This window comes from Shewanella sp. NKUCC01_JLK, from assembly GCF_019345615.1.
Taxonomy (GTDB): Bacteria; Pseudomonadota; Gammaproteobacteria; order Enterobacterales; family Shewanellaceae; genus Shewanella; species Shewanella oncorhynchi.
In genome coordinates this window covers 115,344-230,686 of sequence record NZ_JAHKRD010000004.1, presented here as the reverse complement: position 1 = coordinate 230,686, position 115,343 = coordinate 115,344, and the positions used below count along the sequence as shown (strand labels likewise).

The 115,343-nt window shown below is 45.3% G+C and carries 104 protein-coding genes, 1 other RNA gene and 1 other annotated feature (2 of these 106 cut by a window edge); of the genes, 41 read left to right on the top strand and 64 right to left on the bottom strand.

All coding sequences use genetic code 11. The features are described from left to right. The 4 genes from KO537_RS06520 to KO537_RS06505 all read right to left on the bottom strand — a co-directional run. Positions 1-469 carry the start of a monovalent cation:proton antiporter-2 (CPA2) family protein gene (locus KO537_RS06520; protein ID WP_173497046.1) on the bottom strand. 1,301 nt of this gene lie to the left of the window's left edge, so only the first 469 of its 1,770 coding nucleotides appear in the window; its start codon is at positions 467-469; its stop codon lies beyond the left edge, outside the window. A gap of 331 nt (positions 470-800) precedes the next feature. Then, positions 801-2,534 (bottom strand): GGDEF domain-containing protein, encoded by a 1,734-nt coding sequence (locus tag KO537_RS06515; protein ID WP_219234078.1) that lies wholly within the window; start codon positions 2,532-2,534, stop codon positions 801-803. Positions 2,535-2,597: 63 nt separating this feature from the next. Next, positions 2,598-2,810, bottom strand: a complete 213-nt coding sequence (locus tag KO537_RS06510) for a hypothetical protein (RefSeq protein ID WP_219234077.1) — start codon at positions 2,808-2,810, stop codon at positions 2,598-2,600. Between the two features lie 58 nt (positions 2,811-2,868). Continuing rightward, entirely contained in the window at positions 2,869-3,660 is a 792-nt protein-coding gene (locus KO537_RS06505) for an SAM-dependent methyltransferase (RefSeq protein WP_219234076.1), read from the bottom strand. Between the two features lie 429 nt (positions 3,661-4,089). On the opposite strand from KO537_RS06505, the gene bamE reads away from it, so the two are divergent. Further along, the gene (gene bamE, locus KO537_RS06500; RefSeq protein ID WP_028760727.1) at positions 4,090-4,581 is read left to right on the top strand and encodes an outer membrane protein assembly factor BamE; all 492 of its coding nucleotides are present in this window, start codon (positions 4,090-4,092) and stop codon (positions 4,579-4,581) included. An 89-nt stretch (positions 4,582-4,670) separates the two neighbouring features. Here bamE and KO537_RS06495 read toward each other — a convergent pair whose 3' ends face one another. Together KO537_RS06495 and KO537_RS06490 are read right to left on the bottom strand one after the other, a co-directional pair. After that, positions 4,671-5,003 (bottom strand): RnfH family protein, encoded by a 333-nt coding sequence (locus tag KO537_RS06495; RefSeq protein ID WP_106651167.1) that lies wholly within the window; start codon positions 5,001-5,003, stop codon positions 4,671-4,673. Then, positions 4,993-5,430 (bottom strand): type II toxin-antitoxin system RatA family toxin, encoded by a 438-nt coding sequence (locus KO537_RS06490; protein ID WP_028760728.1) that lies wholly within the window; start codon positions 5,428-5,430, stop codon positions 4,993-4,995. Before KO537_RS06490 ends, KO537_RS06495 begins: the two co-directional genes overlap by 11 nt. Before the next feature lie 278 nt (positions 5,431-5,708). Here KO537_RS06490 and smpB point away from each other — a divergent pair, with 278 nt between their 5' ends. After that, positions 5,709-6,200 carry an SsrA-binding protein SmpB gene (smpB, locus tag KO537_RS06485; RefSeq protein WP_006080832.1) on the top strand — a complete coding sequence of 164 codons (492 nt, stop codon included), beginning with the start codon at positions 5,709-5,711 and terminating at the stop codon, positions 6,198-6,200. A gap of 71 nt (positions 6,201-6,271) precedes the next feature. Next, positions 6,272-6,627: a transfer-messenger RNA gene (gene ssrA / locus KO537_RS06480) on the top strand. A gap of 170 nt (positions 6,628-6,797) precedes the next feature. On the opposite strand, the gene KO537_RS06475 is transcribed toward ssrA, so the two are convergent. Both KO537_RS06475 and KO537_RS06470 read right to left on the bottom strand, forming a co-directional pair. Further along, on the bottom strand, positions 6,798-8,036 hold the full coding sequence (locus KO537_RS06475) for a DEAD/DEAH box helicase (RefSeq protein ID WP_219234075.1): 1,239 nt from the start codon (positions 8,034-8,036) through the stop codon (positions 6,798-6,800). 99 nt (positions 8,037-8,135) lie between these two features. Next, positions 8,136-10,856: a bifunctional diguanylate cyclase/phosphodiesterase gene (locus KO537_RS06470; protein ID WP_219234074.1), complete on the bottom strand. Its 2,721-nt coding sequence runs from the start codon at positions 10,854-10,856 to the stop codon at positions 8,136-8,138. A 519-nt stretch (positions 10,857-11,375) separates the two neighbouring features. Here KO537_RS06470 and KO537_RS06465 point away from each other — a divergent pair. Then, positions 11,376-13,793, top strand: a complete 2,418-nt coding sequence (locus KO537_RS06465) for an ATP-binding protein (RefSeq protein ID WP_131523009.1) — start codon at positions 11,376-11,378, stop codon at positions 13,791-13,793. A 72-nt stretch (positions 13,794-13,865) separates the two neighbouring features. On the opposite strand, the gene KO537_RS06460 is transcribed toward KO537_RS06465, so the two are convergent. Beyond that, a complete protein-coding gene (locus KO537_RS06460; RefSeq protein ID WP_219234073.1) occupies positions 13,866-14,933 on the bottom strand; it encodes an alkene reductase in 1,068 nt (355 codons plus the stop codon). A 133-nt stretch (positions 14,934-15,066) separates the two neighbouring features. On the opposite strand from KO537_RS06460, the gene KO537_RS06455 reads away from it, so the two are divergent. Continuing rightward, positions 15,067-15,648: a TetR/AcrR family transcriptional regulator gene (locus KO537_RS06455; protein ID WP_219234072.1), complete on the top strand. Its 582-nt coding sequence runs from the start codon at positions 15,067-15,069 to the stop codon at positions 15,646-15,648. Between the two features lie 176 nt (positions 15,649-15,824). Here the strand turns inward: KO537_RS06455 and KO537_RS06450 are convergent, their stop codons facing one another. Together KO537_RS06450 and KO537_RS06445 are read right to left on the bottom strand one after the other, a co-directional pair. Then, positions 15,825-16,049: a TIGR02922 family protein gene (locus KO537_RS06450; protein WP_028760777.1), complete on the bottom strand. Its 225-nt coding sequence runs from the start codon at positions 16,047-16,049 to the stop codon at positions 15,825-15,827. A gap of 332 nt (positions 16,050-16,381) precedes the next feature. Next, positions 16,382-17,950 carry a methyl-accepting chemotaxis protein gene (locus tag KO537_RS06445; protein WP_219234071.1) on the bottom strand — a complete coding sequence of 523 codons (1,569 nt, stop codon included), beginning with the start codon at positions 17,948-17,950 and terminating at the stop codon, positions 16,382-16,384. Positions 17,951-18,385: 435 nt separating this feature from the next. Here KO537_RS06445 and KO537_RS06440 point away from each other — a divergent pair, with 435 nt between their 5' ends. After that, positions 18,386-19,108, top strand: a complete 723-nt coding sequence (locus KO537_RS06440) for a YebC/PmpR family DNA-binding transcriptional regulator (RefSeq protein ID WP_028760779.1) — start codon at positions 18,386-18,388, stop codon at positions 19,106-19,108. A 65-nt stretch (positions 19,109-19,173) separates the two neighbouring features. Here the strand turns inward: KO537_RS06440 and KO537_RS06435 are convergent, their stop codons facing one another. Together KO537_RS06435 and KO537_RS06430 are read right to left on the bottom strand one after the other, a co-directional pair. Then, complete coding sequence (locus tag KO537_RS06435) at positions 19,174-20,838, bottom strand: carotenoid oxygenase family protein (RefSeq protein WP_219234070.1); 1,665 nt, start codon at positions 20,836-20,838, stop codon at positions 19,174-19,176. A gap of 14 nt (positions 20,839-20,852) precedes the next feature. Beyond that, complete coding sequence (locus KO537_RS06430; protein WP_219234069.1) at positions 20,853-21,362, bottom strand: DUF2141 domain-containing protein; 510 nt, start codon at positions 21,360-21,362, stop codon at positions 20,853-20,855. Positions 21,363-21,545: 183 nt separating this feature from the next. Between KO537_RS06430 and KO537_RS06425 the strand changes: the two genes are divergently transcribed. Together KO537_RS06425 and KO537_RS06420 are read left to right on the top strand one after the other, a co-directional pair. Next, positions 21,546-22,709: a histidine kinase gene (locus tag KO537_RS06425; protein ID WP_219234068.1), complete on the top strand. Its 1,164-nt coding sequence runs from the start codon at positions 21,546-21,548 to the stop codon at positions 22,707-22,709. A 29-nt stretch (positions 22,710-22,738) separates the two neighbouring features. Next, a complete protein-coding gene (locus KO537_RS06420; protein WP_219234067.1) occupies positions 22,739-23,389 on the top strand; it encodes a response regulator transcription factor in 651 nt (216 codons plus the stop codon). Between the two features lie 93 nt (positions 23,390-23,482). Here the strand turns inward: KO537_RS06420 and raiA (KO537_RS06415) are convergent, their stop codons facing one another. Continuing rightward, entirely contained in the window at positions 23,483-23,839 is a 357-nt protein-coding gene (gene raiA, locus KO537_RS06415; RefSeq protein WP_028760784.1) for a ribosome-associated translation inhibitor RaiA, read from the bottom strand. A 248-nt stretch (positions 23,840-24,087) separates the two neighbouring features. Then, a complete protein-coding gene (locus KO537_RS06410; protein WP_173497036.1) occupies positions 24,088-25,656 on the bottom strand; it encodes a PAS domain-containing methyl-accepting chemotaxis protein in 1,569 nt (522 codons plus the stop codon). 428 nt (positions 25,657-26,084) lie between these two features. Between KO537_RS06410 and KO537_RS06405 the strand changes: the two genes are divergently transcribed. The 5 genes from KO537_RS06405 (at position 26,085) to KO537_RS06385 (ending at position 29,668) form a co-directional block, all read left to right on the top strand. Next, on the top strand, positions 26,085-26,459 hold the full coding sequence (locus KO537_RS06405; protein ID WP_131523016.1) for a DUF3649 domain-containing protein: 375 nt from the start codon (positions 26,085-26,087) through the stop codon (positions 26,457-26,459). Position 26,460: 1 nt separating this feature from the next. Then, positions 26,461-28,131: a PepSY-associated TM helix domain-containing protein gene (locus tag KO537_RS06400; RefSeq protein WP_173246078.1), complete on the top strand. Its 1,671-nt coding sequence runs from the start codon at positions 26,461-26,463 to the stop codon at positions 28,129-28,131. Beyond that, positions 28,128-28,478 (top strand): DUF3325 domain-containing protein, encoded by a 351-nt coding sequence (locus tag KO537_RS06395; RefSeq protein ID WP_113940646.1) that lies wholly within the window; start codon positions 28,128-28,130, stop codon positions 28,476-28,478. Before KO537_RS06400 ends, KO537_RS06395 begins: the two co-directional genes overlap by 4 nt. An 87-nt stretch (positions 28,479-28,565) precedes the next feature. Beyond that, positions 28,566-29,003 carry an OsmC family protein gene (locus KO537_RS06390; RefSeq protein WP_028760789.1) on the top strand — a complete coding sequence of 146 codons (438 nt, stop codon included), beginning with the start codon at positions 28,566-28,568 and terminating at the stop codon, positions 29,001-29,003. A 224-nt stretch (positions 29,004-29,227) separates the two neighbouring features. Continuing rightward, positions 29,228-29,668 (top strand): hypothetical protein, encoded by a 441-nt coding sequence (locus KO537_RS06385; RefSeq protein WP_028760790.1) that lies wholly within the window; start codon positions 29,228-29,230, stop codon positions 29,666-29,668. A gap of 106 nt (positions 29,669-29,774) precedes the next feature. Here the strand turns inward: KO537_RS06385 and KO537_RS06380 are convergent, their stop codons facing one another. From KO537_RS06380 to thrA, 6 genes are all read right to left on the bottom strand, one after another. After that, positions 29,775-33,059, bottom strand: coding sequence for a S41 family peptidase (locus tag KO537_RS06380; RefSeq protein WP_219234066.1), 3,285 nt, complete (start codon positions 33,057-33,059; stop codon positions 29,775-29,777). 346 nt (positions 33,060-33,405) lie between these two features. Further along, positions 33,406-34,263, bottom strand: a complete 858-nt coding sequence (locus KO537_RS06375; protein WP_219234065.1) for a transporter substrate-binding domain-containing protein — start codon at positions 34,261-34,263, stop codon at positions 33,406-33,408. Between the two features lie 280 nt (positions 34,264-34,543). After that, entirely contained in the window at positions 34,544-34,837 is a 294-nt protein-coding gene (locus KO537_RS06370; RefSeq protein ID WP_028760793.1) for a hypothetical protein, read from the bottom strand. Positions 34,838-35,121: 284 nt separating this feature from the next. Continuing rightward, entirely contained in the window at positions 35,122-36,405 is a 1,284-nt protein-coding gene (gene thrC, locus KO537_RS06365; RefSeq protein WP_219234064.1) for a threonine synthase, read from the bottom strand. Positions 36,406-36,475: 70 nt separating this feature from the next. Next, on the bottom strand, positions 36,476-37,435 hold the full coding sequence (gene thrB / locus KO537_RS06360; protein WP_173246090.1) for a homoserine kinase: 960 nt from the start codon (positions 37,433-37,435) through the stop codon (positions 36,476-36,478). After that, complete coding sequence (gene thrA / locus KO537_RS06355) at positions 37,432-39,900, bottom strand: bifunctional aspartate kinase/homoserine dehydrogenase I (RefSeq protein WP_173246093.1); 2,469 nt, start codon at positions 39,898-39,900, stop codon at positions 37,432-37,434. Before thrA ends, thrB begins: the two co-directional genes overlap by 4 nt. Positions 39,901-40,541: 641 nt before the next feature. Here thrA and slyD point away from each other — a divergent pair. Continuing rightward, the gene (gene slyD, locus KO537_RS06350; protein WP_028760797.1) at positions 40,542-41,198 is read left to right on the top strand and encodes a peptidylprolyl isomerase; all 657 of its coding nucleotides are present in this window, start codon (positions 40,542-40,544) and stop codon (positions 41,196-41,198) included. 237 nt (positions 41,199-41,435) lie between these two features. After that, positions 41,436-41,807, top strand: a complete 372-nt coding sequence (locus KO537_RS06345; RefSeq protein WP_173246097.1) for a hypothetical protein — start codon at positions 41,436-41,438, stop codon at positions 41,805-41,807. Between the two features lie 64 nt (positions 41,808-41,871). On the opposite strand, the gene trpR is transcribed toward KO537_RS06345, so the two are convergent. Next, positions 41,872-42,147: a trp operon repressor gene (gene trpR, locus KO537_RS06340; protein WP_028760799.1), complete on the bottom strand. Its 276-nt coding sequence runs from the start codon at positions 42,145-42,147 to the stop codon at positions 41,872-41,874. Positions 42,148-42,337: 190 nt separating this feature from the next. Here trpR and KO537_RS06335 point away from each other — a divergent pair, with 190 nt between their 5' ends. Next, the gene (locus KO537_RS06335; RefSeq protein WP_028760800.1) at positions 42,338-42,787 is read left to right on the top strand and encodes a cytochrome c; all 450 of its coding nucleotides are present in this window, start codon (positions 42,338-42,340) and stop codon (positions 42,785-42,787) included. Between the two features lie 73 nt (positions 42,788-42,860). Here the strand turns inward: KO537_RS06335 and KO537_RS06330 are convergent, their stop codons facing one another. Continuing rightward, positions 42,861-43,553: a cytochrome b/b6 domain-containing protein gene (locus tag KO537_RS06330; RefSeq protein WP_113940655.1), complete on the bottom strand. Its 693-nt coding sequence runs from the start codon at positions 43,551-43,553 to the stop codon at positions 42,861-42,863. A gap of 299 nt (positions 43,554-43,852) precedes the next feature. Here KO537_RS06330 and raiA (KO537_RS06325) point away from each other — a divergent pair, with 299 nt between their 5' ends. Further along, the gene (gene raiA, locus KO537_RS06325) at positions 43,853-44,209 is read left to right on the top strand and encodes a ribosome-associated translation inhibitor RaiA (protein ID WP_173246100.1); all 357 of its coding nucleotides are present in this window, start codon (positions 43,853-43,855) and stop codon (positions 44,207-44,209) included. A gap of 1,637 nt (positions 44,210-45,846) precedes the next feature. Continuing rightward, positions 45,847-45,963: a sequence feature (Phe leader region), on the top strand. A gap of 41 nt (positions 45,964-46,004) precedes the next feature. Next, positions 46,005-47,999 carry a chorismate mutase gene (locus KO537_RS06320; protein ID WP_173246103.1) on the top strand — a complete coding sequence of 665 codons (1,995 nt, stop codon included), beginning with the start codon at positions 46,005-46,007 and terminating at the stop codon, positions 47,997-47,999. Between the two features lie 174 nt (positions 48,000-48,173). Here KO537_RS06320 and KO537_RS06315 read toward each other — a convergent pair whose 3' ends face one another. The 11 genes from KO537_RS06315 to ffh all read right to left on the bottom strand — a co-directional run bounded on the left by KO537_RS06315 (position 48,174) and on the right by ffh (position 59,198). Continuing rightward, on the bottom strand, positions 48,174-49,469 hold the full coding sequence (locus KO537_RS06315; protein WP_173246106.1) for a sodium:proton antiporter: 1,296 nt from the start codon (positions 49,467-49,469) through the stop codon (positions 48,174-48,176). A 43-nt stretch (positions 49,470-49,512) separates the two neighbouring features. Next, positions 49,513-49,848, bottom strand: coding sequence for a hypothetical protein (locus KO537_RS06310; protein WP_028760805.1), 336 nt, complete (start codon positions 49,846-49,848; stop codon positions 49,513-49,515). A gap of 156 nt (positions 49,849-50,004) precedes the next feature. Beyond that, the gene (locus tag KO537_RS06305) at positions 50,005-51,180 is read right to left on the bottom strand and encodes a hybrid-cluster NAD(P)-dependent oxidoreductase (RefSeq protein ID WP_173246109.1); all 1,176 of its coding nucleotides are present in this window, start codon (positions 51,178-51,180) and stop codon (positions 50,005-50,007) included. A 74-nt stretch (positions 51,181-51,254) separates the two neighbouring features. Continuing rightward, positions 51,255-52,919: a hydroxylamine reductase gene (gene hcp / locus KO537_RS06300; protein WP_113940658.1), complete on the bottom strand. Its 1,665-nt coding sequence runs from the start codon at positions 52,917-52,919 to the stop codon at positions 51,255-51,257. Positions 52,920-53,135: 216 nt separating this feature from the next. Next, positions 53,136-54,275, bottom strand: a complete 1,140-nt coding sequence (gene tyrA, locus KO537_RS06295; RefSeq protein WP_173246111.1) for a bifunctional chorismate mutase/prephenate dehydrogenase — start codon at positions 54,273-54,275, stop codon at positions 53,136-53,138. Positions 54,276-54,302: 27 nt separating this feature from the next. Then, positions 54,303-55,394: a 3-deoxy-7-phosphoheptulonate synthase gene (locus tag KO537_RS06290; protein WP_173246114.1), complete on the bottom strand. Its 1,092-nt coding sequence runs from the start codon at positions 55,392-55,394 to the stop codon at positions 54,303-54,305. Between the two features lie 260 nt (positions 55,395-55,654). Further along, positions 55,655-56,008, bottom strand: a complete 354-nt coding sequence (gene rplS / locus KO537_RS06285) for a 50S ribosomal protein L19 (protein ID WP_006080791.1) — start codon at positions 56,006-56,008, stop codon at positions 55,655-55,657. A 34-nt stretch (positions 56,009-56,042) separates the two neighbouring features. After that, positions 56,043-56,789: a tRNA (guanosine(37)-N1)-methyltransferase TrmD gene (gene trmD, locus KO537_RS06280; protein WP_028760810.1), complete on the bottom strand. Its 747-nt coding sequence runs from the start codon at positions 56,787-56,789 to the stop codon at positions 56,043-56,045. Between the two features lie 15 nt (positions 56,790-56,804). Further along, complete coding sequence (rimM, locus tag KO537_RS06275; RefSeq protein WP_006080789.1) at positions 56,805-57,335, bottom strand: ribosome maturation factor RimM; 531 nt, start codon at positions 57,333-57,335, stop codon at positions 56,805-56,807. A gap of 20 nt (positions 57,336-57,355) precedes the next feature. Continuing rightward, on the bottom strand, positions 57,356-57,607 hold the full coding sequence (rpsP, locus tag KO537_RS06270) for a 30S ribosomal protein S16 (protein ID WP_006080788.1): 252 nt from the start codon (positions 57,605-57,607) through the stop codon (positions 57,356-57,358). A 217-nt stretch (positions 57,608-57,824) separates the two neighbouring features. After that, positions 57,825-59,198, bottom strand: coding sequence for a signal recognition particle protein (gene ffh, locus KO537_RS06265; protein WP_006080787.1), 1,374 nt, complete (start codon positions 59,196-59,198; stop codon positions 57,825-57,827). Between the two features lie 289 nt (positions 59,199-59,487). Between ffh and ccsA the strand changes: the two genes are divergently transcribed. Together ccsA and KO537_RS06255 are read left to right on the top strand one after the other, a co-directional pair. After that, complete coding sequence (gene ccsA, locus KO537_RS06260; protein WP_028760813.1) at positions 59,488-60,276, top strand: cytochrome c biogenesis protein CcsA; 789 nt, start codon at positions 59,488-59,490, stop codon at positions 60,274-60,276. Between the two features lie 99 nt (positions 60,277-60,375). Then, positions 60,376-61,650 carry a CNNM domain-containing protein gene (locus KO537_RS06255; protein WP_173246117.1) on the top strand — a complete coding sequence of 425 codons (1,275 nt, stop codon included), beginning with the start codon at positions 60,376-60,378 and terminating at the stop codon, positions 61,648-61,650. A gap of 130 nt (positions 61,651-61,780) precedes the next feature. On the opposite strand, the gene KO537_RS06250 is transcribed toward KO537_RS06255, so the two are convergent. The 12 genes from KO537_RS06250 to rpoE form a co-directional block, all read right to left on the bottom strand. Next, complete coding sequence (locus tag KO537_RS06250) at positions 61,781-62,305, bottom strand: Mpo1-like protein (protein ID WP_173246121.1); 525 nt, start codon at positions 62,303-62,305, stop codon at positions 61,781-61,783. A gap of 209 nt (positions 62,306-62,514) precedes the next feature. Further along, on the bottom strand, positions 62,515-62,898 hold the full coding sequence (gene acpS / locus KO537_RS06245) for a holo-ACP synthase (protein WP_028760816.1): 384 nt from the start codon (positions 62,896-62,898) through the stop codon (positions 62,515-62,517). After that, on the bottom strand, positions 62,898-63,635 hold the full coding sequence (pdxJ, locus tag KO537_RS06240; protein WP_006080782.1) for a pyridoxine 5'-phosphate synthase: 738 nt from the start codon (positions 63,633-63,635) through the stop codon (positions 62,898-62,900). The genes acpS and pdxJ overlap by 1 nt, the downstream gene beginning before the upstream one ends. Positions 63,636-63,705: 70 nt before the next feature. Then, positions 63,706-64,416: a DNA repair protein RecO gene (gene recO, locus KO537_RS06235; protein WP_168823420.1), complete on the bottom strand. Its 711-nt coding sequence runs from the start codon at positions 64,414-64,416 to the stop codon at positions 63,706-63,708. A gap of 28 nt (positions 64,417-64,444) precedes the next feature. Further along, on the bottom strand, positions 64,445-65,461 hold the full coding sequence (gene era, locus KO537_RS06230; RefSeq protein ID WP_028760819.1) for a GTPase Era: 1,017 nt from the start codon (positions 65,459-65,461) through the stop codon (positions 64,445-64,447). Continuing rightward, on the bottom strand, positions 65,458-66,138 hold the full coding sequence (gene rnc, locus KO537_RS06225; protein ID WP_012088603.1) for a ribonuclease III: 681 nt from the start codon (positions 66,136-66,138) through the stop codon (positions 65,458-65,460). The genes era and rnc overlap by 4 nt, the downstream gene beginning before the upstream one ends. A 1-nt stretch (position 66,139) precedes the next feature. Beyond that, a complete protein-coding gene (gene lepB, locus KO537_RS06220; RefSeq protein ID WP_168823422.1) occupies positions 66,140-67,057 on the bottom strand; it encodes a signal peptidase I in 918 nt (305 codons plus the stop codon). 183 nt (positions 67,058-67,240) lie between these two features. Continuing rightward, on the bottom strand, positions 67,241-69,031 hold the full coding sequence (gene lepA / locus KO537_RS06215; RefSeq protein WP_028760822.1) for a translation elongation factor 4: 1,791 nt from the start codon (positions 69,029-69,031) through the stop codon (positions 67,241-67,243). Between the two features lie 166 nt (positions 69,032-69,197). Further along, positions 69,198-69,671 (bottom strand): SoxR reducing system RseC family protein, encoded by a 474-nt coding sequence (locus KO537_RS06210; protein ID WP_105249858.1) that lies wholly within the window; start codon positions 69,669-69,671, stop codon positions 69,198-69,200. Between the two features lie 10 nt (positions 69,672-69,681). Beyond that, the gene (locus tag KO537_RS06205) at positions 69,682-70,614 is read right to left on the bottom strand and encodes a MucB/RseB C-terminal domain-containing protein (protein WP_173246125.1); all 933 of its coding nucleotides are present in this window, start codon (positions 70,612-70,614) and stop codon (positions 69,682-69,684) included. Between the two features lie 12 nt (positions 70,615-70,626). Then, a complete protein-coding gene (locus KO537_RS06200) occupies positions 70,627-71,253 on the bottom strand; it encodes an RseA family anti-sigma factor (RefSeq protein ID WP_028760825.1) in 627 nt (208 codons plus the stop codon). Between the two features lie 41 nt (positions 71,254-71,294). Further along, complete coding sequence (gene rpoE, locus KO537_RS06195; protein ID WP_028760826.1) at positions 71,295-71,873, bottom strand: RNA polymerase sigma factor RpoE; 579 nt, start codon at positions 71,871-71,873, stop codon at positions 71,295-71,297. Between the two features lie 190 nt (positions 71,874-72,063). Between rpoE and nadB the strand changes: the two genes are divergently transcribed. Next, the gene (gene nadB / locus KO537_RS06190) at positions 72,064-73,677 is read left to right on the top strand and encodes an L-aspartate oxidase (RefSeq protein ID WP_028760827.1); all 1,614 of its coding nucleotides are present in this window, start codon (positions 72,064-72,066) and stop codon (positions 73,675-73,677) included. Positions 73,678-73,711: 34 nt separating this feature from the next. On the opposite strand, the gene KO537_RS06185 is transcribed toward nadB, so the two are convergent. The 10 genes from KO537_RS06185 to rppH all read right to left on the bottom strand — a co-directional run bounded on the left by KO537_RS06185 (position 73,712) and on the right by rppH (position 82,451). Further along, complete coding sequence (locus KO537_RS06185; RefSeq protein ID WP_173246127.1) at positions 73,712-74,152, bottom strand: protein YgfX; 441 nt, start codon at positions 74,150-74,152, stop codon at positions 73,712-73,714. Continuing rightward, complete coding sequence (locus tag KO537_RS06180) at positions 74,133-74,381, bottom strand: succinate dehydrogenase assembly factor 2 (RefSeq protein WP_173246130.1); 249 nt, start codon at positions 74,379-74,381, stop codon at positions 74,133-74,135. The genes KO537_RS06185 and KO537_RS06180 overlap by 20 nt, the downstream gene beginning before the upstream one ends. An 85-nt stretch (positions 74,382-74,466) precedes the next feature. Then, positions 74,467-75,375, bottom strand: a complete 909-nt coding sequence (nhaR, locus tag KO537_RS06175) for a transcriptional activator NhaR (RefSeq protein WP_028760830.1) — start codon at positions 75,373-75,375, stop codon at positions 74,467-74,469. 114 nt (positions 75,376-75,489) lie between these two features. After that, positions 75,490-75,876: a hypothetical protein gene (locus KO537_RS06170; protein ID WP_028760831.1), complete on the bottom strand. Its 387-nt coding sequence runs from the start codon at positions 75,874-75,876 to the stop codon at positions 75,490-75,492. Positions 75,877-75,878: 2 nt separating this feature from the next. Next, positions 75,879-77,048: a Na+/H+ antiporter NhaA gene (gene nhaA, locus KO537_RS06165; protein ID WP_028760832.1), complete on the bottom strand. Its 1,170-nt coding sequence runs from the start codon at positions 77,046-77,048 to the stop codon at positions 75,879-75,881. A gap of 117 nt (positions 77,049-77,165) precedes the next feature. Further along, complete coding sequence (thyA, locus tag KO537_RS06160; protein ID WP_105249861.1) at positions 77,166-77,960, bottom strand: thymidylate synthase; 795 nt, start codon at positions 77,958-77,960, stop codon at positions 77,166-77,168. Beyond that, entirely contained in the window at positions 77,957-78,766 is an 810-nt protein-coding gene (gene lgt, locus KO537_RS06155; RefSeq protein WP_173246133.1) for a prolipoprotein diacylglyceryl transferase, read from the bottom strand. The genes thyA and lgt overlap by 4 nt, the downstream gene beginning before the upstream one ends. A 42-nt stretch (positions 78,767-78,808) precedes the next feature. Then, on the bottom strand, positions 78,809-79,609 hold the full coding sequence (locus KO537_RS06150) for a sulfite exporter TauE/SafE family protein (protein ID WP_113940671.1): 801 nt from the start codon (positions 79,607-79,609) through the stop codon (positions 78,809-78,811). A gap of 59 nt (positions 79,610-79,668) precedes the next feature. Further along, on the bottom strand, positions 79,669-81,903 hold the full coding sequence (gene ptsP / locus KO537_RS06145) for a phosphoenolpyruvate--protein phosphotransferase (RefSeq protein WP_105249864.1): 2,235 nt from the start codon (positions 81,901-81,903) through the stop codon (positions 79,669-79,671). Positions 81,904-81,926: 23 nt separating this feature from the next. Then, the gene (rppH, locus tag KO537_RS06140; protein WP_006080762.1) at positions 81,927-82,451 is read right to left on the bottom strand and encodes an RNA pyrophosphohydrolase; all 525 of its coding nucleotides are present in this window, start codon (positions 82,449-82,451) and stop codon (positions 81,927-81,929) included. Between the two features lie 690 nt (positions 82,452-83,141). Here rppH and mutH point away from each other — a divergent pair. Together mutH and KO537_RS06130 are read left to right on the top strand one after the other, a co-directional pair. After that, positions 83,142-83,813, top strand: a complete 672-nt coding sequence (gene mutH, locus KO537_RS06135; protein ID WP_131523041.1) for a DNA mismatch repair endonuclease MutH — start codon at positions 83,142-83,144, stop codon at positions 83,811-83,813. A 122-nt stretch (positions 83,814-83,935) separates the two neighbouring features. After that, positions 83,936-85,003: an adenylate/guanylate cyclase domain-containing protein gene (locus tag KO537_RS06130; protein WP_105249866.1), complete on the top strand. Its 1,068-nt coding sequence runs from the start codon at positions 83,936-83,938 to the stop codon at positions 85,001-85,003. Positions 85,004-85,058: 55 nt separating this feature from the next. Here KO537_RS06130 and oxyR read toward each other — a convergent pair whose 3' ends face one another. From oxyR to KO537_RS06115, 3 genes are all read right to left on the bottom strand, one after another. Further along, entirely contained in the window at positions 85,059-85,970 is a 912-nt protein-coding gene (oxyR, locus tag KO537_RS06125) for a hydrogen peroxide-inducible genes transcriptional activator OxyR (RefSeq protein ID WP_028760839.1), read from the bottom strand. A gap of 282 nt (positions 85,971-86,252) precedes the next feature. Continuing rightward, positions 86,253-86,618, bottom strand: a complete 366-nt coding sequence (locus tag KO537_RS06120) for an Hpt domain-containing protein (RefSeq protein ID WP_028760840.1) — start codon at positions 86,616-86,618, stop codon at positions 86,253-86,255. A gap of 204 nt (positions 86,619-86,822) precedes the next feature. After that, positions 86,823-87,752 carry a TIGR01212 family radical SAM protein gene (locus KO537_RS06115; RefSeq protein WP_219234063.1) on the bottom strand — a complete coding sequence of 310 codons (930 nt, stop codon included), beginning with the start codon at positions 87,750-87,752 and terminating at the stop codon, positions 86,823-86,825. Positions 87,753-88,340: 588 nt separating this feature from the next. Between KO537_RS06115 and gltB the strand changes: the two genes are divergently transcribed. The 8 genes from gltB to KO537_RS06075 all read left to right on the top strand — a co-directional run bounded on the left by gltB (position 88,341) and on the right by KO537_RS06075 (position 98,353). Then, positions 88,341-92,789 carry a glutamate synthase large subunit gene (gltB, locus tag KO537_RS06110; protein ID WP_173246138.1) on the top strand — a complete coding sequence of 1,483 codons (4,449 nt, stop codon included), beginning with the start codon at positions 88,341-88,343 and terminating at the stop codon, positions 92,787-92,789. A gap of 6 nt (positions 92,790-92,795) precedes the next feature. Next, complete coding sequence (locus tag KO537_RS06105) at positions 92,796-94,202, top strand: FAD-dependent oxidoreductase (RefSeq protein WP_219234062.1); 1,407 nt, start codon at positions 92,796-92,798, stop codon at positions 94,200-94,202. A 323-nt stretch (positions 94,203-94,525) separates the two neighbouring features. Further along, entirely contained in the window at positions 94,526-95,236 is a 711-nt protein-coding gene (locus tag KO537_RS06100) for a 5'-methylthioadenosine/adenosylhomocysteine nucleosidase (RefSeq protein ID WP_173246143.1), read from the top strand. Between the two features lie 22 nt (positions 95,237-95,258). Further along, a complete protein-coding gene (locus KO537_RS06095) occupies positions 95,259-96,248 on the top strand; it encodes a cobalamin biosynthesis protein (protein WP_028760845.1) in 990 nt (329 codons plus the stop codon). Positions 96,249-96,304: 56 nt separating this feature from the next. After that, complete coding sequence (locus KO537_RS06090) at positions 96,305-96,682, top strand: DUF2721 domain-containing protein (protein ID WP_012088590.1); 378 nt, start codon at positions 96,305-96,307, stop codon at positions 96,680-96,682. Further along, on the top strand, positions 96,679-97,305 hold the full coding sequence (locus KO537_RS06085; RefSeq protein WP_105249873.1) for a trimeric intracellular cation channel family protein: 627 nt from the start codon (positions 96,679-96,681) through the stop codon (positions 97,303-97,305). Before KO537_RS06090 ends, KO537_RS06085 begins: the two co-directional genes overlap by 4 nt. A gap of 1 nt (position 97,306) precedes the next feature. Next, positions 97,307-97,798, top strand: coding sequence for a nuclear transport factor 2 family protein (locus tag KO537_RS06080; protein ID WP_028760847.1), 492 nt, complete (start codon positions 97,307-97,309; stop codon positions 97,796-97,798). 126 nt (positions 97,799-97,924) lie between these two features. Continuing rightward, complete coding sequence (locus tag KO537_RS06075; protein WP_028760848.1) at positions 97,925-98,353, top strand: hypothetical protein; 429 nt, start codon at positions 97,925-97,927, stop codon at positions 98,351-98,353. A gap of 85 nt (positions 98,354-98,438) precedes the next feature. On the opposite strand, the gene tyrS is transcribed toward KO537_RS06075, so the two are convergent. Next, positions 98,439-99,632: a tyrosine--tRNA ligase gene (gene tyrS / locus KO537_RS06070; RefSeq protein WP_173246149.1), complete on the bottom strand. Its 1,194-nt coding sequence runs from the start codon at positions 99,630-99,632 to the stop codon at positions 98,439-98,441. 126 nt (positions 99,633-99,758) lie between these two features. Here tyrS and KO537_RS06065 point away from each other — a divergent pair, with 126 nt between their 5' ends. The 5 genes from KO537_RS06065 to KO537_RS06045 all read left to right on the top strand — a co-directional run bounded on the left by KO537_RS06065 (position 99,759) and on the right by KO537_RS06045 (position 104,445). Next, positions 99,759-101,165 (top strand): peptidoglycan DD-metalloendopeptidase family protein, encoded by a 1,407-nt coding sequence (locus KO537_RS06065; protein WP_173246152.1) that lies wholly within the window; start codon positions 99,759-99,761, stop codon positions 101,163-101,165. 20 nt (positions 101,166-101,185) lie between these two features. Continuing rightward, on the top strand, positions 101,186-102,295 hold the full coding sequence (locus KO537_RS06060) for an anhydro-N-acetylmuramic acid kinase (RefSeq protein ID WP_219234061.1): 1,110 nt from the start codon (positions 101,186-101,188) through the stop codon (positions 102,293-102,295). Positions 102,296-102,729: 434 nt separating this feature from the next. After that, complete coding sequence (gene aqpZ / locus KO537_RS06055; protein WP_173246158.1) at positions 102,730-103,425, top strand: aquaporin Z; 696 nt, start codon at positions 102,730-102,732, stop codon at positions 103,423-103,425. A 164-nt stretch (positions 103,426-103,589) separates the two neighbouring features. Continuing rightward, positions 103,590-103,970 (top strand): DUF2750 domain-containing protein, encoded by a 381-nt coding sequence (locus KO537_RS06050; protein ID WP_028760853.1) that lies wholly within the window; start codon positions 103,590-103,592, stop codon positions 103,968-103,970. Positions 103,971-103,995: 25 nt separating this feature from the next. Then, positions 103,996-104,445, top strand: a complete 450-nt coding sequence (locus tag KO537_RS06045; protein WP_212599970.1) for a hypothetical protein — start codon at positions 103,996-103,998, stop codon at positions 104,443-104,445. Between the two features lie 115 nt (positions 104,446-104,560). Here KO537_RS06045 and erpA read toward each other — a convergent pair whose 3' ends face one another. Both erpA and KO537_RS06035 read right to left on the bottom strand, forming a co-directional pair. Beyond that, complete coding sequence (gene erpA / locus KO537_RS06040; RefSeq protein WP_006080742.1) at positions 104,561-104,911, bottom strand: iron-sulfur cluster insertion protein ErpA; 351 nt, start codon at positions 104,909-104,911, stop codon at positions 104,561-104,563. Next, entirely contained in the window at positions 104,904-105,707 is an 804-nt protein-coding gene (locus KO537_RS06035; protein ID WP_105249880.1) for a DUF6776 family protein, read from the bottom strand. The genes erpA and KO537_RS06035 overlap by 8 nt, the downstream gene beginning before the upstream one ends. 74 nt (positions 105,708-105,781) lie before the next feature. Between KO537_RS06035 and KO537_RS06030 the strand changes: the two genes are divergently transcribed. From KO537_RS06030 to nhaD, 4 genes are all read left to right on the top strand, one after another. Next, complete coding sequence (locus KO537_RS06030; protein WP_173246166.1) at positions 105,782-107,506, top strand: chloride channel protein; 1,725 nt, start codon at positions 105,782-105,784, stop codon at positions 107,504-107,506. A 231-nt stretch (positions 107,507-107,737) separates the two neighbouring features. Continuing rightward, a complete protein-coding gene (locus KO537_RS06025) occupies positions 107,738-108,757 on the top strand; it encodes an aspartate carbamoyltransferase (protein WP_219234060.1) in 1,020 nt (339 codons plus the stop codon). A gap of 26 nt (positions 108,758-108,783) precedes the next feature. Further along, positions 108,784-110,076 carry a glutamate-1-semialdehyde 2,1-aminomutase gene (hemL, locus tag KO537_RS06020; protein ID WP_105249882.1) on the top strand — a complete coding sequence of 431 codons (1,293 nt, stop codon included), beginning with the start codon at positions 108,784-108,786 and terminating at the stop codon, positions 110,074-110,076. Positions 110,077-110,874: 798 nt separating this feature from the next. Then, positions 110,875-112,122, top strand: a complete 1,248-nt coding sequence (gene nhaD / locus KO537_RS06015; RefSeq protein WP_028760859.1) for a sodium:proton antiporter NhaD — start codon at positions 110,875-110,877, stop codon at positions 112,120-112,122. Positions 112,123-112,229: 107 nt separating this feature from the next. Here the strand turns inward: nhaD and KO537_RS06010 are convergent, their stop codons facing one another. Together KO537_RS06010 and KO537_RS06005 are read right to left on the bottom strand one after the other, a co-directional pair. Then, entirely contained in the window at positions 112,230-113,315 is a 1,086-nt protein-coding gene (locus KO537_RS06010; protein WP_173246169.1) for a general secretion pathway protein GspB, read from the bottom strand. Then, a complete protein-coding gene (locus KO537_RS06005; RefSeq protein WP_113940685.1) occupies positions 113,315-114,988 on the bottom strand; it encodes an ExeA family protein in 1,674 nt (557 codons plus the stop codon). Before KO537_RS06005 ends, KO537_RS06010 begins: the two co-directional genes overlap by 1 nt. Positions 114,989-115,166: 178 nt before the next feature. Here KO537_RS06005 and KO537_RS06000 point away from each other — a divergent pair, with 178 nt between their 5' ends. Continuing rightward, a protein-coding gene (locus KO537_RS06000) for a multifunctional CCA addition/repair protein (protein ID WP_173246175.1) crosses the window boundary here: on the top strand, positions 115,167-115,343 show its 5' portion. It continues 1,074 nt past the right edge of the window; 177 of the gene's 1,251 nt are visible here — the first part of the coding sequence; the start codon lies at positions 115,167-115,169; the stop codon falls past the right edge of the window.

Below are 115,343 nucleotides of genomic sequence, written 5' to 3'. Positions count from 1 at the left end.
CTTGCATTAACAAGACCCCAAAAGCATCACGTCCAAGTGGGGTTGTGAGCAACCTATGCTCACTCATTAACTGCACGGCAAAGGCTGTCGATGATAAAGATAGCGCGGCACCAACCACTAAAGCCGCCTCAATAGACAAGCCAAAGCCCCAAGCCAAACCTCCAATCGCAGCCCATGACAACAACAGCTGACCACTGCCTAAACCAAAGATAGCACTGCGAAGTTCCCATAATTTACTTGGATTCAATTCGAGTCCAAGTACAAACAGCATAAGTACCACACCTAACTCGGCAAAATGCAACACGGCTGCAGGATCAGAAACCAACGCCATACCACCTGGGCCTAAAATAATCCCTGCGGCCAAATAGGAAAGAATAGGGCCCGCGCCAAAACGTTTACCCAAGGGAACAAAAATAACCGCCGCCAATAAAAATAGCAGCACCGACGTGAGTAAACTCGACTGTTCCATGAAGGCTCCAACGGAAAAAGGAATGCGCATTGTTCTATGTAAGGACCCAGCAATAGCTAGGCAATTATCAGCTATGATATCCCATTTATTTATTAACAAGGTCAAGGCAATTCATTAAAAATAAGAAATTTTTGATACGGAAAACACTTAAGCGTGGGGGAAATCAACTGGAGCAACAAAGCAGAGTAAAAGAGCGCTTAGAGACACCTTAGACTGTTATTGCATTTTAGTGAGTGGCTGCAAAATAAAAAACGAGCAATAAACTAAGGAAGGATAAAACCAGTAAGGGCTTGCCAACTCTGGATGAGACTAAATGCTCACTCGACTTGCATTACACAGAGGGCGATGCGATATGACGCCGTAAATCAGTTGCCTGCTTGTCACATTTTAATATGTCAGAATAGCGTACTACGGTGTTGCGGCCATTGGCCTTAGCGGCATAGAGCGCCATGTCGGCTCGGTGAAATAATGGATCCAAACTCAGATCATCAGCCATTAAACCGCTCACGCCAAAACTTGCCGTTATGACGAACTTATGCCCTGAATGTTGGGTATCAATGGCCTCGATACGAGCTCGGCACTGCTCCGCCACTTCCATGCCTTTCTCTTCATCGGCATAAGGTAATAAAATCGCAAACTCCTCACCGCCGATACGAGCAAAAACATCACCATTTCGGATATGGGATTTAAGGGAGTCAACCACCTTTTTAAGCGCCCAATCGCCAGTTCCATGACCAAAAGAATCGTTGATGCGTTTGAAGAAATCTAAATCGAATAAAATGACACAGAACCCCCCGCTACGCGCCGTGGCTTGCACAAAAAGGTTTTCTCCCAACTCTTGCCCTGCACCACGATTCAATATGCCTGTTAAGGCATCCATTCTCGCCATACGCATAAACTTACGTTTCTGCATCTGACCTACGGCTAACAAAATCCCAAGGAAGAACAGCCCACCCACTAGAATAGTGATAAACATCAGCATATTGGTGTATTCCCGCTCTTTTACCATTTGCTGAGCGATGTAAAGTTCACGCTCTTTATTGAGTAAATTGATTTCACGCGACTGTTCATCAGCATTAAACTTAGCCGCCTGATAAGCGAGGGTTTTCATTCTAGATTGGTCAAAAATCAATTGATTATAATATTGTTCTTTTCTTGTGTATTCATAGGCTTGCTCAAATTGTTTATCCGCCGCCATCAGTTCGGCAAATACCTTATATGCAATATGCTTATGTTCGATGTAACTATTATCATCGGGGAATGAAAGCACTTTAACGGCGTGACTTTTCGCTTGAACCTGCTCACCCATGGCAAAGTAATTCTCGGCAAGTAGTGCATGTACATGGCTAATTTCTAACTGAAATTGAAAAGCTTCATACCCTTTTAAGGCTAATAGCAGAATCGCTCTCGCGCCTAAAAAGTCGCCCCGCTCCTGCAAAACCATAGCTTTGCCTTTCATCGACATAGTCGCCAGAAGGGGGAATTGCTTCGCATCACAGTATTGACGGCTATCTTCGAAGGCATCGAAGGCGTCGGGATTTTTCACGCCGAGTAAATAAATAGCGCGCAACAATTTGGCATGGCAAATATCGCGGACATCGGTTTCCTTTGCGAGTTGTAGCACCTTATTGGCATAAAGGCCCATATCGCTATAAGCATCCATTTCGGAATAAATATTGGCAATTCTTAAATATGAGTGCCGTTTAATCGTGACATCATCAATATTCACCACTAGGGCTAATGCTTGAGCGACTGCAGCCAAGGCTTTGTCATAGTCACGTATCCCTATATATACAGTGGCTTTGTAACTATAAACTGACGCTAATAAATCAGTATTTGTCACTAAGGTTTCGGCTTGGTGAAGATCATCTAACGCTTTAGTATATTCACCGATGAAAAAATAACCTATCGCTCTATCTATCCTCAGTCGTCCTTGTTGTATTGTAGTTAAACGACTGAATTCTTTCTCATATTCGGCAAGCTTTTTCTGCGCAGCACTAAGATCAGATTGCAGTAATACATCAAGCTCATTAAGTGCCTGATCAAAATCGAGAGAGTTAGCCATCAAAGCTGTCGAACACAAGGCGAAAATGGCTAATAGGACACAACGTAACCGTTTCAAGATTAGTTAATTATTACCATGATTGACTAAAATAAATGTTTGATAATTTTGGTCGCCACTCAAAACTTTTAGTTTTGTCATATCCCCAGTCATTACAGCGCTAATTTCTTCATCAGTTAACCCATGGGCGCGCATTACGGCCTCAGGGTCCTGTTGATACGCTTCCATCAGTTGTGCATCTTGGCCTAACTGGGTAAAAAAATCGGATAATGCAGACATACCTTTCCTTATTTATATGGTGACTCCCGAATTCAGCTCAGAAGTACAGCATTCACAATTAGCCTAAATCTTCAGGTCTAATGCCTAATTTAGTTAAAATAGCATAGTTGTATTCGAGTTTTTTTGCTGGAGGGATCAGTAAGGTACTGATCGGAGACAAGTTTGCCTCGGGCAGCTTACTCAACGGCAAATACTCAATTCTAGGGGCTTGAACTGGCAGATTAGCGGCTTCGTAGATCAATACTTGATGATCTCGCGGATACCATTGATTCAGTTGTTCAACCAAAATCTGCAGCCTGTCACTCGTAGTATGGAACTGAGTTAAGGTATGTTCGCCAGCAATCGCAATTTGCCATAACAATAAATGGGTTGTCGGATCGGGCACATGATTAAAAAACATAAACTGGCTAGCTTCAAAACTTTGATGCCCAGAGCTGCCGGGGTCAATACCCAGATCAGCCCATAAACACGCCTCGGCAGAAATCCCCGGCTCCATCTTCGCTGAAAACCCTTCTGCCCTAGCCCGCGTAATCGCCATATGGGAAACACAGGCAAAGACTCCAGGATGACCATAGAGCGCACAAACGGTTTTTTTGCCAGCCTTCACGGCCTCCAATATAGAATTAACCATTTGTTCATAGGTTTCTCGGCGATTTTTAACTTCACCATTTTGTGCATAAAACGGCTGTAAATTGATGACATTGGGATTAATGTTCTGGATCCAACGCTGCGAAAAACCATCGGGCAAGAGTGAAAACACGATATCAGCGTGTTCAATATAACTACGACTCATCACACTGATCTGTCCGGCCAGTTGTAAACCCGTACCTACGCAAACTAAAGAACCCAATGCATCTATCCCACTATTTTATTTCGAACACTGCAAACTTACGGCAAAAAAGCCACAGTACAAGAACACAATAAAAACATATCGGTAACTTTAATCTGATTTTAATGAGATTACTATGTTTATCGCCACACATACTGCCTATCGACTTGCTAACTAATTGCTTGGCTTTAAAGAAGAAATCGCTCACATTTACTCTTTTCCCAATCCAGCCAACAGTAAACCTGTACGGCTCTGAAGCAGAAAATCATACTCATAGTCCCATATGAATTCAGCGAATAAATATCCTTAAAGATTGAGAACTAAAGCCAACATACTGGGTCGAAAAGTCACACAATTCGATCTATGACGGTTGCAAAGCCCGATTGCCCTTGTCATGAGGGGGAATGCTTGGGTATTATGGCCGCCAGATTTTCAGAAGTAGCGCATACAATGATCAATAAAAAGCAAAGTCTTACCCTACTGGGCGCTGTGGCGCTCTCTGTTTCGCTCAGTGCCTGTAGCGTGTTCGATTGGTTGATTTATAAGCCTGACATTCCACAGGGCAACTACATGGAACCGCAACAAGTTGAAAAGTTGCGCATTGACATGACCAAGGAACAAGCCGAATACATTCTCGGCCGTCCGGTATTACGAGATAGTTTTGCTGACGATACTTGGTACTACGTGTATCACTACAAGAGTGGGCGTGATGCCAGCATTACGCATAAAGAACTCATACTGCACTTTACGGGCGATAAACTTACCTCAGTGAAAGGCGATTATGAACTGAGCAAAGAATTTAGTACGCCGCTAGAGCAAAGCAGCTTACCAACAGGTAATAAAACTGAACTAGTGCCACAAATTCCAGCACAGCGCGCCGATGAAAAGCCATTAGTTAAAGAAAATCAAGCTGAAGCGCAAGTTCAAAAACCAATTAAGTAATATCCTAAACTTTGCTTATGCTCTTCTCAGTCAATCAAATATAAAAAAGCGCCCAAGGGCGCTTTTTTATTGAGCTATGATGTCAATATTTAAGCTCGTCCACCCGTCACTTTATTCGCGCGGCCTTCATCTTTAGCTTTATCTGCTCGGCGACGACGCACATCCTTAGGATCAGCAATCAAAGGACGATAAATCTCAACCCTTTGCCCCGGTAAAATCACTTGGTCATGCTTAACCACATTACTAAACACACCGAGCTTAACCGTCTCTAAATCGATCTCAGGAAAAAAACTCACTATGTTACTTAAACGCACCACCTCAATCGCCGACGTGCCGGGATTCACATTCACCGAAATCACTTTTTGCTGTGTAGGCAAGGCGTAAACCACATCAACTACAAACTTATCTGTCTCATTTGTCACTGTAAATCACCTTAGCGCGACTCGTAAATGCCGTCACCATTGATACCATAAGATCATTAAACACTTTACCAAAGGCCATATCGGCTAACGAACTTGAAAACTCAAAACTCAGCTCGAATTCTACCTTGCAGGCCTCTTCAGTCAGCTCAGTAAAACGCCACTGCCCCAATAAATGCTTAAAGGGCCCATTTTCCAATGTTAAATCAATACTCTTACCAGGAACCACTTGGTTGCGAGTCGTAAATGTCTTACGGATCCCCGCTTTACTCACATCAACAGATGCCAGCATAGTCTTACCATCAAATTCTAAGACTTTGCCACCCACACAACCGGGTAAAAATTCCTTATACGACTCGACATCATTCACTAAGTCATACATTTGCATCGCACTAAAACGGACTAACACACTTCGAGAAATTTGCGGCATAGGACTTAGTACTCTTCACTAACGTATTCACAGCGACCTAAGCAAACTCAAACGCACGAAAATAACGCACGTGCAATAAACAACTTAGGCCAGAAATCAAAATTTGCACGGATTTTATCACGATACGTAAAAAACACACCCCTTGTGCACTTAGGCTGATACTTAACACCCTAATCACGTTCAAAAAACCAGCAACAACACGATAGAGGCTTGAAATTAACTAAATAAACCCTTATATCAATACCAAATTGATTCACCGTGCGTATAATGGCGCCACTATGGTAAAGAAAAATTCAAGCAAAGCCGCGCCTGCGACTATCGCACGTAATAAGCGCGCAACCTTCGAATACCGTTTCGAAGAGAAAATGGAAGCCGGCCTATCCCTTATGGGATGGGAAGTGAAATCTATCCGTATGGGTAAGGTCAACTTGTCCGACTGTTACGTATTCCTGAAAAATGGCGAAGCCTTTATGCATGGCTGCACCATTATTCCCTTGAATACGGCATCGACACACGTTGTCTGCGATCCCCTACGCTTGAAAAAGCTGCTACTCAGCCGTAAAGAGCTAGATAAACTAGCGGGCTTAGTTGAGCGCCAAGGCTACTCTATTATTCCTATCTCAATGTACTGGCGTAAAGGTGCATGGGTAAAAGTGGAAATTGGCCTAGGTAAAGGTAAGAAAGATCACGATAAGCGCGAAGATACTAAAGCGCGTGAATGGGAAGTTGAAAAAGCCCGCGTGATGAAAAAAGAAAAAACGCACGGATAATGAACAAACGATTGAACTTGAAGCAAATGATGCTAGGTGATCATAGTGCTACGGGTTACAATCAAATTCTTGGGGGCGATTCTGGATTCGACAGGATTCACGAAACCCTGGGAGCATGCCGAGGGGCGGTTGGCCTCGTAAAAAGCCGCACAGTTATAGTTGCAAACGACGATAACTACGCTCTAGCAGCTTAGGCTAGCTAGCCATCTGACACAGGTCTCTCAAATGGGCGGTGTATACAGATGGTCATCTTACATTTGATAGTGAGGGAACTCCGTCCGGGGGTGAACCGCGAAATAGTACCGGACTCGCCCGATGAAATCCTGTCTTTCGGAGTTTATTCGGGTTAATTAAAAGAGAGACTAAGCATGTAGTGCCTTGGATGTAGGTGTTCTGGACGCGGGTTCAAGTCCCGCCGCCTCCACCAATTTTACCAGAAGGGCTTAACCGCAAGGTTAAGCCCTTTTTGTTTGGTGTTCAAATGATTGCTAACGATTCAAATGCGGCGGCGGGAACTGAACTGGCATCAATAAATGAATCATGTCACTTGATCTAATCTCTATTAGATTCAGCCATTCAGACGCCGCACCTAAAAACCTACCTTTTCCCCTTTCCACCCAAAGCCCGTTTCTTCGCTCTTTGCTTCTGAGCCGCTTTGCCGTTACGTCTAGGTTCGGTATCCATCTTATTAAAGTCGGGTTCGAAGCCTAGTAACCATTGTTGTGGTAGACGCTTGTCGAGCACAACTTCAACTTCTTCCAATAATAGGGCGTCCTCTTGACTAAAGAGGGTGATGGCAAGCCCTGCACTACCCGCTCGACCTGTGCGACCAATACGATGAATATAATCTTCGGCAATAAAGGGTAGCTCAAAGTTGATCACATATTTTAGCTCGACGATATCTAAGCCTCTGGCGGCGACATCCGTTGCCACTAGCACTTGAATCTTACCTTGTTTAAATTCCTGCAAAACTTTCTCGCGCGCGCCTTGGGACAAGTCACCGTGAAACGCCTGAGTGATAATATCGGCTTTATTGAGTTGCTGAACCAGTTTATCGACACCTTGCTTTGTGCGGCTAAAAATCAGCACTTGATGCCAGTTTTTACTGCGTACCAGATGGCTGACGAGTTCGGTTTTACGGTCGGCGTCGACGGCATAAACCACTTGTTCAATTTCGGCCGCGGTCGTGTTGCGCTTGGCAACTTCAATCAACTTAGGATCGCGCAGTAAAGCTTTACTTAAGCTGAAGATAGCGGCATCTAAGGTGGCAGAAAATAACAGGGTTTGTCTGTCACTCGGCACTTGCTTGAGCACGGCTTGAATTTCATCCATAAAGCCCATGTCGAGCATACGGTCGGCTTCATCAAACACAAGCATGCTCAATTGCTTAAGATTTAATGCACCTTGCCTAAGGTGGTCGAGTAAGCGACCCGGAGTTGCGATTAACACATCAATCCCTGCATTAAACACGGCGACCTGCGCATCGATACTCACGCCGCCGTAGGCGATGCCGATACGAATATCAGTCCCTTTTGCGTACTTAACAAAACTCTGCTGTACCTGCACCGCCAGCTCACGTGTCGGCACTAAGACTAATCCGCGTACGGGTCTCACAGCCGTTAACTCTTGCGAAGGGCTGAGTGTCATCAAATGATGCAAGATAGGCAAGGCGAACGCAGCGGTTTTGCCTGTACCCGTTTGGGCGCCAGCCATTACATCCCGTTTAGCTAAGATGGCAGGGATCGCTTCTAACTGGATTGGCGTTGGCGATTCATAGCCAAGAACCGCTAAGGTATTCGCCAACGTGGAGTTTAAGGATAAGGCACTAAAAGACATTGCGGTTAATCACTGATAATAATGGCCAGAATTTTAGCAGACACAAACCCAAGCGACTAGCGGCATAGCGCTAGTCCTATTGCTATATGCAAACTTGTTTTACGATAAAAATGCGTCGAGATCTGCAGCTAGTTGCGGACGACTAAAGAGATAACCTTGGGCTTGATCGCACTGGTTTTGTTGCAGAAAATCAGCTTGCTCTTTAGTTTCAACCCCTTCGGCGATAATTTCCAGCTTCAACGCATGTCCAAGTGCAATCACAGCCTTAGCGATAGCGGTATTGTTGGTATCGAAGGGAATGTCTCGCACAAAAGACTGATCAATTTTCAATTTATGAATAGGCAGTTTTTTCAAATAGTTGAGCGATGAATAGCCAGTGCCAAAATCATCAACCGATAATTCGATACCTAGATCGCCAAGTCGCTTTAAGTCACGGATAGCAAGATCAGGATTCTGCATCATCACACTTTCGGTCACTTCAAGCTCTAAATGCTTGGCGGGCAAACCCGTTTCAGCTAAGACACGTTTCACATCATCCACAAAGGAACTGCGCTGTAACTGTTGTCCTGCCACGTTCACGGCAATGCGGCCAAAGTGTTTGCCTTCACTAAGCCAACGCATGCCCTGGCGGCAAGCGGTTTCTAACACCCATAAACCTATCTCATGAATAAGACCAATTTTTTCTGCCACAGGTATAAATACCGCGGGCGAAATCAAACCCAGTTGAGGATCGTGCCAACGCAGTAGCGCTTCAAATCCCACGGTTTGTCGAGTCACTAAATCAAGTTTTGGCTGGTACATTAAGTACAAAGCATTTTGCTCAATCGCGCCATAGAGGGCACTTTGCAGCTTAAGATGCTCAAAAGACTGTTGAGTTAAGGACTCTGTATAAAAAGCATAATTATTGCGGCCATCATTTTTGGCGCGATACATGGCCGCATCGGCGTTACGCAGTAAAGTGTCCGCATCGGTTCCATCATTTGGATACAAAGAAACGCCCATACTCGCCGTTAAACGTAAGTGGTCGCCCGTGCTCACAATAAAAGGTTGCTCAAACACTTGGCGCAATTGATTTATGGCAACTGCGGCATCGGCACTATTGTCAATCCCTGAAATCAATGCCACAAACTCATCGCCACCAATCCGTGATAACACATCCTGATCGCCTACTTGGCTGCGTAAACGCTTGGCAAACTCAACTAACATTTCATCGCCTATACTGTGGCCAAAACTGTCGTTGATATGCTTGAACAGATCGACATCAATCATCACAGTCGCTAATTGCAAATTCAGCCGCTTAGCTTGTCGCACTTCTTGCTTAAGCTGCATCATGAACTTCATGCGATTGGGCAAATGCGTTAGCGGGTCAAAATACGCTAAGTGCGTGAGTTGCGCTTCATTCTCTTTCTGGGCTGAAATATCGGCAAACACAGCGACAAAATAACGCACATCTCCAACGTCATCATAAATAGTGCTTATGGTGATATTTTGCGGAAAAATCGTGCCGTTCTTACGCCGATTCCAAATTTCGCCGTTCCATTTACCTTGAGTAAACAAGGTATTCCAGAGTTTATCGAAAAAATCTTTATCATGCCGACCCGAACTAAAAATCCGAGGATTCTGGCCGAGTAACTCTTCCCTCACATAACCTGTGATCTCAAAAAATGCACCGTTAACGTCGGTAATATTGCCATGCCGGTCGGTCACAACCACACCTTCAACCGAGTTTTTAAACACATTGGTCGCCAATGTCAGTTGTTCTTCAACGGCTTTATGCTTGGAAATGTTGCGAGTCATACCGATAACGCCCACGAGCTCACCCAGGGCATTGAGTGTTGGGAGTTTTAGCGTTTCTAGCCAAAGATGATTTTTAGCTTCACTGCCATCTAAACACTCAGCGACAATGATAGGCGTACCAGACTCGATAGCGAGCCTATCACCCTCTAGAAAAATCTCTGCAATATCAGCACCAAAGAGTTCAACATCGGATTTACCAACAATCTCACTGCGGGGCATTTCCCACGCATTCTCAACACTACGATTGCAAAGAGTGTAAATGCCTGCGGCATTTTTCATCCAAATATGTTCGTCAAAACTATCGATAAAAGTTTGTAAATCGACCGTATCGACACGACTCGGTGAACCTCGGCTTAATGTTTCAGCCGCATTATGTTGGCTCAATATCTCGCCTAACTGGTGTTGAATGCTATCGCTGATAAGCTTAGCGAGTTGTAACGTTTTTGAATCTACACCTTGAGCCTTGTTGTGATAGAAGCATAAAAAGCCAAAATTTGCCCCAGATGGCCAAGCGAGAGACAAACAAATCACGCTCCCGATTGCACTACAAGTGTGCCAATCTGAGTGCTGCCGAGTATCCATAATTAACAGAGGCTCACGTACCTGCTCAGTTAGCTGTGATACAGATAATGCAGCCGTGATTTGATGACTGCCTAATCGGGGCAATGCTGAAATCGGCTCACTCAAGCTGGACAACTTAGCATTGCTTATCGGGGGAGTCGTAGGTTTATCAATAATATCAAAGGGATTAGGAACGATTTCAGATGGTGTGACCATTGACGGCATCGCAACGGACTGACTTATAACAGGCTGGGTGTTAGCCAAATGATTGCCACTTAGGTGGCTGAGTATTGCCTGTATTTCACTTTCAGCCGCAGAGTCTGAACTTAACATGCTGCTAAGTTCACCCGCAGCATTCCATGCTAATAACATTGCTTTACTGCTTGATATCTCAGCGACTAAATTTAAGTCACTCAACCAGTTATCCAGCTGTTGCTGCGTAATAGGTACATCTATCATCATCTTGCCAACTCAGATCTCGTTACTGCTCAATCGGCCTACGGCGAGAATACCGTAAGGCCTTAAACACATGCCCAATATTGCTACAGAGGGAAAACGTTAACCAAGCAGTAAAATCTCATAAAATTTTACGTTTAACATCAAATCAATACATCTCAATTGGCACTAAGGTTGGATCTAAAACTTACTCCATCATATCCACCTTTTAGGATGGTAGAGGTCAAACCATAAAAATTCACACTAACTTACTCACACTCAGCAGACTGCTTGCACGGGTAAATCCAACTAACATTGCATTTGCTACTTTAGCACAAAATTTTAGTGTCAGTATCGCGATAAGTTTATTGAGTAACAATTAGTTAGACTTAATCAATTAAGTCTTCCCCCGATAATTCAGCACTTTCTTAGCGAGAGAAAACCATCCCTAAAGACATATATCAGCAATAACAGAGTTTTGATTGACAAAAATGCTATCTTATTGTCTACAATGGAAATAATAAGGCTGAAAAACCAAGGATATTTATGCCCACTGACGTCGTATCAAGCCAAGCTACCCTGCTCAACAGTAAACAATTATATCGCATTTGCGAACTCGACCAATTAAGCACAGATTGCCAATCGACAGCAGAACTCACACCTCTCAATGATATTGTCGGCCAAGAACGCGCCCAGCAAGCGGTAGAGTTTGCAATGGGAATTAAAGAAAAGGGTTACAACATCTACGCCATAGGTCAGAACGGCCTCGGCAAACGGACCATGATGCTGCGTTACCTAAGCCGTCACGAGCCAAACGACCATACCCTGTACGATTGGTGCTATGTGGTTAATTTCGATGATACCCGTTGCCCTAAAGTGCTGAAACTGAGTGCAGGGACTGGGCTTGAATTTAAAAAAGCCGTCGAAAAGTTGATGCTTAAACTTGTCAAAGCTATGCCTTTAGCCTTTGATAATGAAATGTATTATGCCCGCACCGAAAAGCTCAAAAGCCAATTATCACAGAAACAAGAAGTCGCACTCACTGAATTAACCGAAGAAGCAAAACAAAAAGGCATCAGCCTCAGTTTAACCATGCAGGGCGACTATCAAATGGTAGCGCTCAATGGTGAAGAACCCCATGACGAAGCTTCATTCGAAGCATTGACAGAGACTGAACGTAGTCAATTTGAAAGTAATATCAATGGCCTAGAAGTTAAACTGCGCGGTATTATTCGCCAAATCACTGAATGGGAAGAAGAATTCAGCGACAAGCAGCAAGAGCATGACGAACAAGTCGCCAAAGAAGTATTAATCCATTTTATTAAGCCACTCAAAGATAAGTTCAAGCACCAGCCCGAAGCGCGGACTTTCTTAACCGGTATGCAGGCGGATATCTTAGACAATTTAGATATCTTTTTAGAAGAAAGTGAAGAACAACTGGGCCTAGCCTATGCTTCCCTTGAAAAGAAAATGCCCCGCCGCTACCAAGTTAACGTTTTGGTCGCTCAAGGGACTCAAAAATTCCCTATTGTCGTAGAAGAAAGCCCAAGTTATCACAGCCTATTTGGCTATGTGGAAAATGCTACCTTCAGGGGGACAGTGTTCACCGACTTCTCACTTATCCGCTCAGGCAGTCTGCACAAAGCTAACGGCGGCGTGTTATTGATGGATGCGGTAAAAGTGTTAGAACGCCCTTACGTGTGGGACGGGTTAAAACGCGCCCTGCGTTCACGCAAACTGGATTTAAGCTCACTCGAGCGGGAAGTGTCACTGTCGGGCACTATTTCATTAGCGCCTGAGCCTATCCCCTTAGATGTGAAAATTATTCTGTTTGGCGATCATGAAACTTATCAGCTGTTACAGCACTATGATCCTGACTTCAGTGAGTTATTCCGCGTTACCGCCGATTTTGAAGATGTGATGGACAGAACCTCAACTTCTGAGGCGCACTATGCCCGCTTTATTTCGAGCATAGTTCACGACAACAACATGCTGCACTGCGACCGCGCCGCCATAGCGCGCATCATTGAATACAGCTCGCGGGAAGCCGAAGACCAACAAAAACTGTCGCTACACTCGGCCAATATTGCCAACCTACTGCGGGAATCAAACTACTGCGCTAAATCGGCAGGCAGTCAGCAAATTTTAGTGCCGCACGTTGAGCAAGCACTGCGAAATCAAGAGCAAAGAGTCTCGCGTCTTCACGACAACATAATGCAAAGCTTTACCAACGGCACGACCTTGATTAGCACTCAGGGCAAAGTGGTTGGGCAAATCAATGCCTTATCCGTCATCTCGACCTCAGATCATCAGTTTGGTATGCCCAATCGCATCACAGCAACCACAGCCTTTGGTAAGGGTGAAGTGATGGATATCGAGCACAGAGTCAAACTTGGAGGCCGGATCCATTCTAAGGGCGTGTTGATCTTAACCGCTTATTTAGCCTCAGTTTTAGGTAAGACGGCGCAAATCCCGCTCACCACTTACCTCACCTTTGAGCAATCATACAGCGGTGTGGACGGTGACAGCGCGTCAATGGCCGAATGCTGCGCCATTATCTCGGCTATTAGCGAGCAAGCAATTAGGCAAGATATTGCCATCACAGGTTCGATGAACCAATTTGGTGAGGCTCAGCCCATTGGCGGCGTGAATGAAAAAATTGAAGGCTTCTTCGATGTCTGCAAAATAAAAGGCCGTACGCCGGAGCAAGGGGTGATTATTCCTGCCTCGAACATGGCCAACCTTATGCTGCGCAAAGACATTGTCGATGCAGTGGCACAGGGGGAATTCCATATTTGGGCTATTACCCATGTGACTCAAGCCATGGAGTTACTGCTCGGTAAAACCGCAGGAAGTTTGCCGCAAACGGCCGCACCTAGCCAAGGGCAATATTCTCCCGAGAGCATTTTCGGCATCGCTCAGCAAAAACTCACAGCACTCAGATCTTTAGTTAAAACGGATTAAATAAAAACGAGAGAGACAAACGAAAAGGGTTAGCACATGCTAACCCTTTCTTTATAAAGCTATTAAGCGAAATTACACTAAGCTTGCTAGCATTTCGTCGCTGTAAGGAACCAGTTCAACGCCATCACGAACGCGAGCAACATAGTCAGGATTGGCAATGAATGGGCGACCAATAGCAATCAAATCAAACTTATTCGCCGCAATCGCTTCACAGGCGGTTTCAGCGCTGTAGCTTCCAACTCCCACTAAGGTTTTGCCATAGTGGGCGCGCACATAGCTTGAAGCTCTGCCACCAAGATAATCGAATTCCATGCTGTCATCGAAAATCCCAATATGCACAAAAGCGATATCGCGGGATTCCAGCTCAGGCAAGAAGTAATCGAATACTTCGCGGTCACGACTATCTGCCGCCATATTGAAATAAGCCCCTGGAGAAATCCGTAAACCGGTTCTGTCTTTGCCGATACGAGCCACAACAGCATCGACAACCTCAAGCGCAAAACGGGACATATTGGCAGGTGTTCCACCGTATTCATCGGTGCGGCGATTGCTGTCATAGTGTAAGAAGGTATCAATTAAATAACCATTTGCACCGTGGATTTCGACGCCATCGAACCCCGCTTCAATAGCATTTTCCGCCGCTTTGGCGTAATCACGCACTAGGCCTTGAATATCCTCAAGTGTGGCAGGTTTTGGCGTGACATAAGTCAGTTCGCGCATTCTTGGCACGCTGCCTTCAATCTTCTGCGCTGATGCCGCAAGCACATCACCACCACCGAAAAAGTGTGGATGAGCGACGCGGCCCGTATGCCATAACTGCACAAAAATCTTACCGCCATTGGCATGTACCGCATCGGTCACTTTACGCCAGCCAGCAATTTGCGCTTGAGTAAAAATACCAGGGGTATTTGGATAACCTTGAGCATCGGGACGAATAATCGTCGCCTCTGTGATGATCAAACCCGCTTCGGCACGGCGTGCATAATAGGCGACCATATCATCGGTCGGCACTAAATCGGCATCCGCCATACAACGGGTTAAAGGTGCCATTAAAATACGATTATTTAAGGTAATAGTGTCATTAAGTGAGTAGGTATCGAACAGATTTACCAATGAATTTGGCGTGGTTTGTGTGGTCATTTTCTCAGTTCCATTCTTGAATATGCATTCAAGATATTATTATTTGAACGATCATTCAAGTTCATTTTTGAATGTTTATTCAAATTTAGGTAGAATCTGGCCTAAGCGTTTCTATACAAGTGAATTAAATTCGATGCGTAATGCAGAGTTCGACCGAGAACAGGTACTTCGCGGCGCTATGGCCGCCTTCATGCACAAGGGTTACACCAAAACGAGCATGCAAGCTCTTACTCAAGCCACGGGATTACATCCGGGGTCGATTTACTGTGCCTTCACCAATAAACGCGGATTATTAATCGCGGCCATTGAGCAATATCAACTCGACAGAAACGAGCAATTCAACAATCTATTCGGCAATGGCGAGAATGTGCTGACTAATTTGAAAACCTACTTAGATCATCTCGTTATTGAATGTCTGAGTTGCGATAGCGCCCAAGCTTGCTTACTGACAAAAGCGTTAAATGAAATTGCAGAGCAAGATGTTGAGATCCGGGACATCATCAATCAGTATCTACAATCTTGGCAGCAAGCACTCACGCTACAATTTGCCACTGCAACGTTGCAAGGACTCCTCCAAGGCGATCGCAGCAGCGAGCAAAGAGCCCAATATTTAATGATGGGAATTTATGGTTTAAGAACCTTCGCCCACACCCATCCTAATGCCGAAACCTTACAGTACCTTGCAGACCAATTATTGGCAGCAGTCTGCCATTAAAGTGCGTTAATTTGTGGGACAGTAAATATCTGAATGACTAACCGAATATGATTAGGCGAACAAGCGCTAACATTAATAGAAATAGATGGATTGAATAGAATTTTTGCAGAAGATGTCGGGACGATAATTTAGCAAAGCGAATTATTCGTCCCAAGAATGACGATTAGTTTAAAATGTTAACCTATATTAGCTTGAGCGAACACTCTCTCACCTAATGAATTCAATATCTTACACTCACCTTCAAGTACAGCAATGATAGATTTTCCCTTGCGGAAACTTGCAGGTATCATCACACGCCCAGCTTCACTCACTGGCAAATTACCTAATACGGCGTTGTGCATAATTAACCCTACGGGCGCATCATAATATAAAACAGTTACAGTCGCTTGATTTGCTTGCATCACATTTAACTCACATTAAGCAGCATCTACTGCGTTATATTTACGTCGCAAGAGAGCTCCCTGTCCTCAACATTTTAAAATATCCAGAAAGATATTTTAAACATTTTAAATCAATTACTTAAGGTCTTATTCAAATTTTATGATTTTTTATTGGATACAATACTATCTTATACTGTACACCTTGGGCTATTTAAGCACTTCGGCAAAAAGATGCCAATCTATTTCTATTATGTTAATCAATTACCCACCATTGATCACATATAAGACACAAATAAAGATGCGTTTTTATGCATTTTTTAGAGTAAATAACCTAAATTTGAGTTATCAGTAATCTACTTAGCTTTAAATCCCACTCGAAATCCGCCCCAATGTTTACCGTTTACAAAAATGGGCACCGACAAGTCGTGCATCACTTCGCCCGTATCGCGTTTATAAGTTTGCAATAGCACAGGTTCAGTATGGGCGCCGCAACGGATCCCTGTCGGATCATTAAACAAGCGTTTGGTTCGATTGTGCACCATATCAACCTCAACTTTGCCTGTCAGTGCTTGGCTAAAGCGTTTATTATGGGTCGGAAAATAACCTTTCCTATCAACGGCTCCCGCATAAATAATTTCGCTGTGTTTTGCCAGAATGGGCTCTTGAATTGTTGGAAAATGCTGATCGGTATAACGATCGAAAGCCGTGCTGTATTTCTGCGGCTGAGTATTGGTAATAGGTTGGTATTTAGGATTAAACAAATCAGCCTCGCTAAAACTGCCACTGGCTAAACCTTGTGCTAACTTGTCACCGCACGCTTTAGCTGCAACATTCGCCAATTGCAGAACCTGCTGATCGAAGGTTTGTGTATCCCATTTAGACAGCGCTTTAAAAATACCCTCAGTGGTCAAGGATAAAGTAAAGGCCTGCTCGGATACGCTATGACTCTGTTTACCCGTCGAATTTAACGAGTCACGTATTTGAGTCACCGAGCGGCTAATGTCGTTAGTAGTGTTGTTATATTGTTTGAGTGAATCTTCCATATCACCTAAGGCATGGGCCGATTGGGTCACAGAAGCCGAAATCTCAGTGAAGTGCGCGTCTAACTCGCCCATAGCCGCGACCACATCGGCGGTTTGCGTCACGACTCGCTCCATCAGCCCAGAAGTTTTATCCGTTTCACTGCGGATTTCTAATAGCATTTTGCCAATATCTTGGGTTGCACCCGCGGTTTTACCCGCAAGGCTGCGTACTTCGTCAGCCACTACCGCAAAACCTCGACCCTGCTCTCCCGCACGAGCCGCTTCGATGGCCGCATTTAACGCCAACAGATTAGTTTGCTCGGCAACGGAGTTAATCACTTCGGTAATTTTTTGGATTTCTTCGGCTCTTGATTTAAGCGCCTGCACTTGCTCAGCGGCAGTATCAATATCCGTACTCAGTGAACGAATAGCCGCAACACCTTTCTGAGCTTGACTTCGTCCCTGCACGCTAACGCGCTCAGCCTCTTGAGCTTGGCCTAAAATATCGGCGGCATTATCACCAAGTTGGGCCGTAGTGTGGCTCAATTGCCCTGCAGCAACAGCAATGGCACTGGCATGCTCGCCATTTGATTCAATTGATTTATTCAATAAATCAATAAAATGCGACACCTCAGCCGAACCGATAGCCATTTTGCTGGTTTGCACACTAATGTCGTGGGCGGGAATGCTTTGCTCTTGTAATGCCTTAATGTTTGCCTCATCGGTGTCGAGCTTAGCCTTAGATGCGCGCAAACACACCCACACCACTAAGCCACAGGCAAGAACGCCCAAGATCAACGCCTGCACAATACTCGGAAGATGCAGTCCCTCAAGTAATAAACTCCCTAGAGTGACCAGTATGAAACTGATGAAAATTAAAATTTTGTGCTGTATTTCCATATACTTCCCGTAACTGCGCAAGGTAAAAATGAAAGGGAAATGCTAAGAGTCGAATCATTAGCCTTCGTTCAGTTGGTATCAATTACAGCGGCTATTGCTTACAACTGACGAGGGAGGGCTAACTATGATAGCGCTCAAGATTTATAGTTTTAGTCTATTTCTCTGAATAAGCTAGATAATTTATCTCGCTAAATAAACAAAGTAGAAGTTAGCTATCATCAACAGTCTCACGAGCGTATGGCATTAGACATTAGTATTAATCTATCGCGATATAGTCCTAGCCTATCTAAAAGCGGATCTTCCTTGATAAAACCAACTTTGCCCTGAAATGCGTGCCCCGTCGCCTTCTAGGTAATAAATCACATAGGGACGACTGCACTTATGCCAAGAAAACTGCTAATATCGGCGCAATTTTTTTGAGCTAACGAGATCAAGATGGGCAGAGCATATCAAAACAAGAAAGAATCCATGGCGAAAACAGCCGGTCAAAAAACCCGCATTTATTCACGCTACGGTAAAGAGATTTACGTTGTCGCTAAGCAAGGCGGCGTTGAGCCCGATGGAAACTTATCACTGCGTCGCTTAATTGAACGCGCTAAGAAAGACCAAGTGCCTGCGCATGTTATTGAACGCGCAATTGAAAAAGCCAAAGGCGGCGGTGGTGAAGATTACGATACCGCCCGTTACGAAGGTTTTGGTCCTGGCAACTGCATGGTCATTGTTGACTGCTTAACCGATAACGTAAAACGTACCTTCACCGAAGTGCGTCAAGCCTTCGTGAAAAACGATGCCAAACTCGGCGGCCCTGGTACAGTTGGCCACATGTTTGATCATCAAGCCGTGTTCGTGTTTGCGGGTGATGACGAAGATGCGATTTTAGAACTGCTGATGATGGCTGACGTTGATGTAAGCGATGTTGAGCTGGAAGATGGCTTAATCACAGTTTACGCGCCGCACACTGAGTACTTTAAAGTCAAAACAGCGCTGACCGAAGCGATGCCAGAGGTTAACTTTGAATTTGACAATATCACCTTCGTACCGCAGGACATGACTAAAGTTGAAGGTGAAGATGTCGTTATGTTTGAAAAGTTTATTGCCGCACTTGAAGATTGTGACGACGTACAAAACGTCTATCACAATGCGGAAATTGATGACTAAACGTTTCTTTCGCCTGAAACAAAAACGCAGCCAAGAGCTGCGTTTTTTATTTATAGATCAAAATATTAAGCTTCAATAAAGCAGCCATGAAACCCTAGTGGCAATACCCTGTTCATTTGAGCTGAAGCGATGGGGCCCGCACTGATATCACTGGCACGAAACAAAGACAAACCAGACTGTGCATTATGGTAATCGAGCCAAGTCATCAGTAAATAGGCTTCGTGCTGCTCAGTGGCGGGGATATAGAGCGGCTCTTCGGCAATTTTGCCTTTGCCAAGATAAAACGCGCTATAGCTCGCGTCGCCAAGTGTATCCGCACTGTGCTTGCTGCTGTCTTTTGCATTATGAATACAATACAGAGTGTTACTTAGCCCTGATTCAGATTCGGCTTCTGCTTCATATTTAAAGTTAGAGCTGGAGCCAGAGTTAACAGCTGAATCTGATCTTGCTCCAACGCCAAATAACGGAGCAAACGCCGAAGCCCCACCTGTTTTCTCTGCAAACGCTTTTTCACCGCTAGTTTGTTTCTTACTCATAATGTGCTGCGAAAACTGGGGGAACTCCATCATCACGCCGCTGCGCTTAATACGTGCAGAGAAAGACAAGGTCTCCGCAAACTGCGCTTTGCTAGCTGCTGTGAGTGGTACTGTGAGCGGTACTGTGATAGTCACTAACTCTGCATGGGGTGTCTTAGTTTTACGCTCCCCCGTCAGTAACCCCTTCATCCCTTGGGTTAAAATAGCTGAATTGGGATAGAGGCAAAGCTGCACAGAAAGTTCGTCATTCTTCTCAATGGCTTGACCAAAGTGAAACACAAATCCCGCAGGTAGCAGGTATAACTGGCGCACGCTAAAATCAGCTTTGTCGATGACTAGTAATTGCGATGGCAATTCGGGGCGCCATTTAAAGGCATCAACATAGGTTTCGCCCTCTTCATACACGCAGGATGAAATGTAAAACACCAGCTTATTCTCACTCTGCGCGAAGGCATGTAAGTAACTCGCCTGTGGCAATTCAATCACTTCCATTCTGGCTATGCTGTCATCGGGTGCCACTTGATACACAAGTAATTGCTTCTCACCACCGACATACCAGACGCCAAAATTCCATAGTCCACCTTGTCCATCATCGAGTGGATGGGCGGAAAAGGGTAAACCCTTAAACTTGTCGCCAAAGCTTTTAACACCAAGCGTGGTTAAGGTCTGAGCATCGAGTCGATAGGGTGACCCCGCCTCCCATAAAGCGAGCAACTCGCCGTGGCGCGGCAATAAACTGGTATTGGCCACATTCAAGTCATCGTTATTTCGAATAGGTAAAGCATTGGGGATCACTGTGCCTGCGGTCGTGTACTTAAACGCGCCAGCGGCCTCTTCGACTTTAAACTTCTTTGTTTGGATGAACTTGGCCTGATGCTGAATTTGCCCATTGCTCACACTAAACTGTTGCACCATGCCATCGCCATCGAACCAATGCTGATATGCCTTACCTGCCCGAGACATTTTCGCTGGCCCATTACGATATAGATTCCCACTCAACTGCGCTGGCCACTCACCCGAAACCTGCATAGTCAGTGGCTGATAGTCACCTTCAGCACCACTAAATCCAATCGCCCAAGGCTCACGTGCGACCGTTTGTGCGCTATCCAGCGCCAATAACTTATCCACTGAACTGGCCCAAACAGCGGTCGTCATTAGGACGGCTGAGCCTGCTAGAAATTGACGTCTATCCATGGTGCAGCCCCCTCTTAGCGAATGTGTATAGTGATTTGAGCATCGGCCTGCAAACTAAAGCTGGCGTCTTTAAAGCTCGCAGGTCCAAAACTGCCGGCGTTATTGCTAAAGCCATAGCCTTCACTCGGCACACCTAACATATTGGTATCTAAACTGTGATTGTTGTTTTCATCATGAAAGACCTTTACCGCGTATTGGCCATCGGCGAGATCGCTAAATACCAGCCTATGCTCTGTCTTAGTGACGGGTTTTATCATAGACGCGCTAGGATTATGGCCTGCAGCGTAATCCTCGGCATTGGCATAAAGCTCAACCATCAAGGCGCCGGTTTGTACTTGAATATTATCGATATCGACAGTCAAGGTATGTGCCTGGCTCTCAGCCGACATGCTTCCTGCCGACACACTTCCAGCCGACAAGAGCGAGCAAGCTAAGCCTGCGCCCCAAATCGCTGATAACGCCCTTTTCGTCTTATTAGCTTGGGAAAACTGTGTTTTTGTCATAGCCGAGTTCACGTGTTTCATGTCTTACTCCTGTTATTTGCGCTCATAAGTAACTGCGATGGAGTTAGCTTAAAAAATCACAGGACGAAAAACAGGTGCCAAAAGTCATGAAACAAAATGATAACAACATGACTTTTGGCATAGTGACATCTGGCGGTGATACCCTAGAATGGTCGGCAGAATTGGATTAAGGAATAGACATTCGTGCTAGGAAATCGATTAGCGAAAGAAGAAAACATGTTGATTGCCGCTGGAGTGCTCACTTGGGCATTAGTGGCTTGGGTTGGGATAAATCAAGCCGCATTGCATACATGGCAAGGCATGCTAAATGCCATACTGTATGGGCTGTTTGTAGTGCAATTTATACTGATAGCTACCAATAAAGTTGCGCATAATAATATTCGACTTCGCCGCATAACCACGCTAGTGATGCCGTTGACCGTGATGAGCTTAATGCTCACAGCAAACAACGCATTACTGCCTATCCTCTTCGTCATTTGGGCGTCACTGTTGCCTGAGTTTTTTAGTCGTCGCCAAGCCATTTCACAGCTAGTGTTGGTCAATGTTGTTTATTACCTACTGCAGCAATGGCAATTGCATGAACAAAGCAATGTGTTCAATATTTTGATTTATCTTGGTTTTCAATTCTTTGCCTACAGCAGTAGCCAAGCAAGGCTTTCTGAACGTAAATCACGTTTGATACAAGAACAGCTAAACCAACAGCTTATTGCCACTCGCGCGCTGCTGAGCCAAGCCAGCGAACAGCAAGAAAGATTAAGGATATCACGCGATTTGCACGACATTCTCGGCCACCAACTCACAGCGCTTTCCCTGCAATTGGAAGTACTAAGCCATACAGCGCCAGAGGAGCTCAAACCTCAAGTTAACCAAAGTAAATCCTTAGCTAAAGAGCTACTTGAAAGTATTCGCGCCGTCGTCAGGGCGCAAAGAGTGCAAGTCGGATTGGATTTAGTCCCACCTTTAGAGGCACTGATGACCCGCTTACCCAACGTGACTCTTAACTGCAAAGGGATGAAGCCACTGCAATCAGCCGAACTGACTCAGGCACTACTGTTAGTGCTGCAGGAAGGCATCAGCAACGCCGTTCGTCACGGCAAGGCGAATCAACTGCAATTGAGCATGCAAGACTCCCAAAGCGCGCTGGTATTGCAACTAAGCGACAACGGCATGGGGCTAACACGGGGATCCGCGCGAAACGCATCAGCTAAAAGCGGCACTGGACAGTTCGGTACTGGGCTCAGCGGCATGCAGGAAAGGCTACAACCCTTTAATGGCACCTTGGAGTTAAGGGCAAATGACTCGGCGTCCGGTTGCCAACTCACCCTCACACTCCCTGCACTCGCTTAACTTTTTATTAAAAACGCTTTGGGATCACTATGGATACGCAAAACAACATTATCAGTGTCGGTTTAGTGGAAGATCAGCAATTGGTTCGCCAAGGTATCGCCAGCCTGCTCGCTATTTCCGACAACATTCGCGTGTTATGGCAAGCCGAAGACGGCCAAGATGCACTCAAAAAGCTTGCCTGCAATCCCGTCGATGTACTGCTCAGTGATATCCGTATGCCAAATCTTGATGGTATCGCCATGCTCAAACAGATACGGCAAAGTGCCAATCGCTTACCTGTCATCATGTTAACCACCTTCGATGACAGTGAGTTATTCCTCAATAGTTTACAGGCGGGCGCCAATGGCTTTTTACTCAAGGATGTGTCACTCGACAAGTTACTATGCGCTATAGAAACCGTCGCTAAAGGCGGCTACTTGATTGAGCCTTCGGTGCTCAAACAGATGAGTGAGCCTAAGCCCACACCTAACATTGTGGTAACTAGAAATGAATTATTGTCGGAACGGGAGCGGGAAATTCTCAGTTTTATGGCGGGCGGCTTCTCCAACAAGGAAATCGCCAATGCGGTATTTTTAGCCGAGGGCACAGTGAAGAATCATGTCTCTAACATACTCACTAAACTCGATTGCCGAGACCGTACCCAAGCTGTGCTCAAGGGATTACAACTGGCATTGATTTAACCCATTAGCATTAAACCAAACCCGATTGCCAACAAAAAGGGCCATTTAAGGCCCTTTTTGTGCTCATCTAAAGCGATGAGTTATAGCTAAAACCTAACGAAGATCCATCTCTTGGATAATTTCATGGGCAATAGCTGGCGTTGTACAGCTCGGGGTTTCATGCAAATCCGCTTTTAACTGACCTTTACGGTGCTTAAGTGCTGCATCTAATTTTTTCGATGCTGCTTTGATTGCTGGGTACATAACCTCATCGGTACCTGAAGCAGAAATACGGCTTCCTTCATAATTCGTACGAAGCTCAACCTGATACTCGCCATGCTCTTTCGCAATAATAATGTCCAGTGCGATCAGAGAGGGGAAATGGGTGGCGATTTTTGCAAATTTTTCGTTAACATCTTCTCTAATAGAATCAGTAACATCGACGTGGTGACCAGAAATATTTATTTTCATAGGTTGTCCCTTTTAGTGTCATTACTTTTATTTTTGCTTCACTAATAGAGCTTGGGGCATGCAGGATAAAACACAAGGGTTATTGGCAAATATTTCGGTCAACTCAGGTATTAGCATCTCCTAAATGTGACCTCCATCAAGAAGTCAAAAATAAAACAGCGAGAAAAACATGATTAAGTGATTGATTTATAAACAGGCATTAATAATAAATCAATCACAAAATGCAATACGACATAAGGTAAATACGCTTAATATTTACGTTGCACACTCTGCTGCCAAAACTGTTGGGACAAATGATGCGTCTTGGTCGATAAACGCGACACTTGATCACCCCGCGCCGCCGCATCGAGCGTCTGCTCTAAACTCTGCTGAGCCAAGTCGCTGATCACATGGATAGCTCGGCTAATTTCTGCGGCCACCGAAGTCTGCTGCGTCATCGCCGCCGCATTATCATCACTCAAAGAATTAATTCGCGAAATAGATGAAAGCAACTCGCCAAAAGCCACACTCGCATCTTGCGCTAAGCTTACCGAACGTTTTACCTGTTCCTGCCCTGCCATCATGGTCGAGGTCGCCCTTTGAGTGCTTTCCCTAAAACGGCTAACAATTAACTCGATTTGCGAGGTGGATTGGCTAGTACGGCTCGATAACTGCCTGACCTCATCGGCCACCACGGCAAAACCACGACCACTCTCCCCTGCCCGCGCCGCTTCAATTGCCGCATTTAAGGCTAATAAGTTTGTTTGGTCGGCAATAGCACGTATGACTTCGAGCACTTGGTGAATCGCACGGCTATCTTGTTCAATAGCTTGTACAACATCGGAAAAGTGGCTCACTTGTACACTTAACTGATGTATCGCATCAATAACTGTTTCTAAACGTGAATGACCGCGTTGAGCCGCCTCATGGCTCGACACCATTTCCGAGGCAGTGCGATGAATGTTTCCCGTTACTTCAGCAAAACTGGCACTCATCTGCTCCATCGCAGTCGCAGCTTGCGTGGTTTGTTCACTCTGACTATCGGCGTGCTCCCAAGTGTTTGTAATGGTTTGTTTAAGGCTGACACTTTGTGCTTGGATCTCACTGGCAGAATCAGCCATACGGCCAACAACGCCACCAATTTCAGTGATCAAAAAACGTAGGGCGAGGTCTAATTTACCGATCTCATCTTGGCGGCCGGTGTACACGCCCGTAGCGACGGGATCGTCAATAATGTTAGTTGCCATAGACACAAGCTTTTGCAGCGGCTGCATCAGGTAATACCATGCTAGGCACGCGAGACTCATTCCCACCATCGCGGCAACTATGGGGGAATAACTGGCAATTATCGCCGTAGCCGTAATCGAAACCAACATGGCCAGCAGTATTTTGCCACTGAAACCTAACCTATCTTTACGCAACACTTTAGGTTGCTTGCCCTGATTAATATCACGGTAAATACTCTCAGCGGCTTTAATCTGCTCAGGGGTAGCTTGGCGACGAACAGATTGATACTCATGAACTTTACCATCTTCATACACTGGCGCGACGTAGGCATTCACCCAATAATAGCCGCCCGTTTTGGTGCGATTTTTAACTATCCCCATCCAAGGCTTGCCCTGCTTAATTCGCTCCCAGAGGATCTTAAATGCAGCCGCAGGCATATCTTGATGGCGCACTATGTTATGTGGATTCCCTTGCAACTCAGCAACACTAAACCCACTGATCTGCGAAAAGGTCTGATTCACATATTTAATATTTCCCTTCAGATCCGTCGTTGATAGTAAAATCGCATTATCTGACAGGTGTGTTTCACCATTTGTAGAATTTTTATGCATAGGGTTATCAGGCTAGGTCTCGGTAAAAAAGATAACGCATTCTGCCAAAACCGTCGTCTATCAAAATTGATAAAGCTCACATTGGCAGCATAAAAATTAACCTAATGCTAAACAAGCAGTAACCACTAAACACATATCAACAAATAAAAACAAACAATTGTGACAGAGCGCTCGTTACGCTACATACGTTAAACTCGCCACCCTACACTCGCTAAAGCAGATCAGCTTAAGATCACAAATTCACATTCGAATCTAAATGATATCGTTTATCATTTGAATTAACTAAGTTATACTTCTCGCGGTTAGCTATCTACTGCTATAGAAATGCATTCGTCGTTAAGCCAAAAAGCTCAAGCACACTTTGCAGAATCAACAGTAACGGATAGCCATAACAGACCCATATTGGCTCGAAATGAGAAGTGGCACTTATGTCTAATACACCCGCGTTTGAAACCTCAACGCAATCTTCTACAACTCAAATGCGCTCGTTCTCGCTGATTTCGCGGGGAATTGTGCAATGGTTTAAGCAAGAGCAATCGCAGTTTGCCTTCAAAGTCTTTGCGCGTGCGAGTGCCGCTCTACTGGCGGGTTATGTTGCGGCAGCAACCTTGGCTTGCCTGCTGACATTAGTGCTACCTATGCCGCGCTTTGAAAGCACGATAACAGCCAATATGTTAGCTTTCCTGTTTTATGCCATTGCTATTATTTATGCCTTTTGTGTGCGTAAAACCTGGCATGCGTGGCGAGATTTAGGCTTAGTGAGTTTGTTATGTTTTGGATTGATCAAGGTATGTGGGCAATAAGATGAAAGAGACATTTTTTAGAACTTTATCTTGGCTACATACCTGGGCAGGCTTGCTGGTATGTTGGGTATTATTGTTGATCTTTTTTGCGGGTAGCTTGAGTTATTTTCGCCATGAGATCAGCCTTTGGAATGAACCCGAATTACACAAAGGGGTTTATCAAGACTACCGAGCCGATACACTCGAAAACCAATTAGATAAAGGTCAAAGTTACATAGAAGCGCATTCGCCGGCAACAGCGCAGCGCTGGATGATAGGTTTTCCAACTGAACGAACCCCCTTTCAAAGCGTTAGCTGGCAACTGCCACCAGAAAAAGGTCAGCGTCGTGGCAAGACTGAAGAACATGTAGCCTTAGCAGATGGCAGCGGCATGATCTCTGAAGTGCGTGAGAGTCGCGGCGGTGATTTCTTCTATCGTCTGCACTTTGACTTGCACTATATGTCCGCTATTACAGCGCGTTATATCGTCGGCGTTTGCACTATGTTTATGCTGATCGCCCTTATCAGTGGCATAGTGATCCACAAACGGATCTTCAAAGATTTGTTCAGTTTTAGACGGGATAAAGGCGCTCGCTCTTGGCTAGACGCGCACAATGTGAGCTCTGTCATCGCCCTGCCCTATCATTTGATGATCACTTATACAGGGCTTATTACCCTAATGCTTATCTATATCCCATGGACGGTTAATACCGCCTATTCGGGTGATAACCAAGCTTTTTTAAAAGAACTTAATCCCGCCAGACAAACCGAGAAAGCTGCAGGGATTAGTGCGCCACAGGTGCAACTAAGCCAATTATTACCTCAAGTGAAAGCCGCATGGGGCGATGCGCCAATTAAGCAAGTGATAGTGTCATACCCTAAAGATCAAAATAGCCAAGTGACCTTTTACCAAAACACAGGTAAAGATGTGACCGATGAAGCCAATATTTTGATATTCAACGGGGTAAATGGTGAGCTTAAATATACCAGCCCGCACGAAGCCTCAGGAGCCTCCGCGACTTACGATACTATGATGTCGCTGCACACGGCACGTTTTGCCGCCCCGCTGCTAAGATTTTTATTCTTTTTCTGCGGTTTATTAGGCTGCGCTATGATCGCGACAGGCACTTTGATGTGGGCCATTCGTCTACGTCAAAAACAGCAAAAATTGATCGATAAAGGCGAGAAACCAAGCTTTGGATTACGTTTAGTTGAAGGGTTAAACTTCATGTTTATCTTAGGACTACCCTTAGGCACTGTAGCCTTCTTTTACGCCAATCGTCTCTTATCGACAAGTTTTGCAAGCCGCTCTGAATGGGAAGTTCACAGTTTCTTTCTCGCGTTAGCGGCAATGGGAGTTTGGGCTTTCTTGGGTCGTTCACGTCGCCAGTGGCAAACCGCATTACGACTCACAGGGACCTTGTGCTGTGCGCTGCCCGTGCTCAATGCCTTCACATCACCAAGCAATATCATCGACAATATCCAATCCCACCAATGGGCTTTAGTCGGATTTGACGTGCTCGCAGTGCTACTTGGTGGCGCTATGCTATTTGCCAGTAAAAGAGTGACTTTGATTGCTAAGGCCCCCGCTAAACGCCCAGCAAAAGCAAAAAATGCACGTAGAAGCGAATCCCAAACATCCCTTGCCAGCGACCTTAGTTCGTCATCTTCATTGGAGGAAGCCAAATCATGATGCCAGAATTTATTCCCCTACTTGGGATCTTAGGTTTGAGTTATCTTTCCCTCGCCCTGTTTGCCTTAGCTAAATTTGGTCACTTCAAAGATGTGTTCAATCGTCCACCAGCACAATGGCAAAGTCGTTTGCTAACCTTGTTTGCTTGGTTACTACTAGCATTTAGCTTAAGTGCCTGCGCGAGCGATCAGGGCTGGGCCTACGGGAGCATTTTGTTTATGGGAATAATTTCCCTCGCGGCAATGCTGGTTATCCTAACGTTAAGCTACAGCCCGCGCCATTTACCGATAGGAATCGTCACTGGCAGCGTGCTCACTGGCACTCTATTACTGAGTGCTGGGATCTAATGTCCAGCTAACACTGGCATGGCGATCATGGCTAAGTGAGCACCGCTAGGCTATAGTGCCCTGATGTCCTTCAGATAGGAGAAAATAATGGGCTTTAACTTAACGGTTAACTGGCAAACCTCGCCCGCCGAAGAAGGCGAATTTTGTCGAGACCACAGTATTACCTTTGGCAGCGGCCAGACGATTCAAGCCTCGTCGGCACCGGAATACAAAGGCAATGGGCAAAATGTCAATCCAGAGGAAAGCCTGTTGGCTGCATTATCCTCATGCCATATGTTGACCTTTCTAGCAATTGCGCATCTTAAGCGCTTACCTGTAACCTCCTATGTGGATAATGCCACTGCAGAGCTGGGTAAAAACGAGGCGGGCAAGTTGGCCGTGACAAAGATGGTGCTCAATCCTAAGGTCATTTTCGCTGAAGGGGTCGAAGTCAGCCAAGAAACCCTTGAGAAAATTCACGAGAAAGCACATGCAAATTGCTTTATCGCTAATAGTTTAGCAACAGATATTCAAATCAAGTTTTAGGATTTGAGCAGATCTTTATGGCCCGCAGATGCTTTTCCTAAGCGGGCTTTTTTATTGCCGCACCGTAACTCAATACCTGTCTGAATCATTGCTATCACCGAATTATCCGCGCCACCTAACCATCCACAGAGTCTAACTTTTCACCATTATTCAGCTCAGGTCCAGCTTTTAAACAGTACGATAGAAGCCAATCTTAGCTTGGTATCATCTGTTGGAATTAAAAGATGCACATTCAACCACTGCGAAATTCCCCGTCTGTCAGCCCACAAAAAAATGTCTCCACTGCTGAATTTACACAGGTTAAAAATCCAGTTCAAACCAGCGCACCAGCATCAACTGATACAGTAACGCTTTCTAGCGATGCAAAACAATTGGCGGCGAATACGCAAAAACCAGCAGAAATGCCAGCACTGAGGGATAACATAGAAACCTTAGTCGAATTGAAACACGCGAAGATGAAGTATCAAGTGATCGCCGACATGACCAATTTAGCGACAGGAACGAGCCAAGGGATTTCAGCGCCAACGGCCTATTATCTAAGCCATAACGAAGACGCGAGAGCAATGACAGTTAATCACCTTGCCCAACAACAGCAAGTGAACACTATGCAGATCTATGCAGAAACAAGTAAAAATGGGAATAGAAGTATTAATGAATGGGCATAAAAATGGGTGTTGTCTCGGGAACCAAGAGACAACACCCTAACTTTGTACGCGGACATGCTAGCCGAGATACCTTAAATTTCGGTTAAATACTGAATTTAAATATCAATTACTTAGCTTTAATATCCTGTGCCATACCTTTTACAGGCAAAGGTTGCACTTTTAAGGCTGGGATTGGCTGTTTAACCAACTCATCCTTCAAATAACTTATTGCAGTTTCAAGCTGCGCATCTTTGCCATTAAAGGTAGCGAAAGGTAAGTTATCGACTTCAATATCCGGCGTTACGCCATGGCCTTCAAGCACCCAGCGGCCATCCATTGCATACTGTGGATACTCGGCCACCCGCGCCATCCCTTTATCGGTCAACGCATTTCGCCCAGATAACCACACGCCCGCCCCTGCCGTTTGCTTACCAATTAAGGGCGCAATACCGAGTGCTTTAATCCCTGCGGAGAAGGTTTCGCCGTCGGAATAGGTCAGTTCATCGGTTAACACCACTAAATGACCGCGGAAGGTTTGTTGCATATTGGTGTTTGGCGTGCCGTGGGTCGGTTGCCAAAACGCCCAAGCGCGGCGTAGTAACTTCTCGATAATCCAACTGTCAATATTGCCACCGCGGTTACGGCGAACATCGATAATCAAACCCTCTTTATCGTAGTTGGCATAAAACTCACGGGCGAAACTTTCAATATCACCACCGCCCATGGCATATAAGTGCAAATAACCCATCTTGCCCTGACTTGCATCCTCGACCACAGCCGCGTTATGGCTCACCCAATCTAAGTAACGTAATTGACTGTCCACCACAGCGCTAACGGGCATGACGATGGTTTTATGGGTTTGGCTACCACGCTTAAGCTGTAGTAATACTTGCTTATCCTGTTGATTGCGCAGAAGACGCGTGACGTCGGCCACATTCACCACTGGCGTGCCATTAATAGCCAACAGCATATCGCCTTCTTTAGCATCGACTTCGATACGATTTAACGGTGAAGCATTAGCCGGTAACTCAGGATCGTTACTGTAAATGTGCGCGATTTTAACGCCATCTGCAGTTTGTTGTAGGCGCGCGCCAAGGCTTGCCGCTTTAGCCGCATCGGGATCTTGAGGTAAATCACCACCGCGCACCTGTGAGTGCAAAGAATCTAACTCGCCCATCATTTGCATGAAGATGTCATTCAGTTCGTTACGATCGGTCAGGCGGTCGAGCAAAGGCTGATACTTAGCCTTAGTGGCTTGCCAATCGAGGCCGCGCATCTTCTTGTCGAAGAAAGATTCTCGGTGCATCAACCACGCATCTTCAAACATTTGCTGCCATTCAAGCTGCGGAGAAATCGCTAGCTGCCATTGTTCCGTTTGCACTTTGGCATTATCCGTATCGCCTAATTTATCACCGCCATCAACAATCAGGAGTGATTTTTCATTACTGTGCTTACGTAGCATCAGCTTTTTACCATCGGCAGAAACCTCATATTGGCCAATGTCCTCGGCAAAAACCTCGGCTTTGGGGCTTAATCGGTCAAATTTGATGGTCATTAAATTAGGAGCGACATCGTCGCCAATAGCTTGATCTAACAAATAAAGTCTATCATCGACGACGCGCAGCTTACTGTAATTTCCTGAATCGACAGGCACTTGCCATAAACGCTGGGAGATCCCTGCCCAATCGATTTTCACTGGACTCGGTTTATCCTTAGCATCGGTTTTTTCAACTTGATTCGATTCGAGTTCATTGGGTTTACTAAAGGGGAATTTGGCATTTTTGACCAGTGCGATGGCAAAAATTTGGCTGCGTTTATCAAACACAGGACCCATGTTTCTATCGCCCCAAGGTGAACTTGGTGTTGCGCTGAATTGGCGGTTTGACAGGAAATATAGCCACTGGCCGTCACTGCTAAAGGTTGGCGAATAGGACTCGTATTTGTCGCTGGTGAGCGTCTCGGCCTTATTTTCATCCACAGCATACAGAACGATTTGCGGACGTTGTTTACCGATTTCCGACTTAGTTAATGCAATAAAACGGCTGTCACCGGACCAGCGGATATCGGCGTAAGGCCCAAGTCCCTCGCCGTTAGTGATGATTTTTTGATTGGTATTTTTCTTTAAGTCGAGCAGCCAAACGTTACCATCGTTATCGTCATGGGCGATAAATCGACCGTCACTGGACAAATTAAGACTCATTCTTAAAGTATGACTGTCTTTGGTTAACTGTTTAGCGCCACTGCTGCCATCAGCAGAGAATTGCCAAATTTCCTGCTGACCTGTCATGTCGCTAATCGCATAAACCGACTTGCCATCTTGGCTCAACACCGCTTCCCTTACGCGATAAGTCCCCGGCAGTGCAACTTGAACTAAACGCGAGCCATCAATACCCGCGATTGCCACGTGGCTGCGGGCGGTGATCACCACTTTATCGCCAGCGGGGGCCAAATTAGTTGAAGAAGCGTAATCCATAGGATCTGTCACCCAATGCTCACGGCGCTCGGCAAAATCGGAAATGAGTTCAATATTGAGTAACGAGTCTTTAGCGGCCGCAATATCAAACACATGGATATCCGCACCTAACTGGAATACCACTTTGCCTTGGTCCATCCGCGCACCGCGGACTTGCCAATCTTTAAATTGAGTCAACTGTTTTGCATCTGAACCATCGAGCGCCATCGACCAGAGGTTGTCGTTGCCATCGCTGTCGCTGATAAAATAGAGTCTGTCCTGCCATAGCATAGGTTGGCGCACTGAGCCGTCGTGTTGGCCGCTGAGCAACTGTGCTTCGGTTTTGCTGCCGAGTTTAAAGCGCCATAATTCACCTTTTGCGCCGCCACGGTACACTTTGGCATTATCGCCAGTCACTTGCAGACCAAAGCGGGTGAAGTACACGTATTCGTTGCGATCATCAATCACACCTTCAACTGCATCGGCTAAGGGTAAATCTGTGGTGGTGAGGGTTTGAGGATCGACGCTGCGCAGCATCCAATTATTAGCAGGACCAAAACCAGTGTCGGTAGAATATAAAATCTCGCCTTTGGCAGTCCAGCCCTGAACTCGTACACGGCTATTCTCAAAAGTCACCCGTTTAGCCACACCGCCCGTAATGGGGATCACATACACTTCGCTCGCGCCTTCATAGTTGGCAACATAAGCAACCCACTTACCGTCGGCCGAAATAGTCGCCCCTAGCTCTTCCGCAGGTAAACTCGTTAAGCGAGTAGCCGCTTTTTGACCTAAGGTCTGAGTCCATAAATCCCCTTCTGCAGTAAAGACTAAGGTTTGATCGTGCAACGCTGGCGCACGGTAATACCCTTGATTGCTCACCGCATCGGCAGCGATGGTTTGGAACGCTGTTAATGTGCCTAGGGCAAGCATACAGCAGGCGACAGAATGGCGAAGTTTCATGTATGACCTCTATCCTATTGTTATTTTTAGCAATAGACTCTTTACTACGAGATTTTGCTAGCAGATTTAGCGAAGAAATTCTTGCCATGGGCTTTTGTAAAAAACCACAATCAAGTCCAAAGCATGACAATTGAGCCCAACAAGCTAGCAGAATTTGATAGAGAGTTCAGTAACTTCAAGTCAGAGAAGTTTTAGCAAATGTGTCACATCTTAAATCGCGGAGGAACAACTGAATAAAAGACAAGATTCTTTAGAGGAAAACATCAAAGATCATAGCGTTACCATATTGCACTAGGATAAAAATATACCAGAGTCGGACACGAGTGGCTAACGTGAAGGGCTAATGTTAAGGGCTGACATACAGCGTCTTTAGCGGACTGTTTAGGCGGCTCATATTAGACTGTTTCGCCAGTGTCATTTGTTGCCATTTATTGATCACTCGTGCAATTTCACCGTTATCCATCAATGCCTTAATCGCATGATTAAACTGCTCTAACTGGCTTGTCTTGATACTCGCTTTGCTGAACATTAAATGAATATGGTTTTGATCTAACACTAACTTAAGTGGCACTAGCTTGATGCGTTGATGCTGGCTGGCGATATAGGGCATGGCTAAGGTATCTCCGACGATCATATCTCCTCTACCGTAGATAAGCATTTGCACAGACTTATCTGAGTCGGGACTTAATACTAACAAGTGCTCCTGCTCTAATCGATATTGAGATTCTTGATAATCTGCACCATACCAACCGCTAGAAGGGACAAGTAGACGCAATTTTTTGGTAAAAATGTCCTCCCATTTATCGATATTAATCTGATCTTTTTGCTCATAAAGTACAAATAAGCGTAGCTCTTCATCTCGGTAATAGGTTGAAAAAAGAGCATAGTTTTGACGTTCATCCGTCATAGTCGCTCCCATCAACACATCTAACTGTCCTGCTCGCAACATCTGATGCGAGCGCTTAGCGGGCACATTAATAAAATGAACTTCACAACCAAGATACACTGCAAATGCCCGCATCAGATCCACATCTAAGCCTTGGGCTTCTCCTTGAGGATCTTGCCAAGCATAGGGAGGCCAATCGTTGTAACCGACTTTAATCGTGTTCTTACAAGGTAAAGGGCTATTGACCTGCGACGCACTTACAGCGGGCAAGACTAAAAAAAACATAAATAAGACAGGAACGTATTTAAACCATGGCATAGGCTAAGTTACTTGCCTCTTAAGTTGATGATCCTCTCTTGATTAAGATGAAGTATAACGATTCAGTGTCAGACTTCCGCGAGGGGGTTCTACCTCAGTAAGCGTAGTTGTCACTTAGATAGCGCGCCATAAACACCGGCGAGATCACAGTAATTAGCCTAAAAAAGGACGGGGGATAATAACAAAAAAGCACAACAGCCAAGAGTGAGATCTAAACGACTCACTATACTGCGATAAAGGCTAAGCCTGAACGCAGGAAATAAAATAAAGTTTTATAAATTTAAATCAGACACTTATAAATAATAGCAACAACTTTAGTGGGATCCCCCATATCGACTTGTAACCAAACTATGTGTGTTCCCCCCAATTCCTCACCCTGAGCCGTGGCGGACTCTTTAGCTTCATCAAGCCGGTTTTCATGGCGGCTCACCCCAGTGACTAAAGCAAAACTATCGCAGTGGGTGACTTCAAAATCGTACGCCACGTTTATGCGACGATATAGTTCATGCTGCTTGGTCGCACATCCAGATATTAAAACGCAAAAACATGTACTTAACAGAAAAAATTTAGACAAATCAATTAACCCACAGATTAAACACGCGGGTGAACATAACTAATTGCAACCGATAAAATTGTGAACAATGTCACATATAAGAAACCAAGGATAATACAGAAAGTTACAAATATTAATTAAATATCATGTAGTTAACTAAGGGTTGTTTTATGTTCGCTGGTAACACAAGCTCATCAATTCCCCACCATAAAACTCACACTTGTAAAAAAAGGGAGCCAAGCTCCCTTCCTGCTTTTACGCCATGTTATTCCACTGCTAGGCAGACATCAGTAGGGCTAAAGCCCTTAAGCTAATATTTTGAATAAATGCACTTTTAATGCAGTAAAATCTGCCGCTAATTCCGCAGATAAGATGGGCTTACTCGCAACAGCTTCAAGCTCAGGCGGCAAGGGTAAGTTAAGCGTTAATTCTCTATCCACAACATCCTTAAATTTAGCGGGATGCGCCGTCCCCAAGAATATGCCCACTTCATCGGGCACTAAGGTTAAAGATAAGGCCTTAGCCGCAATCGCCGCGTGGGGCTCAGACACATAACCTTGAGCGTGTAACTCAGCTAATGCCTGTGACGTTTGTTCCTCCGATAAACGAATACCCACTAAGCTACTCAGTGGCCAGCCTAATTTCTCACAAATGGCTTCCACACGCGGCCAGTTACTGGGTTCACTCACATCCATGGCATTGGACATAGTCGCTTGAGTCGGATTGGGCTGCCATTGGCCATTGTCTAAATAACGCGGCACTGTATCGTTGGCATTGGTCGCGGCAATAAAGCGTTTAACCGGTAATCCCATGGCTTTAGCGAATAAACCTGCGGTGAGGTTGCCAAAGTTACCACTTGGCACTGAAATCACAGGATCGGCTTCATGGCGTTGTTTAGACTGGGCAACCGCTTCAAAGTAATAGCAAATTTGCGCGAGTAAGCGGCTGATATTGATAGAGTTCGCCGAGTTTAAGCTCAGCCCATCGCGGACTTCGGGATCATCAAAGGCGCGCTTAACCAGATCTTGGCAGGCATCGAAATCGGACGAGACGGCAACTGTATGGATATTCTTGCCCAAAGTCGTGAACATCTTTTCCTGTAGCTCACTGATCTTGCCCTTAGGATAGAGCACCACCACATTGACTTTCTCAAGCCCATAAAAAGCATCGGCAACCGCGGCGCCAGTGTCACCCGAGGTCGCAGTCAGAATGGTTAAGCGTGTGTCGCCGACAAAGGCATTGACACATTGCGCCATAAAGCGCGCCCCAAAATCTTTAAACGCCAGTGTTGGACCGTGGAATAATTCGAGGCAGGCACGCTGCTCATCGACGGCAACCAAAGGTAAATCGAAGTTAAAGGCACGCTCAACCAGTTCATCAACCGCATCTTGCCCTAGTTCAGAGGCAAGCCATGCACCGAGTACTTTTTTACTGCGCTCAACGAATGGCAACGCCAGCAATCCTTCAATATCGTCTAGTACGGGTATTTGACTAGGAAAAAACAAACCTCTGTCTTTACCTAACCCCAGTTGTACCGCTTCTTTAAAGTTCACTTTCTGCGAAGGGTGTTTTAAATTATATAGTTCCATGCTCACTCAACCTTTTGATGCTAAAGCTTAAATGCTAATTTGGGGTACTTAGTCGTAGCTAAATTAACTATTAATCGACTCTACGCGTGCCTTGCTCATCGAGGCGACACACGTGGGCAAAGCCACCCTCCTCGGTGAGATAATGCGCCTCTAACCAAGCTTTAGCGGTATTTGCCGTGGCTAAATCATCGGTTATTGAAAACAGCGTTGGGCCGCTGCCCGAAATCCCCGTAGTCAACATGCCTAAATCGGCTAAAGCGGCTCTGGCCTTGTCGTAACCCGGGATCGCGGCGGCGCGATAGGGCTCGGCTAACACATCCTTTAATACGCTGATCGCAAGCTTGGCATTCTGCTGGTAAGACGCATGCACAAAGGCGCTTAAATAACGGCCAAAATCGATAGTGACACTTTTATCATATTGATCTGGCATGAGTTTGCGCATCATTGCCGTTGAAAGTGAAATCCCTGGATAGGCCACAACCCAATACCATTCTTTAAAGCTGGGTATCGCTTCGCAAACTGTGCCCGGCACATTGAGCATCAATTGCATGCCGCCCAAATAACAGGGGGCAACGTTGTCATAGTGCACACTACCGCTGATCTTCCCTTCAAACTCGCCCATCAGTTCTAGCAGTGCTTGCTCGTTATAGGGTCTATCAAAATATTCATTCAAGGCATATAACGCCGCCACGACAGAGCTGGCACTCGACCCTAACCCACTACCGACGGGCAGGTTCTTTTCCAGTGTGAGTGCCACGCCTTCATCTTTGCCAAATGCTTCTAAGAACTCCTTACTCATGGCTGTTAAGAAGAATTCGGCACATTGGTACACAATATTGTCTTGCGGATTATCAGGCAGTTTATGGGCCCAAGCGCCAGTCTGCATAAGACTCACACCCGACGCTGCCGCGGCGATAGTCACTCTATCGCCCAGTAAACTACCATCAATCGGCGCTAATGCTGCCCCCAGTAAATCAAATCCGACTCCCACGTTACCCATAGAGGCTGGAGCGTAAACGGTCAAACTCATACACTCACCTCACGAGTCCAATTCAAGGTTCTTAATACATCGGCAAAGGCACCAGCAGCGGTCACTTCAGTCCCTGCGCCATAGCCGCGTAGCACAAAGGGAATGGGCTGATAATAGCGGCTATAGAACGCCAAGGCATTTTCACCGCCTTTAACGCTATAAAGCGGATCCTGTGCATCCACTTCGGCGATACGCACACGGCACACACCATCCTCAATTTGCCCAACATAACGCAGCACTTTACCTTGGGCTTTGGCCTGCGCCACTTTTGTGGCAATTGCAGCATCAACTTGCGGTAATCGTGCCATAAAGCTTTCAACATCACCTGAATCATCAAACTCGGCTGGCAATACAGATTCAACCTGCACGTCACAGAGCTCTAACTTTAGTCCCACTTCACGGGCAAGAATGAGCACTTTACGCGCCACATCCATACCACTCAAATCATCACGGGGATCGGGCTCAGTAAAACATTTTTCCCGCGCAAGACCGGTTGCTTCAGAAAGTGTCATGCCTTCATCCAGCATGCCGAAGATAAAGGATAAAGAACCCGATAAAATACCGTTAAATTTATGCAGTTTGTCACCCGCAAATAACAGTTTTTTCAGGTTATCGATCACAGGCAAACCTGCACCGACTGTAGTTTCATATAAGAATTGGCGACGCTGTTTTAATGCCGTTTGGCGAAGTGCTTGATAATAAGCATAATCGCGAGTGTTCGACTTTTTGTTCGGCGTGACCACATGCAATCCTGAGTTCATCACATCCAAATACAGATCCGATACTTGCTCACTCGAGGTGCAATCCACCAGCACAGGATTAAGCAATTGTTGCTCTTTCACCCATGCAAGTAACGCAGGGATATCGCAGGCTTGCTGACTATCGGCAAGCAAACTAGACCAGTTGCTTAAATCGATGCCCGCACTGTCGAGTAGCATCTTGTTCGAATTTACTATGCCGCAAACACGGATACTGATGTGCTGCTCTTTGAGCATGGCGGACTGTTGTTTTATCTGCTCGAGCAGGCCTGCACCTACATTGCCGCAACCCACTAAAAACACATCTAAATACTGCTGCACATCGAAAAAGCCTTGATGACAAGCCGCCACCGCATGCTTAGTCTTACGCTGCTCGATCACAGTCGAAATCGACCGCTCGGACGAACCTTGGGCGATGGCGATAATGTTCACGCTCGCCTGCGCTAACGCTTGGAAGAAACGCGCTGCCACGCCTTTGTGGGTGCGCATGCCATCACCAATCAAAGAAACGATAGCGAGCTCATGACGCATAGCAATAGGTTCAAGCAAGTCACTTTTTATTTCTAATTCAAACTCTTGCTCTAAGGCCCATTTCACTTTGGCCGAGTCAGACGTCGCCACACAGAAGCTAATACTGTATTCAGAGGAGCTTTGGGTGATTAAAGACACAGACACGCCGCTGCGGGAAATCGCCGCGAGGGTACGGCTCGCCATGCCAACCATGCCTTTCATGCCAGGGCCTGAAATATCGAACATGGTCTGGTTATCTAAATTAGAGATAGCTTTAACCTGCAAGCCGGTTTCATCGGCTTGGTTTGATACCAGAGTGCCGGGCGCATCGGGGTTAAAACTGTTTTTGATATAACAGGGAATATGGAACTGGGCGATAGGCGCAATCGTCTTAGGATGCAGCACCTTAGCGCCAAAATAGGAGAGTTCCATCGCCTCTTGATAGCTGAGTTGTGATAACAGCTTAGCATCGGCAACCACACGGGGATCGGTATTATAAACACCGTCAACATCGGTCCAGATTTCACAACTTGACGCATCTAAACAGGCAGCGAGCACAGCAGCAGAATAGTCAGAACCATTACGGCCTAACGTCACCACTTTGCCCTGTTCATCGGCGGCGGTGAATCCCGGCATTACCCATACGCGCTTTTCACCTAATGCCAACGCACGAAACCTTGGCTTACTCACAGCGATATCGACCACGGATTCTAACGGCCGACCACGACCTAGAAACAAGGCGCGCGGATCGAGTTGAGCAGATGTGATCCCCTTAGATAGCATCACTTGTTCCATCAAGGCTGCAGATAAACGCTCACCTGCCACCACGATTTCAGCACGTATGCCATCAGGACACTCTTGCAGTAAGCTAATGCCACGTAATCTATCCTGCCAAATCACCAGCTGTGCATTAAGTCCAGAAAAGAGCTGTTCACTCTGCTCACTCGACAACATTGAAGTAACAGCATCTTGGTATAGCGAGGTAAATACCCGCTCAACATGCTGCAGCACAGGCGAATAATCTTCACCTTTGACTGCTACATCAACCATTTCTAGTAACGCATTTGTCACAGTCGCCGGGGCCGATAGCACAGTGGCGATGGGTTCAAGCTTAGATGACTTAGCAACGATATCCGCCGCCATCGAGAATCGCTGCCAATTTGCAAGCGAGGTACCACCAAATTTCATTACTTTCATCTTGTTCTCCTGTACCGCGCCCGACTTAGAAATAAGAGCTAGAAACAAAAAAGCCCGCTTCTTTGTGGGAAGCGGGCTCATCGTTAAAATTCTTTAGGGTGTATCAGCCCGCCCCCACTGTTGTTGTAGTGGTGGTTGTAATAATGGTAGTTACTACGAAACCTAGGCTATGCATGTGTTTGGGCTAATCCATGTTAATTTCTTGATAAACAGAATTGCTTTTTTTACCCGCGCTTGTCAACCCCTAAAATGGATTATTTATAGGCAAATATTAACGCTCGATAAAATACTGCATCAAGATTCGTTAATATGAAGTTTTCTAGGGGTAAAAATGCGATTTACGCAATAGATAACTGTTGACGTCAACGTAATGCGGCACGAAAACCATTAGATAATCACTTGTTTTCAATCTAATTATTTATAGTGCACGTTAAAATAATGCGTTATTTGTTCTACCTCATCACTCAGGCTAAATTGACAGGCTAACGAGCAAAAATCACATTACTCATCCTTTCTACCGTAAAGCACCGACAAATTTGCCTAAAAAAAACCTGTGCGATATCTAACATAAGCCACTTCAAATTATCGCCAGCACTAAAAAAGCACGTTATTATGCGCGCACATTACGAATTGGAGGCGATATGAAGATCACTCAACACAGCGCGGTAACCATTCATTACCGTTTATCAGATCAAGAAGGCAGACTATTAGAAGACTCTTTCGACTCTGAACCTATGCTATATCTACACGGCACTGAAAACCTGATCCCAGGTTTAGAAGCCGCATTAGACGGTAAAAGCAAAGGCGAAAAACTCGATGTCACTATTAGTGCCGAAGAAGCCTATGGGCCTTATCACGATGGCCTACGTCAAGCCGTGCCATTAGAAGCCTTTGGTGATATCGAAGATATCGTCCCAGGTATGCGCTTCATCGCTGAAACTGAAATGGGTCAGCGCCCAGTTCAAGTCATGGAAGTGAAAGACGATGTGGTTATCGTCGATGGCAACCATCCTTTAGCGGGCCAATCGCTCAATTTCAGCGTCGAAATCGTTGACGTTCGTGAAGCCTCAGCCGAAGAAATCGCTCATGGCCACATTCATGCCCAAGGTGGTTGTGGAAGCCATGGACATGATCACGACCACGGTGGTGGATGCTGTGGCGGTTCAGGTAAACAAGAAGCGGGCGGATGTTGTGGTGGTTCAGACCACGATCATGGACACCACCATGAAGAGCACGAAGCCTGTGATACACCTAAAACAGGTTGTGATGGTAATGGCGGCTGTGGTTGCCGCGGCTAAACAAAGCCTGATACCAGAAGTTAAACGAGAAGTTGTTTATCCGTAAGTGATTAAACAGCCATTGTTTAACCTTTTAAGATGCACGCCCTTAATTTAAGGTCGTGCATTTTTTATACACAAGCGTTTATAATATTCGTAATAGATAAATAACTGACTGGTAAATTGAAGTATTCAAATTTTATATGAATATTTTCAATTAGATATTGATATCAACCTAAGTTAAGCGACGGAGTGCTTATGTTAACCAAACCACTTTACGAAATTTTGCCTTTTGGCTACATGGCGCTCGGTAGTTCGAGTTTTATTGCACTCGACATCAACTATGCCTTGATAGCGGCAACTGTGGTATTTGTATTAGGTGCGAGGATCTACGTTATGCGTTCTCAAAACCGTCGAACAGACTCGGCCAAACGACGTAAATCGGGTTATCTTCCCGAGATAATTTATGACTTTATACCTTTTATCTATCTCTTAGCGGCGCTGGCTATCTTTAAATTCCTTCCCAAGGATCTTTACCCAATTCTGGCTATCTGTTTACTCAGCTACGGCTTATACATTCTGGTTCGTCGTTCCCTCTATCGTCGTCATAAGCTTCCCATCACGCCTTAAGACTTAGTTCTATTCACCACAATAGGAGCAGATGATATTCATAAGAGTTGTATCCACGTGAACACTAACCAATTAGTTTTTGAACTTTCGCCCTATGCTCAGAAGACATATTCTTCAAATAATTAGAACAACGTGTAATCGTTGCAATACTGACTTCATATTCCGCAGCGATATGCCTTTGACTCATTTCCCCGTCTAGCAGCAATTGAAAGACCTTCAAACGTCCGGCAACGGCACTACGTTCTTCTTCGGTTAACAGTAAATGAAACAACACAGAAAGATCTTCATAATTGCTGTGGCTCAAAATTTTTTCTAATACTAGATCCCAGTTAGCTCGCATAATCACCCTCATAAGTACTGTTCAAGCATTACATTAGCAGTCTAACAGATTTAGCCTACTTACAAATAAATTGTTACGTTTAGCCGTCTTATCCAGACAAAAACTGACAAAATTGCTTCTAGTACATCAAGTTAATTTGTGTACAATAGGAGTGCAATGTCACACTTCGACGCTAATTTGTGAGAATACGATGAAAAAATTACTACTTACTCTCGTTGCCAGTACCTTATTGGCTTCAACTGCTCAAGCACACAATTTCGAAGACTCTAAAGATGCAATTGAATACCGCCAATCTGCATTTGGTCTTATTGCTTATAACTTCGGCGATATGGCTGCCATGATGAAAGGCAAAAAACCTTTCGAAGCAGAAACCTTCGCAATGCGCGCAACGAATGTTGCTGCATTATCCAAAATTCCTTTCGAAGGTTTTATTGATGGCTCAGACAAAGGTGATACCGAAGCCCTAGCCAAAGTTTGGCAAGACAGAGCTGATTTTGATGCAAAAATGAAAACCTTCCAAGAGAATGCTGCCATTCTGGCTACTGTAGCTCAAAAAGGTAATCAAGCTGAAATCAAACAAGCCTTTATGGACACTGGAAAAAGCTGTAAAAGTTGTCACGACATTTATAAGAAAGATTAGTTTGACGTTGTTTTTCCCATCAAAAAGCCTGCTAAATAGCAGGCTTTTTGTTGTTCCAAAACTAAGTATAAATCTACAGAACTTGCACTATTGGCCACATTAAATAGCCAAAGACCACAGCAGCGCATACTGTGAACAGCACTAAAGCAAGCCACTCAGACTTGAATCGAAGCTCGCTCTTCGCACTTGATGAAAAAGCAACCTTCGAGACTTTCTTGTAGCCACTGATCATAGCACCAACTAACTTATCCCCTTTCATGGCATGAATAATCACAGCCAGTACATGAATGGCACTCAGCAAGAGAATAAGGTTAAAGTTCGTTTTGTGTAACCAAGTCAAAAACCCACTGGTATCTGAACTGACATAGCTATATAGCGGACCTTCGGTAAAAATATCATCGGTCGCAAAAAGGCCTGTAACTAATTGAAGGCTAATGATCCCAATCAACGCGATGACCATATAGCCACCGATAGGATTGTGTCCAAGTACCACAGACATCCCTTTAGTTCGAATCGATCTCAAGTAATCGAGTACAACTTTGGGGTGATGAACAAAGTGACTAAACCTTGCCGTATCGCTACCAATCAGCCCCCAGAGGATCCTAAATCCAATAAGGATCAGCAAACTATAAGCAAAAATTTGATGCCACTGCATTTCGCCCGCATCGGCACTCCACCATAAAAGTGCCAACAGACACACCATGCCCCAATGGAAAATTCGCGTGGGTAAATCCCAGACCTTAATTTTAACGTGTTCAGTATTCATAAAATGGGCAAACTCAAAGTGACCGAATGGAATAAGTAGAGGTATTTTATCGGGATTCGGGATGAAACTTAAAGTAAATATAAGTAAATAAGGGCAAAGACTGCGGAGTTATCCCATCGAATATGACCCCATTTAGCTGGCAATACAAGGCTTTTGGGCCAAGAATTATTGATATTTGTCTAAGTGATCAAATATCCAACGAACAGTATCTAATGGGCACAAAAACGTGATCTACATCTCGTTTTATAGTGCGAACCTTGGTAATCTGAAATCCAAGGAAACAACAGAAGGTTCGAAATATGCTAAAGATTACTAGCAAGCAACTTGAAGTCACATCTCCTATTCGCGAACGCATTGAAAGCCGTTTTGAAAAACTTTCAAGGCATGATGTGCAAATGATAAATCCCCATGTAATCATTACGGAGGAGAAACCTGGTTTCAAAATTGAAGCATCGGTTGGCATCCCAAATGGAGAACTCTTCGCTCAAGCAAAACATGAAAATTTATATACTGCGATTAACGCTATGGGCCAAAAATTAGAGAAGCAGCTCAATCGCATAACACACAAACCTGAAGCTCAACGCTCCACATCACTAACACCGACTAATAATGTTGCTGAAATTGACGACGAGTACGAGGAGGAAGATGCGGCATAATTTAAATCTAGTGAGTGCGAGAAACGCATCACTTTGAGAGCAATAAAGTAGAAATATTTAATCAGATCACAGTTTTTACAAAAGCTTAGTGCAATCATTTTAATGATGAAAAAAACAGTTCTTTTGACTAAATACCTACTACACTTTACAAAGTGACAGCAAGAATCGAAGTGGTGCGGATTTAAATCGTTTCAAATGTTGATTTACTTTAAATTTTGATTTACAAATATTGATTAACAGATCTTAAGTTCTAAGTAACGTTACTGGATATAACTAAGGAGCACGACCAATCTAAGCCTTATAGTTTTAAGCACTAAGGTTTTAAGTACTAAGGTTTACTGTTAATGATTAATTTTACTTATAATTTCTACGTTTAAAAGTTCAATTTTTATTTTCAACTAGGTTCCACTTTCAATAGCAAGTTTGGAAAGGAGGCAACACAAGAGCGAACAATTTGATTTTAGAAACAATCAAGTATGTTGGCATTCACTAAAAGCAGTACTCAATTTTGACCCAATATCAGGATGCCCACCAGAAACAGGCGGCATTGCTGAATACCAGAGTTAACATAAGGAGCCGAGTACAGTACAACGAGTACATTAGCAAAACCTTTAACTATCAAACTTTTTATATCCACAATGGAGGCTCAGGTAAACATAAACAAAAATCACATTTACAAAAGCTACATGAATAAAAGCGTTTATTGTAAAACGGGTCAGCACCAATGCGTGCTAAACACTGAGATAAATGAGGTAACAACTGTCACGTTTAGTTAGATATAGATTAGTTATATGAAGAGAGTCATATTTACACTGATATGTTAGTTAGCGTTTTTAGCGTGTGATTTAATGTAAGTGTTTAATGTAAGTACAATACGTTGGTTTAATTAAAAGTCATTAGTTTACTTAGTGTTATCTTTATAGTAAAAACTGTAAATCGTATAAATGTTTATTTATGTAATGTGTTAACGTTTACCATTAGTTGAGTTTTGATATTTATAGACACCTTAAATAATGTTTACTTATCAACTAAAAAGGAGGAAATCTAGACTTGACGAAAATTGTAATAACAGTAAATGAAAGCTTTTTATACTCTCCATGTATTAACATGTTAGGTTTTAAAGTAAAAAGTAATAATGGTAATAATGTAAGTAGCAAGACCTAAACGCGTGACAAGGCTAAGCTGTTCTTACAGCAAAATGTACCTAGTACAACCAATGAGCCGTAAATCGTTTATTTTTAAATGTTCGTTTTGTTAGTGTTAGTTTTTAATGTTATAGCTCCATGCAAGTGTTAATTGTTAAAATATAAGTGCAAGACATGTCAACGTAAGTTCGCTGGTACTGCAAACTGCATAGTTTCAAGGTTATACGCTATGCCGCATAAAGTACTTGTTAATGTTCATTGTAAATGCAAGTCGTTATCGAGTGAGTTGTCAACGTTTTACTGTTACACGTAAATGTAAGATAAACGAATGTGTTACCTTGTCCCACACTGACCATAGGGAGGATAAACTCGCTTGACCATATATATACTTGAACCAAACCAGCGCACCCTCGGGTGCGCTTTTTTTAGATTACCTTTAAGAAAGTTTTGATTGACAGCTAAGCCCTAGCCCTTTAGTTTTAAGACCATGAAAATGATAACAGCAGCTTTTTTTACTTTCTTTTTTACACCCCCACTCTAGGAGGCGGATTTACTGTGTAAAAACGAAAGTAAAAATCCAAAGCCTCCCAACTGGGAGGCTTTTTTGTCTTAAACGATTGATAAAATACATGGCGGCAATTGAGGTCAGAATGCATACACCACAGCCTTTAAATCAAACCCGAGAGCAGATCACCCATCTGGATAATGAACTGCTGGCATTACTCGCTGAGCGCCGTCGCTTAAGTTTAGAAGTAGCCCGTAGCAAAGAAGTAGATGTCAGACCCATCAGAGATACTCAAAGGGAAAAAGAACTGCTCGCTCGACTCGTGAAAGAAGGCAGAGAGAAAGGATTAGATGCCCACTATGTTATCTCCCTTTACCAGAGCATCATTGAAGATTCAGTATTAAATCAACAAGCTTACCTTCACGGCCGCGCCAATCCAGAGACACAAAAACAACAGTATTGTATCGCTTACCTCGGTGCTAGAGGTTCATACTCTTATCTCGCAGCTACACGCTATTGCCAACGTCGCCAAGTTGAAATGCTGGACTTAGGTTGCCAAAGTTTCGATGAAATAGTGCAAGCCGTTGAGTCTGGACATGCTGATTATGGTTTCCTGCCGATTGAGAACACATCTTCAGGTTCAATCAACGAAGTCTACGACGTGCTACAGCACACCAGTCTGTCGATTGTTGGCGAAACGACGATTGAAGTCAGCCATTGCCTACTAGGAAAAGCTGGCAGTAAATTAGCTGAGATCAAAACTGTCTATGCCCACCCTCAGCCTATTAGCCAATGCAGCAGATATTTAACTCAACACAAAGACTTGAGACTGGAATACTGCTCAAGCAGCGCAGAAGCAATGGAAAAGGTAAACCAAAGTCCAGATAACAGTGCAGCAGCGATTGGCAGCGCCGAAGGTGGTGCACTCTATCAACTTGAGTCCATAGAAGCAGGTTTAGCTAATCAGAAGATCAACCAAAGTCGCTTTATCGTTGTTGCTCGCAAAGCCGTTGCCGTACCAGAGCAGTTACCCGCTAAGACTACATTGATCATGGCAACAGGCCAAAAAGCCGGTGCTTTAGTGGAAGCCTTACTGGTTCTAAAAGCGCATCAGTTAAACATGAGCAAATTAGAGTCACGCCCGATTCCAGGAACACCTTGGGAAGAAATGTTCTATTTAGATATCGACGCAAATATCTCCAGTGAATCTATGCTGGCAGGTTTAAAGCAACTAGAGCGGATCACCCGTTTTATCAAAGTATTAGGCTGTTATCCTTGTGAAACAGTCAAGCCCACACAGCTGAGCAACAGCCAGCTACTGATTGAGCCCAGCACCTCTAAGGATCAAGTCATCAGCGAAAATGGTGCTAATGCCAGTCCAGTTCGATATAGCAAAGCCTATAAAGAGCAAGCCAGTGAAATCAACTGCGGCGCAATGACAATCGGTGCAGGGCATGTCTGTGCCATAGCCCAAATCACACTGAATAATGACATTTCACATTTAGCATTATCGGCTTTCGAGCAACAAGTGAAGCAGCTTAAAGAAGCGGGATTCCAAGCCGTTTTGCTCAGCTCTGTTAATCAACTGACTATGGCAGAAGTTACTCTCGCTAAACTACGCCAAATCCTGCATCAATATGGCCTAGTGTGCATTATTGCCATAGCGCAAGAAGCTGATATGCCATTAGCAGTCCAGCACGCCGATATGTTATTCCTCGCAGGCAAGCAGATGTTTAACCAAACTTTACTGACTCAAGTAGGAACCCTACCGGTACCTTTAATACTTGAGCGTAACGATATGGCAAGTTTTGAAGAATTACTCACGGCAACAGAAGTCATTTTAAGCCAAGGCAATCAGCAACTGGTTCTGTGTGACTCAGGCATTAGAACCTTAAATAACGCCAATCTACCTTCACTCGATTTAGCGAGTCTGATCCAGATTAAAGCCACGAGCCATTTGCCGATTTTGATCAACCCAAGTTATGCCGTATCAGATGATGCCCTATTGGTTCAAACACAAGGTATTAAACAGCTTAAAGTGGATGGATTGATACTCAATTGTCCACTAGCTAGCCATGATGACCATGAGTCGCTTAACTTAATAAGCGCTGTGGTACGGGAATTATATCGGGCGAACTAAAGCTTTGATCTTGATTGATTTAATTTAAAGTGAAATGTGGTTAGTTCGAAGTGTGTTAAGGGATAAATAAGACATCTTTTATCCCTAATTGACTCAGACAAGCTTGCTAGCCAGTGTGATGACTAGCAGGCTTAATATTGTTTAGTATTGCAGCGCAGTGAGCCTTTATGCATTTTAAGAAGAGCCAACAGCACTCGATGGTTCAGTAACGGCATTACTCCTACGGATAAGCCCTGTCATAGTAGAGCCCTGCACTAGAATCGAAAATACGACGACGGCATAGGTCATCACTAACAACAACTCCCGCAGCTCCACACCACCAATAGCATCTATGACGATACCCTCTGGCAAACTCATCGCCATAGCGAGGGCTAATCCTCCCCTTAAGCCACCCCAAATCAAAATCGTCTCTGCATAGGGGTTGTATGACTTAAACAATCGAAAGCCTAAATAAGGTAATAACACACTCATTGCACGCGCCAACAAGACTATTGGTATAGCCACAAACATAAACCACCATAATGGCGCTTTGAAAGTGACTAACAAAAGTAATAAACCAAGCAATAGGAAGAGTAAGGCATTAAAGAAGGATTCAATCAGCGACCAAAAAGTAAATAGTTTCACTCGCTCGTTGCGAGCAAAAAACTTAGGCACACTGAAATTTCCTATGATGATCCCCGCACTCACCATAGCTAAAGGACCAGAAACACCAAGCACATCCGCCATGACATATCCCGCGGTTGGGATCAGCAGGGTAACCAGCATTAATTGCGTTTCTTCCTCGCAGTAGCGGAAAAAATGATGCAGCAGAAAACCAAGCACGCTACCGTAAATAACCCCACCTACCGCCTCACGAATAAATAACTCAGAGATATGGATAAACGTCAGTGGCTCGGTGGAGAAAGCCAATTGCGATATTGCCACAAAAATCACTAACCCTATGCCATCGTTAAATAAAGATTCACCTTCTACTTGAATCGCAATATCTTCCGGCGCACCCATTTTCTTTAAAATAGCCAAAACAGCGATAGGATCGGTGGGCGAAATCAAGGCGCCGAACAGTAAGCAGTGGCTGAATTGTAGCGGGAGACCCAGCATAGGCGCGAACCAAAATAACAGCCCACCTATAATAAATGTCGACAATAAGGTGCTTATAAAAGCAAGGATTAGGATCTCCCACTTTTGATGCCTCAGTATTTTTAAGCGGATTTGTAATGCGCCGGCAAAGAGTAAAAAACCAAGCATGCCATTGAGCAGTAAAGCTTGAAAATCGAGTTTCTCTAAGCCAGAGACAAAATAAACATAAACGTCCCCACCTAAAGCCTTCCCCCCAAGGAGCAACAACAAACTCATTCCTAGGGCAATAGCAGTAATTGCCACAGTTTCCTGCAGTTTATGGACGCGAGAGGAGATAACCGAAGTCACTAGCGCCAACGCGCAGAGGACACACAGAATTTGGTAGCTGGACATAAGAGCCTCTAAAAATCATCAATTTAGAGACTCTAGCACAAGTTTAGATTTCTAAACCATCCAATAGACTTAACCACCCTTTAATGATCCTGTGGCAAAACCAAATGATCCCAAAGAGATAAATCGAAAGACTGAGCCAAGTCAGTGGAACGCAATAGCCGAGCACTAGCAAGCCAAGAAAGGCGAGATTAGAATGCCGTTGCCAACGCAAATGCGACGCCAATAATGGATTACCATGGAATTGGCGTTGGGAAAGATTAATGAACAAACTTAGCAGCACAGGAAGTAATAATAAGGGAAAACCCGACATCAAGGCGTACAACAAATGTCCCAGAGTACGGTCTTCAATTTTTGCGGCATAAGTGGTTGTCATTGTCATTGAGAGACTCCAGCCAGACTAATAGACTGGGCGCAAACATCATACGCCCTTGTCATTAACCTTACGTTCTCACTGAGATAAGCGCAACTAAGGATTAGAAATATTTCCATCCATTTAAAAATAAGTCACAAGTAAATGACGCTAATTAGCAGCACGTTAAAGTTTAAGTATCACGTCGGATGCTAATGTTGTGGAGCAAGCGAGTACAAAACCGGCCTCAATTTCTGCAGCAGTCAGTGTCATCATGCTTGTCGATACCGTTTCTCCCTCCAAGACTTGACACTTACACGCGCCGCAAACGCCCGAACGACAGGCCGCAATAATCGGCAAACCTTCGGCCTCAATTCCCTCCAGCAGACTTTGCCCTTGATTTAGCGTCGTGCTTCGATCGCCAATAGACAAGGCGAAAGCCACTTCTGGTGTGTTTTCACTCGTTCCATCTGACGAGTTTGCTTGCATAAGCTGACTGCGAGCAACTTTCTCGGCCGTGGCAAAACTCTCATGGTATAACCGACTCATATCAAAATTGAGTTCGACTAATAAGGTTTTTACCGCTTGCATATAAGGTTCTGGCCCACAAAGGTAGATAGTACGCTCTGCAAAATCAGGTACTAAGGTTTGTAGCATCTGTGCACTTAACCGCCCGAAATCGAATGCTATCTTTGGTGAACACCCCAGTGTTTCAGTGACAGTCTCAAGTACGTATCTGAGCTTAAATGCATTAAAACGGTTGGCCATAGTCGCCAATGATGACTTAAAAATAATATCATTCTCTGATCGCGCACTGTGCACAAAGGCAATATCGGCATCAATTTGCGTATCAGTCAGATAACGCAACATAGAGTACATGGGGGTAATACCGCAACCAGCACTCAAAAAAAGGTATTTCTGCGCCGTTATAGCTAACAGATTAGCATCTAACTTTTCAGTCTCTGGCTGTTTATGGCTTAGCCGAGCAATATCAAACAGATTAAATTGCCCCGCGGGCGGTAGCACTCGCACACTCTGGCCGAGTAATAGATTGTCGATAAGATAATTAGATACGAGTCCACCCGCAACACGCTTAATCGTCACCATCAAGGAATAGGGCCTAGATGGCGATGATGACAAGGTATAACTGCGGCACACTTGCTCGCCATTAATCTCAAGCACAAAGGTCATAAACTGACCGGGTTTATAGTCAAACTTCATCGGCTCGCCCGCTTGAAAACGAAAACTCACGACATCCGAGGTTTCATTCCAGCGTTCGACGCACACTAATTGATTAACACTTCCGGGTTTATGGGGCGAAACCGATAATGCCCGCGCTCCCGCTATCACACTCATGTTCATAGCATTTACCCACAAAACACTGCGGCCTCAGTAAACAAGCCAAAACCGCAGTTCAGCAACAATTCTTGGTTGATTTAAGCCACGTTTAACATATTTTTTAAATCGGCTTCGACTGTCGTGGTATTACGCAAGCCAAACTTATCTTCTAAAATTTTGGCTAAATTGGCCGTCAGGAACGCAGGTGGCGTCGGGCCTGTTCGAATATTTTTAACGCCAAGTGACAACAGCGTCAGCAGTACTACAATGGCTTTTTGCTCAAACCAAGAAAGCACTAAGCTCAGAGGTAATTCATTGATATCACATTCAAACACTTCAGCTAATGCAATCGCCAACTGAATCGCTGAATAGGCATCGTTACATTGGCCCACATCGAGCAAACGTGGAATACCGTTAATGTCACCAAATTCGAGCTTATTGAATTTGTACTTACCACAGCCTAGCGTCAGGATTATTGAATCCTTAGGTGTGGATTTAGCAAGTTCAGTGAAGTAGCTTCTGTCGGCTTTGTCGCCATCGCAACCGCCAACAAGGAAGAAATGCTTAATCGCACCACTTTTCACATTTTCAACCACGGCGGGCGCTGCGGCCATCAAGGCATTGCGGGCAAAACCAATAGTGATAGTGTGTGGGATTTCATCATAGATAAAGCCTTCTAAGGCTAACGCTTTATCAATGACAGCCGAGAAATCATCTCCTTCGATATGCACCACACCAGGCCAGCCCACTATGCTGCGAGTAAAGATACGATCACTATAACTACCCACATTTGGATCGATAATACAGTTAGATGTCATCACTACAGCGCCAGGGAAATTGGCAAATTCTTGCTGTTGATTCTGCCAAGCACTGCCGTAATTTCCGACAAGATGTGCATATTTTTTAAAGGCTGGATACGCTAGTGCAGGAAGCATTTCACCGTGGGTAAACACATTGATACCCTTGCCTACAGTCTGCTCGAGAATAAGCTCTAAATCCTTCATGTCATGGCCAGAGACTAGTATGGCTTTGCCCTTAACTGACTTAGTGTTGACCACAGTTGGCTCAGGATGACCAAAGGCTTGAGTTTCCCCCGCATCCAGCATTGCCATTATGCGGTAGTTCAACTGACCTATGTCCATAGCAGTAGTAAACAGCTTATCGCCATCAACACTCGGCTCACCTAAGAAAGACATGATTTCATGGAAGCGCCCTGCCACATCAGCATCAGTCTGACCCAACACGCGAGCATGCTCCATATAAGCAGCCGCACCCTTAAGGCCATATAAACACAATAACCTCAATCCCATGATGTCTTCATGAACTTCATGCTTATCTTTATTCAGCAGTGCAATCGGCGCCTGCGCTAGCATTTCAATCTTACTGGTCCCCAGCACTAACTGAGCGACTTGCGGCACTTGCTCAGCAGCAATACCGGCTTGTTCACAAGCCGCTTCGTAAGAAGCTTTTAACTGAGCACGATACTTAGCCGCCTGCTGGGTATAGGCCATAATGCGCTCATCATCGAAGTTGACGTTGGTGAGGGTCGCGAAAAAGGCTTTAGGCACAAAACTATCAATTTCAGCATCGATAATGCCCAGCTCGCGAGCTTTAACCGCATATACAGACACGCCTTGTAGCATGTAAATCAGCAAGTCTTGCAGATCGGACGTTGCCGCCAACTTGCCACACATACCTTGGGAATAACTACAACCATTGCCAGCGGGTGTACGAATGGTTTGCTCACACTGAATACAGAACATGGATAGACTCCTAATTTAAATTCATGCTTTATTTTTACATGTTTAAAACTAGTCTACCTAAACGTGCCATAAGCGACAGTCATTTCTAAAGTGAGATGCTAAATGTTAGAGAAAGATCACCTTAAGCAATTGCTAATTAATACAATGTGACCTGTTAAAAATCCATAAAAAAACGCCCATCAATGATGGGCGTTTTAAAGAGTAACTGTTTATTTATTAATTGGTTTTCATATCATTTACCGATTGCAGCATAATACGACTCTCGCGCTGGAATTGAGGGGCAAAATCCCCAAACCATTTGGCGACACTTTGGAACTGCTTAATAAACTCGTTCCTGTCACCCCGTTTTAGCAGTTCTAACGCTTCACGGTAGTTATCTAAATAATCACCAATAGCATGCTGGCTATCTTGCTGTGCAAAAATAATATCGGCGTAAAGCTCTGGGCTTTGGGCGAATAAGCGCCCTACCATAGCTAATTCTAATCGGTAAATCGGCGAGCTAAATTGCAGTAAAGTATCAATATCGGCCTCTTCCTTACACAGATTCAAACCATACACAAAGGTCGAGAAGTGACGCATTGCCTGCACTAGCTGCATCGCATTGTCGTGACGCTCTGGTTCTGCTTCGACAATCCGCGCTCCCCAAATGGCGATCTGCTCAAGCAACCACTGGTATTTTTCCGGCGAGCGACCATGACACACCACCACGACTTGCTTCGCCAGACTGCCCACATCAGGACCAAACATAGGATGAAAACCAACGACGGGACCAGAATGCGCCTCAAGCATGGCTTTAACTGGCTCAGTCTTGATGGAGGTCAAATCCGCCAGAATGCAGTCGGCTGGTAATTGGGTCAGCTTTTCACGAATAAGCTCGCAAGTAATCGCAATCGGCACAGTCACTAACACCATGCCCGCATCGGCAAATAGGTTATCCGCTTGCTGCCAATCGTCTTTATCGAGCAAATTCACTTGGTAGCCGGATAAAGTCAGCATTTGTGAAAATAGTCCACCGAGTTGCCCTTTACCGCCGATAATCACCACTGAGCCAAGATCTTTTTTAACTTGCTTAAAACCAACATCTTTTTCATTGAGGTAAGACTCACGCATCAAGCGACGCAAAATATCTTCGATCAACTGCGGCTCGATCCCCATAGTTTTTGCTTCTTCACGGCGTTTAGCCAGCATGGCTGCTTCACGCTGAGGCGCATAAATAGGTAAACCGGCGCCGTGTTTCACCGTGCCTACTTGCGCCACGAGATCCAAGCGCTTACGCAGTAAGTGTAGTAATTGCTGATCAACACCATCAATCAGGCCGCGAAGGTGTTCTAATTCGGCCGTTGTTTTTTCATTCATACCTGAGTCCATTAAGCTGTAACTAATTTAAGCGTTAGCTACTTTAAGCATATTGAAACGCGTTGGAAGTATTGAAGATAACTTCGCTGCGCCTTCCCGTAAAATGGTTTCTGTTTTTTCCCAATTAATACAAGAATCTGTTACAGAAACACCGTAAGCTAGCTCGCTTAATGGCCTATCACAACTTTGATTGCCTTCATTTAAATGACTTTCTAGCATGACGCCAATAATCGACTTATTGCCGTTATAAATCTGCTCGAACACATCTTCACACACAGGCTTTTGGCGGCTGTAGTCTTTGGATGAATTGCCGTGGCTGCAATCGATAATCAAACGTGCATTGAGTTTGGCTTTATGAAGCTGCGCCTCACACTCTGCCACACTCGCCGCATCATAGTTGGGCGTTGCACCTCCACGTAAAATCACATGACCATCGGGATTACCTGCAGTTTGCAATAATGCGACTTGGCCCTGTTGGTTTATGCCCATAAATCTGTGGCTACTGGCCGCCGATTTTAGCGCATTAATCGCTACATCGAGCTTACCATCGGTGCCATTTTTAAAGCCCACCGGCATAGAAAGACCCGATGCCATTTCCCTATGAGTCTGCGATTCAGTGGTGCGAGCACCAATGGCAGACCAAGTGACAAGCTCAGAAATGTACTGAGGACTGATAGGATCGAGTGCTTCGGTTGCAACAGGCAGTCCTAACTCGGCCAACCAAATCATTAGCTCACGGGCCATTTTCAGGCCTTTTTCGACATCGAAGGATTCATCCATATCGGGATCGTTGATCATGCCCTTCCAACCTACCGTGGTACGCGGCTTTTCAAAGTACACTCGCATTAAGATATAAAACTCATCACTGAGTTCATCGTGCAGGGTTTTAAGCCTTAAAGCGTATTCCTTAGCAGCGGCGATATCATGGATGGAGCAAGGACCAGTGACAATCAATACTCGATTGTCGCGCTTATGAACAATATCAGCCACGGTTTTGCGAGCATTGAGGATATAGCGATAAGCATGCTCAGAGAGTGGCAAGGCATTTTTAAGCTCTTGCGGCGTGATTAAGACTTTCTCTGAACTGATGTGTACGTTGTTAATCGTATCTTGTTGCATGCTTACCACCTAAGACTTAGTGTTTAACCCAGTTGTCGAAGCAGGACTTCAAGTCAGCTTGGGCATTCATTTCGGATATAAAATAGCGTAAATCTATCGCAATGTACTTTTGTAATGCTACACCATTACAATTAGGCGACCACTATGCCTGTTCATTCTCTTTAGATCAAGTATAAATACTCAAAAAACAGCAACAAAAAACCGCCACTAGGGCGGTTTTCTGTGCGAACACTACGTCTTGTTTTCTGTAGCGGTAACTATTACTTAGTTGCCAGCTTCTCACGGATACGTGCAGATTTACCTGAACGATCACGCAGATAGTACAGTTTGGCGCGACGAACGCGACCACGACGCTTAACTTCAATGCTAGCGATCAGTGGGCTGTGCGTTTGGAAAGCACGCTCAACACCTTCGCCATTAGAGATTTTACGTACTGTGAATGCAGAGTGCAGACCACGGTTACGCTTAGCAATTACAACGCCTTCAAAAGCCTGTAAACGCTCTTTATCGCCTTCTTTAACACGAACCTGAACGACTACTGTATCACCAGCACCAAACGCAGGTACGTCTTGTTTCATTTGCTCATCATTGAGCATTTTAATGATGTTGTTCATAACTTACTCCGTTCTAGAATTAACTGAGCTACGACTAAGCATGCTTGTTCATTGCTTCAACGAACTGCGCTAATAGAGTCGTTTGTTCGTCAGTCAGAGCTAGATTTTGCAATAATTCTGGCCGTCTAAGTAAAGTCCTACCAAGGCTTTGCTGTAAACGCCAGAGTCTAATTTGTTCGTGGTTGCCACTTAGCAGCACTGCCGGTACGTCAAGACCATCCAAGCTTTCAGGGCGAGTGTAATGTGGACAATCCAGTAAACCGTCGGAGAAAGAATCTTGCTCCGCCGAAGCTTGTTTTCCTAGCACGCCAGGAACCAATCTCGATACTGAATCTATCAGAGTCATCGCCGGTAATTCGCCGCCCGAAAGCACGTAATCCCCTATCGACCACTCTTCATCCACTTCCGTTTGAATGATGCGTTCATCAATACCTTCGTATCGACCACAGACCAAAATCAAACGTGATGATTGAGCCAACTCAGTGACGCCTTGCTGATCCAGCTTACGTCCTTGAGGTGACAAATAAATCACCTTCGCACCTTCACCCGCTGCGGCTTTCGCTGCATGGATGGCATCGCGCAAGGGTTGCACCATCATCAACATTCCGGGACCACCGCCGTAAGGCCTGTCATCTACCGTATTATGTCTATCATGGGTGAAATCACGGGGATTCCACGTGTGCAACTCGAGCAGGCCGTTTTTCACGGCTCGACCCGTAACTCCAAAGTCTGTCACGGCACGGAACATCTCTGGGAACAGGGTTATTACCCCTAACCACATCTGTTGTACCTCGACTTAGAAGTCAGGATCCCAATCCACTAAAATCTGTTTACCTTGCAGATCCACCGTTTTGATGAACTGCTCAGGGACAAAGGGGATCATACGTTCCACTTTGCCGAAACTATCTTTAGCGTTGGCTTTAACGAGTAATACGTCGTTCGATCCTGTTTCCACGATCTGATCGACAATCCCCATGTTATAGCCTGTTGTATTGACCACTTCGCAACCGATGAGATCACGCCAGTAGAATTCATCTGCTGGCAAATCGTTCATCTGTTCCGGCAAAATCGCAATCTCACAATTTGTGAGCATTTGCGCTTGCTCCCGTGTTTCTACGCCATCAAGTAAGGCAACAACGGCCTTGCCTTGATAACGCCACTGGGTGACCTTTATTTCGCGCCATTCACCATTTTCTTTAATAAGCCAAGGTGAATAGTCAAAGATACCTTCAACAGAATCGGTATAGGCGGTGATTTTCAGCCAACCTTTAATGCCATGACAGGAGCCTAATTTCCCCAGTACGACTGGCTGTTGGTTACTGCTCATCAATCTATACCTTAACGCTATTAAGCTGTTGCTTTACGAGCGTCTTTGATCAGTTTTGCTACACGTTCTGTAGCAGCTGCACCGTTAGAAACCCAGTGCTCAACGCGAGCTAGGTCTAAACGTAAAGTTTCTTCTTGGCCACGGGCCAATGGGTTGAAGAAACCAACACGCTCGATGAAACGACCGTCACGAGCGTTACGGCTATCAGCAACAACGATGTTGTAAAATGGACGCTTTTTTGCGCCGCCACGAGCTAAACGAATGGTAACCATGCGTTTTCAATCCTCTAATGATTTGCTTGAAGCAAAAATAAAAACTGGAACCCCGTGTTCGCGAAGAGTCCCAGATAGAAAGCCGGAAGATTTTACCTGACTTTCCAACGAATGCAACCAAAGATGGCGATTATTACGCCTGCGCCCTCAGTAAGCGGTTCATTGTTGCCAGAGTCAACCGACTGATAAAGTGCTAAGTTTAACTAAAAATGCCCGATTAACGTCCCGGAAATTTCATTCCTGGCGGCATCATGCCACGCATTCCGCGCATCATTTTTTGCATGCCGCCCTTAGCAGACATTTTTTTCATCATCTTTTGCATTTGAGTAAACTGTTTCAATAAACGGTTTACATCTTGAATTTGCGTGCCAGAACCGGCAGCGATGCGACGTTTGCGTGAGCCCTTGATTAAATCAGGGTTCTTACGCTCCTTGGAAGTCATCGAATTAATGATGGCTTCCATTTGACCTGTCATCTTGCCGTCTTGGATTTGCGCTAAGGCTTCTGGGGGCAATTGACCGACACCGGGCAGTTTTTCCAGCATGTTCATCATGCCGCCCATGTTTTTCATTTGCTGTAACTGCTCACGGAAATCTTCTAAATCGAAACTGCCACCTTGCTTCACTTTCGAAGCCAGCTTCATGGCCTTTTCTTTATCGACGCCACGCTCAACTTCTTCGATAAGCGATAACACATCGCCCATGCCCAAAATGCGTGAGGCGATACGATCGGGATGAAACGGTTCTAGCGCGTCTGTCTTTTCACCGACACCGAGGAATTTGATCGGCTTGCCCGTAATGTGGCGAATCGATAACGCCGCACCACCGCGCGCATCACCATCGACTTTGGTTAAGATCACCCCTGTCAGTGGTAAAGCTTCGTTAAACGCCTTAGCGGTGTTTGCCGCATCTTGACCTGTCATTGCATCGACCACGAACAAGGTTTCGATAGGCTTGACCGCTGCGTGTAAGCCTTTGATCTCGTCCATCATGGCTTCGTCGACATGCAGACGACCCGCGGTATCGAGGATCACCACATCGATAAACTTTAATTTAGCGTGGGCAATCGCCGCTTTCGCAATGTCGATTGGCTTTTGGCTAACGTCCGATGGGAAAAACTCCACCGCCACTTCTTGCGCTAACGTCTCAAGCTGTTTGATCGCCGCAGGGCGATAAACGTCAGCACTGACGACTAATACCGATTTTTTATGGCGTTCGCGTAAAAATTTACCCAGTTTTGCCACACTGGTGGTTTTACCCGCACCTTGCAGACCCGCCATCATAATCACAGCTGGCGGCTGAGTGGCTAAATCTAGGGCTTCATTCGCCTCGCCCATGGATTTTTCAAGTTCACTTTGAACTATCTTAATAAAGGCTTGGCCTGGACTTAAGCTTTTAGAGACTTCTTGGCCAACGGCACGTTCTTTTACATTATTAACGAATTCGCGCACCACAGGCAGGGCAACATCGGCCTCCAGCAGTGCCATACGCACTTCGCGCAGGGTTTCCTTAACGTTTTCTTCAGTTAAGCGACCACGGCCACTGATATTTTTCAGTGTGCGTGACAGTCTGTCGGTTAGGTTCTCAAACATCGTCCTGTTCTATACCTTTAAGAATCTCGATTGATGGGCTGTATTATAACGATGCATACGCATTATGCTACTGCTGCACCCATCTTGATTGTGGTTAAGTGTTTTACTTGCGCTGAGTCATGTTTTATTGTCGTCGACACACTATTTAACCCTAACAATAAGAATCTGCTAAATTTTGCAACTCATGTCACTGCCCATTTGCCGACAGCTCATGTTATTCTAGGGAAAATATTGATCTGTATGCCCCGTTTTTAAGGCACCTTTAACTACACAAATAGGTTAATTACCCATGGTCATCTTTTCTGCCTCAGCCATGTTTTTTTATTGCATTGCATTGGTACTAGTGACGAGTAGATTGTTTCACCCAGACGGTCCGAATCGCCGTGCTGTCGCAGGCTTTGCCGCTATTGCGGTTATTTTGCATGCTGCAGCATTATCACAAGTGATTTTCACCACAGATGGCCAAAACTTTAGCCTGACGAATGTGATTTCCTTAGTGAACTGGATTATCGCTTTTACTTTTACGATATTGATGTTCAGGCTGAAAGTCATCGTCGTCGTGCCCGTGGTTTACGCCTGCTCAGTGCTTTCGGTTGCCCTACTCTGGTTATTGCCGCCTAAATTCATCACGCATTTTGAGCTTTATCCTGAAGTATTAGCCCACGTCGTATTGTCACTCATGGCCTACAGCGCCCTGATGATTGCCGCCCTGTATGCGATACAACTGGCGATGATCCAAAATAAACTGAAGAAAAAACAATTTATGCTGAGCCCTGGCATTCCGCCGCTGATGACAGTTGAAAAACAACTGTATCACCTAGTGATTATCGGCGTTATCTTGCTCAGTTTGTCGCTCGCGACTGGTTTTATCTTCCTTGAAGATATGTTCGCCGATGGTAAAGGTCATAAGGCAATTCTGTCGATAATGGCTTGGTTTGTATACATTACTATGCTGTGGCAACAGTATTGGGTCGGTTGTAAAATTCGTACCGCAGTCATTTATACTCTGACTGGCGCATCCTTACTTTCGCTCGCATATTTTGGCGCGCGCATTGTCAAAGAATTAATCCTCAACTAAACATTTAAGTCGGCTGGGGCAGTTATTGCTGCGGCCGACTTGACACTTTTTTTAAATGTCGGTATTTACTTAAGTTTACTGGCCACATTGGAGCCTTTTTTGGACGCTATATCGACAAGCGCACTCCTGATCGTTTTACTAGTGCTTATCCTATTCTCTGCCTATTTTTCAGGCTCAGAAACCGCAATGATGACTCTCAACCGTTACCGTTTACGCCACTTAGCCAACAATGGCCATAAAGGGGCGATTAGAGCCTTGAAGTTACTTGAGCGTCCTGACCGTTTGATTGGATTGATCTTAATTGGCAATAACTTAGTCAATATTTCCGCATCTGCTATTGCGACTATCATTGGTATGCGTCTTTGGGGTGACTTAGGGGTCGCTGTTGCAACTGGCGTGCTTACATTAGTCGTGCTCGTTTTTGCTGAAGTCACGCCAAAAACCATCGCAGCATTAAATCCTGAGCGTATTGCTTTTCCCTCTAGCATACTGCTACTTATATTTTCCTCTACCTTTGCCTATGTTGTCTCAAGCGTTAATTTGATAACCACAGGTATCTTACGTTTGATGGGGATAAAAACCGTTAATAGTAGCGATGCACTAAGCCAAGAAGAGTTGCGCACAGTGGTACATGAGGCAGGGGCACTCATCCCCCGACGCCACCAAGAAATGCTGTTATCTATCTTGGATTTAGAGAAAGTCACCGTTGAAGATATTATGGTGCCACGCTCAGATATCTACGGAATTAACGTCAATGACGAATTTAAGGTTATCAATCGTCAGGTGATCCAAAGTCCACATACCCGAGTGTTAGTGTATCGCGACACCATAGACGATGCAGTGGGCTTTATTCATTTACGCGATGCCCTGCGCCTCCAATCTAAAGAGCAATTTAGCAAGTCATCTTTGCTACGCGCAGTGAAAGAACTCTACTTTGTGCCAGAAGGTACGCCACTCAATGTGCAACTAGCTAACTTCCAACAAAATAAAGAGCGCATCGGCTTAGTCGTTGATGAATATGGTGATATTCAAGGTCTAGTAACACTCGAAGATATTCTCGAAGAGATTGTCGGCGACTTTACCACTTCTATGTTGACCACCCCGAGTGAAGACATTAAGGTCCAGCAAGATGGCAGCTACTTAGTCGATGCGGGCATTACGATCCGCGATTTGAATAAAGAAATGAAGTGGAACTTTCCCACCGATGGCCCTAAAACCCTCAATGGTCTGATTCTGGAGTATCTGGAGGAAATTCCTTCTGCGAATACCAGTTTACGTTTAGCAGGTTATCCATTAGAGATAATTGATGTGTCAGAGAATATGATTAATACAGTGAGAATTATCCCGCTGTATTATCATCCCCCCAGAGTTTAATCCTCAATTTTGAGCATAAAAATTGGCCGAACCACACAAGTTAAGATGTGGTCCGGCCGACGATTTCCTCCAAGCGATGATGCTCCCCCGAGCTATAAATCTATCTACTCTAATTCACTATCTAGCCAAGCTATGCAGATTTTTTCGCCTCAAGTATACGACGCTTCTCAAGCGCCATTGGCGTTATCTGGGCATTCAGCGCCTTTTCTAAGCCCAACATAAAATACACTTCCGCCATTAAGAAAAATGGCCCAATTAATAGCTGATTTAAGTCATCCACAAAGGCAGGCTTGGCTTTTTCATATTGATGGCCGATTAGCTGGAACACCCAGCCCACCACAAATACTCCTAGGGCAAGCCAAGTGGCACCGGCGATATGCGCCGCCCACTCAGTAGTGAGCAGCACAGGTACCATGAATAATATGAGCCCCATTGAAAGCCTTAAGTGTAAACGGACATAATAGGCCAACACGAGCATACCGACTATCATTGCTAAACTTGTCTCCCCCATACTGCCCAGCGGAATACGCACTGTGGCCAGCAACAGGAAAGCAGACCAAATAATCAGTGGGATGCCAATAAAATGGGTCTGAATATTACGCTGATTTAAATGCACACTTTTGTAGGTCGATAACTGCTCTGCGGCGGATTTCATGTCGGGTTCCTCTTCATTTGCCCCTGCTTTTAACTGCGCTAAATTGAGCGACGCGAAAGCCATAAACTAACGTAAAACAATTAAACTGAACAGTAAAAGTAAATAAATTGTTGCATTCACTGATTTTGCATTTATTTAGATACCCATCCAGAAATGAAAAAAGGAACCCTAAGGTTCCTTTTTTACCACCAACAGACGCAAACTCGGGTTTATTGAGACTCTATGATTACCGTCGCAATCGCATAGGATTTTTCATCGGCAATAGAGATATGCCCAACCGTCGCTTTAAGCTGCTGTAAACGCGTCAGCGCCCCCTCGGTAAAGTGAATCGTCGGTGCACCATCCTCATTGTTGCCAATGTGAATATGCTGAAACGACACACCGCGGCCAATACCCGTACCGAGAGCTTTGGCTGCGGCCTCTTTTGCCGCAAAACGCTTGGCAAGATAACGACTTGGCTGACTATGGGCAGTATAAATGGCCAACTCAGACTCGGTCAGCACTCGTTTAGCGAGCTTGTCACCTGCGCGCGCCACATGCACCTGAATACGCTCAATCTCGACGATATCTGTGCCTAGGCCGACAATCGCCATTATTCGCCTCGACGACCTTCAAGCATTAACACTTTCATGTCTTTCACTGCTGTCGCTAAACCATCAATAGCGGCACGTGCGACAATCGCATGGCCGATATTAAGTTCATATAACTCAGGAATCGCCGCGATGGGTTTCACGTTGTGATAATGCAAACCATGACCCGCGTTAACCACTAAACCTTTGCCATGGGCGTATTTTGCCATTTCGCTAATACGCGCTAACTCAGTGGCTTCTTCTGCTTCCGTTTTAGCATCGGCATAACAGCCCGTATGAATTTCAATAAGCGGTGCGCCAGAGGCAACAGCGGCATCAATTTGAGTTTTATCGGCATCGATAAATAAGGAGACTTGAATACCCTCAGCAGCTAAACGAGTCACTGCAGCAGTGATTTTATCTAACTGCCCCGCTACATCTAAACCGCCTTCAGTGGTGACTTCTTGACGTTTTTCTGGCACTAAACAGACATAGGTCGGCTTAATTTCACAGGCGATGTTAAGCATTTCTTCGGTCACAGCGCATTCAAAATTCATGCGGGTTTTCAAGGTTTTTGCCAACAGATATACATCGCGGTCTATGATATGGCGTCTGTCTTCACGCAAATGGATAGTGATGCCATCGGCGCCAGCATGTTCAGCAACGGCAGCAGCATGCACAGGATCAGGATAACTGGTGCCACGGGCTTGGCGCAGAGTAGCAATATGGTCGATATTCACGCCCAATAAGATACGGCTCATCGGGAACTCCTTAATGTTTAACGCTGATATTGCGGCCTATTGTACTTAGGCTCACGCTAAAAAACAGGAGCTAGGGCGAATTATTCCCATCAATCTTAGTTGGCACGGCAGTGCTGACGAACAATTGTCGACTCAACAAAGGTTTAGTCCCGAGTAATGGCGTTAACAGGGAGCGCATCAACAACTTAGCGCTCAAAAAATGTGCTTCGGTGAGCTGGTTATCGTTAAGCGCCGTCAACATGGCGCCTTGATAGGCATTGCGAGCACGGGAGTTGAGTACAAATTGAAAACCTAACTCAGGCACGAGCTGGTAATAATAGTCAGGCACGAGTGTTTCACCTTGAGTATCGCGGCTAAGAGAAGGCATAAAACCTAATTCCCGCAGCAAGGCAAGCTCAATATAACGCAGTTGGGATTGGCAAAACTTCGCGGCAAGGCCGACTAAGGCTTGATGATAAATGAGGAACAACTCTTCGGCATTGTGCTGTACAGACAAAGTGCGAACCAATAACTCATTGATATACATGCCAGCAAACAAGCTTTGACCAGAAAGAGGCACAGCAGGCGCAGCGGCTTCGACTTGAGTTAAGGTTTTTAATTCAGACTTACCGCTAAATTCGAAGATCAGCGGTTGAAAGGGCTGGAGAATACTCTTGATAGAGCGCTTACCGCTGCCGGTTCGGGCAACCACATCAACCCGTCCAATGCCGTCAACTAAGAGGTTAACTAAGACACTGGACTCTCGATATGGGCGATGATGTAAAACGTAACCACGTTTCATCGGTAAGCGCGCTCGCTGAAGTTAATGCTTAATCGTCGCCGTAACCTAAGCTTCGTAAGGCGCGTTCATCATCGGCCCAACCGGATTTCACTTTCACCCACACTTCGAGGAAAACTTTATTATCAAACAAGGTCTCCATGTCTAAGCGAGCTTGAGTTGCGATAGTACGAATACGTTCGCCCTTGCTACCAATCACCATACGTTTTTGACCTTCACGCTCAACAAGGATCAAGGCATTAATTTGATAAACGCCATTTTCCATCATCTTGAACTGTTCAATCTCAACTGTCGCATCATAGGGTAATTCATCACCTAAGAAGCGCATCAGTTTTTCACGCACAATTTCCGACGCCATAAAACGTTGCGAACGATCGGTAACATAGTCTTCAGGGAAGAAGAAAGGTCCTTCAGGAATCGACGCCGCCGCTAGCTCTAAAATGCGCTTAACGTTAGTGCCTTTACTGGCAGAAATCGGCAAAATTTCATCGAAAGGATATTTTTTGGCGACTTCTTCCAAATACGGGAACAGCGATTCTTTGTCTTTGATATTGTCGACTTTATTGATCGCCAGAATTGTCTGACGCTCTTCACCGCCACGGCGTAATTTACTCAACACCATCTCATCATCGGCGGTCCACGTCATGCCATCGACCACAAAAATCACCATAGCTACATCGGCAAGCGAACTGGCAGCTGCGCGGTTCATCAGGCGGTTAATCGCCCGCTGCTCTTCTATGTGTAAACCTGGTGTATCGATGAACACAATTTGCTTCGGACCATCGGTATGAATACCCATGATACGGTGGCGCGTTGTTTGTGGCTTTTTAGAAGTAATACTTACCTTCTGACCAAGCAAACGGTTGATTAACGTTGATTTACCGACGTTAGGGCGACCAATGATCGCCACCATGCCGCAATAAGTGACATCGTATTGGGCCGACGGCGTTGGCGCGGCCGCATTCATCCTTGCCAGTAATTCATCTAAACTCGGCTCAGTTGCCGCTTTTGCAGCATCGATACCTGACAAGTCTGTTTTTTTGGTCATTTCTTTAGTAACTCCAATACTTGAGCGGCCGCGATTTGCTCGGCTTTGCGGCGTGAACTCGCCACACCAATGACGCTTTGGCTCAAGTCTTCAATACGACATTCAACGGTAAATGTCTGATCGTGGGCATCGCCTTCTATGTTGATTACTTGGTAATCAGGCAGCGGCTTTTTAAACCCTTGTAAATGTTCTTGCAGTAATGTCTTAGCGTCTTTCTGACTGATCCCAGGTTGGATTTCGGCCAAACGCTCGGCATACCATTTCAACAGTAATGCACGGCAAACTTCGAGATCGGAATCAAGGTAAACGGCGCCAATAATGGCTTCAACTGCATCGGCAAGAATCGACTCGCGTCTAAATCCGCCACTTTTCAACTCGCCAGGACCGAGATATAAATAATCGCCGAGCTTAAACTCTTGGGCGATGATAGTTAAGGTATCACCGCGAACTAAGGTGGCACGCATCCGGCTTAAATCGCCTTCGGTTGCCTTCGGAAACTGATGATACAAAGCATCAGAAATCACGATAGATAAAATTGAATCACCTAAAAACTCTAAGCGCTCATTATGCTTATTTGCCGCACTTCTGTGGGTCAGCGCTTGAGTCAAAAGCTCAATATTCTTGAACTCATAACCTAAGGTACGACACAAACGTGGCAAATTTTTAATCGGTTCCATGCTATTTAATTCCACCTACACGCTCAAAACGCACACCGCTAGGCACCCAAGTTGGGAGGAAGTCGGCTTTTGAACGGTCAAATTCAAAACTAATCCAAATCGCTACCGCTTTACCAACAAGGTTCTCTTCTGGCACAAAGCCCCAGAAACGACTGTCGGTACTGTTATCGCGGTTATCACCCATGGCAAAGTAATGGCCTTCTGGCACTAAAAATTCACCCGCGGGTAAATTACCTTCGCGCTTAAAATACCCCAGCATGTCAGGTCGACTTGGGTTGATCAAGATATCGTGGGCGACATCACCCAATTCCTCTTTATAACGCAGCAACGGCACACCATCTTGGCTGTAATCACCACGACTGATCTCAGTGCGGGCGATAACTTGCGGTTCTGGGCAAGCTGTTTGCTCAACGCCACAGGCCTTCTGGATCATCAACTGCTTGTTACGGTAAATAATTCTATCACCCGGTAAACCGACAACACGTTTGATGTAGTCAATTTGCGGATTTTCAGGATATTTAAATACCACCACATCACCGCGTTTGGGCTCACCAGTTTCAACCAGTTTAGTGCGCCATACGGGATCTTTAAGCCCATAACTAAATTTTTCCACCAGAATGAAGTCGCCCACTAAGAGGGTTGGCATCATAGAACCCGATGGGATTTGAAATGGCTCATAAATGAATGAACGTAGGATCAACACAAAGGCAATCACAGGGAAGATAGAATGCGCGGTTTCGACTATGGTCGACTCACGAATGATTTGGTACTCAGCTTCTTCAGTTAAATTCGCTTGTGATGCCTTTGCTAACGCTAAACTCTCACGACGCTTTGGGGCGAAAACGAGCACATCGACTAACCAAATAAGTCCTGAGATCAGGGTGATTAGCACTAGAATAATGGAAAAATACGCTGCCATTGCTTATTGAACTCCTGCCTTAAAAATAATTAAAGGTGCCTAACTCAGCGAATATCATACTTTAGTTAACTTACCGTATTCGACCTTGGTAAACCAAAGTGATAAACCAATGCGATAACCTAACTAAAGCGCCGCAAACAGCGGCGCAATAGTCAACTAAATTGTCACTTATTATGCTAACGATTACTCGTTTAGCTTAAGTACCGCTAAGAATGCTTCTTGTGGCACCTCAACGTTACCCACTTGCTTCATCCGTTTCTTACCCTCTTTTTGTTTATTTAAGAGTTTTTTCTTACGGGAAACGTCGCCGCCATAACACTTAGCCGTTACGTCTTTACGCAGGGCTTTTACGGTTGAACGGGCAATAATTTGACTGCCCACCGCCGCTTGAATCGCAATATCAAACATCTGACGTGGAATAAGTTCTTTCATCTTATCCACTAAGGCTAAACCACGGTGACGAATGTTTGATCTATGGATAACCATAGCCAAGGCGTCGACTCGGTCGCCGTTGATGAGAATATCTAAACGCACCATGTCTGCAGGATCGAAACGAATAAAGTTATATTCGAGGGATGCATAGCCACGGCTAGTGGATTTCAAACGGTCGAAGAAGTCCATGACCACTTCCGCCATTGGCAGATGGTAAGTTACAGCCACTTGGTTACCGTGGTAAACCATGTTCACTTGGGTGCCACGTTTTTCAATACACAGGGTAATCACGTTACCTAAGTATTCTTTTGGCACTAAAATGTTGGCCTCAACAATCGGCTCACGCATTTCTTCAATGTTGTTAATCGCAGGCAGATCAGACGGGTTATCAACGTAAATCGTTTCACCGCTGGTCATGACAACTTCGTACACTACGGTTGGCGCAGTGGTGATCAACTCTAGGTTGTATTCACGCTCTAAACGCTCTTGTACGATTTCCATGTGGAGCAGGCCTAAATAGCCAATGCGGAAACCAAAACCGAGTGCCGAAGAACTTTCAGGTTCAAAGAATAATGACGCATCGTTCAGGCTGAGTTTGTTCAGCGCATCACGGAAGTTTTCATATTCGTCGGTCGAAATTGGGAATACGCCAGCGTATACCTGTGGCTTCACTTTCTTAAAACCAGGTAACGGCTTTTCAGCACCATTTTTGGCTAAAGTTAACGTATCACCTACGGGCGCGCCGTGAATTTCCTTCAGACCCGCAATTACAAAGCCGACTTCACCGGTTTTAAGTTCGGTTTTATCAGTTTGTTTTGGGGTGAAAATACCGACGCGATCCGCAGTGTGGTTTTGTCCTGTAGACATTACCTTAAACTTGTCACCTTTTTTCAGGCTACCGTGTTTAATTCGCACTAAAGACACTACGCCTAGGTAGTTATCAAACCAAGAATCGATGATCAAGGCTTGCAATGGTGCGTCAGGATCGCCTTCTGGCGGTGGAATTTTGGCAACAATGACTTCTAAAACCTCATCGACACCGACACCGGTTTTAGCCGAACAACGCACAGCATCCATCGCATCGATACCAACGATATCTTCAATCTCGGCAGCTACACGTTCTGGATCGGCTTGTGGTAAGTCAATCTTGTTTAAAATGGGTACCACATCTAGATTCATATCCAGCGCGGTATAACAGTTTGCCAATGTCTGAGCTTCAACGCCCTGACCCGCATCAACCACCAGCAAAGCACCTTCACAGGCAGCTAATGAGCGCGAGACCTCGTAGGAGAAGTCAACATGACCTGGGGTATCAATAAAGTTGAGTTGATAGACAAGGCCATCTTTGGCTTTATAATCCAAAGTGACACTTTGTGCCTTAATCGTAATACCACGCTCACGTTCTAGATCCATAGAATCTAAAACTTGAGAATCCATTTCACGGTCGGTTAAACCGCCACAAACCTGAATAAGACGATCTGATAGCGTCGATTTACCATGGTCGATATGGGCAATAATTGAGAAGTTTCTAATTTGTTTCATTATGCTGCAATGACTAATACTGAAAATGGATACGGTTCAAAGGAGCGAAATTGTACCTGATTGCGGTTTCAATACCAATCACATTCACTCCTACTTAAGACAGGCCGATAAAACAACGCCCAAAACCGCAGTTAGCTGTTATTTGATAAAAAATAAAACATTGAAATTATTGAGCTAATTCGTTTAAATTGATGCTCCTACCTAAATAGGCCAAAATCACAGGCTGAGCATCAACTTCTAAACGTTTAGCCTGTTGCTTACCAAAAGACCACGCAATCAAGGCACCAACGGCCGCAAAGCCCATGGCACCTAGGTTAGGATTAAACTCAAGCAACTGGCCTAAAAATTGTCCTAACGCCGCGCCGACAAACAGGCCAAACAGCGGCATTAAATAGATTAATGCCGCGGCTTTGAGGATCACGCTCTCAGGAAGGCCTAATTTGAGTAATTCACCAGCCTCGCAGCGGCGGTCACTCTGAATAGAAAATTGCTGGGTTTTAGAGGAAAAAGCCTGAGCGACAGCAGAGGTCCCGCAAGACTCACTGTTACTGCAGCTCTTGCAGGTACTCTTAAGTTCCACTTCAACCGTCAACCAGCCTTGACTATCACTGGAGACGACTCTGGCAATTTCTTCCATCATAATCGGCGTCCTATTCTAGCGTCAGACTTTTAGCAATGCGCGTTAAGGTTTCTGTCGGCACTTTACCCACAGCAACCACTTCGGCATTACCGACTTTTTCTGAGACTAACGACAAGCCATTACGGGTAATTAATTCTTCAGGCAATGGACTCGTGCCCGCACGCGCCACATAAACAGAAATATTTGCCAGTCCATCAGTCAGTGCTATGTATTCCACCGCTTCGTGACTGCCAATTAATCTATGATGGTCGCGCACTACCACAGTAAAACCTGCGGGTAACCAAGCAAATTGCCAGTTTTGACCGTCTTGGCGCTCGGCTTGATCGATAACTGCCGGCCACTCTTGCTTATAGGCCTCTTGCAAAATGGCTGGCGGCTCGCTTAATTCAATGAGTTCAATCACCATTATCTGCTCAAGTAATTGCTTATCTTGAGTCAGCATGTCGTATCTCAGCGGCAGATAGGTTTCCATATCAAGCCAAATTTGAAAGCCATAACGGAATTCATCATTAGGCAACAGGCGGATCATCTGCCCCGGACGCCCAGCGATACGGGTACGGCCACCGAGTACAAACTGATAACCCACTTCTAAGTCCGCCATATTGGCAGAGAAAGCAGCAGGCCAGACACCTTGAATATGATTAGAAACGATACTATACGCAGGCTCATCGTGCTCAATAAAGGTCACACGATTACCGACACGCACTGCATTTTTGGGTGGACCGTTAAGGTATTCTAGAAAGGCAACTTCTTGATTATTCACCTTACCGTGCAGGTAAACCAAAGGCCGAATATGATCGGCCTGAAGTTGAATAATCGATGCTTTAAACTCTTTCTCTCGTAAAGCCTGACTCATTTTCTCGAGCCAAGCTTTGGCAGGCATGTCTTCCTGCGCGGTTGCAGGAAAGACCAAGGCTAATAAAGCCAACAGGATTAGACGCAAGCTAACTCCTCGTTATTGATTGACCGGAACGGGTACGACCTCGGTATTGTCCTCTACAACCGCACCAGTATTCAATCGTTGTTGCAACATATGATCTTGGATATAAGTATTAATTCGGCGACGTTGCTCATTCACCTGATCATTGGTATAGCCTTGATTCTGTTGTACAGGACCGGTTTGTAGGCTCACAGGTGATGCGCTACCAATCAGCGGCCTTGTAATTAACACGGGCGATGGTGACGCGGCATCATCGGCGGTTTGATTGTAATTCTGCACACCCACAATCGCAAACATAGCAACCGTCGCAGCAATGGCATATTGACCAAATTGCTTAAATAAAGGTACGACGCGGCTTTGCTCCGAATTGGCGGCAATTTGTGGCGTTACAGGTGCAGTGACTTTAGACGCATGATGCTTAGGCGCAACTATCGCTGGCTCAAGTTCAATGGCGGCAGCAATGCTAGCAGAGAGATCTAACACAATAGTCTGCGGCAATTCGCCACGCATGGCATCGCCTATCATATGATAGTTATGCCATTTATCATGTGAATGTGTATCAGCAGATAACTCTGCCATGGTCTGCGCATCAGTCTCTCCATCGACTGCGGCAGATACCCATTCTTGACCTAATTTATCCATTTTTCACCTGTCTAAATATAAGGGTTTCTTAAAATAAGAATTTAGGCTTCCAGCAACGGCTGGAGCTTTTTATCGATTGCCTCTCGAGCTCGGAAGATACGCGATCTTACGGTCCCGACAGGACAATCCATGACTATGGCAATATCTTCGTAACTCATACCATCGAGTTCACGCAATGAGATGGCCATTCGTAATTCTTCAGGCAAGGTCTCTAATGTATCGAAAATCACTTTTTTGATTTCATCCGATAACATTAGCCGTTCTGGGGAGGCAAACTCCTTCAGCGCGTCACTGCCTTCGTAATATTCGGCATCTTCTGCATCAACATCATTCGCAGGCGTTCTACGCCCCTGTGATACGAGATAATTCTTCGCAGTGTTTACTGCGATGCGGTACAACCAAGTATAAAATGCACTTTCACCGCGAAAGTTTGGCAAAGCTCTGTAAGCTTTGATAAACGCTTCCTGTGCCACATCAGCAACGTCCGCTTGGTTCCGTACATAACGGGATATCAAGCTAATGACTTTACTTTGATATTTAAGCACTAACAGGTTAAAAGCGTTTTTATCACCTTGTTGTACGCGCTCAACTAATTGTTGATCACTTAATTGTCCACTCATCCGAGCCGACTTCTCCTAAATCTAAAATGCTGATTTCTCAGTCGCTCGAATCATATTCACTTATGTAGACTCGCGGGCTTTGAAAAAGTTCTAAAAATTATACAAAAAAAGTAAGGTAAAAAGGAAAGTACCCATAATCGGTGAGTTGGTTTACCATAGTTGGCACTCTTCAGTCACATCATGATACCCGATGAAACAAGTAGTTGAACACCAATCTGACATATTAGTCATAGGTAGCGGTGCCGCAGGTCTGACACTAGCTTTGCATCTTGCTGAAAAAGCAAAAGTAATTCTGCTTTCAAAAGGCCCACTCTCGGAAGGGTCGACTTACTACGCCCAAGGCGGTATCGCCTCCGTCTTCGACGAAAGTGACACTATCGAATCCCATGTTGCAGACACCTTAATCGCAGGGGCGGGTTTATGTGACAAAGACGTTGTCACTTTCACGGCTGAAAATGCCAAGAGTGCGATGCAATGGCTTATCGAATGTGGCGTTGCCTTCGATAAAGAAGAAACCACTGACGGTAATGCAAAAGACGCACCTTACCATTTAACCCGTGAAGGCGGCCATAGCCACAGACGTATTCTGCACGCTGCCGATGCCACAGGCAAAGAAGTGCAAACCACACTGCAAGAGCGCGCACTCGCCCACCCCAATATTCAAGTTTTAGAACGCTATAACGCCATCGACCTCATCACCACCCGTAAGTTAAATCGCCCAGGTAATCGTGTGTTAGGCGCTTATGTGTGGAATCGCAATGAAGAGCACGTCGAAACCGTTAAGGCCAAGTTTGTTGCGTTAGCAACAGGCGGTAGCTCTAAGGTTTATCAATATACCTCAAACCCCGATGTCGCTAGTGGTGATGGTATTGCCATGGCATGGCGTGCAGGTTGCCGCGTGGCGAATATGGAGTTCAACCAATTCCATCCGACGTGTTTGTACCACGCAGATGCGCGCAACTTCTTACTCACCGAAGCCCTGCGTGGTGAAGGGGCTTATCTGCGTCGTCCTGATGGCAGCCGCTTTATGCCGGACTTTGATGAACGCGCTGAACTCGCTCCCCGTGACATCGTTGCCCGCGCCATCGACTATGAGATGAAACGTCTCGGTGCCGACTGTGTGTATCTGGATATCAGCCATAAAGATGCTGACTTTGTGATGAAGCATTTTCCGACCATCTATAGCCGTTGCTTAGATCTAGGAATTGATATCACTAAGGATGCAATCCCTGTCGTGCCTGCTGCTCACTATACCTGCGGTGGAGTAATGACAGATATGCACGGTCAGACGGATCTCAATGGTCTCTATGCTATTGGTGAAGTCGCCTATACGGGCTTACATGGTGCCAATCGTCTGGCGAGTAACTCGTTACTCGAATGTTTAGTGTTTGCCCGTGCGGCATCACAGGACATAGAAAGCCAACTGCATAAAATTCAAATCCCGGGACAAATTCCAGCATGGGATGAAAGTAAAGTGTCGAACTCGGATGAGGAAGTGGTCATCGCCCATAACTGGCACGAACTGCGGTTATTCATGTGGGACTACGTTGGAATTGTACGCTCTGATAAACGTCTGGAGCGTGCACTGCGCCGCTGCCTGATGTTACAGCAAGAAATTCAGGAGTATTACAGTAACTTCAGGGTTAGCAATAACTTGCTCGAATTACGTAACTTAGTGCAAGTGGCCGAATTAATTATTCGCTGTGCCATGGAGCGTAAAGAAAGCCGTGGGCTGCATTTTAATATCGATCATCCAGAGAAATTAGACGCGCCTCGCCCGACTATTTTACTACCAGAAAAGTAACCGCATACGCATAGGTGACTTCATCATAAACAGACTAAATCTCAGAATGAGGTTTAGTCTGTTGTATTTTAGCCCGCAGCAACAGCCGACATAAATGTCGATAGTCAGTATCGTCTAACATATCTGCCCAAACCAGCAAGAGCCGTAGCTGAGTATCCACTTCGATATAAATCAAGCAAACAAAGGGCGTGACCCAAGTGCGTTTTAGTACCTGAAAGTGCGACCCCGTTGACAAACGCCCCTCGCCTTTATCACTCAGCACAAAATCTAAACGCCAATGCTGCAGTCGCCACAACTGCGACAGCAAAAAAATACTAACAAGTACGATAAACAAATATTTAAGCAGAGATAAGGCGATAATGTCGCTTTGGGGCCAAAGCAGAAATGAGCTAGAACAGACACCAATAAAAACGACCAACGAGAGTCGTTGGTCGAAAGAGGCTTTTACACTGAAACTATGGTGCCGGTCTTCCACGGACTTTCACTATCATACGAGCCAGTTCAATATCAGGGCACACTTCATGGCCCATAAACCAAGCAAACAATTCTGGATCTTCACATTCCAACAAACGGATAAACACGGTTTTATCTTCATCGGACATTTCTTGATAGAAGTTTTCAACAAAAGGTTGAAGCAAGACGTCTAATTCCAGCATCCCACGGCGACATGCCCAGCGAACCCTTGCGATGTTCATTAATTCCAAGGTATTTCTCCCAACACAGATTTGGCATTAGTCTATCAGTTCACTGACTAAAGTGTCGATTAACCCTTCATATTGACTCACAAAATTAGCATTGTTGTACTTGCGTATCGAGCCCCTCAAAGAGATCGCTAAAATCTGTATCCAATAATCGCTTTACCGCAGGATGTTGGATCATACGTTCGGCAAACATCACATGGTATTCCTCTTTCACATCGGTGGTTTCACCGAGCAAATTCATACCATGGGAAATCACTTCTTGGCGATAAATCGACGGAGTGACAAAAATACCTCGTTTAAGGTAACCAAAGGCTTTCATCATGGCCGCATCATCGAACTCGCCCAAAATACTGACTTTAAGATTTTGCTCGTCAAACCAGCGATATAGCTGTTGTCCGAGTGAAGTTCTACGGCCGGGGATTAATAGCTGGCCTTGTTCTAAACAGGCAGGAAAATCAGCGCTATAAGTCTCAGCGGAGAAAAAACTCACGCCACACTCGCCTAATTTTTTAGATAAAATTTCAGGGTATTTCAGTGACTCACCGGCACAATCCGAAAGGATCATATCCAGTTTATGCTCACGTAAACGTGCCATTAGGCTCTCGTGAGTCGCCTCATAGCAGGCTAAGTGCATAGAATTGTCATTAGGCACTACGGATAATAACACTCGGCTGACTAAAGCTTTAGATAAGGCATCGGCAATACCCACCTCGAATAACATGGCATCCGCTTTTTGATAGTTAAGTAAATCGAGCATTTCATAGCTAAGGCTAAACATCTTATCGGCGTAGCGAAAAACCAATTCACCTAATTCTGTCGCCTCCAATGTCCGCCCGACTCGCTTGAACAGACTGCCGTTTAACCTATCTTCTAAGGCACGAATTTGCCCCGTTATCGTTTGCGGCGTCAAACATAGGGCTTCGGCCGCCTTCGCGACTGAGCCCTTTTTCTTAATCATCCAAAAATAATACAAGTGGTTATAATTCAAGTGCAGCATGCTAACCCGCTGTTAATGCTCCCTCAAACGCCAAGGCGCTGAGGGGTTACTGTGTTATTTTAAACTCGATAGTTTAAAATCAAATGATTAAAAACCTGATGATTCCCAGTCAAGTTACTTTAAACGCTGGCAGTCGAGTAAGTTAGTAACTATGCCTTGTAACTGCTCCAAATCGGCAGCATTCCCCAGACTTACCGCTTCAGTGACTCCTGAAACTAAAACGTTACGTTCAGGAATACGTTCGGCGCAATAGGTTCGATTCGCTTCTTGGAAACGTTTACCACCGCGATACTTAAGTGCCCTCGATTCATAACCATTAGTTTCTAATCTCGCCCCTAAGGAATCAGATTTAAACATCAAAGCGCCATCCACTATTCCTTCAAGATAGCTTTGGCAAGTCTGCGAGTTTGCATCCTGATTACAGGCCGAAATTTGCGATGCCGTCGCGGTTGTCGATAAACATAAGAGCGTTACGATTCCCATTAATTTCAACTTTATCATAGTCATACTCCTTTATTAGGTAACACTTTTGATAACCAGAAATACCCGACTAACGCTGCCATAATCGAACCGATTAAAGTTCCTAGGCGTGCTAAGTCACCGTACATAGGGTCTGCATGTTCAAAGGCTAACGACGCAATAAACATAGACATAGTAAAACCAATACCGCACATGGCCGCGACGGGGGCAATCTGCTTCCAACCTACGCCATCGGGCAATTGCGCTAATTTTAGTTTCACCGCAATAAAGCTAAATAACATTACACCGATTGGCTTACCTAACATCAGGCCCAATGCAATACCAACAGGTACAGGAGAAATTAACGTCTCCAAATTCATATTGCCGACATAAACGCCCGCATTGGCAAAAGCAAACACTGGCAAAATGAGGAAAGTACTCCAAGGATGCAAACTATGCTCTAAGCCTTCTGAGGGTGAACTGCCGTCCTTTGCCCGCAATGGAATACAAAAAGCAATGATGACGCCAGCCAGAGTCGCATGCACTCCAGACTTAAGTACGGCAACCCAAAGGATTAACCCTAAGATGCCATAGGGTAAAAGTGAGGTAACCCCTTTGCGGTTTAACCCAACCAAGCCCGCAATCGCTAAACTGGCAATCACTAAACTGATGGTTGATAAGTCAGTACTGTAAAACAGCGCGATAATCACTATGACGCCTAAGTCATCAATAATAGCTAAAGCAAGTAAGAAGACTTTCAGTGAAACAGGAACGCGGCTTCCGAGCAGTGCCATAATACCTAAGGCAAAGGCAATATCAGTCGCGGCAGGAATCGCCCAGCCCGCCTGTGTGACAGGATCACCATAGTTAAACAGTAAGTACACACCAGCAGGGACTAACATGCCGCCAATGGCAGCAAAGGTAGGCAGGGAAGCTTGAGCGACACTAGATAAGGCGCCTTCAAGTAACTCACGTTTCACTTCTAAACCAATCAGCAAAAAGAATATGGCCATCAAGCCATCATTTATCCACAGGATGAGTGGCTTGTGTATATTGAGCTCGCCAATTTTGACTTGAACGTCAGTGCCTAAAAAGCCTTGATAAAGTCCAGATAAGGGGGAATTGGCCATCAGCATGGCTAAGGCAACAGCAACCAATAACAGGATACCGCCAGCCGACTCTTGGCTCAGAAAATTTCTAATTGCTTTTTCCATCTTGCACTCCTAAAAATCATAATGAATTGAGTGTAGACGAATTGTAATAACAAATATAATCGTAAGTTTCTCCCTAACACCTCGGTTATCCCGAAGTGTTAGGCTAAAAAACATACATCACACAGCAACAGGGGCTTTGATATGAGGGTGTGGAGCGTAGTTTGTTAATTCAAAATCATCGAATTGATAGTCAAAAATCGACTCAGGTCTGCGTACAATAGTCATGGTCGGCAGCGGTTTTGGATCACGACTTAACTGCAGTGCCGTCTGTTCCATATGATTAGAATATAAATGGGTATCGCCACCCGTCCACACAAAATCACCTAAGGCCAAGTCACATTGCTGGGCGACCATCATAGTTAACAAAGCATAACTGGCAATATTAAATGGCAAACCAAGAAACACATCACAACTACGCTGATACAGCTGACAAGATAATTTGCCATCGGCTACATAGAACTGAAAAAATGCGTGGCACGGTGCCAAAGCCATTTTATCCAGTTCGCCCACGTTCCACGCAGAAACGATAAGACGGCGAGAATCTGGCTGAGATTTTATCTGGGCGATAACTTGCGAAATCTGATCGATAGCATCACCACTCTGGGTTGGCCAACTGCGCCACTGGGCACCATAAACTGGGCCCAAATCGCCATTATCATCGGCCCATTCATCCCAAATGCTGACCTTGTTTTCGCGTAAATAGGCAACGTTAGTTTCCCCCTTCAGAAACCACAGCAATTCATGGATGATAGAGCGCATATGGCATTTTTTGGTGCTCACCAAAGGAAAACCTTTGCTCAAATCGAAGCGCATTTGATAGCCAAATACCGAGCGAGTCCCAGTACCTGTGCGATCCGATTTATCCACGCCTTCGGCTAATATGTGCTTCATTAAGTCTAAATACTGTTTCATTGCTGCTTACCTTGCTTACGAAAAATCAAGTACAAACCGATTAACACCATAGGCACAGAGAGTATCTGCCCCATAGTCATAAATCCCCAGTAAAGTCCCAACTGTGTGTCGGGTTGCCTCACAGTTTCAACCATAATACGGAACATACCGTAACCGACTAAGAACATACCAGAGACTGCACCGACTTTATCGGTACGTTTGCTAAACCAGTAAAGTAATAGGAATAATGCTACGCCTTCAAGGGCGAACTGATACAACTGGGATGGATGACGTGGGTCAGGCCCACCAGTTGGAAACACCATAGCCCAAGGCAGATCAGTGGTTCGTCCCCAAAGCTCGCCGTTGATAAAGTTACCAATACGACCAGCGCCTAAACCAATAGGCACAACAGGTGCCACCATATCGGCGACAGCAAAAAAAGTACGTTTTTGTTTCCACGCGATATAGAGCATCGCCGTAATCACGCCCATCAAACCGCCGTGGAAGGACATGCCACCTTCAGAGATTTTAAATAAATAGAGGGGACTGGCGAGGAAATAATCGAAATGATAAAAAAGCACGTAACCGATACGGCCACCTAAAATCACCCCAAGAAAACCATAAAAGAGTAAATCTGAGACTTGCTCCCGCGCCCATATCCCCTTTGAACGGTCGGCTTGGCGGTTCAACAACCACATGGACGCAACAAATCCGACTAAATAGGTAAAACCATACCAACGCAGTGCCGGTTCAAAGGTTTGTCCAAAAAGATTAAACGGTCCAAATGAAACGATCACGGGATCGATATTGGGGAAACTCAACGCCATAACACATCCATTAGCAGCCTCAAACTGAGATAAACATAAAAACTAGGTCAGAATTAACTTAAGGCCGACACATAGAAGTAACAATGCAAATATCTTTTTAAGTACAGGTGTTGGCCAAGTGCTCGCCGCTTTTACCCCCACAGGCGCCATCAAGACAGAAGTGATCACTAAACCAAACAATGCAGGTAAATAGATATAGCCTAAGGTACCATAGGGCAACTCAGGGGCATTCATACCTGCAATAATATAGCCGAAACTGCCAGAAAGAGAGATTAAGAAGCCCATCGCCGCAGAAAAGCCCACGGCTTGACGCATCTGTAAACCATAAAAAGTCAAAAATGGCACTATCAGTATACCGCCACCTATCCCGGTCAAACCTGCCAAAACCGCAACAAAAGCCGATACAACAAAAAGCACTACTGAATTAGGTAATTGACGATTTGATTCGGCCTTAACGGGATAAGCCATTTGAATTGTCATTAAAATCACAAAGATGGCAAAACCTTGTTGTAACTTATCAGCGGGAATACGCTCAGCAATAAAACCTGAAGCCAGCGCGCCTATAATCAGGCCCGGTAACATTGATTTGAATAAATTCCAAGGCACATTGCCACGCTTATGGTGGGCACGTGCCGACGAAATAGAGGTGAGAATAATGGCTGCTAGCGAAGTGGCAATTGCAATATGGGGGAGCTGAGTAGAGCTAATACCGACCGATGGCAAAATATAAAGCAGTGCAGGCACCACAATCAAGCCGCCACCGATACCTAATAATCCTGCCATAAAGCCGACAAATGCGCCTAAAGCCAAGCAAATAAAGAACACCAACAACAAACTATCCACACGAGTACCTACAGCGTGATAAATTGAGGGCCTTAGCTTAAAGCAAAACACAGCATTAGTTAATTAAGAATTGTTGCAAGACCCTGCTGGGTCAAATATTCTTTAACCAGCTCACGCACTTGGAAGCCGTTTGATAGGCTCAGCGCTTTAGCAAGTAATTGATCTAAATCGGCCCGCGCAACACGACGCAATAGATAATTGATCCGCGCTAAACTGCCCTGATTCATACTCAACTGATCGTATCCCATAGCCACCAGCAAAATGGCCCCCATAGGTTCGCCCGCTAACTCTCCACAGATACTAATATCGAGTTTATGGTATCGACAATCGAGGTGCGCCTGATGCAAAGCCCGCAATATTCCAGGATGATAACTGTCAAATAACGAGCTCACCCGCGGGTTATTACGGTCAACAGCCAGTAAATATTGGGTTAAATCATTACTACCAACAGAGACAAAATCCACTCGTTTTGCCACATCATCCAACTGATATAGCATGGCGGGCACTTCGAGCATAATGCCTATTCGTGGCATCACTATGTCGCTGTTAACATCGTTTTTTAATTCGACATAGGCTTGTTGCAAATATTCTAAGGATTGATCGATTTCATCTAAGTTGCTGACCATAGGCAGCAAAATACTTAACTGTTTACCGTCTCCCCCAGCCTGTAGCATGGCCCGTAACTGCACCAAAAACAGCTCAGGATGATCCAGAGACAAGCGAATACCGCGCCATCCAAGGAAAGGATTGTCTTCTTTAATCGGGAAATACGGTAAAGGTTTATCGCCTCCCACATCTAAAGTACGCATCACCACAGGTCGACCGGACGCTGCCGATAAGACCTGTTGATAGACTTTGACTTGCTCAGATTCACTCGGGAAGCGCTGTTGCAACATAAAAGGAATTTCAGTGCGATAAAGCCCAATACCGTCGGCGCCCTCTGCAATTTCAGAGGCCACACCACTGAGTAATCCCGCATTGAGATACAAGCGAATACGTGAACCATCTAAGGTTACAGAAGGCAGCGCTAATTCTTGGGCATACTGGCGTTGCAAGGCTTTTTGTGCCGAAATAAGGCTACGATACTCACCGACAATAGCGGGTGATGGCGACACCAATAACTGACCACGGCTTGCGTTTACGACTAGAAGTTTTTGGTCAATATTGGCAGATAACAGTTGCTCGACACCTGTGATTGCAGGCACACCTAAGGCGCGGGCTAAAATGGCGGCATGGGAGTTTACGCCACCAAGCTCCGTGACAATACCCGCAAGCTTTTGCCTTGGGAACTCAGCCAACATAGTCGCATCGGCTTCACGGGTAATGAGGATTACAGGTTTATCGGGCTCAAGCTCTAGACGTTCTGGCTCAATAAGTTGGCGCAATACTTTTTGACCTAAGTCGCGAATATCGCTAGCCCGCTCCTTAAGGTAAGGGTCTTCCATTGCTAAAAACTGTTGAATATAACGTAGAGACACTCGGCTCACCGCCGACTCAGCAGCCCAGCCTAATTGCACTTCACGGGTATATTCGCCGCCTAAACTAGCATCATCGAGCAGTAACTGTAATGCATTGAAAATGGAGACAACTTCGTCATCTTGCTCACGATCAAACCGTTGAGATAAGGCACCTATCGCTTCTTTACAACGCACCATAGCCGTGGTTAAGCGACTCGATTCATAGGCAATATCGTCAGAACGCACCTCAGGCTGTTCAAGGGGGATTTCCCCACCAAGTACGAAGGCATACGCAATGGCGATACCGTTTGATGCTGAAGTACCTTGAAACAGAATTTGTTGATGATGGGAGCTGACTTGTGCTTTTTGTTTTAACCCACGCACTGCCATCGCTAATTGGGCGGCGAGGGTCATCAGGAAGGCTTCTTCGCCCTCACTGAATTGACGAGCACTCGCCTGCTGTACCACTATCACCCCAACCACAGCCTTCTGGTAGATAATAGGTACAGCTAAAAAAGCGCGGTATTCTTCTTCGGCGACTTCAGGAAAAAGCTTAAACCTTGGATGAAGCCGAGCATCCGCTAAATTAACGGCCTCTTCTCGCTGGGCAGCGAGTCCAACTAAACCTTCAGTCAGCGGCATACGTACTCGACCAACGGCGCTTTTTTCAAGACCATCGGTTGCAGATAACACGAGTTCTTGCTCTTCTAGGATATAGATGGAGCAACATTGGGTTTCCATCGCCGCTTTAGTCGATGAAACTAAGATTTCTAATGCGGTTTCCAAACTGTGGGCAGATGCCACAGCCTGAGTAATATCCCTAAGCGTATTTAACACTGTTTTCAATCCTCTTTTGAAAATCAGCCCGTTGTTTTTTGTCTTCCCCGTTTCCTAGGTATTTCTAGGGTTTGGAATGACAATGCCGTTACCGCAAACTCTTTCATCACCTTACGATAAACATCACGCTTAAATGACACGACTTGCCGCACAGGATACCAATAACTTACCCAGCGCCAATCGTCAAATTCAGGATGCCCAGAAGAACTCAAATTAATCGCACTATCTTGGCTTTTCAGTTGTAACAGAAACCACTTTTGTTTTTGCCCGATACACACAGGTTTACTGTCTTGTCTGACTAAACGCTTTGGCAAACGATAGCGCAACCAAGAACGGGTCGAGGTTAATATATGCACGTGTTCAGGTCTTAGGCCCACTTCTTCATACAACTCACGGTACATCGCCTCTTCTGCTGTCTCGCCATCATCGACGCCACCTTGAGGAAATTGCCATGAGTGTTGACCGAAACGTCTAGCCCACATGACTTGGCCATATCTGTTACAAATTATAATGCCCACATTTGCGCGAAAGCCGTCGCTATCAATCACATGGACTCCAAATCACATTAAATTTTAATAAACTGATTGTTTCATAAAGCTAGTCTCTCAGCAAACCTCTATTTTATCCTAAGCTTTGGATAACATCTGACTTAAAAGACATTTATCAACAATGCTAGGGGATGGAATCCGGGGATATCCACATTTTCTGTGGATATCTCTGTTTGAAACTCAGGTGAACTTGTTATAACGTTCAAAAAACATCTATTTACCATCGTTTTTAAAATTTAGCGTTAAAACTTAATAGCAAACAAATTCATAAACTTGCACATTAATCATGATTTATTTTAGACTAAAAAACCAATAAAGCTCATTATTTGACCAGCAAGAGGTATTTCTATCATTCTCGCGATATTACTCAACTTTATACACAAATAGTGTCCACAACTGTCCACAAAAGCCAGAATAAATGCACTTTATTCGCATTGACTTAGGATTTTTATTAGGTTAAGAGGCTCACTTTCCTGAGTTATCCATAATATCTGTGGATAAGTATGTGGGGAACGCAAGGGAAAGCAGAGAGTAACTTTGAACACTTTTTTGCAAAACGGGGGTTAACACGGATATAAAATTTAAAATCAGTTACTTAGAATAAAAACATTCGGTACAAGTTCACTCCCCCTGTAGTGCTCGTTTTTTAACCGCCATTGCTAAGCGGTTATTTTTAAGTAAAATCCAACCATGAATCGAATTATCCCCCCCGAAAATCTATCTGAACTACTCGAACGTGCCAACATGATGGCGGGCGTGAGTTTGGCGCAGATAGCAAGCCAAAGAAGCATTCGTGTCCCCAAGGATCTTAAACGCGATAAAGGTTGGGTCGGTCAATTAATCGAAATGGAATTAGGCGCAACGGCGGGTTCTAAACCTGAGCAAGATTTTCTGCATTTAGGGGTCGAGCTTAAAACTATCCCCATTGATACACAGGGGCGACCACTGGAGACCACTTATGTCTGCGTGGCGCCGCTATCGAATATCCAAGGATTAACCTGGCAAAACAGCTTAGTCTGCCATAAGTTACAGCGAGTACTTTGGGTACCCGTTGAAGGAGAGAGGCATATTCCTGTGGGTGAGCGCCGTATAGGTACACCAATATTGTGGGAACCAGATCCGCACGAGTTGCAATTACTGCAACAGGATTGGGAAGAGATCATGGAGCTTATCGCCCTCGGAAAAGTAGAGAGGCTTACAGCGCGTCACGGCGAAGTGCTGCAATTGCGACCTAAGGCCGCGAATAGTAAGGCGTTAACACAAAGCATTGCCGAAGATGGTAGCCTCAAAATGACTAACCCTAGGGGTTTTTATTTAAAGACCAGTTTCACTGCTATGATACTTAATAAGGTATTTGGTTAATTTTTAGTAACGATATGGACTTGGATTGATCCAGATCACAAATTTCACTGGCACTAAGGTGACTCTTTTCTATAAACTACGGCATCCTGAAATCACAGCCGTATTCGGATACCAATCAAGCAGTGAGAGCACGTAGACAAGCGAAAAAACTCCTTTTTGCGATTTTAGCTTGGGCGATTGCCATGGCTGCATTCGTGTTTTTTCGATATGCCCAATCACCAGAGCTGCCCCAATGGGCGGTAAGTTCGGCTGATCTCGCAACACTTGCTATCTACATGGGGATTATTTTCGGCAGCTTACATTGGATGTCGAACGTCATTGCCGATTTCAGTGCAATCAATCGCCTCCCCTATGTGTTTTCAGTCATCTTTAAGGGCTTGTTTTTATTACTGGGTGCTACGACGTTAGCTTACATGACTCAGTTTTTAAATATGTGGGCCATCGAAAATCACATGTCGACCCTCAGACAAATGCTGACGGCGCACATTCTCTATAGTCCTTCATTCCAAGCATTGATCGTATATTTGGTCGTTGTACGAGTCAGCTTAGCTTTTGTCGAGCAAATGGCATTATTAGTCGGGCCGCGTATTTTACTCAACATAGGCCTTGGTAAATACCACAAGCCAAGATACGAGCAGCGCTTATTCCTCTATTTAGACATGGTCGCCTCAACCACACATGCCGAATCACTTGGCGATTACCGCTTTAGTCGATTGATCCAAGACAGCTTTAGTTTACTTTCAGATACAGTGTCCAATAACGAAGCTGAAATCTACCGCTATATGGGAGATGCAGTGCTGCTTCACTGGCCATTAGAAGAAGGGATAGTTCACGACCGCTGCATGAATATTTATTTTGAATTTAGCCAACAACTGAACTGGCAACGCCGCTACTTTGAAGAGCATTATGGCTTTGTGCCGAAATTTAAAGCGGCGGCCCATTGTGGCCAAGTCGTCGCTGCAGTTGTTGGTGTACAGAAACAAGAAATTAGTTTCTTTAGTGACGTGCTCAATACCTTAGCAAGACTGCAAGATCAATGTAATCCACTAGGACAGCGCATGTTGATTTCAGGCGCACTCGCAGGACGTTTAGATAACCCCAACACTCAGTATCACCTATCAAATCTAGGCCCAGTCAAACTCAAAGGGAAACAACACTCAATTGAAGTGTTTGGCGTTTCCCCGCTCTGATTTGTAATCGACTTTAAGCTTTAGCTTGAATTAATGCTTTGCAGTTACAGTCAGTTTATTCCTCGTCCTTAGCTAATAATTTTTGGATCATTAAACCTAAAGTGCGGAAAGTTAAGATCCGACTGGTGGTTTGACGCCAGACAAGGCCGATATCACGGTAAGGTGCCTCACCCGGTGGCGTCATCACCACTAAATCTGTGTCATTCAAAATACCCGCGTCAATGGCCATTTGCGGAAGAAACGTGGTGCCCAGTTTACTGTTCACCATCTGCACTAAAGTATGCAAACTGGTGGCGGCAAACGGATTGACTTTCGCACTATCACCTAGCTGACATGCAGTAATAGCATGGCCTGTGATGCAATGCTCACTTTGCAGAAGAAAAATACTCTCGTCCGGCAGAGTTTGATAATCAATAGGTTGATGTATGCCACCCGCTAAATCTTTGTGGGCCACCATTTTGAAAGGATCTATGCCCACTTTCATGCTGTGGTAACCGCTAGTATCAACGGGTAGCGCTAGGATTAATAAGTCCAGCTCTCCTTTCCCCAAAGCATCTAACAAACGCTCAGTGGTATCTTCCTTCAATAATAAACTCATCGCCGGATAAGATTGCTGACACTGGCGGATCACACGACTCAATAGAAAAGGCGCTATGGTTGGAATACAGCCTAAGCGAATATCCCCCGTCATCGGCTCACCTTGATTTTTCACTAATTCCACCAAATCATCCACATCAGTGAGAATTTTACGGGCGCGCTGCACCACCTCTTCACCAATGGCGGTAAACATAAATGACTTATGGTCTCGCTCAATCAACTGATGCCCTAACTGCTCTTCTAGGTTTTGTATCCCACTTGAGAGCGTTGATTGACTGACGAAACACACCTTAGCGGCGCGGTTAAAATTCTGCTCTTGATGGAGATTCACCAAATAGAATAAGTTTTTTAAGCTAGGTAAACTTTTCATTTTCTCGATTGCCATGAAGGTTATGAATTAAGAAATTAAATCTACTTTAGCATAAGTGATGAGCAATAACGCGGCATAAGATATCAGGATTGTGACCCGAATCGATATTCAATCGGTTCGCCGTAAAACTTAAGTGGGAGTAACAAAATAAGATGGGAAAAGCGCTAACAAGAAAATGTCGAAAACAATAAACTTAATCGTAAAACCAATGCAAGATTCACTCAATTGAGCGCAACAATAGACATTATCGCTGCGCCTTAACTTACCTTAGCAAGTAATATTTTATGCTTTGGCTTGGAGGAATAACTTTAACTGTTGTAAATCTGCACTCGCGTGTTCAACGATGTCAGCAACCCAAGAGCCATGTTCAGCATCCCATCTTGCTTCTTCGCCATGCTGTAATAACTGGGCGATCTGCTGAATACGTTTTAACCCCACAGAACCTGCAGCACCTTTAAATTTATGTGCTTCTGAACATAAGGTATCTTTGTCTGCTGCGTCGTTAGCTTTCACTAGATTTCCAACATATTCAGGCATTAACTGCTCAAATAACACCACACTCTTGAGTAAGGTACCGGCACCAATGGCGCTGCAGTACTGTTCGAGAGTATTGAGATCTAGGATTGCTTCTAATTCAACTGTGGCCATAAGGCCTCCCTTAAGTGGTTCAATGCTTAAAACGAATTTATCACATGATACCCACTAAAATTGTCAGTGCAACTTATAGCGATATTCATGGTCTAATTCAGATTAAAATTAACAAAAAACAAACTAATAGTCGTAAATAAACGCTTACGAAATAATAGCGACGACATAACATTTAGGGAGTAAATTTATCCCACTAACTTGCCTCTATCGTTGCGCTAATGCGTGCCCTTGTCCACCATAAAGCTGCAAATTATCCACAATCGCCACCAATCCATCCCAACGATAAGCACACCAATCGGGTGCTAATAGCATAGGTTTTTTCGCATAAGCGGTGACACGGTGAAAAATAACTTCTAAGGGGGTATGGCGGATCATCTCGCCGACACTGCGGGCATAATCCTCAAGACTCAATAAAGGTAAGCGCCCACTTCGCCACGACTTAGCCATAGTGCTACCTTCGACGATATGCAAAGGATGTAGCTTCAAACCGTCAACACCCTGCTGCAATACAGCAGCTAAAGTCGCCATATAATCGCTATGGGTTTCATCGGGTAAGCCAAGAATAAGATGAGTGCACACCTTAAGACCGCGAGCTCTCGCCCTAGACACAGTGTCACAATAACAGGCGAAATCATGGCCACGGTTAATTCTACGCAGTGTTTCATCTTTGGCTGTTTGCAACCCGAGCTCTAACCACACATCGACACCATTTGCCTGATAGCGCGCCAGTAAATCCAGTACATTATTCGGCACACAATCGGGGCGAGTTCCTACACATAAACCGACTATCTCGCCATCTTTAACCGCTTCATCGTACTTAGCCATTAACACTTGATATTCATCGTAAGTGCTAGTGTAAGCTTGAAAATAAGCAATAAATTTATCGGCTTGTGCCTGAGGCTTCGCCTCACGATAGCGGCTCTTACCCTGTTCGAGTTGCTCAGTAATACTCAATACATCAGCGGTTTGATGGCTAAATGACGCCACATTACAGAAAGTACAACCTCCACGCCCTAAAGTGCCGTCACGGTTAGGGCAAGTAAACTTAGCATCAATAGTGAGTTTTCGCAGTCGGGTGCCATATCGCGCCTTGCAAACAGCACCAAAGGTGTTCACATATGCATCAAGCCCCATCAGAGCACCCACCAAATTTCATATCGCTTCATTGAGAATAACCAAGATAAAATCACAAATAGAAAAGAAAATACGTGAACAAATAGAAGAAAAAGCTTAGTGTAAATAAGGTAGCGAGAGTTTTCTTGGCGCTACATCAAATTCCCGCCTGGCTCATACCGTTATTATCATAAATGTGCGCATCCTCAAATTAGCCAGCTTACCGCTGAGATCTTGCTCACATCAAAAATGAATAACAATTCAACAATTTTAATTTTTTATCTATTTACTGTGTTTGCAATAAAAATCACTATTTCTAAATCAAAAACAATCCCATCAGCATGTTACACCTTGGTAAATATTGAGTTTGATAGTTTTTAAAATTCTTTTTATTCATAATGTTATACGGCACATTTTACTGTTGACGTTAACGTAAGGCAATTGTGATTTGTGTATGAAACATGAATTAATACCCATGTTTTATGCAAATTTTTGGTTTGACCTTTATTGAATCTCAGGCTAATTTGGGTGGTTCGGGTGCATATCTATAGAAAGTCTTTACATTTTCTCCCCGAGTAGTAATCAGTTGAGGTCTAGGGAGGTTTTTGTATGAGCTTATATCATCCCAGTTTTGAGCGGGACAATTGTGGTTTTGGGTTGATAGCACAGATGGATGGCGAAGCCAGCCACCGTATAGTGCGCACGGCAATCCATGGTCTAGATCGCATGAAGCACCGAGGGGGCATTGCCTCCGACGGTCGCACTGGCGACGGCTGTGGTTTATTAATGCAATTACCCGTGCAATTTTTTGAAGCGATTGCCGCGGAAAATGATTGGCATTTGAGCAGAAAATTTGCCGTAGGTATGCTGTTTTTAAGTCGAGATGATGAACTGGCTGACCAAGCCAAGTTTATTCTTGAGCGCGAACTCGAGCGTGAAACCTTAAGTATTGCAGGCTGGCGCAAGGTGCCTGTCAATCCCGATGTGTTAGGTGAAATTGGCAAGGCTAGCCTGCCACAAATCTATCAAGTGCTGATCAACGCCCCCATTGGCTGGCGTGAAAAAGACTTGGAACGTCGCCTTTATATGGCGCGTCGCCGCCTAGAGCAGCAGATCATCGACGACAAAGACTTCTATGTCGCGAGTTTGTCAGGCCAAGTTATCGTCTATAAAGGTCTGATGATGCCTGTAGACTTGCCCGCGTTTTATCCCGATCTCGCGGACATTCGCTTAAAAAGCTCTATCTGCCTATTCCATCAGCGTTTCTCAACAAATACTTCTCCTAAATGGCCATTAGCTCAGCCGTTTAGATATTTAGCCCATAACGGCGAAATCAATACGATTACGGGTAACCGTCAATGGGCCCGCGCCCGTGCCTATAAGTTTAATTCGCCGCTACTGCCAGATTTGCAGCAGGCCGCTCCCTTTGTGAATGAAACAGGCTCAGACTCTTCATCTTTAGATAACATGCTGGAAATGCTGTTATCTGGTGGCATGGACTTATACCGTGCCATGCGTCTATTGATCCCGCCTGCTTGGCAAAGTAATCCAGAAATGGATGACGAATTAAAAGCCTTCTACGACTTTAACTCTATGCACATGGAGCCTTGGGATGGTCCGGCTGGTATTGTGATGACCAACGGTCGCCATGCCGCCTGCGCCGTAGACCGTAACGGTCTGCGTCCATCGCGTTATGTGATCACAAAAGATCGTATTTTGACCTTAGCTTCCGAAGTCGGAATTTGGGATTACGCCGCCGATGAAGTGATTGAAAAAGGCCGTGTTGGGCCTGGCGAATTGCTGGTATTAGATACCTTGAACGGCCGCCTGTACCAATCTTTTGAAATTGATAACGATCTTAAACGCCGCCACCCTTACAAAGAGTGGATGGCGAAAAACAGCCGTACTTTAACGCCAGCGGAAGATTTAGCCTCAGAGCAGCACGGTGCCAGCGAGTTAAGCCCTGAACTATTGCTGCAATACCAAAAACAATTTGGCTATACCCGTGAGGAATTAGAACAAGTCATTTGGGTATTGGCGAAGCAAGGTGAAGAAGCCACAGGCTCCATGGGCGACGACACACCTATGGCGGTATTGTCGAAAAAGTCACGTTCACTGTATGACTATTTTAGGCAGAAATTTGCTCAAGTAACGAATCCACCTATCGACCCCTTACGTGAAAAGCACGTCATGTCGTTGACCACTTGTATTGGCCGTGAACAGAACCTCTTCAATGAAACGACTGGGCATGCTTACCGGGTAATGTTCAATTCACCTATTTTATTATTCAGTGATTTTAACCAGTTACTGGGATTAGATAGCACTTACTATCGCGCCAATATTGTCGATTTAAATTACGAACCACAGGAAGGCTTAGAAAGTGCCATTCGCCGTATCACAGCCGAAGCCGAGCGTTTAGCCCGCAGCGGCACGACTTTGTTGATCCTTTCGGATAGAGCCATAGGTAAAACGGCGCAAGTGATCCCCGCGGCCATGGCGGTCGGTTCTGTGCAACAAATGCTGGTGAATAAGAGCCTGCGCTGCGACACCAACATTATTGTTGAAACCGCATCGGCGCGAGATCCGCATCACTTTGCTGTATTGCTTGGCTTTGGTGCCACGGCGATTTATCCGTATTTAGTGTATGAGTCAATTTCCGAACTGGCAAAACGCCATGACTTAACCGATACCACGGCATTGATGTTGAACTTCCGCTACGGCATCGAAAAAGGCTTGCGTAAGATCATGTCCAAAATGGGCATCAGCACTGTCGGCTCCTATCGTTGCAGCCAACAATTTGAAGCCATAGGCATTGCCAGCGAAGTGATCGAACTGTGTTTTAAAGGCGTAATTAGCCGCATCGAGGGTGCAGGCTTTGCAGACATCGCCCAAGACCAAGCTATTCTGCACAAAGCGGCCTACCGTGCCCATGTGCCATTACCGCAAGGTGGCCTGCTGAAATACGTTGAGGGCGGCGAGTATCACTGCTTCAACCCTGATGTGGTCAACACCTTGCAAGCGTCATTGATTGACAAAGACTTCGCGAGCTATAAAAAATTCGCCGAACTCGTCGACAATCGTCCCGTGGCCACACTGCGTGACTTAATCGGTATTAAGGGCGCGCAAACATCGATTGATGTCGCCGATGTAGAAGCGGCATCAAATCTATATTCACGTTTTGACAGCGCCGCCATGAGTATCGGCGCCTTGAGCCCTGAAGCCCATGAAGCACTGGCTATCGCGATGAACCGCTTAGGTGGCCGCTCGAACTCAGGTGAAGGTGGTGAGGATGCACGCCGCTTTAATACTGAACGCAACTCAGCAATTAAACAGATTGCCTCGGCACGCTTTGGCGTCACGGCGCATTATCTAGTTAATGCCGATGTGTTGCAGATTAAAGTCGCCCAAGGGGCAAAACCCGGTGAAGGTGGTCAGTTACCCGGCCATAAAGTGAGTGTTGAAATCGCCGGACTGCGTCATGCACGTCCTGGTGTGACCTTGATTTCACCGCCGCCGCACCACGATATTTACTCTATCGAAGATTTAGCCCAGCTGATTTTCGACTTGAAGCAAATCAATACTAAAGCGCTGATTTCAGTGAAACTTGTGTCAGAACCCGGTGTGGGCACTATCGCCACCGGCGTGGCCAAAGCCTATGCGGACATGATCACGATTTCAGGGTATGACGGCGGCACAGGTGCTAGCCCAATTACCTCAGTGAAATATGCGGGCAGTCCATGGGAGCTAGGGTTAGCCGAAGTGCATCAATCGCTAGTGGAAAATGGTCTACGTCATAAAATTCGCCTGCAGGTCGATGGCGGCTTAAAAACCGGTACCGATGTGATTAAAGCCGCGTTATTAGGCGCCGAAAGCTTTGGTTTTGGTACTGTGCCTATGATCGCCCTAGGTTGTAAATACCTGCGTATTTGCCACTTGAACAACTGTGCGACTGGCGTAGCAACGCAAGATAAAAACCTGCGTGACAACCATTACCATGGTCTGCCAGAGCGAGTGATGACTTACTTTGAGTTTGTTGCACAGGAAGTACGTGAATGGATGGCGACCTTAGGGGTGAGCAAGTTTGAAGACTTAGTCGGTCGCAGTGAATGGTTATATGCCCTCGAAGGCCAAACCGCGAAGCAACAAGGCTTAGATCTGTCACCGATTTTGTATCAACCCAAGGTGCCTGCAACCTCGTCACGCACTTGGCAAGAAACCAATCCACCGGCCGATTTAGGGCTGCTTAACCAGCATTTATTAAACGAATGCCAAAGCGCTGTCGATAAGTGCGAGAGTTTCGATGCCGCTTACAGCATCAACAACACAGACCGTTCCGTTGGCGCGACGTTGTCAGGCTATATCGCAAGCACACTCGGCGTCAAAGGCACCAAAGCACCGGTCAAACTGAGCTTTAACGGCAGTGCCGGCCAAAGCTTTGGCGTGTGGAACAGTCCTGGCCTTGAGTTAAAACTCTGCGGCGATGCCAACGACTATGTGGGTAAAGGCATGTCTGGCGGCCAAATCGTCATCTACCCGCCAATTGGCAGCCCGTTCCAAAGTGAGCGTAGCGCCATTGTCGGTAACACGTGTCTTTACGGCGCGACGGGCGGCAAGTTCTTCGCCGCAGGTCAAGCAGGCGAGCGTTTTGCAGTCCGTAACTCTGGGGCGATTGCTGTGGTTGAAGGGCTTGGCGATAACGGCTGCGAATACATGACCAGCGGCATTGTGGTTGTCCTTGGCAAAACAGGGGTGAACTTCGGCGCTGGGATGACAGGCGGTTTTGCCTATGTGTTCGATCAATTCGGCCGCTTCAATCGCCGTGTGAATACTGAGCTTGTCGATACTCAAAAACTCGAATCACCTATTCATCAACAACATTTAAAAGGTCTGATTGAAGCCCACGTGGCCGAAACGGGCAGCGAACATGCCAAGATGATCTTAAGTGATTTTGGTAACTGGTTAGATTGCTTCGTATTAGTAAAACCTAAAAATATTGCCGTGGCCGATCTGCTCAAATTAGAGAAATCGAGCCCAGAATTAGTTGTAAAAGCGGGGTAATGGCGCATGAGTAACGATTTTCAATTTATTGAAGTGGGTCGTAAAGACCCCGCTAAACACCCTGCGGCTAAACGTGCGACTCAGTTTATTGAGATCTATCAGCCTTTTGCTCAGCCTCAAGTGGCTGAGCAAGCGGACCGCTGTTTAGATTGCGGCAATCCTTATTGTGAGTGGAAGTGCCCGCTACACAATTATATTCCTAACTGGCTCAAGCTAGCGGAACAAGGTCGCATCATGGAAGCGGCAGATTTAGTACATGAGACCAACACTCTGCCCGAAATCTGCGGCCGTGTTTGTCCACAAGACAGACTCTGTGAAGGTGCTTGTACTCTGAACGACGACTTTGGCGCTGTCACTATCGGTAATGTCGAAAAATACATTACCGACACAGCGATCGCCCAAGGCTGGCGCCCCGATATGAGCAAGGTCACGCCACGCCCTGAACGAGTGGCGATTGTCGGTGCGGGTCCTGCGGGTTTAGGCTGCGCGGATATTCTGTCTCGCAACGGTGTTAAAGCTGTGGTCTTTGATAAATATCCACAAATTGGTGGTCTACTCACCTACGGTATTCCGTCTTTTAAACTCGACAAAGCCGTTATGGCGACCCGTCGCAGTGTATTAGAAGGCATGGGCATTGAGTTCAAACTCGGTGTCACTGTCGGTAAGGACATCCCATTTACTAAACTGCTCGAAGAATACGATGCCGTCTTCCTCGGTATGGGCACCTATACCGCGATGAAAGCAGGCCTTGAGGGTGAAGATGCCCAAGGCGTATACCAAGCCCTGCCCTATTTGATTGGTAACACCCATCATTTAATGGGCACCCAGAATACTGAAACGCCCTACCTGAACCTTGAAGGTAAACGTGTGGTGGTATTAGGCGGTGGTGATACTGCGATGGATTGTGTGCGCACAGCCGTCAGACAAGGTGCCAGCAGCGTAGTCTGTGCTTACCGCCGGGACGAGGCCAACATGCCAGGCTCACGTCGTGAAGTGCAAAATGCGCGGGAGGAAGGCGTTAGCTTCCTGTTTAACCGTCAACCTGTGGCGATTAAAACCCAAAATGGCAAAGTGATCGGCATTGAATGCGTCGAAACAGCCATGGGCAAGGCCGATGCAAGCGGTCGTCAACGCGCCGAAGCGATTACTGGTAGCGAACAATTGCTCGAAGCCGATGCCATTATTATCGCCTTTGGTTTCCAACCTAGCCCAGCACCTTGGTTTGCCGAACACGGTATCGAGCTCGATCAATGGGGCCGAGTCAAAGCGAGTAAGTTAGATGAAAACCCATTCCAAACCACCAACCCGAAGGTGTTTGCCGGTGGTGATATGGTGCGTGGTTCTGACTTAGTCGTGACAGCCATTGCCGAAGGTCGCGATGCCGCCCAAGGTATTCTTAATTACTTAGACTAAGCGCTATAGATTAAGCGCCAACGTGTTTGTTTTACAGGTAAAAAACATTTTACCCTTGTCATTTTAACAAGCACTCCAATGGCTGGACTCGTGCAAACGAGTTCAGCCATTGGCTAGTGACTTATCGCAATCGGTTGATGGATAAAATAGATAGATGAAAGCGTGCATCTTAGGAGCGCACTTTTTTCGTTAACCCTCCCGCGTTTTACCCCGCGATTATCAAGCAATCCCAATCTCGCCATAACGACTGCATAAAACTGTGTGGTATATTAGCCAGCATTCCCGTGTCCCACTCTTTAAGTGTTGAATCAAAAAGGTCTCCCATGAAAATTGGAATTATTGGCGCAATGGAGCCAGAAGTCGCTCACCTGATCGCCGCCATGACAAATGCGACATCGCAAACCATTGCTGGTATTGAATTTATTGCTGGTACTCTCGCGGGTAAAGACGTAGTAGTGACTCGCTCAGGCATAGGTAAAGTCGCCGCAAGTATTGCGACCACGCTACTCATCGAAAAATATGCGCCGGATGCGGTGATCAATACTGGTTCTGCCGGTGGTTTTGTGGATTCGCTGGCCATTGGCGATATCGTGATTTCTTCTGAAGTGCGTCACCATGATGTGGATGTCACCGCCTTTGGTTATGAAATTGGCCAAATGGCGCAGCAACCTGCTGCGTTTATTCCTGCCGCACATTTAGTTGAAGCAGCCAACAAAGCGATTGCTCAACTGGGTGAAGTCAAAGCGATTGAAGGTTTGATTTGTACTGGCGACAGCTTTATTTGCGATCCTGTTCGCACCCAAGCCATGCTCAAAAACTTCCCGACTATGGCTGCCTGTGAGATGGAAGGCGCGGCAATCGCTCAAGTTTGTCATCAGTTTGGAGTGCCATTTGTGGTGATCCGCTCTTTATCGGATAACGCCAACAATGACTCGCCAGTGGATTTCGACTCTTATATTGTCAAAGCGGGTTATCACTCGGCTCTGATGGTGATGTTGCTGCTTGAGCAACTGAATCCTAGCGCAATAAAATAATCACTTAAGTGGAAAGTACCGAATGCACACCTCTTTTTATCAACAACTTGTCGAGATAGATGGCGCTTTGTTTGAAGGCTTTTTGGTACTTTTTTTTGCTTTGTTATTGGCGCGGTTAGCGCCATTACCACGGGAAATGCAGCCGCTTATTTGGTTTGGCCATTTAGCTAAGCAACTCGCCGCCAAGGTAAATCGCCCAGAACGCTCTCCAAGCCAACAAGCCACAGCAGGCTTTTTAGCTATGATGCTGTTACTGTTTCCGTTTTGGGCCATTATCACCTTTTTGCTCGAACTGGCCGCCTTTCCATGGTTTTTCGAATTTTTGGTGCTTTATCTATGCTTAACCGATGCAGGGTTTAGCCAAGTCGCCGATGAAATCGCTAAAGCCTTAAAACGTGGAGACAATGCCAGCGCAAAAAAGCTTTTACAGCCTTGGGTAGTGCGCGATACCGATAGTTTGTCGGAAATCGGCCTAGCCAAAGCCACCATAGAAAAACTCGCCACAGCGCCTATTTACGGCACAGCATCGACCATTTTCTTTTTCGCTATTGCTGGAGCACCGCTAGTGCTAGCTGTGCGAATGCTCAAACAACTCGAATTGAGCTGGCCGCCCATTCAACCAAAGTATCAACATTTCTGCAGTACTGTGAATGGTGTATCGATTATCTTGCTGGCGATTCCGGCTTGGTTGTGGAGCCTGTCGCTCGCCATTCAAGGCGGGCCTAAGGCGTTTGCAAAACTTTTTAGAGCCCCTAAAAATCATCACGCTATTCGAGGTTATGTTCTCAGTGTGAATCTCGTGGCCAGTATTTTGAGAATCGAGCTCGGTGGACCACAGAAGTTTGCTGGCGTGCGTATCAATGTGGATAAATTGTGCTACGGTCCGCAGCCAACCTGTGATGACATCACGCCTGCAATTAAGCTGACCTCACGTGCCTGTGCTATCTGGTTTAGCTTTATCATTATACTGCCCTTGTTATGGGCAAGTTTACGTTGGTTACAAAGCCTGTGATATGATGCCGCATTATCTCAACGTGAAGTTAAAGGCTGACCATCTTGCTCGAAAACATGCATGTTTCATTAACAACACCTGCGTTGTTATTTCCTGCTATCTCATTGTTATTATTAGCTTATACCAATCGTTTTTTTGCCTTAGCCGCATTAATCCGAAATTTAAGCAATGGTGAAAAACCCGTACATAAAGATCAAATTAAGAACCTGAGCCAGCGTATTACTATCATTCGTCGAATGCAGGAAGCAGGCGTGTCAAGCTTTGCCCTATGCGTACTGTGTATGATTTTTATCTATATAGGCTTTAATAAAACCGGCTCAGTGATTTTTGGCGCTAGCCTACTGCTCTTGCTCTATTCACTGATTTTATCTGTGATTGAAATCCGCATCTCTGTTGACGCATTAAATATCCATATCAAAGAGATGAGTAAATGAGCCAGTGGATCTACTTTTTTGATTTATGGGGTACCGCTGTATTTGCATTATCCGGCGCACTTGCCGCTGGACGCCATAGAATGGACCCCTTTGGCGTTATCGTGCTCGCCTCGGTTACCGCTGTCGGTGGTGGCAGTATTCGTGATGCCTTAATTGGTGCAACGCCAGTGTTCTGGATCCGCGACCCGAATTACATCATAGTGATCCTCGCGACCGTGCTCGTCTGTTTGCTATTAGTCCGTCGCCCTCGTAAGGTACCCGAGTATATTTTACCCGTCGCAGATGCCTTTGGATTGGCCCTCTTTACCGTGATAGGTGCTGAAAAGGCCCTCAATATGGGCTTGAGTGGGATGATTGCCGTCGTAATGGGCTTGATCACTGGCGTGGGAGGAGGCATTATTCGAGACTTACTGTGTAGACAAGTTCCTATGGTCTTACGCACAGAAGTCTATGCCACAGCTTCGATCATAGGTGGTATCGGCTATACCGTGAGCTTAGCCTACGGTATGGGCGAAAAAATGGCGCTGTTTCTGGCGATGGCCAGTGCCCTGTTAATCCGCTTAAGTGCCATCAAGTGGCATCTTTCATTACCGGCCTTTGATCTCAAGACCAAGAGGGAATAGTTTGCGAATATTGTGTTTTATTTTGTGCCTCATTTTTGTTCCAGCCCTCAATCCTGCAGCGGCGCAAGCCAACTCAGGTGAAATGCCACAAGAACAGCAGTTAGCCGTAAAATATATGAATGCGCTGACTGAACACGACTATAAGACACTGCGAAAATTCTATAACCGCGAAAGCGTCTTCTTCGACAAAACCGCCAACCGAAAATACACTGGCGGCCGCTTCATCATCGACTTCCTTGAGCGCGCCCACGAGGGCGTGCTCGAGTACAACTTCAACATAGAACACATGTATAACGCAGGCTCTTTAGTAGTGATGATAGGTAACTATCATTTCAAGGGTCCAGGTGAACAATTTGGCAAACCGGGGAAAATCATCGATGTTGCGATACCTGGTGTGACAAGCCTTAAGATCGACATGCTCAATCGCAGAGTAACGGAACATGTCGACCTAATCGATTACCAGACCATGTCAGACCAATTAGCGATGCAGTAGTCACAAAATTTATCCGTCTTTGAAACTTGATCCCTAAAAACGAGTCGAAACTAACAATGAGTCAATACCGCTGCGTATTTCACCTTTGAAAAATTGACTGAGCCGTTTCGTTTCAATGAGGTTTGTATGAAGTTTTTTGGATTGATAGCCCTTCTCGCCCTTAATGGCTTAATACTGGCCCCCAAAGCACAGGCTTTACAGCCCATTATCGTTTCCTACGCCGTTCAGCCAGTAAGCCATTTTAATCAACAACTACGTACCGCTCAGGCGCAACATCAGCCTTGGTCGGAAGATCCCAATAAAATCAGCAGCCAATATGCAGGCAACAAATTTACCTTAGTGCGAACTCAAACCAATAAAGACGGCATTTTAACCTATCAAGTGAGCGAGCTTTCCAAGCAGCATCCACAGATGCTGTTGATTATCTCACTGAAACAAAACGCTAAACTTTGGCAGGTAAGTTCGGCCCAATTGGCATGGAAATGCAGTGGTGGGCAACACTTTGGCACCGACAGATGTAATATCGCCGAGCATGAGGCCAATACAGCGCCTTAATCTTGTATTATCAAAAGATTCAAAAACAAAGAGCGCCCTAAGGCGCTCTTTTTGTTCGTTTAAACTTACTGTAGCGTAAACCTAACTAAACCAACGTCACTTTGGCAAACTTACGTTTACCGACTTGGAATACAGCAACAGTACCCGCGAACAAAGTCATACGGCTATCTTCTAGCTTTTCGCCGTCCATCTTCACCGCGCCTTGCTTGATCATCCGCATCGCCTCTGAAGTCGACGACACTAAGTCTGCGTCTTTCAACAGATTGGCAATCGCAATACCTTCACCCGCAACTAACTCAATTTCTTCGATATCATCGGGGATCATGCCCTTAGAACGATCGACAAAGGCTTGATGCGCACTTTCGGCAGACGCTGCATCGTGGAAACGTGTGATAATTTCCTTAGCTAAGGCGATTTTAATGTCACGTGGGTTAGACCCATTCGCCACATCTTGCTTAAACTGTTCAATTTCAGCCAGTGGGCGGAATGACAGTAGTTCAAAGTAGCGCCACATCAAGTCATCCGAAATTGACATCAGCTTGCCAAACATTTCGTTGGCAGGTTCGCTCACGCCAATATAGTTATGCGCCGATTTAGACATTTTCTTCACGCCGTCTAAACCTTCGAGCAGCGGCATCATGATCACAGCTTGTGGCTTTTGGCCTTCGGCTTTTTGCAGTTCACGGCCCATTAACAGGTTGAACTTTTGATCTGTACCACCCAACTCAACATCGGCCTGCAGCGCAACTGAGTCATAGCCCTGAAGTAAAGGATACATAAACTCATGAATCGCAATCGACTGACCCGAGGCATAACGCTTCTTAAAGTCATCACGCTCCATCATACGAGCCACAGTTTGCTTAGACGCGAGACGGATCATACCAGCGGCGCCCAATGGCTCTAACCAGCTTGAGTTGAATTCGATACGAGTCTTAGCAGGATCGAGGATCTTGTAAACCTGTTCTTTATAGGTTTCCGCGTTCGCTAAAACTTGTTCACGGGTGAGCGGCGGACGTGTGCTATTTTTACCACTTGGGTCCCCCACCATACCAGTAAAGTCACCAATCAAAAAAATGACTTCATGACCTAACTCTTGGAATAATCTTAATTTATTCAAGATTACAGTGTGTCCAAGATGGATATCCGGAGCGGTAGGGTCAGCGCCTAACTTAATACGGAGTGGACGTCCTTCTTTGAGTTTTTCCAGCAGATCCGCTTCGAGTAAAATCTCATCGGTACCACGTCTAATTTCTGCTAATACTTGGTCTAAATCAGCCATCTCGGCAGGGACTCCTAAGGCCATGATCATAAAATGAAGAGACTTATGTTACTTGTTAGCCACCACAATTGAAAGTGTGTACACTAACGGGATTATTTAAGTCTCTGGTTATTGGTATCGGCGTCAATGGGAAAGGTTATAACGTTATTTAAATTGTTGCCTAAAAAGCATCAAATTCTCCTTAGCATTCTTTCAGTTATCACAATGATAACCATGCTTCTACCTTCTGAAGAAGCGCAAGCTTCAAGACAAACCACTAGCATTGATGACCAAGCTCAAATCAACACCCGTTATGATGTGCCCTTAGCTTTTCGCTCGCCTGAACGCCCTGAGTTGCCAGAAGGTCAAACAGATAATGCTCCGACAACGGCTGAACCGTTATCCTCACCCGATGCGCTTGCTGCAGGTGGAGTCAATAATCAAGCCGCAGGATCCCACGAAAGCGCTCTTCACAGAGATGTCGAACATTTTAACGTCAAAAATGGTGATACTTTAGCTGCGGTATTTGATCGCGCTGGCTTAACCAGCAAAGATGTTTATGAAATCACCCAGTTGCCTTTAGCCAAGCAAAACTTACTTAAGATAATGCCGGGCGAAGAAATTGTGATTTCAAAGGATGCAAACGGTAATTTGACTGAAGTGCGTTATCGGGTCGATGCTATTTCCACGCTAGTCATCACTAAAAGCCAAGAGCAATACAACGAAAAAATCTCCGAAAAGGATGTGGAAATCCGCAACCATTTCACCAGTGCCAAAATTAAGAGCAATTTCTGGAATGCCGCCGTCGATGCAGGCATGTCTGCCAACCAGATATTACAATTATCGACCGTATTCGGCTGGGATATCGACTTTGCCTTAGACTTACGCGAAGGCGACAGCTTCGCCATTATTTACGAGCAAGAATATGCCGATGGTGAATTTTTGCGGAATGGTAATATCTTAGCTGCAGAATTTGTTAACCAAGATGAGCGCTATACTGCCATTCGCTATACCGACGGTAACTATTATTCCGAAAATGGCACTAGCATGCGTAAAGCCTTCCTGCGCTCACCGGTCGATTTTAAGTATGTCAGCTCCAACTTTAACCCAAGACGTTTGCACCCAGTGACAGGCCAAGTCAAAGCCCATCGCGGTGTAGACTATGTCGCAGCCATTGGCACGCCCATTAAAGCTGCGGGTAGTGGACGCGTTATTGAGTCTGGTTATAATCAATTCAACGGTAACTATGTGTTTATCAAACATAACGATACCTATACCACCAAATATCTACACCTCACAAAACGTAATGTCAGCAAAGGCGCCAACGTTAAGCAAGGACAAATTATTGGTACTTTAGGTAAAACAGGCCGTGTCACTGGGGCTCATTTACATTACGAATTTATCGTCAATGGCGTACACCGCAACCCGAGAACGATTACGCTACCGAAATCCGAATCAATTGCGAGAAAAGAAAAAAATCAATTCGATGCACTTAGCAAGCAATTGATGACTACACTTTCGCAAAACAAGCAAACGCAATTGGCAATGCAATAACGACGGATGGATTCCTCCCAATGAAAAACGCTTATTATATTGGACTGATGTCAGGCACCAGCATGGACGGTGTCGATGCAGTATTGGTCGACTTTTCAGGCGCGCAGCCGCAGCTTATCGCAAGTCATACCGAAGCTATTCCGAGCCATTTACTCAAAGGTCTACAGCGCCTGTGCTTACCCAGCTCAGATGAAATTAACCGCCTCGGCCGTTTAGATCGAAATGTGGGTCAGCTATTTGCCTTAGCAGTCAATAATCTGATGGCTAAATGTGCTATTGCGAAAGAAGATGTCATCGCCATTGGTAGCCATGGTCAAACTGTGCGCCATATGCCAAACCTCGAAGTGGGTTTTACCTTACAAATAGGCGATCCTAATACTATTGCGACCGAAACAGGCATAGATGTCATTGCCGATTTTCGTCGCAAAGATATTGCCCTTGGTGGGCAAGGCGCGCCCTTAGTACCCGCATTCCACCAGCAAACCTTTGCCCAAGTCGGTAAAAAACGTGTCATCCTCAATATTGGTGGTATTGCCAATATCACCTATCTGCCGGGCAATAGCGAAGAAGTCTTAGGCTTTGATACAGGGCCAGGCAACACCTTAATTGATGCCTGGATGCAACAGGTTAAAAGTGAACCCTTCGATAAAAATGGCGAATGGGCTGCATCCGGAAAAACTGATGAAAGCTTATTAACTCAGTTGCTTTCGCATCCGTATTTTTCCCTTGCTTACCCTAAAAGCACTGGTCGCGAACTGTTTAACCAAGCTTGGTTAGAGCAGCAATTATCGCCCTTTAATCATTTAGATGAAGAAGATATTCAATCAACTTTATTGGATTTAACCTGCCACAGCATAGCCCAAGACATTATAAAACTATCCAATGAAGGGGAATTATTCGTCTGTGGCGGCGGTGCATTTAATGGTCAACTGATGCAGCGTCTTGCAGCCTTATTACCAGGTTATAAGCTGGATACTACCTCGGCCCTTGGCGTCGATCCTAAGTGGGCAGAAGGCATCGCCTTTGCCTGGCTCGCCATGCGCAATCACTTAGATTTACCCGCTAATCTCCCTGCAGTAACAGGCGCATCCCGTGAAGCCATACTCGGCGGACGATTTAGCGCTAAGTAATTGGCCGTCGCAAAATACTAAAGCGATAACCTAAACAAGAGCTTCTACATGAAGCTCTTGTTGTCTTTAAAAGACAAACTAATCTTTCCCCCCTCTTCCAGCCTAAATTTCTCAAGAAAATCAGCAGCTATTTTAAAGCCATCTATTCTTAATTACTGAAGCATTTAGTGACAGAAGCATGAGTAAAAAAGTTTCGTCACTGAAGCTTAATCAAGTCTCACTATAGTAAAAACGGATACAGGATATTGCTATAAACAGCTCAAACACTTAGGAATAGCCTCATAGGCGTTCAATAAGAAACTGGTTTTAAGGGAACTCATGTCTACAGCGCGATTTTGCTCACTCAGACAAGATCCGCTAATAGGCAGGTAAATTAGGAATAAAGACGCACTGATTAACAAACAAGCGTCTTTAAAAGAATAGGAAATCAAACAATGAACATGTCACAAAAAATGGCGGCAGAATTTCTCGGCACCTTGTGGTTAGTCCTTGGAGGGTGTGGTAGTGCTGTACTTGCCGCCGCATTTCCAGAAGTAGGCATAGGCTTACTCGGCGTCGCTTTAGCTTTTGGATTAACCGTATTAACCATGGCCTTTGCGATTGGCCATATTTCAGGTTGTCATCTCAACCCTGCAGTGTCATTCGGCCTTTGGGCTGGGGGACGTTTTCCGGCAGCAGAATTATTGCCCTATATCGTAGCCCAAGTCGCGGGTGGAATTGTTGGCGCAGGCATCTTGTATCTCATCGCTTCAGGACAAGAGGGATTTTCACTCGCGGGCGGATTTGCCTCTAACGGTTTTGGTGAGCATTCACCAGGTGGCTATAGCATGCTGTCGGTGATGATTTGTGAAATCGTTATGACACTGTTCTTCTTGATTATTATTTTAGGAGCCACCGATGAGCGAGCGCCTAAGGGATTTGCCCCAATTGCCATAGGGTTAGGTTTAACCTTAATTCACCTTATTAGTATTCCTGTGTCCAATACTTCGGTGAACCCAGCGCGTAGCACAGGCCCTGCACTGTTTGTCGGTGACTGGGCGGTATCACAACTCTGGTTGTTCTGGGTAGCACCGATTGCCGGTGCCATTTTGGCGGGCTTTATCTATCGCTACTTCCACGCGGCAGAATAAAAGCCGAAGATCTAACACAACAGCGCTCTCTTGGCGCTGTTGTTCTTTTTCTAATCCCGCTCTAATGTTACCATTTAGCCAACTGGCGAATTTTGCTGTGCCCTAGGTTTTTACATTAGAGACACAACAGGCTTCGCCCTATCCAAGCAAAAGAGATATTTTTCATGAGCAAGACTGTTAAAAACCTCGCTGAGACAGCAGCAATGACGCCAGAAGCCCGTTACGATTACCTCGTTGAACAAGTTAAAGAACACAAAATACTTTGGACATTACAAGATCAAGACGGTTGCGTGATGTTAACCACTGAAGAAGAAGATTGCATCCCAATGTGGCCAACCGAAGAAGCCGCTGATTCTTGGGCTGTGGATGAATGGAGTGATTGCCAAACGTTAGCGATTCCACTCGACGAATTTCACGAAAGATGGGTGCCAGGCATGGAAGATGACGACCTCTTTGTCGCCGTATTCCCAGTATTAGATGATTTAGGTGTGGTAATCCCACCTTATGAGTTAGATCAAAGATTAGCGCCTAAGCAAAGCCACTAATCGCTATCGCTAAACGAGAATGCCTATGAGCGAGCAAAAATCGGCGATACCGACACCAGAGGCAAGTACAGCCCTTAGTCAGCACTTTCCGAAACGACTCATTGCCCTATTGCTAGTGTATGTTGTTGCGTCAGTGAGTGGCTTAATCGCTAAACAAGGGGTGTTATTTTGTCTGCTAACCCTCCTGATGGTGATTGCCATTATCGGTCGGCAAAAAGCAGGGCTTATCATGCTGCGCGGCTACACAGTCGTGCAGCTTGGATTGATTAGCATGCTGCCAGTGATCATGTACGATCCGGGCAACTTAGTGGTAGGTCCAACGACAGTGTACTTAGGTGAATGGCAGGGAAAACTGCCTGACTATATAATTTTTATCGCTTTGATCGTCTTGTCATTGCTGCAAGTTTGGATAGCCTTTGATAAAAAGGTAAAGGCATGGTTTAAGCCTAAGCTTAACCTGAACATCATGAGCTAAGCTCTTGTAGAAAATAAATTTAGCCCAACAAAAAGCCGTCATTGCGACGGCTTTTTTGATCTCACTCCACGCCTAAAAAGATGCAAAGTTAGTCATCATTAAACAGAAAAAATTTTTACACAGAGAAACTGGCACCACAGCCACAAGTTGTGGTTGCGTTAGGGTTTTTCACGAAGAAGCGAGAACCTTCCAGTCCTGAAGTGTAATCCACTTCACCACCGACTAAATATTGTAGGCTCATAGGATCGACAACCAAGAGAACGCCTTGTTTTTCTATCGTAAAATCGCCGTCATTAACCTTTTCATCAAAGGTAAAGCCGTACTGAAATCCAGAACAACCACCACCAGTCACATAGACTCGTAGCTTAAGTGCAGGATTTTGCTCTTCTTCCAGCAAACCTTTCACCTTAGCGGCTGCCGCATCGGTAAATTGGATTGGCATTGCTGTATCAGCTTGATCAGTCATTACTACCTCTTACATCAGTTTTCTGGGGCAAATTATCCTTTACCTGACTGTTTTGTTCAAGTATTACCCGTGGTTCTTTTTCACCCTGTAATAACTCAGGGGCACTATAGACATGTTCGGTCTGCGAATTCTTAGTCCAGCGGCTCGAAGGCACCAGCACTTTGACTTTCACTTGTTGTAAATTAAAGCCAGCAGGAACAGTGACCTTGGTATCTATGACTTGAAAATAGCGAAAATCAAATTCCAACTTAGAACCCGTGAGTTTGTTCACACTCAAGCTAACAGATTTGCCATCTTGCACACCAATGAGCGTCAATTCAGTTCGACCTTGAATAGCTTGCTTACGCTTTTGCAACTGAGTCAACACCAACTTGAGATGGTATTCATCGGCCAAAGCGCCCGGCGTCATTTCAAGTCCGTGAATAGCGACACCTTCAGCATTATCATCCGGTGTCATAATGCTGCGGTAAAACGCCAGTTCATGTTCCAATTCTTTTTGCTTTTTCATTTGCTGGCCAAACATTTCTTGCATTTGGGTATTAGCCTCTCGCTCGACGGACAGCTCTAAATTTCGGGTTGCAAGTAGTTGGGTCTGTGCCTCTAACTCAGCGGTCAAGCGTTGAGTCTTGCTGCTGATATGCTTAACAACAGGCTCATCGCTGCTTAATAGCAGAAAACTTATCCAAGCCCCAAAAAGAATAGAAACTAACACTAAAAGCGATAAATATACTGAAGATGGACGATACTTGAGATCCATCACTTGCAGCCGATCTAGCCAACGATGATAATTTGGCATTAGGTAACAGCCCCTTATATAAAATACAATCAACTCAAGAACGAGTTCGATACAATACAACTCAGGCCAATGTAGTGCAATTAACGATAAATAAAGTCGCTATCCAACATGCCATCGTCACAGCCAAAAAGTATTTAACCAATGAGCTACGTGACCATTTATCTCAAGCGCGCATCAGTGCACAGCTGTGCATACTGGCACTGTTATTTGCTGTTTTTGCATCCTGTGTGATCTTACTGTTTCGACTCTTGCTCGTTTGGGCTAATCATTACACCCAAATACAGGCGCTGGATTTTACGGGGAACGTCGCCGACTGGCGAGCCCTGTTACCCCTTTTAGGCGCAATATTAATTTGGATAGTGGCGAATTTGGGCTCCAAACGCTACAAACGTATGGGAATAGCCTATGTGTTACATAGAGTTAAACTGCATTATGGTAAAATCCCCCTACAATCCGCCGCTGGGCAATTTTTTCAAGCACTCTTTGCCCTTGGCACAAATTTCTCAGTCGGCCGTGAAGGTCCAGCCATTCATCTGGGTGCTGTCAGCGCCAGTTTTCTTGCTGAAAAATTCAATCTTCCCGATAATAGCGTACGCATCATGTGTGCCAGTGGCATTGCAGCAGGGATTGCCGCAACGTTTAACGCGCCCTTGGCGGCGGTGATTTTTGTACTCGAAGTGATAGTACGTGAATATAAAATCCATTACTTTTTCCCGATTATGCTATCAGCAATTTGTGGCGCAGTTTCAAGCCAACTGGTGTTTGGTAATGTGCACGAATTTGACCGTATTCAAGTGATCCACATTCCCTTAGACCATTACCCTATTCTCGCCATTGGCGGCGTGGTATTAGGCTGCGCCGCGGCGCTGTTTAATTACTCACTCTTAAAAGTCACCGCGACGGGTCAAAACTGGCCACTCATTTACCGACTATTACTGGCGGGCAGCGTCACCACCTTAATAGGTCTAGTATTGCCACAAGCCCTTGGCACAGGCGATCTCGCTATTGGCGAAGCCATTAGCCAACATCCAAGCCTATTGCTGTTAATCGCCCTATTATTTGCCAAAATCATTGCCACTATTGCGGCGATTGGCTTAGGTATTCCCGGCGGTTTAATTGGTCCACTTTATGGTATCGGCGCGCTGCTCGGGGCGATTTTGGCGCTGATCAGCGCTATCTTATTCCCGTCCATCGCCCCTTATGTAGGGCTTTACACTGTGATCGGCATGACAGCCATGATGGGCGTGTGTTTAAGCGCGCCGCTGGCCGCCTTAGTCGCCCTGTTAGAAATGACTAATGACGCCAGCATTATTTTACCGGCAATGTTTGTAACAATTCCGGCTTTTTTAATTGCTTATCAGGGTTTTAAGACCGACTCCATTTTCTTTAAGCAATTAGAAATTATGGGACTAGGTTATAAGGTCGCCCCCGTGAATTTAGCACTGCAGAAAAAAGGCGTACGAGCCTTAATGGATAAACGCTTTGTTATCGTCAATAACAACGATGAATTGTTACTCGAAGTGCTAAAACGCGCCGAAGGTCGCCCTGTGCTAGTCCGCAATGCCGATGGCATTATCGAAATGCTTAGTCTTGAAATGCAATCCTATGATGACAGTACCACGCTATCACGCCATCCCATGCAAGGGCTAAGCGACAGCACCACCCTCAATGAAGTCTATTCACTATTGTCGCCCAAACGCTGCGGTGAGGTGTTTATCTATCAAGATACACCAGACAATGTGGTTGGGGTGATCAGTTGGTCGAACCTACAACATGAGATTCGTTCAGGCCAAGCCTAATATCGCTTCAAAATCTAGCCGCTATTCAATACCTAATTTTGATTCAAACCTGAGACGGCAGATTAAAAGCTTTGGGCTTCATCGCAAAAATCTAACACAGTGGCAATGTGGCTATTTCGTTGCCCCAGCGCTTCTGCTACAATCGCGCCTCAGCCACCCTACATAACATCAGGGCAGATAAGCGCGATAATGCTGCTTAAAATGCCCCCTAGCAAATTGGAAAACAGGCTGATGAATCAGTTCGAAGGATCCCATATCCTCTCCGTAAACCAGTTAGATCTTGACTCAATCCAAACTATTTTTAATGTCGCTAGCCGCATGATGCCCTATGCACTTCGAGAGAAGCGCAATAATGTGCTCGATGGCGCCATTTTAGGTAACCTGTTTTTCGAACCGAGTACCCGTACCCGCGTGAGTTTTGGCTGTGCCTTTAACTTGCTCGGCGGCCATGTACGTGAAACCACAGGCATGGCTTCATCGTCTTTATCTAAAGGTGAATCCCTGTACGATACGGCGCGGGTGTTATCCACCTATTCTGATGTCATTGCCATGCGCCATCCAGACTCTTACTCGGTCAAAGAGTTTGCTGAAGGCAGCCGCGTCCCAGTGATCAACGGCGGCGATGGTTCGAACGAGCATCCGACCCAAGCTTTACTCGATTTATACACTATCCAAAAAGAACTCAAATGTGCTGGCCGCGGTATCGATGGCATGCACATCGCTATGGTCGGCGACTTAAAATTTGGCCGTACTGTACATTCACTGTCGCGTTTACTCTGCATGTATAAAAACATCAGTTTCACACTGATTTCACCCGCTGAATTAGCTATGCCTGATTATGTGAACTCCGACATTGAAAATGCTGGCCATAGCATCAAAATAACCGACCAACTTGAAGGCCATTTAGATCAAGCAGATATTTTGTATCTCACTCGCATTCAAGAAGAACGCTTCCCTTCACAGGAAGAAGCAAATAAGTATCGCGGCAAGTTCCGCTTAAATCGCAGTATTTACACTCAGCATTGCAAATCTAACACTGTCATTATGCACCCGCTTCCAAGGGATTCACGGGCGCAAGCCAATGAGTTAGATAATGATTTAAATAGCCATCCCAATCTTGCTATCTTCAGACAGGCGGATAATGGGCTGTTAATTCGCATGGCTTTGTTTGCATTGACACTCGGCGTTGATAATCAACTCGAAAAATATGAGTGTCCGGTTAATTGGTATTCACGTAAAGCCGATCGCTAATTGGCTACAGACTTTAAGGACTAAACATGACCCGTTCCGAAGCGCTATTTGAACAGGCTAAAAAAACCATCCCCGGCGGCGTTAACTCTCCGGTTCGTGCATTTAATGGTGTAGGCGGTTCGCCCCTGTTTATTGAAAAAGCTAACGGCGCTTATATTTACGATGCCGATGGTAAAGCTTATATAGACTATGTCGGTTCTTGGGGCCCGATGATCCTCGGCCACAACCATCCTAAAATCCGTGCTGCGGTATTAGCAGCGGTAGAAAATGGCTTATCTTTTGGTGCGCCAACTGAGCTTGAAGTGCAAATGGCCGAAAAAGTCATCTCTATGGTGCCTTCTATCGAGCAAGTACGCATGGTGAGTTCAGGTACAGAAGCCACTATGAGTGCTATCCGTTTGGCACGCGGTTTTACCAATCGTGACAAGATCTTAAAATTTGAAGGCTGCTACCACGGCCACGCAGATTGCCTGTTAGTGAAAGCCGGTTCTGGCGCGTTAACGTTAGGTCAACCTAGCTCACCCGGTATTCCTGAAGATTTCGCCAAACACACCTTAACGGCTGTGTATAACGATTTAGATTCAGTTAGAACCCTGTTCGAGCAGTATCCAACTGAGATTTCTTGCATCATCATCGAGCCCGTTGCTGGCAACATGAACTGTATTCCACCTGTCCCTGGTTTCCTTCAAGGTCTGCGTGATATGTGTGATGAGTTTGGCGCGCTGTTGATTATCGATGAAGTGATGACAGGTTTTCGTGTATCACTAAGTGGCGCTCAAGGTTACTACGGCGTCACACCAGACTTAACCACACTCGGTAAAGTGATTGGTGGCGGTATGCCAGTGGGGGCTTTCGGTGGCCGTAAAGATGTGATGCAATTTATCGCTCCTACAGGTCCGGTTTACCAAGCGGGTACGTTATCGGGTAACCCCATTGCGATGTCAGCGGGTCTGGCACAAATGGAAGCCCTGTGTGAAGAAGGTCTATACGAAGCACTGAGCGCGAAAACCAAACGTATTGCAGAAGGCTTTAAAGCGGCTGCGGATAAGCACGGTATTCCAATGGCGATCAACTATGTTGGTGGCATGTTCGGTTTCTTCTTCACGGAACAACCCGAGATCACTCGTTTCGATCAAGTGACCCAATGCAATATCGAACAGTTCCGTATTTTCTACCACGGCATGCTAGATGAAGGTGTTTACTTAGCGCCAAGTGCCTATGAAGCAGGCTTCCTGTCAATGGCCCATGGCGAAGAAGAAATGCGCTTAACCTTAGAAGCGGCTGATCGCGTATTGGCTAGCATGAAAGCGGCAAGTTAAGCCTAAGCTTTAGTATTTAAGCCGTTTAAACATAACAAAGGGACGCCAATGCGTCCCTTTGCTTTTATTAGATTTAGTTAACTTTGTGTCACTTTAATAACGATCAGACTTTTTAGAACCTAAAGCCGATTTAAATATTTTCGCAGCTACCATGAATTGTAAGGTCAAGTGGATATGCTCAATAACGTGCTAAGGCCAACCCATCAAGCCCAGCGCAATAAGTTGCTTACCACAATACGTTAACCAAACGAGTGAGCCTAAAAGCAAAAGACTCCAGATAACAAATGTCATTTTCCTCTACTCCAAAACACAATATCCAGTATTGATACCCAAACAAGCTCAAGACGCAGAATTCTGCAGGACTGAGTGCTAAGAGCACTCTACTTCCTAGCGGGCACTCATTCAAAAGGCAAGCATTAAAAATGCCTGCCTACATAGGCATGACAATTCAGGAATAACGACCTGAATAAAAATTAATTGAAGAATATGCAAACTAACTGCTTAGACTTTAATCGTAGATCTCACTTTTAACGCGGTAATCAAATCAAACAATACAGTTAATAACGCTGCAATAATCACAATAACCAATATATAAAACTAATTAGCAACCCAAAAGCATGAGATAGACATCACAAAGAAGCATTAAATTGAGTTACAGCTAACAGTTGCGTTCTCTAGCCCATTATGTTCTGATCCGCACGCGCTAACACGGCTAGCTTAATTTAGCCTTGATATGCCCAATCTTTAGGTTGACTCAAGTCGCCCTACGACATCAAAACAGCAGTTGGAATTGCAGTTATGTTAAATACCTTTCTCATCTTACTGGCCGTGCTCGCATTGCTCAGTATTATTTTCGAAGAAGTGACCCACCTTAATAAAGCAAAAACCACCTTATTCTTTGGTTGTATCTCTTGGGTAGCGCTGTTTATGGCTGCAGGGGAACCAGCTAATGAGAAAATCGTTGCCCATCAGCTCAATGAAAATTTGCTCGAGATTGCCACACTTTGGCTCTTTCTGATGTCGACCATGACCTTCGTAGCATATTTGAATGCTAAGGGTATGATCCAAATCATGGTGCAAAAGCTGTTTCCGCAGAAAGTATCAGTGCGTATGTTAATGATCCAAGTCGCCCTATTTGCACTCGTGCTCTCAGCATTTTGTGATAACGTCACCGCGACTTTAGTGTCTTTAGGTTTATTAACCACCTTTAAACTCGACAAGCAAATGCGCCGTAGAATGGCAGTGTTGATTATCTTCGCGGTGAACTCAGGCGGTGTAGCCCTGATCACTGGCGATGTGACGACACTGATGATCTTCTTAGCTGGACATGTGCATATGTCTGAACTGCTGATGTTATTTATCCCATCGGCCGTGAGCGTGATTTTACTGGCAACTCTGTTCTCACTCAAAGCCGAAGGTGTTGTGAGCACGACGCCAATCAAACATACTTATCAAACCGTTGATGTATTGATTGCCCTCGTCTTCTTCTGCACCATTTTAATGACCATGCTACTCAACATATTGTTTGGTATCCCGCCAGTGTTAACCTTCTTAACGGGTCTATCAATTATGTTCCTGATTGGCCATACCACGCGCAGTGATAAAGAAGAAATCAAGATCCTAGAGTATATTCGCCAAGTTGAATACGACACTCTGTTGTTCTTCTTAGGTATTTTACTGCTCGTTGGTATGCTTAAAGAAATTGGCACCTTAGACATGTTGACTGAAGCTTATACTCAGTTTAATCCAAACATCTCTAACTTCGTCACTGGTATGGGCTCAGCCTTAATTGATAACGTACCGCTAACAGCGGCATTGTTAAAAGCCAATCCAGTGCTGAGTACTCCTGAATGGCTTGGCTTGACTTACAGCGTCGGAGTCGGTGGTTCACTGCTGATTATCGGTTCAGCATCAGGTATTGTAGCCATGAGTAAAGTGAAAGAACTGACTTTTGTGAGTTACTTGAAATATGTTCCTGCACTTTTCCTCTGCTACAGCGTCGGTTACGCACTGACCCTATTCTTAGCCAACAGACTGTTTGATTAAGTTGAGATTAGCTGAGATCAAAAAAGGCGCCTAGTGCGCCTTTTTTATCAACTACTTATTCATTGTTACCACAAATAACCGCTAGCATGACTTATCGTAATACCTGATTAGATTGCGGGCACCTTAAACTGGGTTCCTTGAATATCTAACACTATGTCCCTTGGACGAATAGAGATGATTTTCAGCTTACCAGCAATCATATCCCCTTCTTGTAACTCAGCACCGTCTACATTCAGCCATCTCTGGGCAGGGTCGCTGGAATAAACATGAGCAACGATATTAAATTCAGGCACTTGTAATTGCAGACCTGCGGGTAATTGGCCGTATTTCGGAATTTCATCCACAGCAGTTTTGGGGATCGGATCTAATTTAGCTTCAGTGACATTCGTCTCTGCAGCATTAACATATTCCACATCCTTTAATGCATTTTGAAAGGAAGCCACTAACTTATCTTCATCGCGACTTTTATTGGTCTCTAAACCGACATCTTCCGCCGCGGCACTGACTTGCTGACGCAGGGCTTCAAGACTCGCTAGACCCGACTCATTGGCATTAGCGCCTAACATCATAGGCTGCTGTGCTTGCGTCTCTGCTGGCACAACCGCTTCCTGACTTGCCGCATCGACTTGGGCTGACGTCGACATATAATCTGCGTAGCTTGAATCACTAAAACCCGAATTGCTATCACTTTGAGCCGGCATGCCAACAGAATTGGTCGTTATATTCGCGCTAGCATTCATTTGAGGCGCATTTGATACTACAGTCTCAGCCTGAAATTGCGGCGATACCGTTAGCTCGGGTAAAGTCTGCGTCCGAGGAAGCGCTACTTTCCCAGCAAGCCGAACACCTGAAGCAGCACTGGGCTCAACTTGGAGCTCAGAGGCAGATCCAACCGAGTTAGACTGAAGCTCATTTTTAATCCCAGTCGAAGCTGGCAATGATGACGTTGATGGCAGTACGTTAGCCACTGCCACAGTATCACTTTGGGGAAGTCGAGTTTTATCCCAAACGCTTAATCCCCAAGCCACACCAATTCCTGCGGCAACTGCAACGACTAATATAGACAGTTTTCCTATCGGCACACCCGATTTACGAGGCTGTGGATAATTCGCCCTTGGCGTCATCACAGCATCAGGTAACGGTGATTGTTGCTGTTGTTTATTGCGGGTTACGGCATCGAGTAAAATGGACATCAGCTGCGCGCCCCATCATCAGTTAACCTTGGGCCTTGCTGACTTAAATACAAATTTAATCTCACTAATGTTTGATTCCCTGCAATACCATCGGCTTTTAATCCATGCTGACTTTGGAAGGTTTTAAGATCATTTTCCAATTGCACATCAAATTGATTAACCCGACGGGGGCTACGACCATTCACATGGGCTAACGCATTCTCTAACCACTGTAATTGACCAGGACTCGATTTTTGACTGATATCCATCATAGGCAAATTAGGTGCTTGCCATAATATTTCGAAGGTGCCACTGAAATGTTGATTAAACCAAGCTCTATCAACCCAAAGTTGTTGCTCACCCAGTTGCATCAGTAATTGTTCCCCCTCTACCGCAAGCACTGCACCATAAAAATCTTGTTGCTTGTCATCAACCAAATACACGACAGCCGGATAATTAAGCCGAGTCAGTGACATCCAGTTACCCTGCTGTTGATAGCAAGCTAATCCTTGCTCAACCGCCGATTGGCAAGCCGTCAAGCCTTTATAGGGCACTTTGCCCCACACGCTAAATAAACCTGCAAAAGCAGTATCGATATTGCGACTCTGATTAATCGCCTCGTTTAACAGACGCTGATTGGGATCGGGAATGGAAGTCTGACCGCTTGGTTGATTAGTCGGTTTTACTGACTTATCAGCGATGTCTTCCCCGCCCAAGGTTTGAGCATTTAATGACGCCACATTAGTTGGCACAGACTCAGAAACCAAATTGGACGCTGGCGCCGTATTGACTGACTTATCAGTAAATAACCAATAAGACACACCAAACGCAACACATAACGCCGCAGCGGTTGCTGTCGGCCACAGATATCTATTTTGAGTCGGTTCTTCTTCACCTAATACTTCAGCCGCAGCTTGCCGCACCATATGATGATCTATGGGCACCCGCGATTGTGCATAGCCTGCCATCAGTGAACGTTCACATAAGAGGTTAATTAATCGAGGAATGCCGCCACTGTATTTCTGCAAAACGTTAACGGCTTTACGGGTGAATAAAGGCTCAAACCGCCCTGCCACTTGCAAACGATGCAGCACATAGAGGGCGATTTCATCTTCATTGAGCGGCAATAAATGATAACGAGCCGTGATCCGCTGGGCTAACTGACGCAATTCTTGGCGCTTCAATAACAGCTGTAATTCCGGCTGACCGATTAAAATCACCTGCAGTAACTTCTTAGTGTCCGTCTCCAAATTAGTCAGAAGACGCAATTGCTCCAGCACCTCAGGACGTAAATGCTGTGCTTCATCGATAATGAGCACGGTATTACGACCTTTGCTGTGATTCGCCAATAAAAAACGGCTCAAGTGATCAGTCAATTGCTTGAGTGTAGGATTATCGCCGTAGGAAATCTTAAGCTCATCACAAAGCGTTGCGAGTAATTCAAGCTCAGTTAACGACGGATTAAGGATAAAAGCAGTATCGGTATTGTCGGGCAATTGCCCAAGTAAACAGCGAGATACTGTTGTTTTACCCGTGCCGACTTCCCCTGTTAACAACACAAAACCGCCCGTTTCCCCTAACCCATAGGTTAAATGGGCTAACGCCTCTCTGTGCCTATCACTCAGAAACAAATAATGGGGATTGGGTGCAATTGAAAAAGGGTTATCGCTGAGTCCGTAAAAGGCCTTGTACATACCACCAATCATCCTAATTTAAAAATAACGCCCCACGTTAAAGCGTCCTAATGTTATTGTCAAAATATCTGCAACATCAATGTGACAGATAAGTGCGCAAATATCTCGCAACGACTTTATCCATCATCTTAATGAGCGTGATAAGCTATGTTCATGACACATTAGCCGAATCTTGCCTGTGAAAATATATCTCGTCGGCGGTGCTGTACGTGACAGCCTGCTCAATCTTCCCATTAAAGATAAAGATTACCTCGTCGTTGGAGCAACACCAGAACAAATGCTGCAACAGGGTTACCGCCAAGTGGGTAAAGATTTCCCCGTATTTCTACACCCTAAAAATCAACAAGAATATGCT

What these genes read in the sequence shown, in the direction of transcription:
- KO537_RS06035 (WP_105249880.1), bottom strand. Translation starts at nt 105,707, where the DNA reads ATGCCAAATTATCATCGTTGGCTAGATCGGCTGCAAGTGATGGATCTC.
- KO537_RS06105 (WP_219234062.1), top strand. Translation starts at nt 92,796, where the DNA reads ATGAGTAACGATTTTCAATTTATTGAAGTGGGTCGTAAAGACCCCGCT.
- KO537_RS06115 (WP_219234063.1), bottom strand. Translation starts at nt 87,752, where the DNA reads ATGGGGCTTGATGCATATGTGAACACCTTTGGTGCTGTTTGCAAGGCG.
- KO537_RS06335 (WP_028760800.1), top strand. Translation starts at nt 42,338, where the DNA reads ATGAAAAAATTACTACTTACTCTCGTTGCCAGTACCTTATTGGCTTCA.
- KO537_RS06305 (WP_173246109.1), bottom strand. Translation starts at nt 51,180, where the DNA reads ATGAACATGAGTGTGATAGCGGGAGCGCGGGCATTATCGGTTTCGCCC.
- gltB (WP_173246138.1), top strand. Translation starts at nt 88,341, where the DNA reads ATGAGCTTATATCATCCCAGTTTTGAGCGGGACAATTGTGGTTTTGGG.
- pdxJ (WP_006080782.1), bottom strand. Translation starts at nt 63,635, where the DNA reads ATGAGCCGTATCTTATTGGGCGTGAATATCGACCATATTGCTACTCTG.
- thrC (WP_219234064.1), bottom strand. Translation starts at nt 36,405, where the DNA reads ATGGAACTATATAATTTAAAACACCCTTCGCAGAAAGTGAACTTTAAA.
- lepA (WP_028760822.1), bottom strand. Translation starts at nt 69,031, where the DNA reads ATGAAACAAATTAGAAACTTCTCAATTATTGCCCATATCGACCATGGT.
- rimM (WP_006080789.1), bottom strand. Translation starts at nt 57,335, where the DNA reads ATGAGCAGTAACCAACAGCCAGTCGTACTGGGGAAATTAGGCTCCTGT.
- KO537_RS06440 (WP_028760779.1), top strand. Translation starts at nt 18,386, where the DNA reads ATGGGCAGAGCATATCAAAACAAGAAAGAATCCATGGCGAAAACAGCC.
- trmD (WP_028760810.1), bottom strand. Translation starts at nt 56,789, where the DNA reads ATGTGGTTAGGGGTAATAACCCTGTTCCCAGAGATGTTCCGTGCCGTG.
- KO537_RS06170 (WP_028760831.1), bottom strand. Translation starts at nt 75,876, where the DNA reads ATGATAAAGTTGAAATTAATGGGAATCGTAACGCTCTTATGTTTATCG.
- KO537_RS06460 (WP_219234073.1), bottom strand. Translation starts at nt 14,933, where the DNA reads ATGACCACACAAACCACGCCAAATTCATTGGTAAATCTGTTCGATACC.
- KO537_RS06395 (WP_113940646.1), top strand. Translation starts at nt 28,128, where the DNA reads ATGATGCCAGAATTTATTCCCCTACTTGGGATCTTAGGTTTGAGTTAT.
- KO537_RS06120 (WP_028760840.1), bottom strand. Translation starts at nt 86,618, where the DNA reads ATGGCCACAGTTGAATTAGAAGCAATCCTAGATCTCAATACTCTCGAA.
- KO537_RS06010 (WP_173246169.1), bottom strand. Translation starts at nt 113,315, where the DNA reads ATGTCCATTTTACTCGATGCCGTAACCCGCAATAAACAACAGCAACAA.
- nhaA (WP_028760832.1), bottom strand. Translation starts at nt 77,048, where the DNA reads ATGGAAAAAGCAATTAGAAATTTTCTGAGCCAAGAGTCGGCTGGCGGT.
- KO537_RS06310 (WP_028760805.1), bottom strand. Translation starts at nt 49,848, where the DNA reads ATGACAATGACAACCACTTATGCCGCAAAAATTGAAGACCGTACTCTG.
- KO537_RS06085 (WP_105249873.1), top strand. Translation starts at nt 96,679, where the DNA reads ATGAGCCAGTGGATCTACTTTTTTGATTTATGGGGTACCGCTGTATTT.
- acpS (WP_028760816.1), bottom strand. Translation starts at nt 62,898, where the DNA reads ATGGCGATTGTCGGCCTAGGCACAGATATCGTCGAGATTGAGCGTATT.
- rplS (WP_006080791.1), bottom strand. Translation starts at nt 56,008, where the DNA reads ATGAACAACATCATTAAAATGCTCAATGATGAGCAAATGAAACAAGAC.
- KO537_RS06510 (WP_219234077.1), bottom strand. Translation starts at nt 2,810, where the DNA reads ATGTCTGCATTATCCGATTTTTTTACCCAGTTAGGCCAAGATGCACAA.
- KO537_RS06490 (WP_028760728.1), bottom strand. Translation starts at nt 5,430, where the DNA reads ATGCCGCAAATTTCTCGAAGTGTGTTAGTCCGTTTTAGTGCGATGCAA.
- aqpZ (WP_173246158.1), top strand. Translation starts at nt 102,730, where the DNA reads ATGAACATGTCACAAAAAATGGCGGCAGAATTTCTCGGCACCTTGTGG.
- KO537_RS06385 (WP_028760790.1), top strand. Translation starts at nt 29,228, where the DNA reads ATGCACATTCAACCACTGCGAAATTCCCCGTCTGTCAGCCCACAAAAA.
- KO537_RS06430 (WP_219234069.1), bottom strand. Translation starts at nt 21,362, where the DNA reads ATGAAACACGTGAACTCGGCTATGACAAAAACACAGTTTTCCCAAGCT.
- KO537_RS06005 (WP_113940685.1), bottom strand. Translation starts at nt 114,988, where the DNA reads ATGTACAAGGCCTTTTACGGACTCAGCGATAACCCTTTTTCAATTGCA.
- KO537_RS06090 (WP_012088590.1), top strand. Translation starts at nt 96,305, where the DNA reads ATGCATGTTTCATTAACAACACCTGCGTTGTTATTTCCTGCTATCTCA.
- KO537_RS06025 (WP_219234060.1), top strand. Translation starts at nt 107,738, where the DNA reads ATGAATCAGTTCGAAGGATCCCATATCCTCTCCGTAAACCAGTTAGAT.
- KO537_RS06465 (WP_131523009.1), top strand. Translation starts at nt 11,376, where the DNA reads ATGCCCACTGACGTCGTATCAAGCCAAGCTACCCTGCTCAACAGTAAA.
- KO537_RS06320 (WP_173246103.1), top strand. Translation starts at nt 46,005, where the DNA reads ATGCATACACCACAGCCTTTAAATCAAACCCGAGAGCAGATCACCCAT.
- nhaD (WP_028760859.1), top strand. Translation starts at nt 110,875, where the DNA reads ATGTTAAATACCTTTCTCATCTTACTGGCCGTGCTCGCATTGCTCAGT.
- ccsA (WP_028760813.1), top strand. Translation starts at nt 59,488, where the DNA reads ATGGTCATCTTTTCTGCCTCAGCCATGTTTTTTTATTGCATTGCATTG.
- KO537_RS06060 (WP_219234061.1), top strand. Translation starts at nt 101,186, where the DNA reads ATGAAAAACGCTTATTATATTGGACTGATGTCAGGCACCAGCATGGAC.
- tyrS (WP_173246149.1), bottom strand. Translation starts at nt 99,632, where the DNA reads ATGGCTGATTTAGACCAAGTATTAGCAGAAATTAGACGTGGTACCGAT.
- raiA (WP_028760784.1), bottom strand. Translation starts at nt 23,839, where the DNA reads ATGAAAATAAATATTTCTGGTCACCACGTCGATGTTACTGATTCTATT.
- KO537_RS06200 (WP_028760825.1), bottom strand. Translation starts at nt 71,253, where the DNA reads ATGGATAAATTAGGTCAAGAATGGGTATCTGCCGCAGTCGATGGAGAG.
- KO537_RS06410 (WP_173497036.1), bottom strand. Translation starts at nt 25,656, where the DNA reads ATGCATAAAAATTCTACAAATGGTGAAACACACCTGTCAGATAATGCG.
- KO537_RS06345 (WP_173246097.1), top strand. Translation starts at nt 41,436, where the DNA reads ATGTTAACCAAACCACTTTACGAAATTTTGCCTTTTGGCTACATGGCG.
- rnc (WP_012088603.1), bottom strand. Translation starts at nt 66,138, where the DNA reads ATGGAACCGATTAAAAATTTGCCACGTTTGTGTCGTACCTTAGGTTAT.
- KO537_RS06405 (WP_131523016.1), top strand. Translation starts at nt 26,085, where the DNA reads ATGTCTAATACACCCGCGTTTGAAACCTCAACGCAATCTTCTACAACT.
- ffh (WP_006080787.1), bottom strand. Translation starts at nt 59,198, where the DNA reads ATGTTTGAGAACCTAACCGACAGACTGTCACGCACACTGAAAAATATC.
- thyA (WP_105249861.1), bottom strand. Translation starts at nt 77,960, where the DNA reads ATGAAACAGTATTTAGACTTAATGAAGCACATATTAGCCGAAGGCGTG.
- lgt (WP_173246133.1), bottom strand. Translation starts at nt 78,766, where the DNA reads ATGGCGTTGAGTTTCCCCAATATCGATCCCGTGATCGTTTCATTTGGA.
- KO537_RS06375 (WP_219234065.1), bottom strand. Translation starts at nt 34,263, where the DNA reads ATGCCATGGTTTAAATACGTTCCTGTCTTATTTATGTTTTTTTTAGTC.
- rpoE (WP_028760826.1), bottom strand. Translation starts at nt 71,873, where the DNA reads ATGAGTGGACAATTAAGTGATCAACAATTAGTTGAGCGCGTACAACAA.
- smpB (WP_006080832.1), top strand. Translation starts at nt 5,709, where the DNA reads ATGGTAAAGAAAAATTCAAGCAAAGCCGCGCCTGCGACTATCGCACGT.
- oxyR (WP_028760839.1), bottom strand. Translation starts at nt 85,970, where the DNA reads ATGAAAAGTTTACCTAGCTTAAAAAACTTATTCTATTTGGTGAATCTC.
- lepB (WP_168823422.1), bottom strand. Translation starts at nt 67,057, where the DNA reads ATGGCAGCGTATTTTTCCATTATTCTAGTGCTAATCACCCTGATCTCA.
- KO537_RS06290 (WP_173246114.1), bottom strand. Translation starts at nt 55,394, where the DNA reads ATGCAACAAGATACGATTAACAACGTACACATCAGTTCAGAGAAAGTC.
- KO537_RS06445 (WP_219234071.1), bottom strand. Translation starts at nt 17,950, where the DNA reads ATGGAAATACAGCACAAAATTTTAATTTTCATCAGTTTCATACTGGTC.
- recO (WP_168823420.1), bottom strand. Translation starts at nt 64,416, where the DNA reads ATGAAACGTGGTTACGTTTTACATCATCGCCCATATCGAGAGTCCAGT.
- slyD (WP_028760797.1), top strand. Translation starts at nt 40,542, where the DNA reads ATGAAGATCACTCAACACAGCGCGGTAACCATTCATTACCGTTTATCA.
- rpsP (WP_006080788.1), bottom strand. Translation starts at nt 57,607, where the DNA reads ATGGTTACCATTCGTTTAGCTCGTGGCGGCGCAAAAAAGCGTCCATTT.
- KO537_RS06065 (WP_173246152.1), top strand. Translation starts at nt 99,759, where the DNA reads ATGGGAAAGGTTATAACGTTATTTAAATTGTTGCCTAAAAAGCATCAA.
- nadB (WP_028760827.1), top strand. Translation starts at nt 72,064, where the DNA reads ATGAAACAAGTAGTTGAACACCAATCTGACATATTAGTCATAGGTAGC.
- KO537_RS06050 (WP_028760853.1), top strand. Translation starts at nt 103,590, where the DNA reads ATGAGCAAGACTGTTAAAAACCTCGCTGAGACAGCAGCAATGACGCCA.
- raiA (WP_173246100.1), top strand. Translation starts at nt 43,853, where the DNA reads ATGCTAAAGATTACTAGCAAGCAACTTGAAGTCACATCTCCTATTCGC.
- hcp (WP_113940658.1), bottom strand. Translation starts at nt 52,919, where the DNA reads ATGTTCTGTATTCAGTGTGAGCAAACCATTCGTACACCCGCTGGCAAT.
- KO537_RS06515 (WP_219234078.1), bottom strand. Translation starts at nt 2,534, where the DNA reads ATGGCTAACTCTCTCGATTTTGATCAGGCACTTAATGAGCTTGATGTA.
- KO537_RS06390 (WP_028760789.1), top strand. Translation starts at nt 28,566, where the DNA reads ATGGGCTTTAACTTAACGGTTAACTGGCAAACCTCGCCCGCCGAAGAA.
- mutH (WP_131523041.1), top strand. Translation starts at nt 83,142, where the DNA reads ATGAATCGAATTATCCCCCCCGAAAATCTATCTGAACTACTCGAACGT.
- nhaR (WP_028760830.1), bottom strand. Translation starts at nt 75,375, where the DNA reads ATGCTGCACTTGAATTATAACCACTTGTATTATTTTTGGATGATTAAG.
- KO537_RS06315 (WP_173246106.1), bottom strand. Translation starts at nt 49,469, where the DNA reads ATGTCCAGCTACCAAATTCTGTGTGTCCTCTGCGCGTTGGCGCTAGTG.
- thrA (WP_173246093.1), bottom strand. Translation starts at nt 39,900, where the DNA reads ATGAAAGTAATGAAATTTGGTGGTACCTCGCTTGCAAATTGGCAGCGA.
- KO537_RS06470 (WP_219234074.1), bottom strand. Translation starts at nt 10,856, where the DNA reads ATGATGATAGATGTACCTATTACGCAGCAACAGCTGGATAACTGGTTG.
- KO537_RS06400 (WP_173246078.1), top strand. Translation starts at nt 26,461, where the DNA reads ATGAAAGAGACATTTTTTAGAACTTTATCTTGGCTACATACCTGGGCA.
- KO537_RS06210 (WP_105249858.1), bottom strand. Translation starts at nt 69,671, where the DNA reads ATGATGGAAGAAATTGCCAGAGTCGTCTCCAGTGATAGTCAAGGCTGG.
- bamE (WP_028760727.1), top strand. Translation starts at nt 4,090, where the DNA reads ATGATCAATAAAAAGCAAAGTCTTACCCTACTGGGCGCTGTGGCGCTC.
- KO537_RS06095 (WP_028760845.1), top strand. Translation starts at nt 95,259, where the DNA reads ATGCACACCTCTTTTTATCAACAACTTGTCGAGATAGATGGCGCTTTG.
- tyrA (WP_173246111.1), bottom strand. Translation starts at nt 54,275, where the DNA reads ATGAATGAAAAAACAACGGCCGAATTAGAACACCTTCGCGGCCTGATT.
- era (WP_028760819.1), bottom strand. Translation starts at nt 65,461, where the DNA reads ATGACCAAAAAAACAGACTTGTCAGGTATCGATGCTGCAAAAGCGGCA.
- KO537_RS06330 (WP_113940655.1), bottom strand. Translation starts at nt 43,553, where the DNA reads ATGAATACTGAACACGTTAAAATTAAGGTCTGGGATTTACCCACGCGA.
- KO537_RS06075 (WP_028760848.1), top strand. Translation starts at nt 97,925, where the DNA reads ATGAAGTTTTTTGGATTGATAGCCCTTCTCGCCCTTAATGGCTTAATA.
- KO537_RS06420 (WP_219234067.1), top strand. Translation starts at nt 22,739, where the DNA reads ATGGATACGCAAAACAACATTATCAGTGTCGGTTTAGTGGAAGATCAG.
- KO537_RS06450 (WP_028760777.1), bottom strand. Translation starts at nt 16,049, where the DNA reads ATGCAAGCAAATCAAGCGACTGTAACTGTTTTATATTATGATGCGCCC.
- thrB (WP_173246090.1), bottom strand. Translation starts at nt 37,435, where the DNA reads ATGAGTTTGACCGTTTACGCTCCAGCCTCTATGGGTAACGTGGGAGTC.
- KO537_RS06475 (WP_219234075.1), bottom strand. Translation starts at nt 8,036, where the DNA reads ATGTCTTTTAGTGCCTTATCCTTAAACTCCACGTTGGCGAATACCTTA.
- trpR (WP_028760799.1), bottom strand. Translation starts at nt 42,147, where the DNA reads ATGCGAGCTAACTGGGATCTAGTATTAGAAAAAATTTTGAGCCACAGC.
- hemL (WP_105249882.1), top strand. Translation starts at nt 108,784, where the DNA reads ATGACCCGTTCCGAAGCGCTATTTGAACAGGCTAAAAAAACCATCCCC.
- erpA (WP_006080742.1), bottom strand. Translation starts at nt 104,911, where the DNA reads ATGACTGATCAAGCTGATACAGCAATGCCAATCCAATTTACCGATGCG.
- KO537_RS06435 (WP_219234070.1), bottom strand. Translation starts at nt 20,838, where the DNA reads ATGGATAGACGTCAATTTCTAGCAGGCTCAGCCGTCCTAATGACGACC.
- KO537_RS06380 (WP_219234066.1), bottom strand. Translation starts at nt 33,059, where the DNA reads ATGAAACTTCGCCATTCTGTCGCCTGCTGTATGCTTGCCCTAGGCACA.
- KO537_RS06100 (WP_173246143.1), top strand. Translation starts at nt 94,526, where the DNA reads ATGAAAATTGGAATTATTGGCGCAATGGAGCCAGAAGTCGCTCACCTG.
- KO537_RS06250 (WP_173246121.1), bottom strand. Translation starts at nt 62,305, where the DNA reads ATGAAATCCGCCGCAGAGCAGTTATCGACCTACAAAAGTGTGCATTTA.
- KO537_RS06045 (WP_212599970.1), top strand. Translation starts at nt 103,996, where the DNA reads ATGAGCGAGCAAAAATCGGCGATACCGACACCAGAGGCAAGTACAGCC.
- KO537_RS06455 (WP_219234072.1), top strand. Translation starts at nt 15,067, where the DNA reads ATGCGTAATGCAGAGTTCGACCGAGAACAGGTACTTCGCGGCGCTATG.